Origin of the sequence: Massilia sp. DJPM01 (assembly GCF_030348125.1) — a bacterium.
Classification (GTDB): domain Bacteria; phylum Pseudomonadota; class Gammaproteobacteria; order Burkholderiales; family Burkholderiaceae_D; genus Telluria_A; species Telluria_A frigida.
Window position 1 is genome coordinate 1 of record NZ_JAQOZV010000028.1, and the last position, 91,004, is coordinate 91,004.

The following is a 91,004-nucleotide window of genomic DNA, read 5'->3' on the forward strand; positions in this document are numbered from 1 at the left end:
GTTCTCGATAGGTATCGTGGCCGAGGGCACCTGCGCGGTCGGCCCTGCAGCACGAGACCGTCCTGGCTATAGTCATGTAGTCATATCGATAACGCCACTCATCGATCACGGCCACTCCATGCAAGCACCGCTACAAACACGAAATGACGCTGATGCCGTCCAAACGGAAACGGCCACAACGTCAAGGCAGGAGCGCAGGGTTGTGGACAAGCTGCCAGCGGCGGTGGCGCAACGCGAACTGACCGAGATGTTGAATCGCAGCCCGCGCGTGTTGCAGCAACGGGCGCTGAGTGACGCCATTCACAACAGTCCGCGGATGGTGGCGCAGCGCCATGAATTGAATGCGCTCTTTGGCGGTGCAGTTCGACCGCAAGGAGACGGCGCAATGCCAGCTGAGTTATCGAGCGCGCAGCGCGAAGAAAAAACCAACAATACCGGCCTGCCCAATCAATTGAAGTCAGGGATGGAGTCGCTCTCGGGCATGAGCATGGATCATATAAAGGTGCACTATAACTCGGCCAAGCCGGCGCAGTTGCAGGCGCATGCTTATGCCCAGGGCAGCGAGATTCATCTTGGGGCGGGGCAAGAAAGACATTTGCCGCATGAGGCTTGGCATGTAGTGCAGCAAGCTCAGGGTCGGGTTCGGCCAACTTTGCAGATGAAGGCGGGCGCGGTCAACGATGACCCTTCACTGGAAAAAGAGGCCGACATGATGGGCGAGAAAGCCGCGCAGTTCGAGGGCGGCCATTCTGCACGGAACCTGGTGGCGGAGGAAGGCGTAACAGGCAAAGTAAGCCAGCGTGGCGCCGGTTTCGTCGCGCAACGGCAGGTGGCGCAGCTGGCGCGGCAGACGATCGTGCAGCATGGCGAGATGTCGGGCGACCAGTTCCAGATCGCGGTGGCGCTTAAGCTGGACCCGGAGCTGCGCCTGATCCTGATCGGCGAAAACATGAAGAACGAGCAGGACAAGAGCGCCGGCATGTACGATTTCTACGTCAACCAGAGCGGCATCGATCCGGCCCGTATCCATTATTACCGGGTGGACGGCAACATGGCCACCGAGGTCAAGAACATCCTGCACCAGCAGCACGAGATGGTGTTCGACCAGGAAACCGCCAGCGTCGGACAGGCAACCAATATCGTCAAGGAAAAATTCAACGAGAAGGATCATACGCCCGAAATCCGCGACACCTGGATGGCCACGTCGGGCTACACGGAATCGGATTTCGGCAAGCTGGTACGCGATTTCAATATTCCGCTCGACTCGCCCATGCTGGTGATGTGGTCGCGCCAAAGCGGCGCGCTGGGCGGGCTGCATCCCGAGCACGACAGCAGTCACACCGCCATGGAACAGATGATGGAGCGTTTCGCCGCCGCCGGCTATGCGCTGGTGATCGCCGGCGACGACCCGAGCGACAAGATCGGCGGCATGAAAGGCGCGCTGCGCTTCTCGAAGACAGTGCGCCTCGGCCAATTGTGGGAAAAGCGCGGATTATGGAAGAAGAACCGCACCGCGCAGTTCGCGTTCTTCGAGTATCTGCGCCGGGAGGTGCCGAGCCTGACCCACGTGGGCATGCGCAGCGGGAACCTGGAAGCCTATGCCTACATGGGGCACCGCGTCATCTACCTGGAAGAGAAGGGCAGGTCGGACTCTCTGCGCATGGACAAGATTTCGACCGACCCGTCGCTCAAGCTGAACTATCGCACCGTCAAGCTCGACAGCTTGCCGACCGCCACCGGCCAGTTGATGCGAGATGCAAGCCGGCTCGCCAACAGCATCGCGGACAAGGTCATCCCCGGGCTCTCCAGGCGCTATCCGGCCATGCTGTCAGCCTTGCGCCTGGACGTACTGGACCAGGAACTGCGTAAGGTGCGGATGTCCTCGCTGCCGCTGTATCAGAAGGAAATGCACTGGTCGCGCCTGCTCAAGAATTGGGTGGCGTCCGTCGCGTCGCGCGGCTTGAGCGTGGAGAGTCTGCTTGGTGAAAACAAGGTTAATTCCAAGGACCCGATTGCCGTCAAGCTGATGGAAGTGGTCACCACCATCTCCACACTGCGCAAGGGCTTCACGCCGACCGACCTCGACAAAATTGTCGACGCCGTCATCGATTTCTCCTCGCATATTTCCGAAAAGCCCGAGGCCGATCCCGAGGAAATGGATTTCGGGGATTACGAAAGCGACGCGTTCGACCACGATCCCACGACCATGTTCTGGCGCAACCTGGACCGGAGGATCAAGCTGGCCGGTGAAGACGTCTCTGCGCTGACCGGCATTCTGCTGTCGTTGACGCCGGAGCGGCGCCAGAAGCTGCGCGACAACTACCAGCAGGATCTCGACCTGATGCTCGGTTATGGGGGACGGGTGACGCCAAAAATACAGCGACAGGTGATCCGGATGATCGACATGCTCAGGACGCATGCGCGGGAATTGTTGATGCACTATTCGGTGGACAAGGGGTTTCCGGACGGTGGATCGCCGGGGGGATCGGGCATGCCCGGGTGGGGGTTGGCGTTCTGAGGTAAGCAGGAGAGGCATCCACAGACCGGCCTCGGCCAACAACTTGCTGGTCAGATCCGTCGGCATCCGATGATTGCCTGGCTGGTCACGCCGACAGGATACGATGCCCGATGGATCTTAAGGCGGCCGAGTTCTGCTCGAGCGCTTCCAAGCCGTTGAACACCGTTCCAACCGCACGAACTTCCCAAATTATGTTGTCGCGGTACCCTGTTGCGTTTCAATACCGCTGTAGAAGCGTGGGTTTTTTGTGCATCTGCGTTGCGCTATGCAGTTAACCTATTTTGTTGCGTAATCCCGCATCCCAAACGCAACACATTTCGATGATTCTGATCTGTCAAACGCAACAGGCCCAAGCAGTGAAAGTGCCGGATGTCAGTGAGGATGGCGCCGCGCAATGGACGAGACAGTCCCAATTTTTCGGGAAACAAGTGCTACACTTACTCATGGATAGCCCACAGGGGGCAGGGCAGGAGCATCCAGTTCGTCAAGCTAGCAAGCTGCCTTCGGCGGGCGATTAACCAAGCCTTGAGCATGAATTAGCCGATCATCGCCATTCCCATGCTGCGACCTGCACAACCGTGTCGATCAAACTGAAAGGAGAAGCAATGCAGCGCCATGTCCTCACTCTGGTAGCGATGTTGTCCGCATGCCTTTGGACAGTGAACTGTCACGCTGTCGACCAGGCCGACCAGGCCGGCCAGGCCGACCAATGCAAGGTCCTGGATACGGTTGACGCGGCTATCAAGGCGCTCATGGCAAAACACCAGATTCCCGGCGTGGCGGTCGCCGTGACGGCCGATAGCCGTCGCTGTTTCTACAATTTCGGCGTGATGTCGAAAGACAGCATGCAGCCGATCACGAGCGAGACGCTGTTTGAAGCAGGCTCGATCACCAAAACCCTGACCGCCACGCTGGCCGCCTATGCCCAGGCGGACGGCAAGCTGTCCATGTCCGACAGCGTCAGCAAATACGTGCCGTCGTTGCGCGGCAGCGTGTTCGACCGCATCAGTGTATTGAACGTGGCGACCCATACGGCGGGCGGCCTGCCGCTGCAGGTGCCTGATGAGGTCGCCAAGGACGAGCAGCTGATGCCGTACTTTTTACACTGGAAGCCCCGGCAAGCGGCCGGCACGTCGCGCACCTACTCGAACCCGAGCGCCGGCCTGCTTGGCATCGTCGCGGCCAACAGCATCCAAATGACCTTTGCCGATGCGATGGAGAAGCGCCTGTTTCCGGCGCTGGGAATGAAGCATACCTTCGTCAATGTCCCTGCCGAACTGATGGCAACCTACGCACAGGGCTACAACAAGAAGGACCAGCCGGTCAGAGTGGCGCGCAACGTGCTGTGGGCCGAGACGTATGGCGTGAAGACGACCACGGGCGACCTGATCCGCTTTGTGATGCTCAATATGGAGCCAGCGCAACTAGGCCCGACATGGCAGCGCGCGATCGACGCCACCCATGTCGCTCACTTCCGGGTGGGCGACATGGTGCAGGGGTTGATGTGGGAACAGTATCCTTATCCGCTCAAGCTGGAACAGCTCTTGTCGGGCAACTCCGAACGCATGATTTTCCAGGACATGCCGGCAACCCGTGTGGCGGCGGGCGCGCCACGCACCGATGTGCTGATGAACAAGACCGGCTCGACGAGCGGTTTCGGCGGCTATGTCGCTTTCGTGCCTTCGCGCAAGATCGGGGTCGTCATCATGGCGAACAAGAATTATCCCATTCCGGACCGGGTCGGCGCTGCCTACCAGATCCTGGACCGGTTGGATAGACAGGCGAGGGCCGCCGACTGACCGTTCCGCAGCTTGTTTCCAGCCTTCTTGCGAATGCCGACTGATACATCCTGGGCGCCGATGCGCGACGCAAGGCAGCAGCCAGGATCGACCAGCGAACAGGCAACAACGCTTGCGCTTGTTCTTATTGTCCCAGTCTTGATTTCTCCAGCGCTTGAGCGCATTATCGGCTGATTCGACACCTGCCGCGCCATCAAACCCCATCTGGACCAATGCCAACGGAATGTGCCATGGACTACGACGCTCGACAAGACTTCCTGGACTTGAATGAGTTTCGCGGCGTCGGGGAAGACCCGGTATACAGGCCGCCGCGCCTGATCGATCGCCCGCGCGGATGGCCGCTCGAGCGCTGGGCCGAGGCGCCGCGCGACCTCGGCTTCGATGACTTCCCCCGCTATCACTGGAAAGGCCTGCGCCTGCTGAAGGATCCAGCCACGCAGTCGGCCTACCACGACCTGCTGTGGGAAATGCGGCCCCGCACCATCATCGAACTGGGTGTTTTCAGTGGTGGCTCGCTGGTGTGGTTGCGCGACCTCACGCGCATGATGGATATCGAATGCCAGGTCATCGGCGTGGACCGGAATTTGTCGCGCTGCCAGATACCGGCCACGCACATGGACGGCATCAGCCTGCACGAGGGCGACTCCCGCGCACTGGCCTCGCTTGCCTTCCTGCGCGAGCGGGTCCGGCATCCGCTGGTATTCATCGACGATGCGCACTGCAACACGTTCAACGTCATGCGATGGGCAGTGGACAAGCTGCTCGCGCCGGGCGATTACTTCATCATCGAAGACATGATGCCATTCTGGGAGCGCTACAGTCCCGGGCTGCTCGCCAAATACCTGGCCAGCTTTAAGGACACGCTTGAGATGGACATGGTCTACGCCAATGCTTGTCCGCAACTCGAGCGCGGTGTGTTCCGGCGTTCAGTCATAGAAGAGCAGGGCGCGCAATTCAAGGGAAGTGCGTAAGCGGCCGGTGGCTGGCCCGGCGGCATTGAAGAAGGCGGTGTGGGGGCACAGGCCCGCTACGTCCATCGCCTCGCCGCGTTCGGCGCCATCGCCCATCGCTACCGCGTGGCAGGCACTGTCGTGGCACTTGAAAACCACCACCTCCCCGGGCGTCATGCCTTCCCAGTAATACCAGCGGTGCCCCGGGTTGTATTTGAGTGAATAGTTCTCGCGGTCCTTGAGCCAGGCAGGGAAATGCAGCTGCGTGGCCACCAGGTCGGTGCCCACGTCGAGCGACCGGTAATCGCACAGGGCCAGTGGAAAGTTGCGCACTGGCGCGAGCAGCGGACGCCAGATATTGATGATCTGAAAGCGGCGGAAGCGGCGCTGCGCTCCCCCGTGGGCGGTCGCGCGCGCACGGGCACTGCGGGGGTTCTGGTCCACATGCACGCGCAAGTGGGCCGGCTGGAACGATGGGGCGCGCGGCGTGGCTGGCTCTTCGCTGCGCAAGGTGGCGTCGAAGAAGACGACCGCACTCGCATTGGTCATCGCTTGCAGCAGACTGGCCGTTTCGCGCTGATAGAAGTCGAGCGCAGCGGGCGAGCCGTCGACGAGGGCCTGCTGGTCGGCCTGGGTTGGCAGGTCCAGTTTTTCGAAGCCGGCGTCGTCAAGGTGGGGATGCATCTGGCTGCCGCGCAGCTCAGTGATGTGTGTTTCAATACTCACCTTGCGGAAGTTGAGGATCAGTGCGGGAGGATCGGACAGGGCATCGATGATCCAGTTATCCTCCCGGCCTTCGGGCGCGAGCGGCGCGGCGTAGTACAAAACAGCTGGAACGGTCGACATGGTTGACATCCGCAATCGAAATGAGACTGATTGATGTAGACACAGGCGAGCCTGCAGCCGAAGCGACGAAGTGGCGCCATGTTCGCACGATTCGCGCTCTCTTCGCCATGCTATTGTGGTCCGCGCGAGATGTCCAGAGAGGCCCGTGCCATGCAAGTCACACCAACCACAGACGTTACCGTAACACGCACCCAGATGGCGCTGGACGCGCGCGTTACTTACCTCAACGCCGGCTCCTTCGGGCCGCCTTCGCGCCGGACCGCCGACACTGTCGCGGCGCTTCGCGACCAGCTGGTCCGGGACCCGATGGACTTTCAGTTGCGGCAGGTGCCTGCGCTGTTGTGGACCGCACGTGCGCGCCTGGCGCAATTTCTCGATGCCGACCCGGCCCGGCTACTATTTACCAGCAACGTCACCGAAGCGGTCAGCGTGGTCGCCGCCTCGATGGCGTTGCAAGGACCGGCCGAGATCCTGATGAGCGACCAGGAGTATGCCCCCATGCGATGGTGCTGGGAGCGTGTGGCGGCGCGCTGCGGCATGCAGGTGCGCACCTTTGCGCTGCCCGCCCGGCCGGACGATCCCGGCGAGATCGTGCAGGCGGCCGCCAGCGCCATGAACGGACGCACACGCGTGCTGTTCGTGAGCCACGTGCTGTCAGCTACCGGCATGATCCTTCCGGTGCGCGAGCTGTGCGCAATGGCGCGCCGGCGCGCCATCGTAAGCGTCGTCGACGGCGCGCATGGTCCCGGCTTCCTGCCACTTGCCTTGCGCGATCTCGATTGCGATTACTACGCGGGAAGCGGGCACAAATGGCTGATGGCGCCGGCGGGAACGGGCTTCCTGTATGCCGGCAGCGCTGCTGTCGAATCGCTAGAACCATTGCATGTCAGCGGCGGCTTCCATCTGCCCGAGGGGCCGCAGGCGTTGCACGAGCGCGATCGCTTCGGTAGCACCCCCGCGCTGCGCCGGCTCGAATGTGCAGGCACGCGCGACATCTGTCCCTGGCTCGCGGTGCCCGCTGCGATCGATTTTTTCGAGAGCCATGGCAGCGCAGAAGTTTTCCAGCGGATGCGCGAGTCAAGCGATGCCACGCGCGCTCGCCTGCGCGGTCTGCGGGGACTGGCATGCATGACGCCCGTGCGTGCGGGCCTGTACGGCGGCATGACCAGCTTCGTGCTGCCGCCGGGGTGCGATGCCGGCGCGCTGCAGCGCCAACTGTGGGAACAGTATCGGGTGGAGGTGGGTATGGCGCAATGGGGAACCGTGCCATTGATTCGCGTGTCTACCCATTGTTTCAATACGGAAGCGGAGCTTGACCTGTTGGCTCGCGCGCTTGAAGTGCTGCTTACTTGAGCGAGCAGGTGTGGCCAGGTCGCGCGCTGTCGTTGCTGCGTGTCCGGGCATGCATTTTCGCGTTGCGCAGTCATGCGCGCGGTCTGCAAAAATCACCAATTTCCACAGCGGCGGCGTTGCCAATCCGGTTCTGTCTACATAATGTAACGCGCGCTGAAGACAGCGTATCCGACTGCTTGATTTCGGGCGGGCGTGTGCTAGGCTTGGATGGTACTCTTTCTAAAACTCGGAGGACGTTACGATGAAAACGCATACGCATATACCCATGGCAATTGAGGCCGACTTCACGAAAGCGGTCGGCATGCCAATCGAAAAGGTCATCGACCTTTATACACGCGCTGTCGAAAACGACTGGCGTACCGTGCAAAAGACCACGCAGTCGGTCATCGCCAAGTTCGCTGAAAGCCGCGCCAGCGCGTACGAGGCTGCCGAGCTTCTCAACCTCGCACGAGCCGTGCTGGGTGGGGAAAACAAGGACCACCTGCAACGCGCCGGCCTGCCCGAAGTCAACCCACCTTAACTGGCGCCGGTCAGCCACGCCCCAGACATGCCGCTGGTGGCGTTGAGAAGTCCTTGCGACCATCCGGTCGTTCATTGAAAGGATGGCCAAATGGTAGTCGATAAACCGGACGCACTCGATGATTCGCAGCTTGCCTCGATCGACGCGCTGCACGCACTGCACGATGCGCTGCTGCCCGGAACCGTCGCCAATGCGCTCCGGACCGACTTTTTCCGCGAATGCTGGGCCGGGTGCGACCTGGCCCACATTGATCGCCGCACGCTGCGTCACCTGCCCACGATCGACAAGGAGTCGATCCGCGCGGCGGGCGAAGCGGCGCAAAACCGCGAGGGTGTGGTCTGCAACGACGTGCTCACCAGCGGAACCACCGGCAATCCGCTGGTCACGATCCGCAGCGACCGCGAGCAGAAATTCATCGAGCAGTTCGTCACGCGCCAGCTTCTCAACAAGCCGGTGCGGCGCTACCTGCGCGGCCTGCACTTCACCAATCCCTATCACGGGCACCTGATCAGCGTTCCGGCGCCCATCCACAACCACCGCATCAGTGTCTACGATGCGGGCAGCTTCGAGTACGCGCGCAGGACACTGCTGCATTCGCACAAGGATGCCGACGTGGCCGAGCAATGTTCGGTGCTGTCCGGCCTCGAGCGCTGCCTGCGTGCTTTTACGCTCGATACCATGGCGCGCTATCCCGAGGGCTTTCCTCCCACGGGACTGCGGCTGGTCGTGTCGTATTCGCAGTACCTGACGCGCAAATGGCGTCAGCGCTTCCAGGACACCTGGCGCGTTCCCGTCATCGACGGCTTCAGCGTGAGCGAAGTATTCGGCAGCGCCAACCAGTGCCTGCAGTGCGGCTGGTATCACTTCGAACCTTACGTGGTGCCCGAGGTGCTCGGCGCCCATAGCGGCGAAGTGATGCATGAGGGTGCCGGCCTGCTGGCCCTGACCGCGCTGTATCCGTTCCAGCAGGCGCAGCCCCTGGTCAGGTACCTCACTGGCGACCTGGTCGAGGTCACGCATGCCGCTTCATGCCGCCCCGGCACCACCGCCATCCTGCCGCTCGGGCGGGCCCGCTACGGCGTGCCCGAACCGGGCAGCGACGCCTGGCTGCTGGCGCCGTCGGCCATTCTCGAAGCGGTCGACGACATCGCGGAGGTCAAGCGCATTGCGCGCTTTGCCGATGTCGAACAGGTCACCGATCCATACGCGATCGGCCATCCCAAGTACCGCACCAGCACCGCGCATGGAAAGGCCGATGCGCTCGAAGTGAAGGTGGAACTGGCGCTGGCCAGGGAAGTATCGGGACAGCGTCGTGCCGAGATCGCATCGGACGTCATGCAGCACCTTGCGCAGGGCAATATCCGCCTGCAGGGCGCGCTCAGGAAAGGAACCGTGTCGCTTGCCGTCGATTGCTGCGATGACGTGCGGCCCGACATGATCTCGCAGGCGCATTCTGGTGGGGTGTGGAGCCCGGCCTGAACGTGGTGCGCGTAGCGGGGCAGTCGCCTTCAAATGACCAGGCGGGGCTGCGGCAGTCGCCGCGTCCCGCCGCAACGGGTGTGAGAGTGCCATGATGACAACCGATGCTGCGGGTTCGGTCGATGAATGGTTGCGGCGGATCGAGCAAGTCTCGGCCAGCCGCTGCGACCTGGATGTCCTGTTGCGTGACCAGTGGCGGCACAAGCTGGTCCCCCGCGATGACGGGACCGAGCGCCAGAGCGCGCGGCGTACAGTGAGCATCGACGGCGCTACATATGCGGCCCTGAAGCAAGGCTCGCCGGCGGGCCAGGCCTCAACGCTGGCAGCCTGTGCCCTGGCCACCTTGCACTCGACCCTTGGTGCGTTCGGCCACGGCAGCTGCACCGTGGTCGCGATGATCGACGGACCACGACTGCTGCCCACCATCGTCGACCATCGAACGCAGGCCGGCATGCGCTGCGGCGAGGCCGTGGCGGCGTTCGCGGATGCGCTGCAGGCGCTGGCCGTTTGTCCCCATCCAGACAGGCTGCTGCGGCGCAGCCAGTTCGACACCGCCCTGATGCTGGCCGCGAGCGACCTTGCCGACGCCGCGCTGCCGCCCGCGCCGCTGGTGGCACTGGTGCACGACGACGGCCTCGGCGGCCTGGGTTGGACCATCGCGTACGCGGCCGACCTGTTCGACGAGGCGGTCATCGGTGGCCTCCTCGACGTGGTGGCGACGGTTTTCGAGCAGTACCTGCGCATGCCCGACAGCCTGGTGCGCGACCTGGCGCTGATCACCGACGAACAGCGTCGCCAGCTGGCGCATTGGAACCGCACCGACGGCCAATTCGCCCATCACAAGCGGCTCAACGAGCTGTTCGAGGAGGCGGCGCGGCGCACCCCGGAGCAGGTCGCGGTGCGCTGCCGCAGCGCGGTGATCGGCTACCGCGAGCTCGACGAACGCGCCAACCAGCTGGCCCACTGGCTGCTGGGCAGCGCGGTCGGCGCCAAGCCGGGCGAGCGCGTCGGGCTGTACATGGACAAGAGCGAGCTGGGGGTGATTGCCACCCTCGCCATCTGGAAGGCGGGGGCGGCCTACGTTCCCATCGATCCGGAATATCCGGCCGAGCGCGTGCGCCTGAGCATTGCCGACACCCGTCCCGCGGCCATCATCTGCAACCGGCGCCACCTTGCGGCCATGCGTGAGATACTGGCCGGCTGCGGCTCGCAGGCAGTCATTGTCGAGATTGAATCGGCGCTCGATGCCGACGGCACGGCCGGCGCGATGCCGTGCCACAAACCGGCGCTGCGGCTCGACAGCGGAGACCTGGCCTACATCACGTACACCTCGGGCACCACGGGCGTGCCCAAGGGCGTGCCGAAGGAACATCGCAGCGTGGTCAACAGCATCACCGACCTGTCGCAGCGCTACGACATGCGCGAGCCGGGGACGGAGCAGGTTGCCCTGTTCGCCTCCTATGTTTTCGAGCCCCACCTGCGGCAAACCCTGATTGCCCTGATCAACGGGCAGACGCTGGTGGTGGTACCCGATGACATCCGGCTTGACCCTGAGCGCTTGCCAGCATACCTGGCCGAACACCGGGTCACTTACCTGAACGTCACCGGTTCGGTGCTGCAGCATGTGGACCTGCGGCGCTGCACTGCCTTAAAAAAATTGCTGCTGGTCGGAGAAGAACTGACTGGCGCGATCTTGCGCCGCCTGCGCGAGCAATTTGACGGACGCATCGTCAACGAATACGCGTTTACCGAATCGGCCTTCGTGACCGCCATCAAGGAGTTTGCGCCAGGCTGCGTCGAGCGGCCCGACCGCAGCATCGGCAGACCGCTGCGCAATATCACCTGGTACATCCTCAGCCAGGGCCGCAAGCCATTGCCGATCGGCGCCATTGGCGAGCTCTACATCGGCGGGTGCGGCGTCGCGCCGGGCTACCTGAACCAGGCGGCGCTGACCGACAAGGCGTTTTTCGCCAACCCGTTCCAGTCGGCGTCCGACCGGGCGCGCGGCCACAACGCCCGCATCTACCGGACCGGCGACCTGGCGCGCATGCTGCCCGGCGGCGAAGTGGAATACATGGGGCGGGCCGACTTCCAGCTCAAGATCAACGGGGTCCGGGTGGAACCTGGCGAGATCGAAGTACGGGCGGGCGAATATCCCGGGGTGCACCGGTGCGTGGTGGTGGCACATGAGCTGGTTGCGGGCGAGCCTGCCAGCCGGCGCCTGGTCGGCTACTTCACGGCCGATCCCGACGTGCCGATTGCTGAAACCGACTTGCTGGACTTTCTCGGCGCGCGGCTCATCAAGGCGATGCTGCCGATGCGCATGATCCGCTTGGAGCGCATTCCGCTCAACATCAACGGCAAGGTGGACCGGCGTGCCTTGCCGGACCCCGGCGTTGCGCCCGCCGGCGCCGCCGCGGGCGAGCCGGCGCCGGCGCCCTTGCGTGCCATCTGGAGCGCGGTGCTGGGCATTCCCGCCGCCGCAGTCAACGACGGCGACGACTTTTTCCACTACGGAGGACAAAGTATTTCGTGCATCGTGCTGGCCAGCCGCATCCGGCTGCACCTGGGCGCAAACATCGACGTGGAAGCCATCTTCCGGCTGCGCACCCTGGGCGCCATCGCCGCGTACTTGCGCGCGCAAGGTCAGGCCGCACCCGAACCTGACCTTGAGCCTGAGTCTGGGTCCGGGTCTGGGTCTGAGCCAAACGATTGCGCGCTTGCTGCCGACCCCACGCCTTTGCTGGCCAACAGCCTTCAGCAGGGCTTGCTCTACCATGCCGCCCGCCGCGCGCAAGGCGACGATGCGTACGTCGTGCAATCGCTGTGCTACTACCATGTCCAGATCGACCCGGCGTACCTGCAGCAGGCCTGGCAAGGCGCGCGCAGCGCATTTCCCAGCTTGCGGCTGCGCTTTGAAAGCGGCGAATGCCCGCTGCAGGTTGCAGGTCCCGACGACGGTGGCCTGGACTGGCGCTTCAGCGATGCATCGAACGATGCCGAGCCGCAGCGCCAGGTCGCGCTGCTGCGCGAGGCCGATCGCGCCGAGCCGTATCATCCGCGCGAAGGGCACCTGTGCCGGGTGTATCTGGTCAAACTGGGCGAAGAGCGCTTCGCTGAACTGTTCAGCTGCCACCACCTCGTCATTGATGGTTGGAGCCTGCAGGTGCTGTACGAGCACGTGCATCGCAGCTACCTCGCGCTGGCCGCCGGTGGCCAGCCTGCGCCGCAAGTGGACCATGCCTACCTGGCTGCCCAGCGCTACTGGCAGGCGCACCGGCACGACCATGTCGACTACTGGACCGGTCAGCTGGCGCGCATCGAGGAGCGGGGCGACTACAGCGGCCTGCTCAGTCCGGCCAGCCGCTACCGGCTCACCCTCGCCGGTTACGACCGGGTGCGCGAGCGCAGCGCGGCCAGAATGCTGCTCGATGGGGCCGACATGGCCGCGCTGGGCCGCGCTTGCAGGGAGCACAAGCTCACCCTGCATTCGGTGCTGCAGTTCGCATGGCACAAGGCGCTGCACGCCTTTGGCGGCGGGCGTACCACGGTGGTCGGTACGATCGTATCGGGCCGCAACATGCCGATTGCCGGCATCGAGACCTCGGTCGGCCTGTATATCAATACCTTGCCGCTGATCGTGGACCATGCGCACCAAGCCACGCTCGAGGTCGCACGCGCGATCGGCGAGATCGAGCAAGACGTCCTCCGCATGAACGCGTGCAGCCTGGTTGAGCTGGGGCGTCTGCAAGGTCCCAGCATGAAGCGCAGCCTGTTTGACACCCTGCTGGTCCTTGAAAATTATCCGCGCCTGCAGGATGACGCGCACCAGCAGCAGCAGCACGCTCTGCTGCGCTACACGCGCGACGTTGACGCCGACCGGGTCGACCATCCGCTGGCGGCAGTGGCACGAGAAGAGGGCGGCGCCTTGTCGCTCACGGCCTGGTACGCCGGCGAAATCATGGACCGCGCTGCGGTCGAGACGCTGCTGGCGGTGGTGCGCACGCTGCTGGTGCAGATCTCGCACGGCATGCGCGAGCAGGTGTCGGCGCTGGCATTGCTGCCGGCCGGGATGGGCGCCACGCTCGATGCATGGAACGGCAAGCAGGTGCGCTTTCGCGACGACCAGACCCTCAGCAGCTTGTTCGAGGAAGTCGCCGCGCAGTGGCCCGAACGCATCGCGCTGGCCTGGCACGCCAGGCGCATGCGCTACCGCGAACTGAACGAGCAGGCCAACCGGATGGCGCGTCGCTTGCGGCGCCTGGCGCCCCTGCACCCCGACGCGCGCGTAGCGCTGGTCATGGACAAGGGCGAGGCCATGATCGTGGCCATCCTTGCGCTTTGGAAAGCCGGCGCGGCCTATGTGCCGATCGACCCCGGCTACCCCGACGAGCGCATCGCCTTCATGCTGCACGACAGCGATGCCTGCCTGGTCCTGTCGAGCAGTCGCCACGCCGCCCGGCTGCATGCTCTGGCCACGGGCGCGCAACGGCCCCCTGTCATCGATGCCGACACCCTGGACGTGGAAGGCGAGGCGGCCGGCAACCTGGGCCTGGCCACGGCAAGCACCGACCTGGCCTATGCCATTTACACCTCCGGCACCACGGGCAAACCCAAGGCCGTGCTGGTCGAACACCGCGGGGTGGTCAACCTGCAGCAATCGCTGGCAGCGCTGTTCAAGCTCGACCCGGAGCACGGCGACGAGGCCATGCTCACGTTTTCCAACTACGTGTTCGACCATTTTGTCGAGGTCATGACCGGCGCGCTGCTCAATGGCCAGAAACTGGTCCTGCTCGACGACGCCATCCGCGCCGACCAGCGCGCCCTGTGCCGTTGCATCAATGCAGAGCAGGTGACTTATCTGTCCGGCACGCCATCGGTGCTGTCGATGTACGATTTCTCCGAGGCCCGCACGCTCAAGCGCATCGATGCGATCGGCGAAGACCTGTCGGAAGCGGTGTTTGCTCGGATCCGCAAGTCGTTCCCGCACGGGATGATCATCAACGGCTACGGCCCCACCGAGATCTCGATCACCAGTCACAAGCGCTTGTATGGCAGCGGCGAGGCGCGCCTTGACCGCAGTATTGGCTTCCCGGTCGCCAATACACGCTGTCATGTGCTCAACGCCGACATGCAGCGCGTCCCGATCGGTGGCATCGGCGAGCTGTATATCGGCGGGGCCGGGGTCGCGCGCGGGTACCTCAACCGGCGTGAACTGACGGCGCAGCGGTTTATCGACACCCCTTTCGCGGGGCCAGGGGAGCGCCTGTACCGGACCGGCGACCTGGCGCGCTGGTTGCCCAACGGCGAACTTGAGTACCTGGGGCGTACCGACCTCCAGGTCAAGATCAACGGCCTGAGGGTCGAACTGGGGGAAGTCGAAGCGGCGCTGGCGGCATGTGGCGGCGTGCGCCGGGCGCTGGTGATCACCCGCGAGCGCAGCGCGGGCCTTGACGGGGCCAGCGCGCAGAAGTACATCATCGGCTTCTACCTGGCCGAGCGCGACCTGGACGAACGGGAACTCAAGCGCAGCATGGCGCGGGTCCTGCCGGCGGCGCTGGTGCCCGTGCACGTACTGCGGATCACCGAGATCCCCGTCACCGCCAGCGGCAAGCTCGACAGCGCAAGGCTGCCGCACCCGGTGCTGGCACCGGCCAGCCGGCACGACGCGCCGTCCGACGGGATCGAAGCGCGCCTGCGCGACGTGTGGTCGCGCGTGCTCGGGGTCGCGCCCGAGCGCATCGGGGTCCATGACGACTTCTTTTCCCTGGGTGGCGACAGCATGCGTGCCATGGCGCTGGCGCACGCCGCCACCAGTGCATTCGATTGCGATGTGAGCGTGGCGACCATTTTCCAGGCTACCACGGTGGCATCCCAGGCCCGCCACATTGCGCAGGCCGCCGGGCAGGGCGCTCAAGTCCATGGCGCCGCCCCCGAGGCATTCCCGCTGGTGTCGTTCGCCCAGGAGCGCCTGCTGTTCATCGACGCGGTGCAGGCCGGCACGAGTGCCTACAACATTGCGTTCACCCTGTGCGCCGACGCCCGCTGCGCCGACGCGCTGGCCGAGGCGGTGCGCACCGTGCTCGGCCGGCACGCCGCGCTGCGCACGCTGCTTCGCGTCGGCAGCGACGGCGCGCACCGCTTGCATACGCTGCCCCAGGCCGATGCGCTGGCACGCTTCGGGGTCGATGCGCTGACGGCGCATGGCCAAGCGCAGCTCGACGAGATCCTCGCGGCCAGGGCAGGGCATGTGTTCCGGCTCGATGAACAGGCGCCGCTGTTGGCCGCCGTGATTCGGCTGCCATCCGCGTCGCATACCGTCTACCTGAGCCTGGTGTTCCACCATACCTGCTTCGACGGCTGTTCGTGGGAGATCGTTCGGCGCGAACTGAACGCCCTGGTCTCTGGCACGCCGCCGGGCAGGCTGCCTGCGATCGCAGCGCGCTACGCCGACTATGCGGTGTGGCAACGCCGCATGCTGCATGGCGAGCGCTTGGCCCGGCTCGACGACTATTGGCGCGCCAACCTGGCCGCCTGCGAACCGCTGCGCCTGCCGTGCGATTTTGCGCGCCCGGCACGCTTCGACTACCTTGGCCGCGAGATCCCGGTCAGGCTCGCGGCAAACATGGTAGATTGCCTGAGGGAACTGTCGCGTGCAGCCAATGTCAGCCTGTACAGCACCCTGCTTGCCGCCTGGGGCCTGATGCTGCATGGCGCTTGCGCCCAGCGCGACCTGGTGATCGGCACGCCGTTCGCCAACCGGGGCAAGCCCGCATTTGCGGGCGTGGTCGGCCTGATGGCCAATCTGCTGGCGATACGGGTGCGGCCCGATCCCGCACTGACGCTGCGGGCCTATCTGCAATCGGTTGGCGCCGCTGTGCAGGGCGCCCAGGCCCATGCCGACCTGCCATTCGAACGCGTGCTCAAGCTGGCCGGCATGGCGCTCGAAGCGGGCCGCCCGCCACTGGCACAGGTCAACTTCACCCTGCTGCCATGGTCCGACATGCCAGCAAGCGACGCGGTGCTGGCGCCGTACGCGCCTGCTAACGCATCGCCCACCAGCGTCAAGTTCGAGCTCTCGGTAATGTTCCAGGAGACCGGCGATGGCTTGCACGGCAGCGTCACCTATGCCACGTCGCTGTTTGCCGCTGCCACGGTCGAGCGCCTGCTGGCCAGTTTCACCCATGTCCTGGAACAGTTTGCGCGCGGCGTCGGGTGGCTCGATTCGCCCGTGCCACCGGCGCTGCTGTTCGATGCGCAACGGACGCAACTAACCCAACAGTGGCAACAAACGCAACAAACGCAACAAACCCAGCAAGCGCTGCTGCCATTGCATGCCCTGTTCGAGAGCCAGGCCGCCAAGGTGCCTGACGCGATTGCACTGGTGTGCGGCAGCGGCCGTCTCACCTACCGTGAACTCAACGAGCAGGCCAACCGGCTGGCGCGCCAGCTGCGCCAGCGTGCTGCGCTGCGCGCGCGTGACCTGGTCGCCCTGGTGCTCGACAAGAGCGCACGCATGGTGGTGGCGATGCTTGCCGTCTGGAAGTCGGGCGCCGCCTACGTTCCCATCGATCCGGCTTGTCCCGATGCGCGCATCGCTTTCCTGCTCGAAGATACCGGCGCCCGCCTGGTGCTGGCAAATAGCGGCTACTGCGCGCGCCTGGAGCGCCTGCTCGGCGACGCCATGCTGCCCGTGCTCGACATCGATTGTCTGGCCCCCGATGTCGGTTCCGGCGCCAACCTCGCCCTTCGCCATACCGCAGCCGACCTGGCATATGCGATCTACACATCGGGCACCAGCGGCCAGCCCAAGGCAGTATTGGTCACCCACCGCAACGCCGCCAGTTTCCATCGCAGCCTGCAGGCGCGGTATGCCGATATGGCAGATGGCAGCGCGCAGACGGTGCTGTTCCTGTCAAATTACGTCTTCGACTTTTCCATCGAACAGATCGCGCTCTCCATCCTGAGTGGGCACAAGCTGCTGATCGCCCCGGCGGACGAAGCGGGCCTGTATGACTGCGCCGAACGCGAGCAGCTCACGTTCCTGAGCGGCACGCCGACCCAGGTCGGGCAGTTCAACCTGGCGCGCTTTGCGCACCTGCGGACCGTGGTGGTCGCCGGCGAGGCCTTCCTCAAGCACCATTTCGACCAGGTCCGACGCCAGTACGCCGGCCAGCTCTACAACGCGTATGGCACGACCGAGACCACCGTCTACAACACCGTGCGCTATTTCGCCCCTGGTGCGCCCTTTGCAAATGACCTTGGCGAGCCGCTCTCCAATACCAGCCTGTATGTGCTGGACGACGCCATGCAGGCAGTGCCGCCGGGTGAATGCGGCCAGTTGCATATCGCCGGCGAGTGCGTCACCGACGGCTACCTCAACCGCCTTGCGCTGAGCACCGAGCACTACGTCGCCAATCACCTGCAAACCGACGCGGAGCGCCGCACGGGCAGTTGCGCGGTGCTGTACACGACTGGCGACCTGGTCCGGGTGGAGCGCGACGGCGCCCTGCGCTTCATGGGGCGCAACGACAAGCAGCTCAAGGTGCGCGGGCTGCGCATCGAACCTGGCGAGATCGAAGCTGCCATCATCGCCTTCGGTGGCGTGAGCGCCTGCGCCGTGGTCGCGCAAGACGAGGCGCAGGGATCAGGCGGGCAGCGCCTGCTCGCCTATTACTTGCCTGCCGACGGAGCAATGGTCGACCCCACCGCGCTCATGTCGGCGCTTCGCGCAACGCTGGCACCGGGCACCGTGCCGTCGCAGCTGGTGCGGCTCACGCATCCTTTGCCTGTCACGATCAACGGCAAGCTCGATACCGGGGCGTTGCCGGTGCCGCCCGCCAAGTTCAGCCCGGCGCCGTATTGCGGGCCGCGCGACCGGCTCGAGGCGCGCCTGTGCCGGATGTGGGCAGAACAGATTCCAGCAGATGCCGTCGGGATTGACGATGACTTCTTTCGCAGCGGCGGGGACAGCATCGGCGCGCTGCGCCTGGCCAGCATGGCACAGCGCCACAGTGGTGCGGCCGTCAGCGTCAAGCAGGTGTTCGATTTCCCCACCGTTCGCGCCCTGGCTGCGCAGTTGCGTTCGCAACGGGCCTGTCCACAAGAAGCCCCAGCGCCCCAGATTCCGGCCGGTGCATGCCCGCTGCTCCCCATCCAGCGCTGGTTCTTTGCCAAGCCGATCGTTGACCAGTCATGCTGGAACCAGCATTTCGTGATCCGCACCGGCGTGCTGGATGCGGACAAGCTGCGCGCGGCCCTGGGCGAGCTGGTGGACCATCATGATGCCTTCTGGCTGCGCTTCCGCGCAAGTGGCACGGGCCACGAGCAGTTTTACAGCGCGCCTGCCCGGCCCGTATTGTCCCAGCTCGATGTGCGCGACATGCCCGAAGCGACGTTGCAGAGCCACCTGCGCGCTAGTCAGCGCAGCATCGACCTCGAGCACGGCCCCTTGTACTGCGCACTCTACCTGCATGGCAGCGAGGACGGCGGCGCGCGGGTGTGGTTTGCGATGCACCACTTGATTGCCGATGTGGTCAGCTGGCGCATCATCACCGAAGACCTGGAAATCCTCTACCATGGCGGCACCCTCGGTCCACGCCGCGCCACGCTGCGCGCTTGGGGCGAGGCCGTGCAGCGCTACCAGGCCGGCGCCGACGAGCGCAGCTGGTGGTCGCAGCTCGCGCTGGCGGTGGCGCGCGACAAGGCCGATGGCGTGCTGGCAGCGCGCCACGATGCGCCTACGCAGCGTGTGCGCTTCCAGCTCACGGCCGACCAGACGGCCCGTCTCATCAACGACAGCACCTGGGCCTACGAGACCGACGTGAACGACCTGCTGCTCACGGCGCTGGCCTATGCGCTGCAGGCCCTTACCGGACGCGCAAGCAACATCGTCACCGTGGAAGAACACGGTCGCGAACAGCTCGAACACGGCCCCGACGTGCGCGATTGCGTCGGCTGGTTCACCACCATGCATCCCTTGCCGCTCGAGGTGTGCCGCGACCTGGGCGCAAGCCTGCTGCGCACCAGGGAAAACCGGCGCCGCACACCGCTGCATGGCTTAGGCTATGGCGCCCCGCACGGCATCTACGGCAGCGACAGTACTCCCTTGCCCGGGGTTAGCTTCAACTATCTGGGCCTGTTGGATGCCGGATCGCAGGCGCATGGCGCGGCGCACGCGGCCTGGCGCCTCGACGGCGCTTGTCTGGCCGCCCCAGTAGGGGAGGCTGCCAGTGACTGCGCTGTCGATATCACCATGGTGCGCACCGGCGGACAATTGCTTGCACTGATCGAAGCGCGGCTGGACCGCGCAACAACGCAACGGTTTGCCGAGGCACTGGAAGCGGCGCTGCATTCGCTCATTGCTCATACGGCAACGGCGACCCGCGTGCCTGCCGACCGCACACCAGGCCGGTTCGAACCGGGGCAGTTCGAGCCCATGCAAACCGGACCGATGCGGTTCGATCCGTATGTCGTGATCAACGAGTGCGCGCCCGGCGGCACCTTGTTCATGCTGCCGCCGGGCGAGGGGGGCGCGGAAAGCTACCTGGGTAACATCGCCGCGCAATTGCCCGGACACCGGCTGGTCGTCTTCAATAACCTGCACCTTCACGCGCCGGGGGAGTCGTTCGAGGCGCTGGCCAGCTACTATGTCGAGCAGATTGAGCAGTTACAAGGCGCCGGTCCATACAGCTTGCTGGGCTGGAGTTTCGGGGGCGTATTGGCGGTCGAGATTGCCAACCAGCTGGCCCGCTTGGGGAAACAGCTTGCCAACCTGTTCATCATCGACGCGTATTTCGCGGTGCCCAAGGCATCGGCGGACCTGGGTCTGGCAACCGACGAGCGCCTGCTCGACCCCATCAATTACCGCTACGCGCCGGCGCAGGCCGACCTGGACCTGCTCGCCGAACGGCTTGGCACGGTGGTGCTGTTCAAGGCGGAGCAGCCCAATGAGGTGGTCAGGAGCGAAGTCCAGCGTTTGCTGTTCGCCTACTACCAGGACACGCGCTGCAACTACCTCGACAACTTGCTGCCTCAACAAAACCTCCGGGTCGAATTCTTGCGCGGTCAGACCCACCATTCGTGGGTCCGCGACAGCACCGTCGTCACGTCCATGTGCCGGCTGATCGACGAACTGATGGAGGCGTCGTGAGCGCCATGGCCCATGTCCCGGTCATCGATATCGGACCGTTGCTAGGCGGCGATGCCCAGGCCCGGCGCAGGGCAGCGGCGCAGATCGACAGCGCCAGCCGCGCCGACGGCTTCTTTTACGCATCAGGCCACGGAATCGATGTGACGCGATTGCAGCAACAAGTCAATCGCTTCCACCATGCCATGACCGAGCAGGAGAAATTGCGAATTGCCATCCATGCCTACAACCCGGCCAATCCCCATGTGCGCAACGGCTACTACATGGCGATCAAGGGCAAGAAGGCGGTCGAGTCCTTCTGCTACCTGAATCCGGCCTTCACCGACGAGCACCCGATGATACGCAAGGGCGCTCCCATGCATGAGGTGAACTGGTGGCCTGACGATGCGGCCCATCCAGGCTTTCGTGCTTATTGCGAACAGTTTTACGCCGACATGCTGGCGCTCTCGCGCGCCCTGCTGCGCGGCTACGCGCTCGCGCTCGGCAAAGAGGAGGGCTATTTCGATGTCCATGTCACGCCCGCCGATACGCTCTCGGCCGCCTCGCTGATCCGCTATCCCTACCTGGACGACTACCCGGCCACCATCATCGGTGCCGACGGGACCAGGCTGAGCTTCGAGAGCCATGTGGACGTCTCCCTCCTGACCGTGCTGTTCCAGACGCCCATTGCGAACCTGCAGGTCGAAACGGCGGACGGCTGGCTGGACGTGCCGGTCTCTGGCGAGCACTTCCTGGTCAACTGCGGCACCTTCATGGAACACCTGACGATGGGCTATTACCGCGCGCCGCTGCACAGGGTGAAATGGGTCAACGCCGAGCGCTTGTCGCTGCCATTCTTCGTCCACGCGGGCAACGATGCAACGCTTCAGCCTTTCAACCCGCACGCCAAGGCACGCGCCGGCCCCAACCCAGATGTGGCCTATGGCGCGTATTTGCAGCACGGGTTGGCGGAATTGATCCGCAGGAACGGCCAGACCTGACGGCCAACTATCACGGGAGCAAGATCATGGCAGACACAACGGTGCCAGTAATCAGCCTGGCAGAACTGCAGCAAGGCAAGCGCCAGGATGAGTTGCGCCGCTGCGCCACGCAACAGGGTGTCTTTTACCTGTCGCAGTGCGGCCTGTCGGAACAGGACCACCGCCGCGCGGCGGATGTGGCAATGGAAGTGTTCCAGCACAGCAGCGCGGAACAACGGCGCGCCCTGACACCCACGCTCAAGACAACCCGGCGCGGCTATTCGCCGCTGGAAGCGGAAAGCACGGCCACCGTGACCAATACCGGGCAATACACCGACTATTCGATGTGCTATTCCATGGGGCTATCCAACAACCTGTTTCCCTCCACCCGCTTCGAGACGATCTGGCAAGACTATTTTCGGCGACTGTACGGCGTGGCGCAGGAAACGGCGCGGGCGTTGCTGATGGCAGTCGACCCGCACAGCGGACAAGACCTGGACAAGCTGCTCGACTGCGACCCTGTCCTCCGACTGCGTTACTTCCCTGAAGTACCTGAGCACCGGGTGGCCGAATGCGAGCCGTTACGCATGGCACCCCACTATGACCTGTCGATCGTCTCGCTGATCCACCAGACCGCGTGTGCCAATGGTTTTGTCAGCCTGCGCGCGCAGATCGGCGGCGAAACGGTTGATTTGCCCGTCATGCCCGATACGATGCTGGTGCTGTGTGGCGCCATCGCCACCTTGGTCACGCAAGGCGCGGTTCCGGCGCCGCGTCATCATGTTGCGGCGCCCCCGGCACGCCTGCGTGCGGGTAGCGGGCGCAATTCGAGTGTATTTTTCCTTCGGCCCAGCCCGAGCTTTACGTTTTCGGTTCCGGAAGCTAAGAAGTACGGGCTGGATGTCTGCCTCGACACCGACACCGCGACCTTTGGCGAATGGATCGGCAGTAACTACGTCGCCATGCAGACCCCTGCCGCGGAGCTTCATTGAGGATGATCCGGCACGATTGGGCATTGTCGGAAACGAAGATCACCCAAGTGGGCTCCCTATGTCAACGTCGAGCTGCGTTCATGTCGATGACCGGTTTTCCCGAGGCGCTGCATGATGAGCGTATCTTGGCCGGTGCGGTCGGCCAGCAGTAATGTCGGCCAGCAGTAACAATCGGGTAGCGGCCTGGCTGTTGCCTTACGCGCCTAGCCCGGCGCCAAGGCATCGCGCCAGGCCGGTATCCCACGACCCTGCGCGACGCTCCTGGGTCCTCTTGGGGGCCGAACAGGAAACGATGCTCGACTATCCCGCTTAATTGTCTGAGCGCATCGCGGCGGTCATCGATGAAATGGGTGATCCGCAATTGACTGCAATGTTCCGCCTTCTGCGGCCGCTCAAGACTAAAGCGCAGGTTTTTCGGGGCAATCCCGGTGCGCTCGAAAAAGCGGTGGTGCTTGAACCAGAGCCGGCCTTTTTCCTGGACTCGGGGGCCGCATTTCAACTGTGCATAATTCGCATAATCTATATTATGTTAAATAAAGGATGATGGAAACGCTATCTTCGGCTCGACTGTCCGAATAGCTTGGCAAGGCGCGGGCATACAGCACGCCGGCACAAAACGCCAACTTTCCCGTTTTGCGAGAAATGTTGGCGTTTTGTGCCGCGCTGTATGCATGTGACGCAGTTTTGTGTCGCTACTACGTAACCCATTGCAATTTTTCCACCGCCAGGCACCCACACATGTGCCGGCGATCCGATGGTTTGCGATCCAATATATTGCGTTCCGTCGGCGCGGGTAGCTGAACCGGGCCGCAAGAAGACCGGCAACGATCAGCAGGCCACCATTTAGGGGGTCTAAGCCGGAACCCCGGATTTTTCCGGCCAAAGCGAAATCCTGCCAATTGTTGGCTTGGTGGGAGCGAAGCTACCACCAGATGACATTTGGTAGCTTGGTGGTCCACGCAACGGCTGTTGTGCCGCAGCTTGCAGCTTGCTGCGGGCTAGCAGTTGCGCCCTCATTCATTCCAGTGAAAGGCGGGCGGCTAAAAAATCCACCAAGGCGCGCACGCTCGCCGACTGCATGCGACTGACCATTACGGCGTGCACTGCCATAGGTTTGAACGCCCAATCAGGCAGCACGCGGACCAAGCGCTCGGCGTCGACGGCTTCGCGTGCCAATTTGTGTGACAGGGCTGCGATTCCCAAGCCTCGCTCCACTAGCAGCCTGATCAATCCGGGGTTATTGATGCCGAAGTGGCCGCGTACCTGAACCTCCATGGCGTGCCCATCGCGCTGCAGGAGCCAATTGCTGGCTTGCTGCGCACTGCCAGCGGTGATGCAGGCATGCTCCACCAGATCGGCGGGTTGTTGGGGACGGCCGTGCAGCGCCAAGTAGCCAGGGGCCGCGAACAGGAACTGCTCGATTGCCCCAAGGCGCCGCACCACCAGTAGATCGCCTACAACCTCTCCCAAGCGGATGGCAAGGTCCACATGCTCGGTGACCAGATCGCTGAAGCGGGGTGACAAGTCCAGATCCAGACTGATGCCGGGATACTGGCGGGCAAAGTCAGGCAGCAAGGGGCCGATATGCGTCAGACCTAGGTCCACCGGCATCGACACGCGCACATGACCAACCGGGCGATTGACTGTCTCGAACAGAGCCTCTTGCGCCAATCGTGCCTCGTCCACCAAGTGGGCGCAGCGCTCGAAGTAGCGACGCCCGGCGTCACTGAGCGCGACGTGGCGCGTGCTGCGGTCCAGCAGGCGCACACCGAAATGGCGCTCCATCGCGGCAATACGCCGCGACAGCGTTGCGCCGGGCACGCCCAGCTTGATGCTGGCGCGGCTAAAACTGCCGGTGCGCGCCACCTCAACGAACAAGGCCATATCGTGTAGAGCGGAGAGATTTTCCATGTATTCATTATTCCATATATGGATAAATATTATCCAGTAGCTTCGATTGCATCCAATTTCGAAGAAGATTAAGATTCATTTCATTCCGTCAACGGGTTCAACTGTTCAACACCCCGACAACCCATTAGAAAGAGTAGAAAATGAAAGCTATACGAATTCACGCCTACGGCGATGCCAGTCAAATGCAACTGGAAGAAGTGCCCGTCCCCTCCTGCGGCCCCAACGATGTACTGGTGCGCGTGATCGCGGCCGGCATCAATCCAATTGACTGGAAAATTCGAAGTGGGAACGTGGCACACATGATCCCAAAATTACTCCCTTTTACCTCGGGTTCGGATGCGGCCGGCGTCGTAACTGCAGTCGGTGGCGCGGTTACGGCTTTTTCTCCCGGTGACGAAGTGTTTTTCTATGCGGAATTCGCCCGTGGTGGCACCTATGCCGACTACGTGGCGGTCGATGCCGCGCAAGTTGCGCTTAAGCCTCGTACTGTGTCGTTCACTACGGCGGCGGCTCTGCCCATACCGGGCCTAGCGGCTTGGACAGCTTTGATCGAAACGGCTCAGCTGGCGCGCGGTATGCGTGTGTTGATCCACGGTGGCGCCGGTGCGCTGGGCAGCGTTGCAGTGCAACTGGCCAAAGCGCAAGGAGCGCACGTCACCTCCACGGTGGGGACCGCCGATGTGGCGTTGGTGCAGAGCCTTGGTGCGGACGAGGTGATTGACTATCGCACGCAGAAATTCGAGCAAATCGCCCGCAACATGGATGTGGTACTCGATACGCTTGGGGGCGCCACGCAAGAGGCATCCTGGGCTACGTTGCGCGCCGGCGGCTTGCTGGTAGCAACGACCCAACCGCCCTCGCAAGAACGGGCCGCTGCCGCTGATGCACGAGGCGCGTTTGTCTTTTCGTCTCCGCGTGGCGAGGTGCTGACTCAATTGGCGGCGTTGGTGGACAGCGGAAAGTTGCGGGTGCTGGTCGGTCAAGAGTTTGCGCTGGCCGATGCGGCACAAGCACATCGCCTGGGCGAAAGTGGAAAGACCCGTGGGAAGATGATTCTTCGCGTCTGCGCTTAAACCCGATCCGCCTTTGATTTGAAAAAAACTACTTGCAAGCCAGTGCGTAGCCATCCAGCAACGGCGTCACACGTTCGAAAACTTTCTACCACCACCCCGGAAAACATCATGACCGCCAAAAAATCTGTTTTATCCATCGGCCTGCAGCCACAACTTATCGACTTCGCCGATCCGGCCTACGCAGCCTTCCCCGGCATGACGGCCGAGAAGGTGCAAGGCGGACTGGACAAGGACATCGCCGCACTGAACGCCTTGGGTTACGACGCAAAATTGTGCCTCACTGACTTTGGCGAAACGGCAGAGGCAGTGATTCGCACCACGCTGGAACAAAACAGCTATGACTGCGTCGTGATCGGTGCAGGCATGCGCGCTATTGACAAAAACTTTCTTCTGTTCGAGAAGGTGCTCAACGTTGTCCATGAATATGCCCCACAGGCACGGATTTGCTTTAATACAAGTCCATTTGACACAGCCGAAGCGGTGCAACGCTGGTGCCATATTGCCTGACTGCTGTTGGCGGCTGCTGCCTGAGCAGATCGTTCATGCTGCAGTCGAAAATCACGCCTTGATCAACTTTTCACCGTCCGGGCGTAGTTCTCCCTTTGGTGACACGTGGCGGTACAAAGTCTGCCGCGTAACGCCAAGTTCTTCACAAAGCGCGCCAACACTCGTTTCCGGCTTGCCCATTGCCGCCATCGCCAGGCGCAGCTTGGCAGGTGTCATCTTGAACGGCCGCCCACCGCTACGGCCTCTCGCTCGCGCGGACGCTAGTCCGGCGACTGTGCGCTCAGAAATAAGTTCGCGCTCAAACTCGGCCAGCGCGGCAAAAATGCCAAAGACCAGTTTGCCCGCCGCACTAGTCGTATCGATCGCAGCGCCGTGCCCGGTCAGCACCTTCAGCCCCACACCGCGCGCGGTCAGATCATGCACCGTATTGATCAAATGGCGCAAATCCCGGCCCAGCCTGTCTAATTTCCATACCGCGAGCGTATCGCCTTCCCGGAGCGCCTTGAGACAAGCTGCCAAACCAGGCCGATCTTCCCGTTTGCCAGATGCCTGATCTTCATATAGATGCTTCGGATCAACACCGGCTCCCTCCAGCGCATCTCGCTGCAGGTGTGTCGTTTGCGACCCGTCGGTCTTCGATACCCGCATGTACCCAATTAGCATATCTTATTGTCACTTATACGGTCGATTGTGTGACAGTCTTTCCTGCCACTTGCCAATCATCAAAAAATGTCACTTAACCCGTTATTTAATGTAAGACACGTAAACGGCGCGCCTCGCTCATAATGTAACAGAATTCGGCTTGCTTTGCGGTGCCAACAAACCAACCTGGACTTTGACCGAAACGCTAACGCTGGTCAGCTAGCCTTGGAAAGATTATGGATGAAACAAAAAAATAAGTTGCTCAGTGTTCTGTCAGAGGCTGAGCAAGAAGCCCTGTACGGCCTGCCAGACTTCGACGATGCACAGCGGATGGAATACCTGGCATTGACGGAAACCGAATTGGCGCTCGCCAGTAGCCGGCCAGGCCTGCATGCCCAGGTCTATTGCGTCTTGCAGATCGGCTACTTCAAGGCCAAGCAGTCCTTCTTCCGCTTCGACTGGACCGATGTCGATGATGACGGCACCTTCGTACTAAACCATTATTTTCACGACGAGGCGTTTGACCGTAAGCCGATCACCAAGCATGAGCATTACGCTCAGCGCGGGCAAATCGCCGAGTTGTTCGGCTACCAGCTGTGGACGGCCGACTTCCTGCCGCAGCTTGGACAACAGGCCGCGCTGACCGCAAGGCGCGATGCGACGCCGGGGTTTGTGGCCGCCGAGTTGATTGTCTGGCTCAATGAACACAAAATCATCCGCCCCGGCTACACCACGCTGCAAGAATTGGTCAGCGAAACCCTGTCCGCCGAACGTCGGCGGGTGGGCGGCCTCCTGGCGGAAGCGCTGGACGACGCGGCCATGGACGCGCTGGCCCAGCTTCTGGTGCGTGATGACACCTTGTCCCAGCTGGCGGCGCTCAAGCAGGACGCCAAGGACTTCGGCTGGCGTCAGATGATCCGCGAACGCGAGAAGCGCGCTTTGCTGGAGCCGTTGCACAGAATTGCCAAGGACCTTCTGCCAAAGCTGGGTGTTTCGCAACAGAACTTGCTCTACTACGCGAGTCTGGCGAGCTTCTACACCGTCCATGACCTGCGCAGCCTCAAGGCGGATCAGACCCGCCTCTACTTGTTGTGCTATGCCTGGCAGCGCTACCGGCAACTCTCCGACAACCTGGTCGATGCGATGGCTTACCATATGAAGAAGTTGGAGGAAGAGAGCAGCGCCGGCGCGCAAAAACTGTATGTCGCCGAACAGGTGCGCCGTCAACCGGATACGCCGCAGGTTGGCCGCCTGTTGCTGCTCTATGTCGATGACACGGTGGCTGATACCACGCCGTTTGGCAACGTGCGGCAGCGCGCGTACAAGATCATGCCGAAAGACACACTCCAGATCACCGGACAGCGCATGAGTGTGAAGCCGGTGAGCAAGCTGGCTCTGCACTGGCAGGCGGTGGACGGCCTGGCTGAACGCATCCGCCGTCATCTACGACCTCTATATGTCGCGCTCGACTTCGCCGGCACCGAACCGGACAGTCCATGGCTCGCGGCGCTGTTCTGGGCCAAGAGCGTGTTCACTAAGCAGCAACGTCTGTCGCAACGGCCGCTGGCAGAGTGCCCGCCAGCAACGCTGCCAAAACGGTTGCGTTCGTATCTGTTGGTCTTCGATGCCGATGGCAAGCCAACGGGCCTGCATGCTGACCGCTATGAGTTCTGGCTGTACCGGCAAATCCGGAAACGTTTCAAGTCGGGCGAACTCTATCTCGATGATAGCCTGCAACACCGCCATTTCTCCGACGAACTGGTCTCGATGGACGAAAAGGCCGACATGCTGGCCGAGATGGACATTCCGTTCCTGCGCCAGCCGATTGAAGCGCAACTCGACGCCCTGACCGCCGAACTGCATGTGCAATGGTTGACGTTCAATCGTGAACTGAAACAGGGCAAGCTCACGCACATGGAGTACAACAAAGATACCAAGGCGCTAACCTGGCGCAGACCCAAGGCCGAGAACCATAAGGCACATGAGCAAGGGCTCTACGAGCAGCTGCCGTTCTGCGACGTGGCCGACGTGTTTCGCTTCGTCAACGGACAGTGCCAGTTCTTGTCGGCGCTGACGCCGTTGCAACCGCGCTATGCGAAAAAAGTGGCCGATTCCGATAGCCTGATGGCGGTCATCATCGCGCAGGCGATGAACCACGGCAACCAGGTCATGGCGCGCACCAGCGACATCCCCTACCATGTGCTGGAATCAACTTACCAGCAGTACCTACGACAAGCGTCGCTGCACGCGGCCAACGACTGCATCAGCAACGCCATTGCTGCGCTGCCGATCTTCCCTCACTACTCTTTCGACCTGAATACGCTGTACGGTGCCGTCGACGGTCAGAAGTTCGGCGTCGAACGGCCAACCGTGAAGGCACGCTACTCGCGCAAATATTTCGGACGTGGAAAGGGCGTGGTCGCCTATACGCTGCTATGCAACCACATTCCGCTCAACGGCTACCTGATCGGTGCGCATGACTACGAAGGCCACCACGTGTTCGATATCTGGTATCGCAATACGTCGAATATCGTGCCGACCGCGATCACCGGCGATATGCACAGCGTCAACAAGGCCAACTTCGCTATCCTGCACTGGTACGGACTGCGTTTCGAGCCGCGCTTCACCGACCTCGAAGACCAACTCCAGGAATTGTATTGCGCCGACGATCCGGCGCTGTATGAGAAGTGCCTGATTCGTCCAGTCGCTCAGATCGACCGGGAGCTCATCGTTAACGAGAAGGCGAATATCGATCAGATCGTAGCCACGCTGGCCCTCAAGGAAATGACCCAGGGCACGCTGATCCGCAAGCTATGCACCTACACAGCGCCGAATCCGACACGGCGTGCCATTTTTGAGTTCGACAAGCTGGTGCGCAGCATCTACACGCTGCGCTACCTGCGCAATCCGCAACTGGAACGAAACGTGCATCGTTCGCAGAACCGCATCGAGTCTTACCACCAGTTACGCTCGACCATCGCGCAGGTCGGGGGAAAGAAGGAATTGACCGGTCGTACCGACATCGAAATTGAGATTAGCAACCAGTGCGCCAGACTGATCGGTAATGCGATCATCTATTACAACTCGGCCATCCTGTCGAGATTGCTGACGAAGTACGAAGCGGACGGCAACACCAAGGCCGTGGCGCTGATCACCCAGATATCGCCGGCAGCTTGGCGGCACATCCTGCTCAACGGGCACTACACCTTCCAGAACGGAGGCGAGATGATCGACCTTGACACGCTCCTCGCCGGGTTGAAGTTGGGCTGACGGAATTTTCTGGGGTTCCGGCTTAGACCCCCATTTATGCAAAGGACGGTGCGCGCGTCGGCTATATCACGTACGCGGTCTAGCCACTGTTCGACATGGTCTATATCTTTGACACCAGGATTGACGAAGCATTGCGGCGCCAGGGATACGGACTTGCCGTCATTGGCCATCTCGTTTTGACCTATCGGCTGCCGCTCACCACCATTAAGGAAGTGTGCGCGGCGCATGTGTTCTGGGCTGCGGCAAGAGAGCTGGCCATGCTGAATGGAAGTTCCATATCGACGATATCGCTCAGTGAAATGCATCAGGAGCAAGCGGATGGGAGCATCTTCGACCGGAGATGATTCGGCTCGAAGATGTGATCTCCCAGCGGTACATCCAGGGCGAGTCGTTCGAAAACGCGCTTGGCCGGGGTCTCGACTAGCCGGTATCGTCAACAGGGAGCCCGCGAACGGCCCGCCCACCCGGCAATCACACTCGACAATATTCATGGTAATGTCGATTTAAGCATATCTTCCATGCTCCGCGATCTTGCTGGCCCTTGGTACGCCGCTTGGCTGCAAGCTTGCCCTTGCAGCCCACTTTCCGGTCATTATCTCTGGCGCACTTGAAACCCCGGCGAAGCGTCACCGGCCACGACTTCAGGTCGCCGGCAGTTCGCCGGCAGTTCGCCGGCAGTTCGCCGCAGCCTATCGATTCTGCCAACCCCCATGGCCAGCCGGCCCGCCACGCCCACTGTCCCGCCGCCGCGCTCACCAGTCAAGCGGCCAATGGCAGCGTCGACGCCGTCTGGCGGCCAGCACCTCGCCTTTATCTAGTAAGCAACAGAATGGCATTGTAAAATGAAGCACATTCACGCGCGGAAAAAACGACAATGCCTCAAGCCGATCAATTGCAAGCGCAGACCGAGCGCTTCGAATCCTTCCTCTCCTCCGATCCTGACAATGCCAGTCTGCTCACCCAACTGGGTGAGCTGTATCTGCAAGCCGGCAAGCTCGACCAGGCACTCGAGGCATTTCAGCGCGTTATCGCTCTCACGCCCGGCGCGGCCGTGGCCCACGGCCGCCTGGCCACGGTCTACCTGGCCTTGCACCGCTTCGGCGAGGCTGGAGCGAGCTTGCAAGGCTTGATCGACGGCGGCGAAAACGACGCCGCCCTGTTTCACAACCTCGGCCTGGCACTGTACTACCAGGAGCGCTATGCCGATGCGGCCAAGGCGTTTGCGAGCGCGCAGCAATACGGCATCGACAATGCCAACAACGCCAGATACCTGGCCCACTGCCTGCACCATGAAGGCGACCTGGACGCGGCGAACGCGGCCTGCGAACACTGGGTCAGTATTGCCGGCGACCCCGACAGCAACGCCTATCTGTCGCTGGTCAATTTCGACATGGGTGAGCGCGAGCGCGCCGGCGCCCTGGCGCAACAGGTGCTGGCCGAGCATCCCGACAGCGTCGACGCGAACGCCGTGGCCGGTGCGCTGGCCCTGGAAAAGCAGGATATCGATGCGGCCAGCGCCTCGTTCGAACGGATCTTGTCGCAACGCGCCGATAACGGCCGCGCTTGGCTGGGCCTGGGCTTGACCCTGATGCACAAACAAAACAATGTCGACGCCATCGCCGCCATGACCAGGGCCAGTGTCTGCATGCCAGGGCACGCGGGAACCCTGATCGCGCTGGGCTGGGCCAAGCTGAACGCGGGCGACGCCGTCGGCGCCGAGCAGGCTTTCCGCGACGCCGTTGACGCTGACCGCAACTTTGCCGAATCGCATGGTGGCCTGGCCGCCGCCCTCGTCACGCAAGGGCGCATCGAGGAGGCCAAGCTGGCCATGACGCTGGCCAACAAGCTCGATTCGGCCAACTTCGGCTCGGTCTATACCCAGGCGGCCCTGCTGAAACTGGACGGCCGCGCCGAGCTGGCGGACCGCCTGATCGAACGGGCGCTGCGCCAGTCGCCGCTCGAGGGCACCCCGACGCTCTTCGAACACCTCGCGACCTTTCTCTCGATGCGGCCCAAATAAAGGCGGCGCCGCCGGCATTGCACCGGCGCCGCTTCGCAGCGGGCGCTGGCTCAGCAGCTCAGATCGATCTGTTCGGCGTTATCGATGCTCTCTCGCAAGCGCCCAATGGCCGAGCGGTGCAATTGCGACACCCTCCCCTTGGACAGGTTCATGATCGCGGCCACTTCATCGAAGGGCAATTGCTGCATATAGTGGTAATTGACCACTTTTCTTTCCTTGTCCGGCAATATGTCGACCAGCGCCTTCACGCGCGAACCGAGCTGGGACATCTCAATGCGGCGGTAGGTATTGTCGGGGTAGCTCGACAAGTCTTCCGGCATCTCGTCGCTGCTGTCGAGGATGAAGCCGAGCGCCAGGTCGACCGCCAGCTCGGCCAGGAACACGAACAGGTCGTCGGCGCTGCCCGGATCGCGCTCCTTGACCGAGGCCACGCGTTCGCTGGTGACACGCTGGCGCGCCCTCACCTGCTCTTGCTTTTCGGTAAAGGTAGCGATGCCGTTGAGAATGGCGCCGTTGATGCGCGGCGTGGCGAAGGTTTCGAACTTGATGGCCCGGGCCGGATCAAAGCGGTCGACCGCTTCGATCAGGCCGATGGCCGCATATTGCAGAAAATCGACAAACTCGAGTTCGATGAAGGTGCGCCTGGCAAACGCCTTGGCCGTCAGCATGCGTGCGAACGGCAGATAGAACGCCACGATGCGCTCGCGCACGGCGTCGCCGCCGCCCTCGCCCATGCTGCGCCATAAAGCCGCAATGTCCGCACCCTGGCCCGGGCTGGCGGATCGCGGCAAGGAGATCGTCATCACGGTCGGATAAGCGCTCGTCAGGAAAACGTGCCCAGCAAGGAACGCACCACCAGGTTCCAGCCATCGATCAGCACGAACATCAGGATTTTCAGCGGCAGCGAAATCGACGCCGGCGGCACCATCATCATCCCCAGCGCCATCAGGGCGCTCGAGACAATCAGGTCGATCAGCAGGAAAGGCAAAAAGATCACAAAGCCGATCTGGAACGCCGAGCGCAATTCCGACAGCATGAACGCTGGAATCAGCTGCACCAGCTTGATGTCGTCGATGGTCGACGGCTGTTCGGCCTTCGACAGTTCGACCATCAGCGCCAAGTCTTGCTCGCGCGTCTGGCGCACCATGAATTCGCGGATCGGCTTGATGCCTTCGCGCGCCGCCTTGTCGGCCGCCATCGTGCCGGCGGCGAAGGGCTCGAACGCTTGCTTGTGGGCTTCCTGCAGCGGCGCCGACATGCTGAACATGGTCAGGAACAGGGCCAGGCTGATGATCACCGTATTGGGCGGCGTTTCCGGCATGCCCATCGCGTGGCGCAGCATCGACAGGACGATGACAATGCGAATGAAGGAGGTCATCGAGATGAGGATGGCCGGAGCCAGGCTGAGCACCGTCAGGCCGAGCAGGATCTTCAGCGCCGACGACAGTTCGCCGGCCCCGGCAGCGCCCGCGCCCGACAGGCGGAACTGGAAGCCGGGACCGGACAGGGCCGGTTCGGCGGCAAACACGCAGGCCGAGCCGAACATGGCTCCCAGCAAGAGCATGCCGCTCAGCGCATTTTTGCGGGTGAGCATGGAAAGGAAGCGGTTCACGTCGGCTCCGATGGTGTTGGGCCAGCAACAGCGGCGATACAAACGACACCCTGTTCGCTATGCGCGAGCAGGTACTGGGATCCGGCGAATTCGACCACATGGAGCGAGGCGCGCGGCGTCAGGCGGCGCGAATCGAGCACCCGCAGCAGCTTGGCCGGGGCCGGGATGCCGGACAGGCGCAGCTTGTAGCGCAAGGCATACACGCTCGCACCCAGGCCGAGCAACACGATCAGCACGGCCGCGCCCAGGCGCGAGGGATCGCTAGCGCCGCCCTGCTTGTCCTGCTTGAACGGAATGGGGGCGCCAGTGGACGCAGCTGCGGGGCCGGCGTGCGGCGCGGCCGCTGCACTTGGCGCAGCGCGCGCCGACGCCGATGCGGCATCCTGCGACCAGGCGGGCGCGGGCGCAGCGGCCAGCGCCAGGCCTGCCAGCGCCGTCAGCAGCGCATGCCTGACCAAGCTCATGCCGCCGTCGTGGTGCAGATCTCGGTGACCCGCACGCCAAAATTGTCGTCGACCGCGACCAGCTGGCCGCGCGCGACCAGGTTGCCGTTGAGCAGAACATCGACCGGCTGGTCGACCGGACGTTCGACCTTGAGCACGGAAAACTCTTTCAGCGACAAGACTTCGTCGACCGTGGTCTCGATCGCCCCAACCACCACGCTCAGGGTTACTTTGACGCCCTGCAGCAGGCGCAGGTTTTGGCTCAGCAGAGCGGGGCCGGCCGGCGTCTGCGCCGTGATGTCGGACAATTCGACCACATGGGTGGCATTCACGCGCTCTGGATTGGCGTTGATGGTGCTCATGATTTTTCTTTCAGTGACAGCAAATGAATACTGCGGGTTAATGGGAAGCGTGGCGCACGGCTTCGACGACAATGGTGCCGTCGGCGCTGCCCAGATGGGCGCCAAACAGCGCCTGGCCGTCCGGACCGGTCACCGTCACCGGCTGGTCCACATGCGAATCGAGACGGATGACGTCGCCCACGGCGAGGGTCAGCAACTGGCTGACATCGACCTCGACCTGGCCCAGCGATACCGACAGCGTCACCGGCATATAGCCTAGCACGCCACGCAAATCGGTACGCGCCGGCAGCGCCAGTTTTTGCGGCGCGGGCAAGTCCAGGCAGGCATGATTGAGCACGCACAGCATCGATTGCTCGGCGATGCGCAGCGCCACCATCACGGCACCGCTGGCGCTCCGGAACAGGCGCGCCGGGGGTGCGGCCGTGCCGCTGTCGGCAGGCGCGCGCACGCCCGGCGCGGCGGCCGCAGCCAGGGCATCGGCCAGGGCGGCGCATGCCTCGGCGGCGCTTTGCGCGGCCAGCGAGGCGCCACCCGGTGCGTCCGGCGCATGGCGCTGGTCCGGGGCGAACATCCGTGCCTGCAGGGCCCGTGCCAGCTGGTCCGGCCAGCCGATCCACACGGCTTGTTCGGCTTGGGCATAATGGCGCTGCCATTGGCCGGGACGCAAGGCAGTCGTGTCCCATGCACGCGCGCAGTCGAGCGCGCAGGCGCTGCGCTCGACGCCCCAGGCGCCGGCCCAGGCATCGAGCATGGCGTTGCAGCGCTGTTCGAGCGCGGCCAGGGTGCTGGCCCCCAGCAGAGAGTACGGGCTGACCTGCATGCTTACTTCCTCATGTCGAGCAGGGTCTGGATCATCTCGTTGCTGACGCTAACGATCTGCGATGAAGCTTGATAGCCGCGCTGCATGATGATCAGATTGCTGAACTGCTGGGACAGATCGACGTTGGCGCCTTCGACCACGCCGGCGCCGATCGTGCCGAACAGGCTGGTGCCCGCCTTGCCGATATGGGCAGTGCTTTGGGTGGTGAACTTATTGCCGCTGATTTCATCGAGCGACTCGATGCGGTCGAAATTGGCCAGGGCAATGTTCACCCCCTTGACCGCTTCGCCGTTCGAGTAGTTCAGCGTCAGGACGCCGTCGGCATCGAAGGTCTGGCTGCGCAGCGAACCGATCGCGAAGCCATCGACATTGCCCGACTTGAGCGATGACGAGCTGCCGTTGGTAACCGAGGTGACGCCGCTCGAAAAATCGAGCTTGACCGACATCGGTGCCATGCCCTTCGGCGTGAAATTGAGCTGGACGGCGTTGGCGGTGATTTGCGGGCTGCCTGTCGTGCTGAACTGCAGCGGACCGGTACCGACCACGGTGCCGGTCTCGTCCTTCGCCGTCACGGTCCAGTTGTTGCCGGTGGCGGGCGGGACGGACGCTGTCTTGCTGAACGTCAGCGCCAGGGTATGCTGGCCGCCGGCGGCATCGAAGATATTGACCGGGCCGACCGTGACATCGGCGGTCGCGTTGGCCGACAGATTGCCGTCGAACTTGATCGAGGTGGTCGCCTTGCCGGCATTGTTCTGCAAGCCAGACAGCGAGATATCCTGCAGCATGCCGCCCGGACCGAGGCCGGCCACGCGCGACTTGCCGTCCGAGCTCACCAGGATACCGTCGGCATCGAACTCGAACTGGCCTGCCCGGGTATAGGTCGTGGTATCGCCATCGCGCAGGATGAAAAAGCCGAGGCCGTTGATGGCCAGGTCGAGCGGACGGCCGGTCTGGTTGATCTGGCCCTGGCTGAAGTTGACGCGGGTGTCGAGCGTGTTCAGGCCGGAACCGGTGCCGGTACCATTTTGCGCACCTTCCTGGCTGAACAAGCTGGCGAATTGCTGGTCGACGCCCTTGTAGCCGGGCGTGTTGATATTGGTCAGGTTATTGCCGATCACCTGCAGACCCTTGGAGTAGCCGATCAGGCCCGACATCCCGGTATTGATAGTATTGATCATGAAAGCGCTCTCTTATTGTGCGGAAGTGATTTGGTCCAGGGTAACGCCGGTGAATACGGCGCCGTTGGTCTGGGTGATGGTCAGCTGCGCCTGGCCGGACACGAACTGGATGGCCGAGACCCGGCCGGTGACGCTCGGCCCGCCATTGGCACCGCCGCTGCCGACCCCGACGTTTCGGCCGAGCAGGCCCACCGACTGGGTGACGGCTTGCTGTTCGAGCATCTGGTCGATCTTGGCATTGAGCTGGGTGCTCTGCTCGAGGGTGGAAAACTGGGCCAGCTGAGCGACGAATTCCTGGTTGTCGAGCGGCTTGAGCGGGTCCTGGTTGGACAGCTGGCTGGTCAGGATTTTCAAGAACTCCTGCAAGTTCAGATTGTTGACTTGGCCCGGGCCGCTGCTGCTGGAAATCGCCATGGTGTTGCTCCTCTGGTGTACTGCTGTGTTTGATCTGGATGATCTGGACTAAGGCGCTTGCTCGCCTGGCCCGGATGGGCCGGTATTCAGGTGCGCGTATGCCGCCGCCGCGATGGCTACTTCCGGTGCACCGCCGGCGCCGGCGCCAGCGCGGTCTTCTTGCCGTTCAAGGTCAGCGCATTGAGGGTCAAGCCTTCCGCCTGCATTTCTTTTTTCAGGGCGTACGCCAGCGCGTTGGCCTGGAACTGCGACAGTGCGGCGTCGCGGATCCAGGCTTGCACGCCCTCGCCATCGTGAAACAGATGCATGCTGCGCAAGGCGTACGGCAGCTCGTCGGCCGCGCTCTCGCCGCCGCTGGCCGGCGCTGCTGCGGGCGGCGCCTCGGCCTGTTCGGCGTGCTCTTGCGTCATCGGTGAGCGCGCCCCCTGGCGCGCCGGCGGTGGCGCAGCCACGGCAGCGCTGCGCGCCGCGCCAGCCGGGCCCGCCGGCTCGGCGGCGCCGCGCATAGCGGGGTTGGCCATCAAGGCGGCGCCTGGCATGCTGCCGGCGGCGGCGGGCGCCAGCGCAGCGGCCGCCAGGGGCGGCGCGGCGTGGATGCCATGCGCCTCCGGCGCCGCCAGCCCCATCGTCAGCAGACCGACGTGGGCCAGTTCCGCAGTGGCGGGCGCGGCCTGCACCCGCCACTGGCCGCCAGCCACGGGCGCCGGCGGCGTCGTTGCCGGCACCGTGCCGCCTTGCACGGCCGGGCCGGCGTACTGCGCGGGCACTGCCGGCGCCAGCGCGTCCGCGCCAGCCGTGCCGCCCCGCTCTTCGCGCGCGTGGCTTGCGTCATTGTCGGCCTGCTTGCGCGACGGATGGGGCGGCGCCATGTCGATGCCTGCGTCGCCAGCGGCCTGCGGTGCGCCGCCCTGCGCGGGCTGCGCCTCGCTCGCGGCCGCTTGCGGGCGGTTGCCCAGCGCGGCCCGTTCCAGCTCCTGCAGCCAGGCGCCGGACTTGGCCAGGCCGCCCTTGCCCATGAAACCGGCCCCGGCAACGCTGCCGAACCGGCTTACCGCATCAAAACTGTTGCTCATGTTTTTCTACTCCGTGGTCATGACCGGTACCGTGCAAGGTGGACCAGTGATCGTCCGCAGCCTTGAACTGCGCGCAATTTTCTTCTTTGCGAAACTCGGCGAACATCTTGTCGCGATGCTCCTCGACCGCCTCCACCCCGCGCTGTTCGGCCACGATGCGCTCGATTAGCTGGTCGCGTTCGCTGGCCGCCAGCGCGATTTCCTCGCCCTTGCGTTGGGCCTGTCCGCCCAGTTGGCCCAGGTAGGCAATGACGGTGGCAAAACCATCGACGTTAAAGTTCCCCGCCACCTTTGACTGCTGGTGCCAGGCCTGGTTGACCGCCGCGCTTTCGTGCTCGATGGCGCGGCGTTGCTGCTCCAGCTCGGCCAGGCTGGCATTGCGTTCGCCCAGCTCCAGCTTGAGGGCGTCGAGTGCCCAGGTACGCGCGAGCAGCACCGGTTGCAGCGCATACCGAAAACGCTTGCTCATGCCGCCCCCCCCGCCATGATGGTACGCAGCAGTGTCAAGGCTTCACGGCGCGTGCTCGATTCGTGCACCGACTGGCGCAGCACGTCGCGCACGGCGGGGAACAAGTCCATGGCCCGGTCCAGCGCCGGATTGCTGCCGGCCCGGTAGGCACCCATCTCGACCATCTGGCGGTTGCGTTCGTACACGGCCAGCAGTTCGACCACGGCCGACATCAACTTCTGGTCGTCGCGCGTGGTCAGGTCGCCGGCCAGGCGGCTGATGCTCTGCAGCACGTCGATCGCCGGAAAGTGGCCTTCGTGGGCCAGCTGGCGCGAGAGCATGATGTGGCCATCCAGGGTGGCGCGCAAGATATCGGACACCGGTTCGTTAAAATCGTCGCCTTCCACCAGCACGGTGTACAGCGCGCTGATCGAGCCGCCCGAGTCGCTCGTGCCGCAGCGCTCGCACAGGGCGGGAATGTCGGAAAACACCGAGGGCGTGTAGCCGCGCGCGGTGGGCGGCTCGCCCGCGGACAGGCCGATTTCACGGCGCGCCATGGCAAAGCGGGTTACCGAATCCATCATCAGCAGTACCTGCCGGCCCTGGTCGCGGAAATACTCGGCGATCGAGGTGGCCGCATAGGCGGCGCGCGTGCGCACCAGCGCCGGCTGGTCGGACGTGGCCACCACCACTACGCTGCGCTTGATGCCTTCCGGGCCGAGGTGCTTTTCGATGAACTCGCGCACTTCGCGGCCGCGCTCGCCGATCAGGGCGATGACATTGACATCGACCTTGACGTCGCGCGCCAGCATGCCCAGCAAGGTACTCTTGCCGACTCCGCTGCCGGCGAAAATACCCATGCGCTGCCCGCGCCCGAGCGGCAGCAGACCGTCGATGGCGCGGATGCCGGTTTCGATCAGGGTGTCGATGCGCGGACGGGTCAGCGGATTCATCGGCACACCGTACAGTTCGCGGTGATACGCCGCCTTGGGCGGCGCGCCGCCGTCGAGCGGCAGGCCGAAGGCATCCACGGTGCGTCCCAGCAGCGCGTCGCCAACCGGGGTGCGCGCCACTCTGCCCGTGGCCAGTACTTCATTGCCGGCGCCGATGCCGCGCGGCTCGCCGTACGGCATCAGGATCACGCGGCCCGATCTCAATCCGACCACCTCGGCCAGCAGCGGTTCCTGGTCCATGCCCTGGCTGATCTCGCAGATTTCGCCGATCGTCGCGCCCGGACCGGCCGACTCGATGCTCTGGCCTGAAATGCCGACCACGCGGCCGGTACGGCGCGCGAGCGGCACATTGCTCACGGCATCGAGGTAGGCGCGCATCATGATGCTTCCTGCTTGTGGGCGTGCGCGCGGCGCACTTTCAGCAAGGCGTCGCGCACGCTGCCGAGCTGGGTGTCGAGGCGCGCATCGAGGGTGCCGCCGTTGCCGTCAACCAGGCAGCCGCCGATCCGTACCGAGGCATCGGCGCGCAGGTCGAGCCCAGCATCCAGGCTGGCGACCTCGAGCGCGGCGGCGGCTTGCGTCAGCAGCGCATGATCCTGCGGGTGCAGGCGCACCACCAGATGCTCGGTCTTGTGCTTGAAACTGGCCAGGGTCTGCGCCACCATGCCGGCGACCGCGTCGCGCCCGGTGGCAACCATGCCGATCATGCGGCACAGGGCGGTGTACACGATCTCGACGCTGTCGTCCTGGGCTTGTTCGAGCACCTTGGCGCGATTCTGGCTGAGCGCCAGGCCGAGTGCGCCGATGCGTTCGAGCTGGTCATGGATCGCCTTGCGCGCTTGCGCTTCGCCACGCTCCAGGCCGGCGGCATAGCCGCGCTGCTCGGCCACGGCCAGGGCGTCTTGAAGTTCCTTGTCCATGCGCAGGCGGTGGGCTTGCTCGCGCTGCGCCACCAGGGCCAGCGCCTCGTCGGTGGCCTTGGCCACGGCGGCGCGCACGGCTTCCTGGTCAAGCGCGAGGCTGGCCGCCGCCACCGGGGCGAGCGCGGCGACCGGCGCCGCCGGCTGCACCGGCAGCACGGCCGCCCTGGGCACTACGGCCGCCTGCCCTGCCGGCACTGGCGCCGCCTCGGCCTTGACTGCCTTGACGCGGCGCAACTGGCGCGTGCCCGAGGAAATCGTGGGGGTGCGAATGATCGGCATTAGTTGCTCCTCATGGTCGGAGGAGTGCTGAAGCGCGCCAGCAGCGCGCGCAGGCCGCCGCCGCGCGGATTTCTGGCGGACGAGGCCGGCGTGGGCGCTGCCTGTTCCAGGCGGGCGGCCACGGCCCCGAGCAGGAATGCGGCGCGCGCCGGCGCGGCCACGGGCGCGGCCAGCGCGGCGCGGATCTTGTCTTGCCTGGCCGGCGCGAACAGCGCCAGGCAAGGCTCGCCCCAAACCCAGCGCTGCATCCCCAGCACCTGGGCAATCAAGGCGTTCGGCTCGTCTTCAAGCAGGGCGAACATCTGGGCCGAGGTGGCGCGCGCCATCCGTTCGGACGGGTTCAGGCCGGCGCCGCCCGGAGCCGGCGGCGCGCTGCCGAGCGCATCTTCCAGGCTCGATGGATCGCTGGAAAATCCCAGTTCGTCCAGCTCGGCCAGGCAGGCAAGCAGCTCGGTCCGGTCGGATCCGGGCAGCGCATCGAGAATATAGCCGCGGTCCTGCGCGCCCAGGCCATGCAGGGCGACGGCGGCGCGCCGGTAACCGCTCATGGCCGCTCCCACAGGCCGCCATTGACAGCCGGCTCATGCTTGGTGTCGATCCACTGGCGGACCTGAAGCAGCAGGCGCTCGCGTTCCTCGACCGTCAGCGTGGCGGTGGCGGGCGGCTGGGCGCGGCGCAGGATTGCCCATACCAGCAGGGCCAGCATGATCAGTGCGGCAGCGGCCCAGACCAGCTCGGGCGGCACGGCCGGGCGTGCGCGCGCGAGGGCTGGCGTCAAGGCTTGCTGGTCCGCTGCGGCGGCCGCGGCCGCGGCGCGGTCGATGGCATGCTTGTCGCCGGCCGCGCTGCCCAGGGTCGTCATCGAATGAATGATGATCGCGTCGCCGCGCTCGCTGTTCAGGCCCACCGTCAGGGCGACCACTTCCTTCAGTTTTTCCATCTGGTAGTCGCTCAGCGGATTCCTGACCACCACCGCCACCGTCAGGCGGCGCGTGGCGCCCGGCGTCGTCACCGACTGGGCGACCCGGCGTCCGACCTGGTAGTCCGCTTCGGTCGAGCCGCTCGAGAGGCTCTCGCCGCTGCGCGCGCCTGTGGCGCTGGCGCCGCCGCTGGCGGCCGCGTTGTCGCGCACGCTCTGGCGCGAGCGCACTACCACCCCGGTCGGGCTGCCTTCCTGGGTGCCGGAACGGGCCGGCAACACTTCTTCGGTCGTCACCCGGCTCTGGTCGAGATTGAGCAGGACATCGACGGTGGCGATGGTTTCGCCGGCGCCGAAGGTGGCGTCGAGGACTTTGGCCAGTTTGCGCGTCAGGTAGTCGTCGGCGCCGCGTTTGGCGTCGAGCATGGCCGATGCGCTTTCGGTGGCCGCTTCGCCACCGCCGTTGCGCGTGAGCGCCACCCCGTGCTGGTCGAGCACGGTGACATCGGCCGCCTGGATATCCGGCACCGATGCCGCCACCAGGCGCTGGATGCCGCTGACCTGCTCGGCCGCCAGCACATGGTTGGGCTTGGTGACGACGGTGATCGATGCCTTCGGCTTGGTAGTGGTCTTCTTGAACAGGCCCTGCTCCGGCATGGCCAGGTGCACGCGCGCCGAGGCGATGCCGTCGATCGACAGGATGGTACGCGTCAGTTCGCCCTGGATCGCGCGCTGGTAATTCACCTTCTGGACGAATTCGGTCATGCCGAAATCGGCATTGTTGAACACTTCGAAGCCGACCGCGCCATGCAGCGGCAAGTCCTTGCCCATCACCTTCAGGCGCGTCTTGTAGACCAGGTCGCGCGGGACCAGGATAGTGTTGCCGCCGTCGGCCAGCTGGTATGGCACTTTCAGCCGGTCCAGCTCGGCCGTCATGGCCGCCGCGTCGGGTGCGGCGACGTCGGAGAACAAGACCTGGTAGTCGGGCCGGTAGGCCCAGACGGCGATCCCCACGGCCAGGCCGGCGATCAGGGTCACGCCCACCACCAGGCCGGTTTTTGCCCGCGTGCTCAAGGCTTGCAAATTTTCAGTCACAGATGCCACTTTTCACTCTCTCCCTAAACTTGCATGCGCATGACGTCCTGGTACGCTTCGAGCAAACGGTTGCGTACCTGGGCCAGCAGCTGGAATGACAGACGCGCTTCTTCCAGATGGATCATCACGTCATGCAGACTTTGTTCCCCGCCCAGCGCGACTTGTTTGACCTCGTTTTCGGCGCCGATCATCATCGTGTTGACGGCCCCCACTTCCCTGGCGAACCAGGTCTGGAACGGTGCTGCCGCCGTCTCGGGTCCGCTGGGGCCGCTGGCGCCGGTGCTGCCGAACAGGGCGTCGGCCGCGGCCGGCCCGGCGGTGTCCACGCCCGGGAGCGCCGTCAGTGCCGTGATGGCCTCAAGCGTCATGACTGGCCTCCGATTTCCAGTGCGCGCGACGCCATCGTCTTGGCCGCCTTCAGGGCCACCACGTTCGCTTCATAGGCGCGCAAGGCGCTCAGCATCGTCATCATTTCGGACGTCTGGTTCACGCCCGGATAGGCCACGAAGCCCTTGGCGTCGGCGTCCGGGTGGGCCGGCTCGAACACCATGCGCGGCGCCACCTCTTGCGGCGCGATGCTGGCCACTTCGGCGCCGCCGGCGGCGATGTGCCCCATCTGCTCCGAAAACGTCAGCGGCACGGCGCGCGAAATGACTTGCAGCGGCCGGTACAAGGCCTTGCCGGCGCCGGCCGTGCTGTGCATATTGGCCAGGTTGGCGGTGCTGACGTCGAGGCGCAGTTTCTCGACCGCCATGCCGCTGGCGCTGATCTGAAACAGGCTGTGTTGATCCATTATGATTTCCCGTCGGTAATGGCGGTCCGCAGGTTCGCGTAGTGCCGGCTCAGCATCTTGAGCAAGGTCTGATGCTGCAAAGTGTTTTCGGATAAATGCGCAATCTCCATTTCGAGCGAGACGGCGCCGCTGTCGGCCGCTGCCATGCGCGGCTGCAGGTCGGCCAGCATGGACGGGGTGAGCGGGCGCCCGGCCTGGACTTCGGCGCGCGCCTGTGCCAGGCTGCCCTCGAAGCTCACGCCGAGCGCCTGGTAGCCGGGCGTGTTGACGTTGGCGATATTGTGCGCGATGGCCTGGTGGCGCATGCTTGTCGCGTCGAGCGCGACGCCGATGATGGCGCTGATGTTCTGGTCGAATTGGATAGGCATCCTGGGCGGCTTTCTGGGGTCGGTTCGGGGTTGGGCAAGCGTTATTGGACGATCAGCTCGGCATGCAGCGCGCCGGCGGCCTTGACCGCGCGCAGGATCGAGATGATGTCGCGCGTATTGGTCTTGATGCGGGTCAGCGCCTGCACCAGGTCGGCCACGGTGGCATTATTGGGCGCCACGTAACCGGTCTCGCGCCGCTCTTCCACGCTGACCCGGCTGTTAGAGAAGCTGGCGGTACGGATCGCTTCGCCCGGACGCACCAGCATGTCCGGCTGCGAAACGGCGTTGTCGGTGACGATCGACACCTTCAGGTCGCCCTGAGAGATGGCCACGCGCGAAATGCGCACGTCGCCGCCCGAGACCACGGTGCCGGTACGTTCGTTGATGACGACCTTGGCGCGCCGGTCCGGCTCGACCCGCACGTTTTCGACCATGGTCAGGAAGTCGGTCAGGCGCTTGCGGCGCGCTTCCGGCACGTGGATCTCGACCCCGGCCGGGTCGCTGGCATCGGCCACCTCGCTGCCCATCTGGGCATTGATGGCCGCGGCGATGCGGCTGGCGGTGGTGAAGTCCGGCTCGGCCAGCACGAAGGTGATGGTATTTTGCGCGCTGAGCAGTTTACTCGTCACGCCCAGCTCGATCGTGGCGCCGTTCGGCACCGCGCCGACGGTCGGGTGGTTCATCTGTACCACGTTGCCGTTCATGTCGTAGCGGTAGCCGCCGACCGTCACGGCACCCTGCCCGAGCGCGTACACGCGCCCGTCCGGCCCCTTGAGCGGGGCCGCCATCAGGGTGCCGCCGACCAGGCTGCGGGCGTCGCCGACCGAGCTGACGCTGATGTCGAGCTGGTCGCCCTCGCGCGCGAACGGCGGCAGGCTGGCCGTGATCATCACGGTGGCCACGTTGCGGCTCTGGATATCCTCGGCGGAAACGGCGATGTCGAAGCGCGAGAGCATATTCGCCAGCGACTGGCGCGCGCTCTTGCTGCGCCCCGAGTCGCCGGTGCCGGCCAGGCCGGTCACCAGGCCGTAGCCGGTCAGCGCGTTGTCGCGCCAGCCGGCGATCTTGCCCATATCCTTGATGCGGATCGCCTGCGCATGGCAGCTCGCGCTGAACACGCAGGTGAGCGACAGCAGGGCCAGAAACATCGTGTTCTTCATTTTCATCACAGTCCAAACCACGTCAATACCTGCTGCCACCAGCCCGGTCTTTGTTTATCCGACAAGTCGCCGGCGCCCACGTAACTGATCTTGGCATCCGCGATGCGGGTCGAAAATACGACGTTGGTGTCGCTCAGGTCCTGGGTGCGGATGCGTCCCTCGACCCGGATCTGCTGGCGTTCGTTATTCACTTCCAGCAGTTGCTCGCCGGCCACCAGCAAGTCGCCGTTGTCGGTGATGTCCTTGACGATCACGGTGATTTGCGCCAGTACCTTGCCCTCGCGCACGGTCTGGCCGCGGCCATCCATATTGTTGTTGGTCTGGATGCCGACCCCGCGCGATTTGTGCGGCAGGTCGACTTCGGCATTGATGTTGGCGTTGCGCCGCGCCGTCGTGTTGGCGGTGCTGGTCGCACTGGCATTTTCGACGACCATGATGGTCACCAGGTCGCCGCGGCGCCGCGCCTTCTGGTCCGAGGCGAGCGCCTTGTAGCTACCCTCCTTGTACAGGCTGGTCGCCTGGACGGTGGCGCTCAACATGGCACTTGCGCACAGCAATCCCAGGGCCTGGCCGAGCCGCCACATGAGATATTTGCTCGTTATACACTTGCTCATTAAATACTTATTCATAAGATACTTATCCATCATTTTCCTTCCGCCTGTACCAGGCCGGCACCAAGCACGCGCGCGCTGATCGCTTCCATGCCCGCCTCGGGCTTGACCCGGACCAGCTGTCCCATTCCGCCATCCTGTTGCGCCACGGCGCGCGTCTCGATCGACACGGCGCCCTCGGCCAGGACCAGCCGGACCGTGTCGCCGCGGTACACCAGGCCTTGCTGCGCCACATGAGCGAGCAGCACTACCTGGCCGCGCGCCACCGCCTTCACCGTGCGCGCCGACGGCGCCAGCTGGGCTACCGGCAGCATGCTGTCGGCCACTTGCACCACGTCTTCGGGCCGCTGTTCCACATCGTTCGGACCGAGCACCGTGCCGGGCGCCAGATCGCGCCGCGCCACGTAGGCCATGCGGGTCAGCTTGACCGTGAACGGCACCAGCACCGAACGCACCGGCTTGCCGCCCACCGCGACGTCCACATACACCGCCTGGCGCGCGCGCAGCTGCGTGGGGTCGACGATGCGGGTCGACAGCACCGGCTCGCCCAGCGGCAGGGCCAGGTCGGGCACATTGCCGGCCACGCGCAGTTCGGCGTCCGCATACCTGCCGCCCAGATGCTGGCGCAGGGCTTCGCTGGCGGCGCGCTGCAGCGCGTCGGCGCCGAGCTGGCGTTCGGCCGCGCGCACCTTGACCGCGCGCGCGCCGCTCCAGGCCAGCGTGGCGCCGGCCGGCAGCGCGCGCGCATGCATCAGGCGTTCGAGTTCCGCACGCGCATACTGTTCAACGGCGCCGACCCGCGGCGCCGGGCCGACCCGCAGGGCTTCGAGGGCGTTCTGGAGGGCGGCGTCGGCGGCGGCCACCGTCAGCAGGTCGGCCAGTACGATCTCGGCCCCCCTGACGGTGGCGTCGGCGCGCAAGACCAGCTGTACCGGCGCCGCGGCCCGGGACAGCAGCGGCAGCGCGCAGGCCGCCAGCAGGGTCAAGGCGCGCAGGCGCGGCCGCAGGGAAAGAATCGACATGGCTGGGCGCTCGCTTATTTGCGCAGGTTGTTGCTCATGGCGAGCATTTCATCGGACGCCTGGATCACCTTGACGCTCATTTCGTAGGCGCGCTGGGCCGTCATGAGGTTGACCATCTCGTTGATCATGTTCACGTTCGACATTTCGGTGAAGCCTTGCGCCAGGGTGCCGACCCCATTTTCGCCCGGACGCGCGAAAATCGCTTCGCCCGACTTGGCCGACGGCTTGTACAGGTTCTGGCCGAGCGGCGTCAGGCCGGTCGGATCGGCGAAGGTGGACATGTCGATGCTGCCGACCTCGGAAACGCCGTTTTGGCCATTGGCCCGGACCATGACCTTGCCGTCGGCCATGATGGATACCGACTTGACGTCGCTGCCGATATGGATGCCCGGTTTAAGCATATTGCCTTCCGGGGAACTGAGAAAACCGTCGGCATTGACCTGCAGCGCGCCGCCGCGCGAATACGCGCGGGTACCGTCGGGCAGGCTTACTTCAAAGAAGCCGGCGCCGCTGATGGCCACGTCGAGCATGCCGTCGGTCTTTTTCATTTCGCCCATGCTGAACTGCTGCGACATCGACAGCACGCTCACGCCGGTGCCGTGGGCAGCGTTGGACGGCGCCAGGCTGAGCGCTTCAGCGCCCGCCGGCTGGCCCATGCGGTAGACCATGTCCTGGAAATTGACGCGGCCGGTCTTGAAGCCGGGCGTGGTCAGATTGGCCAGGTTGTTGGCGATGGTATCCAGATTTTTTTGCTGGGCCTGCATGCCTGTGGCAGCGATATACAGTGAATCATTCATGATGCTCCTTAGAACTCCCCGAGTTTGCTGACTGTTTTTTGGAATACATCTTCATAGCCTTGCGCGACCTTGATCATGGTCTCGAAATGGCGCAGGGTTTCGGTCAGGCGGATCATTTCCTGCGGCGAGCTGACATTCGAATTTTCAAGAAAGCCGCTGCGCACCCGCGCCACGCCGGTCTGGTCGGCCACGCTGGCGTCGCCCTGGGCCAGCAATCCATTACCCATCGGCAAGAGTGCCTGCGCATTATTGAATTGGACCAATTTAAGCTGTCCGACGGTCTGGCCGCCCTGCCTGATCTTGCCGTCGGCCTCGACCGAAAACGGTCCGGGCGCCAGCACGATCTCGCCGCCCAGCCCGACCAGGGCGCGGCCGTCGCCATTGCACAGGCGTCCGCGCGGGTCGACCTGCAAGGTGCCCTGGCGCGAATAGGCGGTGCCATGCTCGGTGGCGACCTCGAAATAGCCATTGCCCTCGATCGCGATATCCATCGGATTGGCGGTGGCGCGCAAGGTGCCGGCGCTGGTGTCGAGCACGCTTGCACTGCTGGCGTAGGCCGGCGCCGCGGCCCCGCCCATCAGGTCGGCGAACGCACGGCTCACCGGGATGGCCCGCTTGTAGCCGGGCGTCATCACGTTGGCCAGATTCTGGCTGATGCTATCCATCCGCTGCAGATCGTTCTGCATGGCGATACCGGCAATTGTTAGCGCATCCATGTCAAGCTCCCTCCCGGTTAATATTATCTCGTGCAATCTGGTTCATCGCGCCACGGCCTCGGCCAGGTTGATCGACCCGAAGGACTTGAGGTTGACGCTGTTCGGAATTTCCGCCAGCGACAGAATGCGCATGTGCGGAATGACGCGCTCGGACAGCGCGCGCACATGGCGCCGCAGGTCAGGCGAGCACAGCAGCACAGGCATCATATTGTTCTTCATCATCCGTTCCGACTGCGCCATCAGGCGCGCCAGCAGTTGCTCGGCAAATTTGGGTTCGACCACCAGGCGGCTGTTGGCGTCGGCCGCGCGCACGCTTTGCATCAGGCTGTGCTCGATGGTGGGATCGAGGGTCAACACGTTGAGCGCACTGCCCTCGCCCATCAGCGACTGGCAGATGGCGGGCCCCAGCTTTTGGCGCACGATTTCGGTCAGCAACACCAAATCCTTGGTATTGCGTCCATTGTCGGCCAGGGTTTCGGTGATCGCTTCCAGATTGCGGATCGAGACCTTCTCGCGCAACAAGTTTTGCAAGACTTTCTGGACATCGCCCAGGGACATGACCGTTGGAATCAAGTCCTCCACCAGGCCAGGCTGGACGGTGCGGACCCGCTGCAGCAGGCGCTCGGTCTCGGTGCGGGTCAGCAGCATGGCCGATTGCTGCTTGAGCACTTCGCTCAAATGGGTGATGAAGACGGTGGCCGGATCGACCAGGGTGTAGCGCGCCTTGCGTGCCGCCTCTTTTTCGCCATCTTCAATCCACACGGCCGGCAGGCCATACGTCGGTTCACGCGTTTCGATGCCCTGCACGCCCTTGGAATCGGCCCCGCCCTGGATCGCCAGGGTGCGCTCCATCATGATTTCGCCCTTGCCGGACTGCACACCGAACACATTGAGCTCGTAGGAATTCGGCCCCAGCTGGGACGAGTCGCGGAAACGCACGCGCGGCAACACCATGCCCGACTCGAGCGCGTACTGCTTGCGGATGGCGCTGATGCGGTCGGTGAAGATGGTCTGTTCCTTGAACAGGTGCGCCAGGCTGGTGCCGACCATCACTTCGATCGGGTCGACCTGCAGCATGTCGTAGGCGCTTTCCTCTTCCTCATCCTTTTTCTCGTCAGCCTCGGCCTCGGCGCCGGCGCCGTTGCGGGCGGCGCGGCGGATCAGCAGCAGCACGCCGATCAGCATGGCCATGATGACCAGCACCGGCAGCATGGGGATGCCGGGCATCAACAAGATGCCACCCAACACCACGACCACCATCAGGATCGTCTTCGGGAAGGAGGTCAGCTGGCGCAGCACTTCATTGCTGAGGTTACCGTCGGAAGCCGAGCGGGTGACGATCAGGCCGGTACTGACGGCGATCACCAGCGCCGGGACCTGGGTCACGATGCCGTCACCCACGGTCAGCAGGGAAAACGTTTGCAGAGCCTGGCCCCACGGCATGCCTTGCTGCATCACGCCAATAATCAAACCGCCGACCAGGTTGATCAGCATGATGATGATGCCGGCGATGGCATCGCCCTTGACGAATTTGCTGGCGCCATCCATCGCGCCGTAAAAGCCCGATTCCTTTTCCAGGGCCTTGCGGCGGCGCTTGGCTTCTTCCTGGTCGATGAAACCCATGTTCAGGTCGGCATCGATACTCATCTGTTGACCGGGCATGCTGTCCAGCGTAAAGCGGGCGGCCACTTCCGACACGCGCTGGGCGCCGTTGGTGACGACCACGTACTGCACCACGACCAGGATCAGGAATACCACCAGGCCGATGACGTAATTGCCGCCGACGACAAAGGCGCCGATGGCGCCGATGACGTGGCCGGCGTCGGCGTCGGTCAGGATCAGGCGGGTGGCGGCCACGTTCAGCGAGAGGCGGAACAGGGTGGCGATCAGCAGCAGCGAGGGAAAGGTGGAAAACTCGGCCGGCTTGGCGATATAAAAGGTCAACAGCAGGATCAGCAGGGCGAAGCTGAAATTGGTGATGATCAAAAAGTCCAGCAGGCCAGCGGGGATAGGCGCGAACAGGACCGCCAGCACGCCGACCACCAGTGCGACCATGATCAGGTCGGTGTTATTGCCGAAAAACTTGCTTAAGCCCTTCATGTGCGCACTCCCGCGGTGCGCAGGCGCGCCGCGCGCATGGCCTGGACCCAGACCATGATCTTGGCCAGCTGCGGATACAGCTTTTCCGGAACGTATTTATCGAACCCGACTTCACGGTACAGGGTTCTTGCCAACAATTTGTTCTCGACAATCGGAATATGGTGGCGACGCGCAACTTGGCGCATCTTCAGTGCAACTTCGCCGGCGCCCTTGGCGATCACATGGGGAGCGCTATTGGCACCGTGCTTGTAGCTCAAGGCCACGGCCAGGTGGGTTGGATTGGTGATCAGCACATCGGCTTCGGCGACACTGCCCAGGGCCTTGCTGCGTTTGAGCATTTCCTGGCGCAGTTCGCGGATCCGGCTACGGATGCGCGGGTCGCCTTCGCGGTTCTTGTGTTCGTCGGTGACATCACGCTTGCTCATGCGCATGCGCTTGGCGAATTCCCACCGGGAAAATACCAGGTCGATCAGGGCGATCGCGAGCAAGGCCAGCAACAGCTTGACCATCAGCCCGGCCGCCAGGTCGAGCATGATGCGCGCGTAAGCCTTCGGGTTCAGGCCCGTCAAGCCCACCAGGCCGGGAATCAGGTCGACGATGACGAGCCAGGTGATCAAGCCAAGCACGATCAGCTTGATGATGCTTTTGACCGACTCGTACACCGTCCGCATCGAAAAAATCCGCTTGATACCGGTCACCGGGCTGATCCGGTTAAGGTCGGGTACCAGTGGATGCATTGTAAAGATGGGACCGGTCTGTGCCACGTTGGCGGCCACGGCGGCGATCGCAAGTGCCAGGAACAGGGGCGCCAGCACATACAGCATGCCCATGGCCAGGTTCGCCAGCAGCACCGACACCGCGTCGAGCTGCCAATTCATGCGCCCTACCTGGGCCAGCATGTCGAGCTGAAGGCGCATGGTCTGCTTGAAACCATCCCAGGCGACCGCGTACACGCAGGCCGTCATTGCGGCGAGCACGGCCATGGCGGTGAAATCGGGACTCTTGGCCACCGATCCTTTTTTGCGCGCTTCCTCCAGCTTATGCGGGGTTGCGTCTTCGCTCCGATTCGAATCCTGCTCAGACATGTAACAACACCTGCTCCCAATAACTGAAAATAGCGGAATAAATCCGTCCCATCGATGCACCAACGGTGCTGATCGTCATCGCCAGCAATGCCAGCGCGGCCACGATTTTCACCGGAATACTGACCACAAAGACATTCATCTGGGGCAGTACCCGCGAGGTCATCGCAAATCCCACTTCGACCAGCACCAGACAAAACATGACGGGCGCAATCAGCGCCACGCCCAGCGAAAACATCAGGCCGAACTGGCGGATCACGGTCTCGACCGGCCAATTCGCCAAACCCGCGCCGGGCGCCACCTGCTGCACCGAAAACGCAATTCCGCGCATTAAGGCGTGGTGACCTTCCATGCTGAAAAATACGGTCACGCCCAGCATGTTCAGCATCATCGAAAACAGCGGCGACCCGGTCCTGGTGACCGGATCGAATACACTGCCGATTCCAAATCCGCTTTGAATATCGAGTATTTTCCCGGCCACGGAAAACGCACCAAAGGCGGCCAGCGCGCCAAAACCCAGGGTCGCCCCGACGACCACTTCGGCCAGGGCCGCGCCGACCAGCGCCGCCATGTTCACGGGCGCCGCCAGGGTGCCCGCGCCCAACTGCGGGGCCATGACCACGCTCAACGCCAGAGTGAACAGGACGCGCAGCACGACAAATTTATCCAGTCCGGTAAACATCGGCATCATGATAAACAGGGTCCCGATGCGCAGCCATAGCAAAAACACTGTCGCTACCCATGCCGGGTCGATATCCAGCGTCATCACTTGCGCCGGTTCTTAAAGATAATTGGGAATATTACGGATCAGGCTAGCCGAAAAACCCAGCAGCCGGTTCAGCATCCACGGGCCGAATGCCACCAGCACCAGTACCGCCGCAATAATCTTCGGTATATAGGTGAGCGACATCTCCTGGACCTGGGTTACCACCTGCAGCACACTGACCGCCAGGCCCACCACCAGCGTAATGCCCAGCAGCGGGGCGGAAATCAACAGGGCGTTCCACAGCAAATCGGCGAGCAGTTGTACAGCAACGTCAGACTTCACACCAGACTCCCCCGAAACGCGATTAGGATCAATGCACCGACACCACAGCGAGCATGTTGACGCGTTTAAACATGGGGGAGTTTATAGACCTATTTTTTGACTGTCAAAGCAATAAGTATAAAACGTTGGAAACTAAGACACATAAGTCCACGGGTTCAGGTTGTTTTTTTGCAATTATTCGCAAGCGCCGTAAATTGGGTGAGAAACGTGCTAGAGTTGCAGCACTAAAGCCTCATCATGGGCGTTGCACGAATGTTATCTTTTTTTTCATCATCGCCCGTACCCGCCCTGCAACCTACCATTCCCGCCACAACATGACAGCAGCATCCTTCGCCACGCTTGACCAGTCGGAACTGATCCACCTTGCCCTTGAAGCCGACCGGCTCGGCAATTCCGGTGCTTCCCTCACCTATCTGAAGGAAGCGGTCACGCGTCCCGACGCCACGGCGCCCGCCCACCTGCTGCTTGGCGCCGGCTATGCCCAGCTGCAGATGTACGACCGCGCCGCCGCCGAGATGGAATCGGCACTGGCGGTCGATCCGAGCTTCGCCATCGCGCGCTTCCAGCTGGGGCTGCTGCAACTGACCAGTGGCGATGCCGAGCGCGCCATGAGCACCTTGCTGCCTTTGCAAGAGCTTGGCGAACAGCACGCCCTGGGCCAGTTCGGCAGGGGCTTGATCCACCTGATGCGCAACGAATTCGGTCCGACCCTGGAGTGCATGGCCCAGGGCATGCTGCTCAATACCGACAATCCTGCGCTCAATACCGATATGCAGCAGATCGTCGACAAGGTCAACGCCCTGCCGCCCGACGCCCTGGCCGCAGCGCAGCCGGCTCCGACCGGCGAAGCCGAGGGGGCGGCCGCAGCGGCACCGGCCGAAGAAACGGCGCTGGCCGCCGACGACCAGGTCGCCAATCCGATCTTCCTGTCCGCCTATACCAGCGGCGGCAAGCCCTAAGCCGGCAGCGCGTTTTTAAGCGGCTTCGTCGGTCAGGCGCGTCATGCCCTCTTCCATCGGCTCGGTCAGCCAGCTCGTTGCGGTCATCCGCGCGCAGCTGGCGCCGCGCGTGGAGCTGAGCGGACCAGGCCCGGCCCGCGCCAGCGTGCGCGCGGTCCCGCGCCGCGCTGTTGCATCCGCGCGCGGCCAGCTCGAAGCGGCGATCGGCACGCGCATCAACAGCATCGGGCGCGACGATCCCCAGCGCGGGCGCAAAGCCTTCCGCATTTTTCTCGAATCGATTTTATTGTCCCATCTGGGCGAACACCTGATGAACGATCCGCGCTTTTACCAGCTGGTCGACGATGTCCAGGGTGCGATGGAGTCGGACGCCGAGCTGGGCGTGATGATCGACAAGGCGATTGCCCATCTGACCACGGCGCCGCGCTAGGCGCCGCGCTAGGCGCGGCGCCCCCGGTTCAGGCGCTGCGTGCCTTGCGCAGACGGCCGACGGCCAGCAGCGAGAGGGCGCCGCCGAGCAGCATCCAGACCGTTGCCGGTTCCGGCACGGGAGAGATTTCGCTGACGGCGATGTTGTCGAGCACCAGGTGCGCGCTCTCCCCCCCGTTGGCGCTGCCGATCGGTACGCCGCCCGCACCGTTGATGCTGATGCTGTCGATGTTGGTGAAATTGAAAGCAAACCGGCCTGACGTGGTCGATGCGAGCAATGTCGACGAATGCGTCAGCACGCCATTGCGCCAGCCTTCGACCGTGACGCTTGCGCCATCGTACCAGGCCGACGCGATGTGGGCGCCAGTAAAATTGAATGCCGTGGCGCGCGAAAACGATACGCTGCCATCGTAGGCAACCAGGCTGACGTGATCGACCGTGCCGTTGTGGAAGCCGCCGCTGGTCGCAATCAGGCTCGTGACGAAACCAGGGCTGCCGCCCCAGCTGAAGCCGGCATAGTCGGGCTCGAGATCGCCAGCGGTTTCATAGCCGGTGAACTGATCCTCGAAAGTGAGGATCGTGCTCTGGGCCTGGGCATTGCCGGCGGCGAGCGCCGCGAACATCAGGGCGCATGCGCCATGCATAAGGGAGAGCTTGCGATTTGCCATACGATAGGACCTCGACAGAAATACAACGGTAAGAAACGTGTAGCGCTATTGCTGCCTGCCGCTACGGCATTTGAAATGAAAACCGGGCAGTGACATCGGCCACCGCTGCCGGGCCTGAAATCCCTGGACATTCACAGCCAAGTTGCTCAGAATATCATATAATCAACGTCCATTGCAAGTTAGACATTTATCCGCCTTGCAGCGCTGGCGCTGTTGTTGCCACTGCACCACAACCCAAGGTCTCCGTCAGGCCACATTTAAGGGAACTCATGACTGTCTCACGAAACATTTCCGACATCTTCGGCGCCGATGAATTACTCGCCCTGGCCCGCCTCGACGTCGAAAAAAACCAGCTCGATAGTGCACTGGAAAAACTCAAAAGCATCCTGGGCGCGCCAGATCCCGATCCGGAAGCGATATCGATGGCTGCCCGCGTGTATGCCCAGCTCGGCTTGTTTACACGTGCGCAAGACCTGTTCCGCCGCTACCTGGTGCTGCATCCCGGTTCGCTCAACGAGCAGTTCCAGCTGGCCATGACGCATATGAACAATAGCGAGCCGGCCGATGCGGAAGGCTTTTTCAATGCCATCCTCGCCAGCACCCCGACCCACCCCCCTGCCCTGTTCTACAGCGCCCTGCTGCTTTCGCAGCAGGGCAAGACCATGGATGCCAAGCGCAGCCTCGATATCCTGCTGCAGTCGGCGCCCGCAGATAACCTGTACGCGGGCCGCGGCAAGGAATTGCTCGAGTCGATCGATGCGGGCTTGCAGGCCAGTTTCCAGGATCAGCGCGATCAGGAAGCGGCCACCGGCAAGCCTTTATCTGGCGACACATACCAATAAACGCAGAGGCGGCCGCGTCTGGAATGAGGGCCGCGCCGGTGTTGCTCACGCGCCCGGCTGTATGCCGGCCGCGTGAGCAACGCGTTGTTGCTTCTCGTCAGCCGTCAGGCCATTCCAGGCGGCGTGACTGACCGGGCGAACGTCGATATCGATGAACCGCGCCGGCTCGGTAAATTCCCAATACGTGACGGTTCCGGTGCGGCAGCTGGGGCATCGCGGTTTCAATCCGATATGAAACGCCTGTCCCTGGCTGTCCGGGTCGCAGGCAAGCGGGCCGTAGACTGCCCATAGCAAGGCGGTGCGCTTGCGCGCAGGCAGCGCGGCGACAGCGGGCTCTTCCTGCAGCAAGTGGTCGACCTCGTCAAACGTAGGGTCGGCGATGCCGTCGACGTAACGCAACTCGTCATTGGCTTCGGTCCGAAGCAGAAATGTTCCATAATCGCTTCCCGGTATTTCAGGCGCATCGAACTGGTGCTGACATGCACCACATGTATAGTTTACTAACTGAAGCTTCATCTGTATCCAATCAACTTTCCGCATTGCTCAGGTACGCCGGATGACCGTCATCGTTCCGGGACAATCTGCGTGACTATCCCGGCACCATCCTCCTGTCTCAGGCTGGTACCTCGTGTCCGTAAAAGTACTTTTTTCCTTGGACCCAATCCATCGTGGACAGCAGGCTCACATAAGCCATCGTCGCCTCAAAATCGCTATCCTTGACCGGCCCCCCAAAGAACACGGGGCATTTCTCGCCGCTCCAGATCGATAGCAAGATTGGCGGGTCAACCAGCGGAAAGTCGGTGCCATCATGCCTCGCATGGGCTGCGGCCTGAAGCAAGTCCTTGGTCAGGTTGCCGGCAAACGCGGGAACACCGTTGAAATAATAGGCGCCGGGGTGAAGAGAGCGTGCAAAGCCGGAAAAATGGCCCCTGAGTTCGCTCATGTCGACGCCCCCCCCTTCGTACCCGAAAGGAAACAGGCTGTCGATGGAGGTCAGGATCGGTTCGTCGACCACAGTTTCCTCGTACTCTTCATGCAGTGCAAATAAATACGGCACCGCTTCCGGCGATAAGGTGTGCGGCATGTAGGTGACGATCGAGAGCACCTCATCGTGCTCGCAATGCTCCAGTTGCTGGCCCAGGAACGCCAGGTCCTGATGCCGCGCAACGTAGGAATAAAGTCTGAGGGCCTGGCGCTTCACTATGCCCGGCTCGCAGTGAGCGATAAACTCTTCCAGCGCCGAACGCGCGCTGAAATCACCCGACTTTAAGCGCGTGCAAAGTTCGACAAGCGCCGCCTCTCCAGCATTGTCGGAAGCCGGTAACGGCGTGGTGTCAAGGTCGGACTTCTCCCCGAACCATGTTCCTTGCTGAAAAATATTGAAACTGCTCATAGATTCTTTCTCCACTTAATATAGCTCGATTTCAACGAAGCCCCTGTTCGCGCTGCCATTTCATCACCGCATTCTGAAACACTGTGACTTCCGTGTGACGCGGATTCAGACCGAACTTGATAATACCACCAGGGGTTTCTTGATAAATCTTAAGGACCTTTGCATTTGCTTTTCCGAATCCTGCTGCTTTGTAAAACGACAAATCCAGACCGGCAAGCGCAGTGGCACGGATGGTAGATTCACCTGTGAAAACAATGTTCGCTGCTGTGTTGTCACCACCAAACGCCAAACCGAGGCGATGATGTCCCGCCGGCAGAAGCCCCTTTGGAACCGCTGATGTGTATTCTTTTCGAGCAATGACCAGTTTTCCTCCGACAACAATTGACGTGCCGGGTTGGTCCGGATGAGGGAAGAAATCCGGCTTCGCCGCAGCGTGTTGCTTTGCTTGTTCATAAAACGGTCCGTAAATCCGTCGGCCATCCGCTGGATCGGCTGGACCAGATTTACCCGTGGCGTTAGCTGGCCCGCCAGCAGCGGCACCTTCAACCTTCTTGTTGCAGTCGATATTATGGACCCATACCCCTGCAGCGCCCACATAGTAGGTGTGGAAGCCATCGACCTCGATATTAAACACCTGCGCCGTCGTGCCTGTGTCCTCGACCGCCGTGATGGTCGCGGAGCTACCGTCATGCAATTCGAGCACCTTGCCGGCCTTCAGGAATTCCGCACCGGTCCAGCCAAAGTCGCGCACGAAGAATGGGTGGTTCGGCGTCGCCAGGATGGTCGAGGCAATGCCTGCTTCCGTCACCAACTGCACACTATATATAGTCTTGTCTTCATAGACAAAAATATTATTCACGCGGCGATAGGTGCGGGCGCCCGTGTCCTCGGGTTGCGATAGCACCAGCTGGCCAACCCGGATGGCATCGATCGCCACCAGGCCGTCCCTGGACCATACCTGGGTTCCGGCGACAAAACATCCATCCGGATCTTTCGGAAGATTCGGCTTGCCGGTCTTGTTGATATCGTCCAGCGGAGCCACGCCTGGCTTGGGGCCGACGCCGTCGGGCGCGCCCGGGCGCGGACCATTGCCGCCCTCGGGCACGCGGCCGCTCGGGTTGACCGGACCGTCGAGCGGCTTCGGACCAGGCGCCGTCAGCGCCTTGGCGGCAGTCGGACCCGGCACCGCCGGGGCAGCCGCGCTCGGCTTGGCCGGCGCCGCCGGCGCATTCGCGCTCGGCTTGCCCGGCGCCGGTGGCGTCGTCGGCGTAGGTGGTTTCGGCGGTCCGGCAAGGCGATCGGCAGCTTTCGCCGCACCCGATTCAATCGGCGACACCCCGACCGGTTTCAGGATCTTGTTGTAGTTGTCCATCACCGCGTGATTGACCCCGCCGGCGGCACGCTCGGACGGGAAACGAATCACGTTGTAGCCATCCGCCACCGCCTTCTCGCCGATGGCCTGGGTGGTCGAGGTGATCGGACCACGTACATATCCCGCCTCCGCCGCGATGGCCGGATTGGTCAGGTCGAGGACTTTCATCTCCTTGGCAACAATTTCGAAGCGGATGCCCGTGGTCGGGTTGATGTTATGGTGCGCCAGTTCACGCAGTGCCGTGCCAGGCTGCTCCGCGACATAGAATGCGCCCGCGCCGAAACGTCCGTTCGGGTTGATGTACTTCGGATCGATGCCGTTCATGACGCTCTGCGCCTTGCCCGGTGTGTCGGTTGCGTGGTAGACGTTCTTCACGCCTCCCGGCGCGGCGCCGCCAGCGGCCACGCGGTTCGCTTCTGCCGTGCGAGACGCCGCTAAGGCGCGGTCGGTCGCGGCCCGCAGATTGGTTTCCGGCAGGGCTGCCGAGAGCGGCGTGCCACGTGCATCAGCATATGCCGCTTGGGCGTAACCACTACCCTTGCCACCTGTCTGCGCATACGATCCCTGGGCCGCTGCGCTGCCGCCCTGCTGGGCAAACTGGCCCTGCGCGCCGGCCCTGGTATTGGCAGCCAATTCCAGTTCGGTGCCGGCACCGATCGCCAGTTCGCTTGCAGTTACCGCCTCGGCGGCCGCGCCGCCGCCGCGCAGGCCGCGGTACGCCTTGCCGGCCAGCGACACGGCGCCCTTGGCCAAGCCGACCCCACCGAATGCCAGCGACGCGGCGGTCGTGGTCTTGTCTCCCGCCGCCACGCCCGCCAGCAGCGAGTCCGTTCCACTGTCGGACGTATACGCAACCTTGAAGTCATTGGCGACGCCACTCAGCCATCCTGCGGCTGCCGCATACGCCTTTCCGGAATTGTTGCTGATCGAATCGCTGGTGAGCGTGTTGAACGCCGTTTTGATGCCGGACGCAATACTGTCCTGCATTTTCACGGCGTCGTTATGCGCATCCTTAAGGAAGCCTACCTGATCGCCCAGGCCACCGCTGCCGCCCAGTCTCATGTAGATGTCGTCCAGGGCGACAGTCTTGGCGATCGAGCCCAGGCCGATCACCATGTCGCCCGCATTCTTCAGCACGCCAAGGCTGACGCCCGCAGTGCCGGTGATGCCGCGCTTGATGACCGACTTGCCTTCGGATTCGAGCTTTTCGGTCGCGTAGGCGTGCATCGCATCCTGTACCGCGTTTGAATCGACGTTGGTCAGGCCGGTGAAATTGACCGCGTCGACGGCGCCCTTCACTAGCGGCGCGGTCATGATCGCGCCCGCGCCAATGGCAACATCGCGCATGTCGGTCAGGGCGGCATTGGCATTGCGTACCGCGTCGAGCGGACGCGAGACGATCTGCAACGATACGCCCGTATAGGTCAGCACGCTGTCGACCTCGGCGCCGAGTACGCGATAGGCTGCGGCCGCGATGCCGTTCGAGGCCTTGGCCTCGCTGTCGGCAAAAAACGCTTTGGCTTTGCCCTGCAGGCGGATATTCGCGTCGACGCCCGTGCCGACGACGTCGGAAATGACTTCCTGCGCGCTTTCGGCCGCGCGGATCGGATCCGACGCCACCGTCAGGGCGGTGCCGCTGGCCGTCAAGGCAGCATCGATGCCCTTGCCCGCATAGGTATACAGCGCAGCGCCGAGCTTGCTGTCGGCATGGGCAGCACTGTCGGCGACGCGGCGTTTGAATTCCGCCTGGACGGAAATATTGGCGTCCAATGCCCTGTCGGCCAGCCTGCCGGCCGACTTGACAACCACGCCGGCGGTGTGACTGATGTCGTCGGCAAGCGCACTGGCCGTGCTGCTGACGTAGTTTCCTGCTTTGGATACATACTCCCCAGCACTGCTGACCAGCGAATTCCACTGGCCGCTCACCGAGTTATCTTGCACTTGCACGGTGCGCACCGGCACGGGCGCGGTGGCGGCGGAAGGCGCTGCAGCGGTCTTGGCACTGACTTCCACCGCTGCCGCCCTTTCCTCTGCAGCCTGGCGCGCGGCCGCATAAGCCTTGGCCTCGGCGGCAGCCTGCGCTTTGACTTCGCGCTGGTGTACATCGACTTTGTTACCGCGCTTCCATACCTGCTCGGCGACCGTGCTGCCCGTGCCGCCAGCAATGTAATCCGGAATGGTCAGCATCGTATTCGCCTTGACCTTGTGGGTGTCGACGATCTGGTTGGCGTTCAGGATCTGCAGGCTGTACTCGTGCACCTGCTCTTCGGTGGCGCCTTTCGGCAGGTTAGCGCGCGCGATGCGGTCGGTGGAACCACCGAAGTCGCTGGCCTTGACTTTTTTCGGCGCCGCCGGCGCCTGCTCTACGCTACCGTCGCCACCGAGCGCGAGCGGCTGTCCCTTGAAGCTGATGCCGCCGAGCATGTCGTAGCTGAAGTCGCTGCCCAAGGCCGCGTCGAGCAGATTGCGTGGCCGCGTGCCTGCCTGGGCACTGTTCGGATTCGGCTTGGCCGCTGCTGCGGCCAAGCTGGCTTCGGCTTCGGCCTTGGCATCGGCTTTGGCCTTGGCCTGCTGCAGATCGCTTTCGGCTTTCGCCTTGGCGGCATTGTCCGCCATCGTACGTTGCACAGCCGACACGCTGGCGTTGTACGAGGACGACGCGGCGCCATGGGCGGCCTGAGCGGCGACACCCTGATCACGGCCGGCCCACTGGGCGAAGGCCTTGCCAACGCTCGATCCCAGAATGCCGACCTGGGCACTGAGGACATCGGCGGTAAACAAGGTCTTGTCGCCACCGCGCTGGCCGTAGGGATCGTCACCCATCGCCACGAATGCCTTCGGCATCAACTGGCCCACGACGCTGCCAGCCACGCCCCCGATCGCGCCTGCCCACGCATCTTGCTTGTTCAGTTTTGCGGTCGCGGCGCCGACAACCCCTTGCGCCAGCGCGTCAGCCACGCCGGTGTATCCCTGCTTGGCCACCATATCGTTCACCGGCATCATCAAGGCGTTCACGCCCACCGAACGCCAATCGATCCTGCCGGTCGAGACCAGCTGGCTGGCGATGCTGGTACTGGCACTGGTCAACTGGCGATACGCCATCTCGCCCGGCTTGGCCAGGCCGCTGTCGTTGAGCAGGCCGCCGACCGCGTCGCCCGCTGCCGCGCCGAGGCCGGCCGCGGCGACCGAGCGCCAGTTGAACGACTTTTGCTCGCCCATCATCATGCTCACGCCCTGCTGCGCCACGTTCGACAAGGCACCCTTGATGCCGGCGTTGACGATCGAGGAGCCGGTATTGATGCCGCCGCTCAGGTTGCCGACGCCGGCGGTCAGGGCCCCGCCCAGCGCCCCCATCGCCACCGCTTTCCAGCTGAAACTGTCCTGCAGGCCGACCGCCATGCTGGTCACCTGGGTGACCACGCTGACGGCGGCGCCGGTCAGAGCGCCCGCCACCACGGTGGCGGCCAGGCCGCCGGCGGCGAAGCCCATGCCCTGCGCCAGCAACATCATCTGCGGGCCCAGGAAGCACGAGGCGACCACCGCCACGATGATGACCAGCACCTGCAGGAAACCGCCGCAACCGCCCTTGCCTTTCGGCGGCGGCGATTTCAGGTTCGGCAGCTTGCTGCCGACAATATCGTTCTCGTTGTAGACCTTGTGCGCGCCCGCATCGATATTGCCCGGACCGTTGGCCGACGGCACGCGCAGCACCTGGCCGGCTTTCAGGGTGTCGTTGCCGGACAAACCGTTGGCGTCGGCAATCAGGTACCACAGGCTGGCATTGCCATACATCGCATCGGCAACGCTCTTCAACGATTCGCCCCCCTTGACGGTGTACGACTGCATGCCGCCGCCCGGGAAGTCCTTGCCGTAATTCTCGAACAGCGCATAGTTCTTGCTGTCGAGCACAGTGTAGGCGCCATTCTTGATGCTGGTGCCCGTTTCCGCCACCGGGTTGCCGGCCGCGTACAGGTAGTCGACCCGGTCGCGCGTGGCCGCCTTGCCGTCGTCATGCACCTTGCCGATGATATGGTCGGCATTATCGTAGACATAGGTCGAGATTTCGGCCCGGTCCTGGCCGTCGCCGCGGCCCTGGTTCATCATCACCAGCTTGTTGTTGCTGTTGTAGGCGAAGGTGGCGTTGCCGCTGGCGTCGCCGTAGGCGCGAATGCCCTTCTCGCGGCCATCGTTGTAGTAATCGTAAATGTAGTTATAGGTCTTGGTCGACTTGCCGAAGGTGCGCATGGTCGACTTGCTGATCTTGCCCGAACCATTGAACTGCTGGGTGATCTCCTGCCCTTCATTCTCGTGCTTGACGTACGGCGCCGTGTTGCCGCCCTTGCTGATGACCTCGACCAGCGTCATGGCACGCAGGCCATCGTTGAAAGTCAGCGGGGCGTAACTGCTGTCGAAGCTCATCTTCACGCGCGTATCGGTGCGGCTGGTGAGCATGTTCGAGGCATTGTCGTAGGTCTTCGCCACCTTGCTCCACTCGACCCCGTCCTTGACCTCGCGGTACACGGTGTTGTTGCCGACGATATCGTACTGCCACTCGATTTCCTCTTCGTGGGTCAGCACCAGGGTGCGGCCCAGCAAGGTGGCGTGGGCATCGGCGCTGAAGTTGCTCAGGCCATTGTCGGCGGCAATCTTGGTCCAGCGGTTCATGTCGGCGTACTTGCGCAGCGCGATCGCCTTGAGCGCGTCCTGCACCGTCGCGCTGGCATACGTCGGGCTGCCGTTGTTGTTGCCGCTGACGTAGCGCGTATCGCTGTCGGCGACGCCGTAGTTTTCGGACGGATTCTGGGTAAACGCCTTGACCGGGCGGTTGCGGGCGTCGTACAGATAGACCGTGGTGGCGCCGTTGGCGCTGCGGTAGCTGCTGCGGTTGCCCGCCGCGTCATAGGTGTATGTGCCCACGATGGCGCCGGCCGGGCCGCCCTCACGCAGGTTGAGCACCCGTCCGGCGCCGTCGAAGTTGGTGCCATGGTCGACCGAGGTTCCGCCGCCACTGCCCTGTACCCGCACCTGGTTGCCCACCGCGTCGTACGTGACGGTTTCTTCCAGGCCGGTGACCGCGTCTTTCCAGTGCGTCATGCGGCCCAGCGCATCGAAGGCGTAGTCGATCATGCGGTTGTGGCTGCGCCCTTCCGTGTCCACCGCGCCGCTGGTGGTTTCGCCCACGCGACGGCCCAGCAGGTCGTAGGAATAGCGGGTCGATACGCCGGTGCCGAGGTCGTTGATCTCGACCAGGCGGCCGGCGTCGTCGTAGCTGCGGCGGATATTGCGCGCGCCGGCGAGCAGTTCGCTGGCCGTGGCGCCGGCCAGGCCGCCCTGCTGCTGGTTGCCGCCGCCACCGAACTGGGGCCAGGTATTGCGCGGCGCCGCGTTCAGGCTTGTTTCGCCGGTCTGGCGGCCGAATTCATCGTAGCTGAAGACGACCGCGTTGCCGTCGGCGTCGACCGAACGCAGCAGGCGCGCAAAGCCGCCGTACACGCTTTGCGTGGTTTTCCCGCCACCATCGGTGGTGGCGATCAGGTTGCCGAACACATCATAGCGGCGGTAGCTGGTCGACGTGCTCGAGCTGCCGTTGACGGTCGGGTTGGTGGTCACGCTGACCACCCTGCCCAGGCTGTCGTAGCTCATGCTGCGCCGGTGACCCCAGTAATTGCCGGTATCGTGTTCGGCGGTGCGGTTGCCGCGCGTGTCGTATTCGAATTCGACATCGCCCTGCTGCAGCACATGCCCCTGGACATCGTAGCGCAGGACGGTCACACCGCCATTGCCGTCGATGACCGCCGTGATGCGGCCGAAGCCGTCGCGGGTATAGGAGGTGCTGCGGCCGGTGGCGTCGATCTCCTGGATCATATTGCCGGCCTGGTCGAAGCGCGTGTACCTGGTATAGCCAGCCTCATCGGTAACCTGCACCGTATGGCCGAGCGCATCGTAGCCGAATGTCTTGACCTGGCTGAGGGCGTCGGTCTGGCTGATCTTCTGGCCCGCCGCGTTGTAGCTGTAGTAGGTCGTATTGCCCGCCGCATCGGTCTGGGCCAGCATATGACCCAGGTAATCGTAGGCGTAGCGCGTCACGGGACGGCGCAGTTCGGTGCCGCCGGCCGCGACGAAGGCCGTGTCGTACTGGGCCAGCTTGTTGCCGTTCAAATCGTACTGGGCGAACGTGCTGGTGCGGTTGGCCCCGCCCTTCACGCCCAGGGTCACCGTCTCGAGTGCGCGGCCGTTGGCGTCGACCCGGTATTCGCGCCAGACGCCGTCGGTCTCGGTGCTGCCGATCTTGGCGTTGAGCGCGTTGTAGGTCGACTCGATCGAGTAGCCGGCGCCGCTCGCGCTGGCGTTGAGGACGTTGCCGGCCAGGCCGGTATCGAGCGACTGCAGCAGCATGCCGTTCATGAAATCGGCGGCCGTCATGCGACCCAGGTAGGTGCCGGCGCTGACCGACGGCCCGCTCATGCGCGCACCCTGCTCGCGCGCCTGGACGACGTCGGAATAGCCGCCGCGGTTGCTGTTGACGTCGCTGCGCGCCTGGCTCCACTGGACGATCACTTCACGGCCCTGCGCATCCGTGTACCACATCTTGTAATCGAAGCTGGACGCCGGCAGCGGCACGTGGTCCATATTGTAGCGGTAGTTGCCGCCGCCCAGACTGCTCATCAGCACATCGTTGCCGAAGGTGGTGCCGTCGCCGCTGCCCGTGGCGCGCCACGAGAAATGCAGGCCGGAGGCGGCGCGCGCCGCTTCGGCCGCCGACAAGCTGGCGTTGAAGGCGACATCGTGGCCCTTCTGCACCCACTTGCCTTCGTCGACATAGTGGCCGTTGCTGCCGAACAGGCCGCTGTGCCAGACCAGCTTGGGTTCCCATTCCTGCCACACGCTCGCGGTGCTCGAGACGCTATGCGGCTCGGCCACCTTGTCGGTGTAGTACAGGCCCAGCGCGCTCGAAGCGTAATAGCCGGTGCGTACCAGCAGGCGACCGTCGTAGCGCTCGGTCTGGGCCAGCTGGCCGCCGACGATCACGGCCTGGGTGCTGCCGCTCGCTGGCGGCGTCCAGCTCAGGGCGCCGAACGACGCCGCCTTGCCATCGGTACCGGTGGGGGCGAACATCACGTGATCGATCAGGGTTTCCACGCCGTCGGCGGTGACGCCGCTGATGACGATCTCGTAGGTGGTGCCGGCCCTCAACGGCTGCTCGGCGCCCAGGGTCAGCTGGCCGTTGGGCGAACCGGTGGCCGCGAACGGCAGGCCGCTGCCGGCCACGCGCCACTGCGCGGTGATCAGCGAGAACGCGGTGCCCGGATTCGATACCGAGACGTTGTAGGCCAGCTCGATGCCGCCCGCAACCACCTTCTCGGTGGTACTGGTGGCCGAACCGACCCGGTCGGTCGGCGCCTGGAACGATTTCTCGCCGGTGGCAAACGCCACCCCGTCGGTGCCCTGCCACTGCAGCTTGAAGCCGAAGCTGTTCGGGTCGCCGTTGATCGGCAAGATCGCTTCATAGTAGCCATCCTGCGCCAGGGTCATGTGCATGACGCCGTTGGCGTAGCCGCGCGGACCGTACAGCAGGTCGGGCGCTACCACGTTGCTGCCGAACTTGACGCGCACCGACATCGTCGCCGCGTCCGGACGATTGACCTGCACGTCCTCGACTTGCTGCGGCATCACTACTTTCTGCTCGCTCGAGTAGACGCGGTTACCGGCATTGTCCTGGGTGATGACGCGGTAGTAGAGCGTGCTGCCGTAGGCCGGGCGCGGCAAGGTCGTCGTCGCCGCGCTCGAGGCCAGGTTGGCGCTCGACTCGGACTGGTTGGCGTAGCTGGCCAGGTCGGCGTGCGAGGAGGTGTCCCACAAAATGTAGGACGACATCCCGGCCGTGCCGACGTTGTAGTTCAGGGTCAGCACATCGGTGACGGTCGCCTTCATGCCGGTGGCGGCAACGGCCTGGTTGCTCATTTCACCGGTATAGGTCGACACCGTGTTGCCGGCCGCATCGAAGAACTGGCGTGTGCCGCTGTTGTCGGGCTGGATTACCTGGACCGTGCGGCCCATGCCGTCGTAAGCGCTGCGAATGGTCGCGCCGGACTCGTCCTGGGTCCAGCTGCGGTTGCCCACGGCGTCGTAGGCATAGCTCTTCGAGCTCACCCCGGCGCTGATGTTGAAGTCGAGCGCCGTGCTGCCGCTGGTGCTGAAGGCCGAGGTGCCGGTCGATTCGGTGACCAGCTGGCCACGCGCGTTGTAGGCATAGGTCTTCGACTCGTCGCCCGCGCTCGGGGTGGCCAGTGCGCGCAAGGAGGCGTAGTCGCTGGCCACCGTGGCCAGGTCGACCGCGGCGCCGAGCGGCGTGAGGAAGTGGCCGACCCGGGTCAGGCGTGCCTGGTCATCGTACTGGTACAGGGTCAGGGTGCGGCTGGCGTCAACCGAGCCGATGCGGCGGTTGCGGCTGTCGTAATAGGAATACTCGGTCTGCTGCGCGCCGCTGCCGGCGCCGACGATCTGTTCAATGAGATTGCCGGCCTTGTCGTAGACGCGGCGCGTGACGAGCACCTGTTCGGTCTGGACGTGGGTGTTCTGGTCGGTCACCATGACCGCCGGCGCGCGCTGTTCGATCATGCGGTTGGCGCGATCGTAGACGAAGGTGGTGGTGGCCACGCTGCCACCCGGCGCGGCCGGAATGGTGGCGCGGTTCAGGGTGGCGGTATCGAGTGCGGTGGCATACGCGCGTTTCTTGACGACGTTGCCGCTGTTATCGAAGTCGTAGCGGGTCAGGTAACCCATGGCGTCGACCTGGGCCACCAGGCGGTTCAGGCTATCGTAGTAACCGAGGCTGCGGCCACCGTCAAGCGCGACCGATTCGACGATATTGCCGAAGGCATCGTACACGGAACGCTCTTCGGGTGTGCTCAGCGCCAGCGACGTCGCCGGGCTGGCGCCGCTGGTGGCCAGGCTGGCCAGTTGCACCTGGGGATAGACCTTGCGCGTCAGCCGTCCCATCACATCGTATTCGAAGCGGTAGGCGCGCAGCTCGCCCACGGGCGCGCCCGGACGCACGCCCGGATCGCGTGCGCCACTGAGGCGCGTCATGTACAGGCGCTCGGCGCTGCGTTCGCCGAAGGCGTTGAAATCGTACTCGTGCAGCACATTGTCGGCATCGAGCTGGGCCACCATGCGCTGGCCGGCATCGTAATAATTGGTGGTCAGGAAGCCGCTGGCGTCGGCCGTCTGCACCACGTTGCCGAGCCCGTCGTAGCGGTAGGTCACCGTGCTGGTCCGGTACTCGCTGGCGTTGGCGCCGACCGTGTACACATAGGTAGCGGCGAACGACATGCTGATCTTGCGGTTGTTGGCGTCGTAGATGTACTGCTTGCTGCCATCCTTGCCGTATTCGGTGACCACGTTGCCGTGGTTGTCGTAGGTGAACGACTGCACCGTCTGGCCGACGCCATTCTGTACCAGCGCCAGGCGACCGGCCGCGTTATAGGTGTTGCGCATGATCCGGCCTTCGCCATCCATGCTGACGATAACGTTGCCGTGGTCGTCGTACTGGACGCTCTGGGTGATGTTCAGGCCGCCCGGGTCCTGGGTCGAGGCCAGGCGCCGGTTGTCCAGGTCGACCGTGTACGTGGTCAGGCGCGCCGGTTCTCCGGCCGCGCTGACCAGGCTCGAGACCAGGTTGCCGGCGCGGTCGTATTGCGAGGTGGTGACGGCGCCGTCGGCCGCCGTCTGGCGGGTGGCGCGGTTGGCCGCGTCGTACTCGGTCTTGACCGTGCGCGCAATGCCCAGGCCCGCGGCCTGGGTCACGCCGACCCGGTTGCCGGCCGCGTCCAAGGTGTAGACGGTGCGGTAGCCATCGGCGCCGATGGCGGCGCTGTGGCGCCCGCCCTTGTCGAATTCGGCGCGCACGATGCGGTCGTTCGGACCGGCGGCGAGCACCGGCACGCTGGCCAGGTCCACGCTGCCACCATACAGCGCCGCGTACTGGTGCGCTTCGATCTGCTTGCCCGCCACGTCGTAGCGGTAGCTGGTCAGGTAGCCGAGCGGATCGAGGGTGGCGCTGATGCGGTTGGCGCTATCGTACCAATGGGTCGTCAGGTTGCCGTTGGCATCCTTGACGGTGCGCCGGTTGCCTACTTTGTCATAGGTGTACTCGGTGCGCGCGCCCAGGGCGTCGATCTCGGCCGTCTGGCGGCCGTTGCCGTCGAATTCGCGCAGCACGCCGCGCGGCGCGTTCGACGCGCCGGTGAAGGTCGCGCTGGCGTTGCCGTCGACGTCATAGACATGGCTGACGGTCTCGCCGCCGGTGGTGGCGCTGAGCACGCGGCCGTTGCGGTCGTAGGTGTAGGTAGTCACCAGCGCCAGGCCGAAGCGGTTGTGATGGGTTTCGGCGGTCGGCTTGGTCAGGTGCGCCGAGGCGTACTGGTAGGTCACCACCGCGCCGGCCGGCGTGGTTTGGGTGACCAGGCGGTCGGCCAGGTCGTAGGCGTAGGTGGTGGCGCGCGCGTCGGGGCTGTTGGCCGCCACCGTCAGGCTGGTACGGTTGCCGCGCGCGTCGTAGGTCGAGGTGCTCAGCATGCCCAGGCCATCGGTGGTGCTGGCGACATGGTTCAGTTTATCGTAGCTGGCCGAGCTCGTGACCGGCTTGGCCAGCGCGGCCGCGGCGGCGCTGTAGCGCGCATCGCCCGGAGCGATCAGGTAGGCACCGTTGACAGTGCGGATGCGGTTGCCGAACTGGTCGTAGGTGACGCTGCTGGTGTAGCCGAGCGCATCGGTGGTGCTGGTCAGGCGGTCCAGCAGATCGTAGGTATTGCTGGTCGTGCGCGCATCGCTGCCATCGGCCTTGGACAAGGTGCTCGACACCAGCGTGCCGGCCAGGCTGTAGACGCTGGTATTGAGGGCGCCGTCCGCGCCCAGGCTGGTCAGCAGGCGGCCGGACGCGTCGAAGCTTTGCTGCGTCACCCGTCCTTCGGCGTCGCTGACCTTGATCCGGTTGCCCTGGTAGTCGAGTTCGAAGGTGGTGCTACCGTTCATGGGATCGGTGACACCGACCAGGCGATTGTCCAGGTCGAAGCGGTAGCGGGTATGGTTGCCGGCGCGCGGCGTGCCGTTGACGCTCTCGCCCGCGATGGTGGCGGTCAGGTTGCCCGCGCCATCGTAGAGATTGCGCGTGGTGACGCCCTTGGCGTCCGTGATCAGGTCGACGTTGCCGTTCGCATCGAAATGGAATTTTTGCTCGGTCTGGTCGGCATTCGAGCTCAGGACGCTGGTGCGGTTGCCCCTGGCGTCGTATGCGAAGGTGGTGTACTGGCTTGGGAAAGCGGCGTTCACCAGGCGGGTGAGCTGGTTGGCGCTGTCGTAGGTGTACTGCATGGTGCGCTCTTGCGCGGCCAGGCCGGCGCCCGTCGTTTCGCTCGTCAGGTTGCCGTTGGCGTCGTAGGTGCGCGCGCTTACATAGCCGAGCGCGTCGGTCATTTGGATGACGCGGCGGTTGGCATCGTAGACGTAGGCGGTGATGCGCGCCTCCGCAGTGCCGGCGCCATCGGTCGTGCTCAGCAGATTGCCGACTGCATCGTAGTGATGACTGGTGACCTTGCCCAGGGCATCGGTTTCCGACGTCTTGCGCCCCAGCAAATCATAGCTGGCCACACTGGTGCGCTCCAGGGCCGTGCCCTGGTACAGCGTGGTGGCGCTGCGGTTGCCCAGCACATCGTAGGTATAGGCACTGACGGCGCCGTTGCTGTCCGTCATGGCGGTCTGGCGATGCATGCTATCGTAGGCGAATTGCTTGACCGACTTCAGGTCGCCCGGCAGCGCCTGCGGCTGGCCGCCGGCCGGCAGCGCCACCCGTGTGGCGTAGGCGGTCGTGGTCTTGACGTTGCCGGCGGCATCGTAGTCCACCGTGCTCAGGTAACCTTCGGCGCTGCGCTGCGCCACGTTGCGGTTGAGCGCGTCGTAGTACAGGCGGGTGACTTGTTCGCTGGTGTTTTGCAGGTCCAGCTGGCGCCGCTTCTCGATGAGATTGCCGGCCGCATCGTAGGCATAGTCGGTGCGGAAACCATTCCCGTCGATCACCGCCACGGCCTGGTTGGCCGCGTCGTAGATGGTGGTCGTGGTGAAACCGCCGCGCAATTCGGACTGGCGGTTGCCCACGGCATCGTAAGTGTAGGTGGTGGTCACGCCGAGCCGGTCGGTGTGGGTCAGCAGGCGGTTGTCGGCATCGTAGCTGAAGCGTTCCTGCTTGATGCGCGCATCGGTCTTGGTCAGCAGATTGCCCACATTGTCGTAACCATACTTGGTGACATTGCCCAGCGGATCGGTTTGTTCGGTCAGGCGGTTGTTGGCGTCATAGCCGAAGCGCGTCTCGAAGCCGAGCGCATCGGCGCTGCTGGCAATATTATGGTTGGCGTCGTATTGATAGCTCGAAACGCCGCCCAGCGCATCCGTTTCTGTCAGGACATAGTTGCTGGCGTCATAGGTCCAGCGCGTGGTGGCCGCGCGGGCCGTTCCGGCGCCCGCCGTGCGGCTCATCAGATTGCCGACCTTGTCGTAGGCCGAGACCGTGACAGCGCCATCCGGGTCGACCCGGGAAACCAGGCGCCGCATGCCATCGTAGCCGTAGGTGGTGACGGCGCCGCCGGTGTCGCTGCTGCGCACCATGCTGCCGACCTTGTCGTATGCGTAAGACGTGACTTGGCCCAGGGCGTCGGTCTGGCTCAGCAGATGACCGGCGCCGTCATAGGCGAAGCGGGTCACGTTGCCGTTGCCGTCGGTGCTGGCGATGCGCTGCCCGAGCGCATCGTAGGCGTGGCGCGTGGTGCGGCCGAGCGCGTCGGTGGCGGCAAGCAGCCGGTTCAGCGCATCGAACTGATAGCTGCTGGCATTGCCGTTGGCGTCAGTGAACAAGGTGCGGTTGCCCACGGCATCGTAGGCGAACTGCGTTTCATTGCCGAGCGGATCTTTTTGCGTCACTACCCGGTTCAGCGCGTCGTAGGTGTAGGCGGTGGTGTGGCCGTTGCCATCGGTCGACGCGACCAGGTTGCCGACCGCGTCGTACCGGCGCGTGAAGTTGACCGGCCCGCCGCGCTCGGTGACCAGGCGGTTCATCGCATCGTAGCCGTAGCTCACGACGTGCGCGCGCGGATCAGTCGTGCTCACCCGGTTACCCAGCTTGTCGTAGGTGTAGCTGGTGGTATTGCCGACGGCGTCGGTCTGGCTGACCAGCCGCTTCAGGCTATCGTAGACAAAAGCGGTGCTATGCCCGTTGGCGTCGGTGCTGGCGATGACGTTGCCGACCAGGTCGTAGGCGTAGGTGGTGGTATTGCCCAGCGCATCGGTCTGGCTGACCATCTGGTTGGCGGCGTCGAAAGCGTAGCGCGTGACGAAGCCGGCCGCGTCGGTGCTGGAAACGCGGTTGCCGACCTTGTCGTAGCTGGCGCTGTCGACATGGCCCAGGGCATCGGTCTGGCTGAGCTGGCGGTTGTTGGCGTCGAAGCTGAAGCTGCTGGCGTTGCCATTGGCGTCGACCAGGCCGCTGCGGTTGCCCACCGCATCGTAGCTGTAGCGTGTCATGCCGCCGAGCGCATCGTCGGTGCGCACCAGGCGGTCGTCGGCATCGTAGACATACGCCGTCTTGCGGCCGAGCGCGTCGGTCTTGCCGATCAGGTTGCCGGCGCCATCGTAAGCGAACTCGGTGACGTTGCCGGCGGCATCCTTTTGGGTCACCAGGCGATTCAAGGCGTCGTAGCCATTGGTGGTGACGTTGCCGCGCGCATCGGTGGCCGTGACCCGGTTGCCATTCTTGTCATAGGTATAGCTCGTGACGCTGCCGCTGCGGTCTCTCTGCTGGACCAGGTTGCCGCCCGCATCGTAGGTCTTGCCCTCGCTGCGGCCATCAACATCGGTGCGATTGATGAGCACACCCAAGTGGTCGTAGACGAACCCGGTGGCGACACCCTGGGCATCGATCTGCTTGACCATCTGGTGCGCCAGATTGTATTCATAGCTGGTGATATTGCCCAGCGCATCGGTCAGGCTGGTGCGGTTGCCGACACTGTCGTAGCCGTAGGCGGTGACGCGGCCGAGCGGATCGGTTTGCGCCACCAGCTGGTTCACGACGTCGTAGGCGAAGCTGGTCGTATGCCCGTTGGCGTCGGTCACGCCGGAGCGGTTATCGACCGCATCGTAAGTGAAGGTGCTCGCATTTCCCAAAGCATCGATCTGCTTGACCAGGCGGCGGTCGGCATCGTACTCCATGCGCGTCACGCCGCCGTTGGCATCGGTGCGGGTGATCACATTGCCGACGCTGTCGTACACAGTCGAGGTGGTGTGGCCGAGGGCGGTGCTGTGGCTGAGCGCGCGCCCATTGGCGTCGTAAGTATAGCTCGTCAGGTGGCCGTTGGCGTCGGTGCTGCCGAGACGGTTACCGACGGCATCGTAGGTATTGAGCAAGATATTGCCCAGCGCGTCAGTGGTCTTGACCAGGCGGTTGAGCTTATCGTAGGCGTAGCGGCTGACGTTGCCGTTGGGGTCGGTCATCGTGGTACGGTTGCCGGCGGCATCGTAGGCATACGCGGTCACATTGCCCAGCGCATCGGTCGAGCTGATCAGGCGGTTAGCCTGATCGTAGGCATTCGTCACCAGCGGCGTGGAGTGATAGTTCACCACGGTCGTGAGGTTGCCGGCAGCATCGTAATTATGCTGGCTGCGCACGCCATTCGCCGCTTCCGTGAGGCGCAGGCGGTTCAGCACATCGTAGCTGTAGCTGGTGCGCGCGCCGTTCGCTTCGGTACGCAATACCAGATTGCCCGCGCCATCGTAAGCGAAGCGCGTGGTGTGGCCCAGCGCATCGGTTTCGGCAATGCGGCGGTTGCCCTTGTCGTAGACGTAGGTCGTGGTATGCGCATTGGCGTCGGTCACGCTGGTCTGGTTGCCCACGGCATCGTAGCCGTAGCCGGTAACGTGGCCGAGCGCATCCTTGCTGCTGACTAAACGGTTGAGCGCATCGTAGCTACTGCGGATGAGCGCGCCAGCGGCATCGGTTTGCGCGATCTGCAGGCCCACCGCATCGTAGGCGAAGCTGCTGACATTGCCCAGCGCATCGGTCTGGCTCAACAGGCGTCCATTGGCATCGTAGCTGAAGCTGGTCTTGTTGCCGTTCGCGTCCGTCGAGCTGAGCAGATTGCCGAGCAGGTCATAGCTGTAGGCGCTGGTGCCGCCGGCGGCGTCGACCTGCTTGACCAGCTTGTTCTCGGCATCGTAGGTGTAGGAAGTCGTGTTGCCGTTCGGATCGGTCTGGCTGATGCGGTTGCCGGCCGCATCGTAGGCGAAACTGCTCACCTGGCCCAGGGCGTCGGTCTGGCTGGTCAGGCGGTTGGCGGCATCGTAGGCGAAGGTCGTGACGTTGCCGTTGCCGTCGGTGCTGCTGATGCGATTGCCGGCCTGGTCGTATCCGAGCGTCGAGACGGTTTGATCGTTCCACGAGTTGTAATTGCGCGCTTCGGTCTTGACGAGGCGGCTGAGCACATCGAAGGTCGAATGCACCCTGCCACGGTGGTGCTGGTTGAACTTGTCCTGGTACAGCAGATTACCCTTGTTGTCATAACCGTAGGCGATGTAGTTGCCGGCCTCGTCGACCTGGCTCTGCACATCGCGCGCGCTGTCGTAGACGAACACCACCGCATTGCCGTTGGCGTCCGTGGTCTTGATGCGGTTGCCCACGACGTCGTAGGCATGGGTGGTCACGCCACCGAGCGCGTCCGTCACCGTCGCCAGCTGGTTGACCGCGTCGTAGGCGTAGGCGGTGGTGTGGCCGTTGGCGTCCCTGGTGCTGAGGAGATTGCCGACCAGGTCGTAGGTATGTGCGGTCGCATTACCAAGCGAATCGGTCTGGCTGCTCAGGCGTCCGTTGGCGTCGTACGAAGAGTGCGAGACATTCCCGGCGGCGTCGGTGACGGCGCTGACATTGCCTGCCTTGTCGTAGGCATACGCGGTCTTGCCGCCCAGGGCGCCGGTGCGGCTGAGCATCCGGTGCAGCGCATCGTAGGCGTACGTGCTGGTGTGCCCGTTCGCGTCGGTGCTGGCGATGCGGTTGCCCACCACGTCGTAGGCATAGGTGGTCGTGTTGCCGAGTGCATCGGTGACGCTGGTCTGGCGGTTCAGGCTATCGTAGCCGTAGGTGACGGCATGTCCGTTCGGATCGGTCGCCACCGTCCGCTGCCCTGCCCGGTCGTAGGCATAGTGGGTCACGTTGCCCAGCGCATCGGTATGGCTGACCACGCGGTCGCTGGCGTCGTAGGTGTAGCTGTCGAGTCCCGCTGCCGAGGCGAAGCCCGATTCACTGGTCTTGAGTATATTGCCGACCTTGTCGTAGAAATAATACAAGGTGACGCCGCGCCGCACGATACCGTTCTCTATGGTCATGAAGCGCGATTGCGACAACAGGCGGTTCAGGCTATCGTAGATGGACTCGGCGTACACGCCACGGGCATCCGTGACGCGCGAGCGATTGCCGTTCTTGTCGTAGGTGTAGCTGGTGGTGTTGCCCAGGGCATCGGTTTGGCTGCTGAGCTGGTTGGCCGCGTTATAGGCGAACTTGGTGACATGGCCATTCGCGTCGGTGCTGGCGACGCGGTTGCCGGCCGCATCGTACGTGCTGGCGGTCACGCCGCCGAGCGGATCGGTCTGGCTGATCAAACGGTTCAGCTTATCGTAGGCGAAGGTCGTGACAAAGCCGCTGACATCGGTCAGCGCGGTGCGGTTGCCGACCGCGTCGTAGCTGACATGGGCAACGTCGCCCAGGGCATTGGTCTCGCTCACGATCCGGTTGAGCGCATCGTAGGCGGTGCTGCTGACCTTGCCTGCCGCATCGGTCACGCTCAGGCGGTTGCCCACTTCATCGTAGCTGAACGCCGTCACGCCGCCCAGCGCATCGGTCTGGCTGAGGACGCGCCCATTGGCATCATAGGCGAACCGGGTCGGGTGGCCGTTGCCGTCGATGACGCCGATGCGGTTGCCGACCGCATCGTATTCGATGGCAGTGACGTTGCCCAGCGGATCAGTGGTCGCCGCCAGGCGGTTCAGTGCGTCGTAGGTATAGGTGGTGACGTGGCCATTCTTGTCGGTATGGCTGGTGCGGTTGCCGACCGCGTCGACGGTATACTTGTCGCCATTGTAGAGCGGATCGCGGTTGCCGATCAGGGCGCCGTTTTCGTCGTAATAGAACCAGCTGGCATGGCCCCGTGCGTCTTGCATATACTCCAGTTGGCCGAAGTCATCGTACTGGTAACGGGTACTGTTGCCCAAGGCATCGGTGCGGGTCTCGACCTGGTTGTCGTAGGCATAGGTGAAGGTGGTGGCATGGCCGTTGGCGTCGAGCACCTTGGTGCGGTTGCCGACCTTGTCGTAACTGAAGGTGGTCACGCCGCCGAGCGCATCGGTCACCGTGGCGAGGCGGTTGACTTTGTCGTAGGCATTGAGCGTGATGCGGCCCAGCGCATCCTGTTCGCTGATGCGGTTGCCCACGGCATCGTAAGCGAATTTGCTGACATGGCCAAGTGGATCGGTCTGGCAGACCAGGCGGTGATCGGCATCGTAGCCGTATCCGCTCAGATTGCCCTTGGCATCGGTGACCTGGATGCGGTTGCCGACGGCGTCATAGCTGGCGCTGCTGACGCCGCCGAGGGCGTCGGTCTGGCTGATCTGGCGGCCGAGCAAGTCGTAGGCGATGCTGACCGTGTTGCCGAGCGCGTCCGTACGACTGGTCTGGTTGCCGACCTCGTCGTAGGTGTAACTGGTCACGCCGCCCTTGGCGTCGGTCTGGCTGGTCAGGCGGTTGTTGGCATCGTAGGTATACCGCGTCTTGTTGCCGTTGGCGTCGACCGCCTCGATGCGGTTGCCCGCGGCATCGTGCTTGAACGTCGTGAAGTTACCCATGAAGTCGACCTGGCCGCTCAGGCGGTTGCCGGTATCGACCGTATTGCGGTGGTTGCTGTAAATTTGCTCGGTCTGGTTGCCGAACGCATCGTACAGGTATTTTCGACGCGCAACGATGCCCTCCTGGCTGACAATCCGTCCGGCGGTATCGTAGTGATAGGTATCGCGCGCGCCCTTGGCGTCGATCACTGTCATCCAGCTGCCCGTGTTGCCGCGGGGCGAGTAATCATAGGTGGTGGTGTTGCCCAGCGCATCGCTGCGGGTACTGATGCGGTTGATCTTGTCGTAGGTGAAGGTGGTCGCATGGCCGAGTGCATCGCTGCTCTCGATCTTGTTGCCCACCGCATCGTACGCATGGGTGGTGCGCGCGCCCAGCGCACTGGTTTCGCTCACGACCCGGCCATTGCCGTCATAGCCGTAGCCCCACAGCTGGCCGGCGGCGTCGGTGATGCCGACCCGGTTGCCGACCGCGTCGTAGGCGTAGGTTTGCCGCTGGCCGAGCGCATCGGTGACGCTGATCAGTTGATTGTTGGCGTCATACGCGTTGAGGGTGCGGGCGCCACGCGCGTCCACGCTCTCCGTGCGGTTGCCGCTCTGATCGTAGCTGGAGCTGGTGACATTGCCCAGCGCATCGGTTTGCGACAGCAGCAAATTGCCGGCGTCATAGCTGAAGCTGGTGACGTTGCCGTTGCCGTCGGTCTGGCTGGTCTGGTTGCCATTGGCGTCATAGGTGACGCTGGTGACATTGCCCAGGCCATCGGTGCGGCTCAGCTGGCGGTTCAGCTTATCGTAGGTGAAGGTGACGGTCTGGTCCTGGTCGGAGACGGTCACGACCGGCTTTTCCCATGTGGTCCAATTGGTCGTCGGCGGTGCGACGGCGGTGGCGTAGCGGGTCTGCGCGATCAGGTTGCCGTTCTGGTCGTACTCATTGTGCGTCACATAACCAAGACTGTCGACGCTATCGGTCAGGCGGTTATCGGCATCGTAATAGTTGTGGGTGATGGCGCCGTTCAGGCCGAGCAACTGGTACACATTGCCGTTGGCGTCGCGGTAATGGTAGACGCCCCGGTACAGCGCGTCGTATTCGTGCTGGACCTGGCCGTGCTCGTCAAGATCGGTGGTGCTGCCGTTATTGTTGGCATCGACCGCATGCTGCGCCTGACCGTGGGTAAAACTGTAGTAGCCAGTCCGGTTGCCGAGCGCATCGATGCGCGCTTTCAGCTGGTTGACGGCATTGTATTCGCTGCGCGTGACGAACCCGAGCGCATCGGTACGGCTGATGCGGTTGCCCACCGGGTCGTAGCCGAAGCCTGTGCTCTGGCCCAGCGGGTCGGTCGACTCCACCAGGCGGTCCAGCGCGTCATAGCTGAAGCTGGTGGCGTTCCCCTTCACATCCACCGATTTGACGAGGTTGCCCACGGCATCGTAGTGGCTGGTCGTGACGCCGCCGCGCGCATCGGTGCTCTTGACTAGGCGATCGTTGCCGTCATAGACGAAATGCGTGCTGGCACCGCGCGCATCGACCTTGAGCAGCACATTGCCGGCGCCATCGTAGGTGGTGCTGGTGACCCCGCCTTCGGCGTCGACCATGCGTACCTGGCGTCCCAGCAGATCGATGCTGTAGCTGGTGGTGTTTCCGCGCGCATCGATCAGTGCGGTCGTGTTGCCGCTTTCATCGTACTGGTACTGCGTCACCTGGCCGAGCGCGTCGGTGGTGCTGACGCGGCGGTTGTCGGCATCGTAGGCGTGCACGGTGACCTGGCCCAGGCTGTCGGTGACCCGGGTCAGATTGCCGGCATCGTCATAGGCATAGCGAATTTGCCTGAGGCCGTGGCGGTAGCCAGTCAATTGTCCGGCCGGATTGTATTCGTAGTCGCCGTCACGGAAATTCGGATCGAGTTCGTTAAAGCGCTGCAGCACGCCATCGATCGCATTGTAGGTATATCGTTCACTGCCGGCGGCGCTGTCGCCGTCCAGCGTGTAGCCTTCGACCAGGCGATGCAGCGCGTCGTAGCGGAAGAAGCGATCGTTCTGGTTCGCATCGCGAACCATGGTCCGGTTACCCACGGCATCGTACTCGTAGCTGGTCACATTGCCGAGCGCGTCGGTGACGCTGGTATTCCGGTTGCGCGCATCGTAGGCGTAGGTGGTCGCGTGGCCGTTGGCGTCGACCGCTGTCACGCGGTTGCCGACCGCATCGAACACGGCGTGGCTGACGCCGCCCATCGGATCGGTCGTGCTGACGCGCTGGTCGACTTCATCGTAAGCATACTTGCGGGTATGGCCGTTGGCGTCGGTGTGGGTGAGAATGTTGCCGACAGCATCGTAACTCTGGCTGCTAACGCCGCCCAGGGCGTCGGTGCTCCGGACCAGCCGGTTGAGCGCATCGAACTGCTGGATGCTGACGGCGGCGCGCGGGTCGACACTGCGCACCAGATTGCCGTTCTTGTCGTACCCGAAGCTGGTCACATGGCCGAGCGCGCTGGTCTGGCTGACTTTACGGTTGAGCGCGTCGTAGGCAAATTGCGTCGCGTTTCCATTCGGGTCGATGCGCGCGGTCAGGTTGCCAGCAGCGTCGTAGGCGAACCTGGTGGCGGTTTCCAGGCCGTCGAACTGGGCAGTCTGGCGGTTGACCGCATCGAATTCACGCCGGATCCAAAAGTGCATCGGGTCGACGCTGCCCCCCTCGCCCCAGCGCGTATCTTCGTAATAGCGGTCTTCGTACAGCACATTGCCGACCGCGTCATGGGTAAAGTCGGTAATGCGGTACAGGCCGTTGTCTACCTCTTCGCCCGGGGTGCTGGTCGCTTGGGTCTCCATCATGGCGCCGCGCGTGGCCATGAAGGTTTCGGTGCCGCCGGTGTTGCGTTCAACTTCTTCGCGGATCTTGACCAGGCGGTTGGCACCGTCGTACCGGTATTCGACGATGTTGCCGAGCGCGTCGGTGACGCGGGTGCGGTTGCCGACGCCGTCGTACGCGTAGATCGTCGAGATCACCTCGACGTAGCTTTCCTTGCTGTCCCAGTAGTGGTACTGACCGGGCTGATGGGTGACCGGATCGTAATACGAGGAGTTCGATACGTTGTACTCGACCGTGGTGCGCGAGACGATGCTCTTGACCAAGCGGTTCATTGCATCGTATTCATACGCGGTGGCGTTGCCGTTGGCATCGACCGTGCGGGTGCGGTTGCCGGCGGCGTCGTACTCGGACAGGGTGACATGGCCCAGCGCATCGGTCACCTTGGTCAAGCGGTTTACCGCATCGTAGGCATAGGTGGTGCTGTTGCCGTTCTTGTCGGTCAGGACCGTACGGTTGCCGACCTTGTCGTAGGCGTATTGCTCGACATTGCCGAGCGCATCGGTGAGCTTGGTCAGGCGGTTTTCCGCGTCGTACTGGTAAGCCGTCAGATTCCCATTGCGGTCGATCGACTGCACCCGATTGCCCAGCTTGTCGTAGGCATAGGCTTCGCTATTGCCCAGTGCATCGGTCAGCTTGACCAGGCGATTGTCGGCATCGTAGAGCGACGCGGTGACATGCCCGTTTTCATCGGTGGCCGCGATGCGATTGCCGTTATTGTCATAGGCGAAGGTTTGGCTGTGTCCCAAGGCATCGGTCGAACCGGTCATCCGGTTGGCGCCATCGAAGCTATAGCTGGTCTGGTGGCCGTTGGCGTCGATCAGTGCCGTCCGGTTCATGCCATCGTAGGTGTAGCTGGTCGTGTTGCCGGCGCCATCGGTGCTGGCGACGACGCGGTTAAGCGCATCGAATTCGTACGCGGTGGTCTTGCCGTTGCGGTCGACGGAGGCGACCAGGTTGCCCACCGCATCATAGCGCAGCGTGGCACGGTAGGTGCTTGCCGCTACCGTGGCGGCATGCTGAACATGGCGGTTGACCTGGTGGCCGTATTCGTTGCCGTCGGCATCGACTCCATCGACGATGTAGTCATACCCGTCGACCAGGCGGTCTTCGCCGCGCGCCGGGAGTACGGTGTTCTCGGTGTCCGTCAAGCGGTTGTTGGCGTCGTAGCTGTAGAGCGTCGCGTGCGCGTTGCGGTCGAGCAGCGACAGGCGGTTGCCGACGGCATCGTAGGTATAGCTCTCTTCGTTGCCGAAGGCATCCTTGACGCCGAGCAGCTTGTCTTGCGCGCTGTAGCGATAGGTCGTGGCATGGCCGTTGCGGTCGACCTGGCTGGTGCGGTTGCCGACGGCATCGTAGCCGTAGGTTTCGGTGCTGCCCAGCGCATCGGTGCTGGAAATGACGCGGTTCAGGGCGTCATAGGCGTGACTGCGGCGGTTGCCGTTCCAGTCGGTCGTGACCAGCACGTTGCCAACCGCATCATAGGCGATCTTGCTGGTCGCACCCAGCGGATCGGTGCTGTGCACCAGGCGCCCCAGGGCATCGTACTGATAGACGCTGACGTTGCCGTTCAGGTCGGTGTAAGCGGTGCGATTGCCCATCGCATCGTAGCTGCTGCTGTCGGCATGGCCGAGCGCGTCGACCGTACCGACCAGGCGACCCAGGGCATCGTAGCGATAGCCGGTGATGTTACCGTTGGCGTCGGTCAGGGTGATGCGCTGGCCGGCGGCGTCAAGCGTAAACACGCTCCGGTAGCCAAGCGCGTCGACGGTGCCGGTGTGGCGATTCGCCGCGTCATACAAATACGTGCTCTTGTTGCCGTTGGCATCGATCAGCGCCGTCCGGTTGCCGGCGGCGTCATACTCGTAAGCCCTCACGCCGCCCAGGGGATCGGTCGACTTGAGCAGGCGATCGGCGCCATCGTACTCGAAACGGGTCTTGTTGCCGTTGGCGTCGATGGTTTCGATGCGGTTGCCATTGCCGTCGTAGACATGGCGGGTCGCCACGGCCTGGTCCAGGCTGCGCGCATTGTCCTGCAAATGGCCATTGGTGCGGACAGACTCGATGTAGCCGATGCGGATGACGCCATCGACGGTCTTGACCAGGCGGTTCAGCTCATCGTAGCTGAACACGGTCGCGTGGCCATTGGCGTCGACGATGCGGGTACGGTTGCCGAGATTGTCGTAGTCGTAGTGCGTTTTGTTGCCGAGCGCATCGGTCAAGTTCACGAGGCGATTGCGCTCGTCGTAAGTGTAGACGGTCGCGTGACCGTTCTTGTCGACCAGCCTGGTGCGGTTGCCGACGCTGTCGTAAGCGTAGGTCTCGGTCTGCCCCAGGGCATCGGTCAGCGCCACCAGGCGGTTGTTGGCATCATAAGCGTAGGCCGTACGCTGGCCATTCTGGTCGATCGCTTCGGTGCGGTTGCCCACCTTGTCGTAGGCGGCCCTGCTGGTATTGCCCAGCGCATCGGTCGACTGTAGCAGACGGCCGGCGGCGTCGTACACATAGCTGCTCACCTGCCCATTCTGATCGGTGGTGGCAACGCGGTTGCCGCCAAAGTCGTAGACGTGGGTGATGCTGTGGCCGAGCGCGTCGGTCGTGCCGGTCAGGCGGTTGACGGCGTCGTAGACATAGCTCGTCTTGTTGCCATTGGCGTCGGTCGCACTGATCCGGTTCAGGCCGTCGTACTGATAGGCGAGCGTGTGGCCGAGGGCGTCGGTGCTTGCGCTCAGGCGGTTCAGGGCGTCGTACACGTACACGGTGCGGTTGCCATTGCGGTCCACCATGGCGCTGCGGTTGCCGGCGGCATCGTATTCGAAGCGGGTCAGGTAATCGTGGCGCTGGCCGGCTACCACGGTGCTGAGACTATTCCTGATCCAGTGGCCCGCTACCAGCTCGGTGCCATTGATATCGAGCACGGCGTCGACCCAGACATCGTCGCGCACCAGCGCGACATCGCTGGCCGCACCGGTGGCGGCATCCTTGACCGCGACCAGGCGGTTGGCGGCATCGTACACATACTGGGTACTGTTGCCGTTGGCATTGATGCTCTCGATCCGGTTGCCGACCGCGTCGTACACATGGCGGGTCGCCACCACCTGCTCGAAGCTGCGGTTGACGCTCCACTCGCGCCACGGCGTTGTCTGCAGCGTGGCGGCATCCCATTCGGAGCCGTACTTCTGCACGTAGTCGATGACGGTGCGGGCGTCGATGGTCTTGACCAGGCGGTTGACCTCGTCGTACTGGTACAGGGTCGCGTGGCCGCGTGCATCGATGACGCTGCTGCGGTTGCCGACCTTGTCGTACTGGTACTGGCTGGTGTTACCCAGCGCATCGGTTTGCGCGATGACGCGATGTTCGGCATCGTAAGCATACGTGGTCTTGTTGCCGTTGCGGTCGCTGACCACGGTCTGGTTGCCGACGCTGTCGTAGGTATACGCTTCGCTGTGGCCCAGCGCATCGGTGAAGCCGGCCAGGCGCCGATTGGCGTCGTAGACATAGCGCGTCACGTGACCGTTGCGGTCGGTCGATGCGATCCGGTTGCCGACCCGGTCATAGGCATACGCTTCGCTGTGGCCGAGCGCATCGCTCATCTGGACCAGCCGATTGGCGGCGTCGTAGGCGAAGGACGTGATTTGGCCGTTGCGGTCGGTCACGGCACTGCGGTTGCCGGCTGCGTCGTAGCTGAGCAATTCGGTATTGCCCAAGGCATCGGTGGTCTTGACCAGGCGGTTGCCGGCATCGTAGGCATACGCCGTCTTGTTGCCGTTGGCGTCAGTCAGGCCGATGCGGTTGAGCGCATCGTACTGATAGCTGGTACTGTGGCCGAGGGCGTCGGTGCTGGAGACCAGGCGGTCCAGCGCGTCGTAGACGAAGCGGGTCTTGTTGCCGTTCGCATCGATCAGGGCCGTGCGGTTGCCGACATCGTCATATTCGTAGGTGGTGACCAGCGCGGCCGCGAGCGGTGCCGGGGCGCCGCCCTGTATCGCCCAATCGGTCCAGTAGCCGACCTCCTTGCCATTGCTATCGCTACCCTGAGCGACCCAGAAACCGCTTTGCAATACCGCGCCCTGCTGCACGAGGGCCGGATCGGCGGCGGCGCCGGTGGCTTGCGCACGGATCGCGACCAGGCGCTTGCCGGCATCGTAGTCGTAGCGGGTCAGATGGCCATTGCGGTCGATCACGGCGGTACGGTTACCCACCAAGTCATATTCGTAATGCTCGACATTGCCCAGCGCATCGGTCGCGTTGCGCGGCCGGTTGGCCGCATCGTACACCGTGCGGCTGCTGTGGCCCTGCGCGTCGGTCTCGGTGATGCGGTTGCCGACGGCATCGTAGGCATAACTCGTCGTAAAGCCGAGCGCGTCAGTGGAGGCGACCAGGCGGTTGTTGGCGTCGAAACTGCTCAGGGTGACATTGCCGTTGGCATCGGTCAGGCTGGTCTGGTTGCCGACGGCGTCATAGCCGAACGCGCTCACCTGGCCGAGCGCATCGGTGCGGCTCAGCAGGCGCGAGGCGGCGTCGAACACCTGGCTGGTAGTATGTCCGTTGGCGTCACTTGTGCTCAGCAAGTTGCCCTTGGCATCATAGCTGAACGTGGTCACCAGGCCCAGGGCGTCGATCTGGCGCGTCAAGCGCTTGGCGGCGTCGTAGACGAAGGTCGTCACGTTGCCGTTGGCGTCAGTACGCGCGACCCGGTTGCCGGCGCCATCGTACTGCTGCACGCTTTCGCCGCCGAGCGGGTCGACCGTCTTGAGCAAGCGGTTGGCGCCGTCGTAGACGTAGCTGGTGCGGTGCTGGTTAGCGTCGATGGTGGCGATGCGGTTGCCGACGCCGTCGTACACATAGCGCGTGGCGATCTTGCGCTCGTAGCTGCGGTCGTTGGCGCTGTTGCCGTTCGGGTCGGCGATGATCTCGGTGCGCTGCGCCGTGATGGTCTTGACCAGGCGGTTGGCTTGATCGTACTCGTAGTCGGTGGCGTTGCCGTTCGCATCGGTCATCCGGGTGCGGTTGCCGACATTGTCGTAAGCAAAAGCGGTAACCGCATTGAGCGCGTCGGTCTGGCTGACCAGACGGTTGTTGCGGTCGAAAGCGAAGCGCGTCGCGTGGCCATTGCGGTCGACCAGCGCGGTACGGTTGCCGACGGCGTCGTAGGCATAGGTTTCCACCTTGCCGAGCGGATCGGTCAGCGAGACGACCCGGCCGGCGCCATCGTAGGTGTAGGTGCTGGTGTTGCCGTTCAAGTCACGCGACAGCACCAGGTTGCCGACCTGGTCGTAGGCGAACTGCTCGGTATTGCCGAGCGCATCCGTATGCAGCGCCAGGCGATTGGCGGCGTCGTACTGATAGGTGCTGATGGCGCCGCTCTGATCGCTTGAACGGGTCTTGTTGCCAACCTTGTCGTAGCCGTAGGAAACGGTATTTCCAAGCGGATCGGTGCTGCCGCTGAGGCGATTGGCGGCATCGTAGGTGAAATTGGTCGTATTGCCATTGGCGTCGGTGAGGCCGGTACGATTGACCCCATCGTACTGGTAGCGCGTGGTGTTGCCGGCGCCATCGGTACTGGCCACCAGACGGTTGGCGGCATCGTACAGCTTGCTCGTCTGCCTGCCGTTGGCGTCGATTTGCACGCGCTCATTGCCGACCGCATCGTAGACGAAATGGGTCAGCAGTTCATGCGTTTCGGCCGGGTCGACGCCGACAAAGGCGCCGTGGTCTTCATAATAGCCGCCCGCGGTGTTACTGGCATCGGCCACCCACTCGACCTTGGCGACCCATTTCTGGTCGCCGGCAGCGCTGCTGACCTGCTGGCGCACGTTAATCAGGCGGCTTGCCTTGTCGTAATCGTAGCTGGTGGCATGTCCGTTGGCGTCGATGTGCGCGATCCGGTTGCCCACGCTGTCATAGGCATAGCGGGTCTGCCCACCGAGGCTGTCGGTGATCACGGTCTGGCGGCCAGCGGCGTCGTAGGCATAGCTGCTCAGATTGCCGTTGGCGTCGAGGTAGGCGGTACGGTTGCCGATCTTGTCGTAGCTGTAGGTTTCCGTCTGTCCCATGCCATTGGTTTGCTGGACCAGACGCTTGAGCGCATCGTAGCGCAAGGTGCTGACATGGCCGTTGGCGTCGGTCGTGCTGATGCGGTTGCCGGCGGCGTCGTAGGCGTGGACCGTGGCCGCGCCAAGCGCGTCGGTCTGCGCCGTCAGGCGGTTCTGGCTATCGTAGGCGAACTGGGTCGCATTGCCGTTGGCGTCGGTCTGACTGGTCTTGTTGCCGTTGGCGTCGTAGCGGTAGCTGGTCACATTGCCCAGCGCATCGCTGCTGCTGACAACCCGGTTTTCCGCATCGTAGGCGAAGGTGCTGGCGTGGCCGTTCGGATCGATGACCGTGGTGGCATTGCCGCCAAGGTCGTACTGGTAGACGGTGCGCAGTGCCAGGCCGTTCGGGTCGACCACTTCGGCCACGCGGCGGCCGAGCTGGTCGTAGCTGTAGCTGGTCGTGCGCACGTCGCCGTTGGCGTCGCCGCGCACCACGCTCAGGGTGTGGCCCTGGGCGTCGTAGCTATACTCGGTGCGCAGGTTCAGGCCGGCCGGGTCGAGCACGACCCGGACTTGCTGGCCGTTACGGTCGTATTCGGTGGTGCTCAAGGTGCCGTTGGCATCAAGCATGGCCACCATGTCGCCCTTGGCGTCGTAGGTCCAGCTGGTGGTCAGATTCAGGCCGGCCGTGTCGACGCGCTGGCTGAGGCGGCGATTGGCCGCGTCGTAGCTGTATGCGGTCGTCATCCCGTTGCGGTCCGTGGTCGAGAACAGGCGGTCGGCCTGGTCGAACACCTGGGTGGTATCGTTGCCGACGGCATCGGTGACACGCACCAGGTTGCCGTTCAAGTCGTAGGCGAAGCTGGCCGTGTTGCCGTTGCCATCGATGATGCTGATGACCTGCCCGAATGCGTTGCGGGTCGTGCTGGTGCTGACGCCGTCGGCGGCGGTGATGGTGATGCTGCGCTGCTGGTCGTCGTAGGCGTAGCGCGTGACCTGGCCCATCGCGTCGGTCTGGGTCAGCACCCGGTCGAACGCATCGTAGCTGGTGGCGATGGCCGCGCCCATGGCGTCGCGCGTGGTGACGGTGCGCCCGTTGCGGTCGAATGTGCTGGTGCGCAGGTGGCCGTTGGCGTCCACGCTGGCCACGGCGCGCCCGAAGGCATCGTACTGGGTGCTGGTGGCGCGGTTCAAGCCGCCCAGGCCGTCGATCTGGCCGGTGCGCAGGCCGCGCTTGTCGTAGCTGAAGCTGACCAATTCGCTGACGGCGGCGCTGATCGGGCGGCGCTGGGCCAGCAAGTCGCCGTAGGCGTTGTAGCTGAAACCGGTGGTGTTGCCCAGGCCATCGATCAAGGCCTTGATCTGGCCGCGCAGATCGTAGTCGCGCTGGATCAGGGTATCGCGCAGCGGATCGCTGGCCGCCGCCAGCAGCGTCAGCAGGCTGCCATTGGCGCCGCCGGCGAGACCCGCGGTGGCAATCCGGCTGGCATAGGTGATCGTGGCGCTCGCTTCGCCAAACGCGTTGTAGCGCGTGCCCGTCACTTCGCCCAGCGCGTTGACGCTGTGCGTCTGGCGCCCGGCCGCGTCATAAAAGAACAGGGTGCTCTGGCCCAGCGCATCGGTGGCGCGGGTCAGGTGGCCATGCTTGTCGTACTGGTAGTTGGTGCCGTAATCGGCCCATACTTGGGCGTCCAGGGCGGCGTTGCCGCTCAGGTGGCTGGCGCCCTGCGCCGACAGGCTGGCGATGCGGCGGCCCTGCAGGTCGTATTGATTGAGCTCGGTGCGCTGGCCGGCGCTGGCGGCGGCGCGGATGGTCGAGACCAGATTGCCGACGCTATCGTAGTGCATGCGGCTCTGGGTGCCGTCGAAGTCAGTGAGCTGCGCCAGCTGGTTGAGCGCATTGTAGGCGTAGGAGCGGCTTTGGTCGGCCGGGCTGGCTTGCGGACGGATCGCGGCCAGGGTCGCGCCAGGGGCCGTGCTGGCGACCTTGTTGGCGAAGCGGGTGGCGCGGCTCTGGTTGCCGGCCAGATCGTAGTCCGTGGTCGTCAGATAGCCTTCGGCGTCCACGCTGCCGATCAACTGGCCGCGCGCATCGTAGTACTGCTTGACGTGGATGTCGGCATCCGAGGCGGCCGGCATCAGCTCGGCCAGGGTGGCGCTGCTGCGCAGGGCGCTGCTGGTGGCGCTGGCGTAGCGCACCATCTCGGTCAGCTGGCCGGCGCCGTCGTATTTGTTCTCGGTCAGGAAGCCCTCGGCGTCCAGCTTGCCCACCAGGCGGCCGTCGGCGTCGTAAAAATTGCGCACGTGGCGGTCGTCGGCGCTGGACGTGACGACGACGTCGGCCAGCGTGACGCTGGCCGGCAAGGCTGCCAGGTCGAGCGCGCTGTTGTAGCGCACCACATCGGTCAGGCGCGCGGCGGCATCAAAAAACTGCTGGGTCACGTACCCGGCTTCGTCGATCGTGTAGATCAGGCGGTTGTCCTTGTCGTACACCTGGCGTACCACGCGGTCAAGGCTTGCCGCTTGCGGACGGATTGCGGCCATGCTTGGCGTGACTGGCGCGCCGTTGGCGTCGGCCAGCAGCTGCACATCGACCAGGGTGGCGTAGCGGATCGACTTGACCAGGTTGCCGCTGGCGTCGAAAACGCTCTCGGTCAGGGCGCCCATGCCATCGATCATGGCGACGCGCCGGCCCATCTCGTCGTAGATGAAATGGGTGCGCACGCCGGCCGCGTCCTGGGTGCTGGTCAGGCGCCCGTTGGCATCGTATACATTGCGTGCCGCGCCCAGCACTGCGCCGCCATTGTGGCTGCTCTGGATGACGCTGGTCAGCTCGCCACTGGCGTCGTAGGTCGCCGTCGACGCCAGGCCGTTGGCCTGGATCGTGACGGTCTTGTTGTGGGCGTCGTCGTACTGGGTCAAGGTTTGCTGGCCCAGCGCGTCGGTGCTCGACAGCAGGCGGTCCAGGCCATCGTAACTGTAGCTGGTGACCATCGATGCGCCGCGCGGGTCGATCGACTTGAGCAAGCGCCCTTCCTGGTCGTAGACGTAGCGGGTGGTGGCGCCGCCCTCGGGCACGCCCTTGCCGGCCGCGTCGAGCGCCGTGTAGGTCGTCGACGAGGCCAGCTGGCCGCGAAAGTCGTAGGTATAGTCGATCCGTTCGGCCTGGGACTTGTCGTGGGCCTCGACCCATGCCGCGACCGCCGCTTCGCTGACGCTGGCGTTTTCGGCGAGCGCGGCGACGTCGAACTGGGCGCCGGCGTAGCCGATCTGGGCAGTTTTCTGGCCTTTGGCATCGTACTGGAATTCGGTGACGCGGCCGCTAGCGCTGACGGAAAAGCGCAGGTGGCCGCGGCTGTCGTAGGCGTAGCGGCTCACCAGTGGCGCGCCGGCGCCCATGCGGATCGACTCGGTCAGCTTGAGGTTGGTGCTGCCGTAGGTGCGCGCCACCGTGTTGCCCAGGGCATCTTGCTGGAGTGTCTGGTTGCCCCGTCCGTCGTACTGCATGGTAACGGCATTGCCGCTGCCGTCGGTGACCTGGGTGACGTTACCGCTGGCATCGTAGGTGTAGCTGGTGCGCACACGCACCCCGTTCACCGCGGGGCTGAGCACGTCGGTCAGCTGGTTGCTGGCGTCGTAGCCGAAGGTGGTGACGTAGCCGAGCGGATCGGTCATCTCGGTGCGGCGGTTGACGCTATCGTAGGCCAGGCGCGTGATGCGGCCCTGGGCATCGGTCATGCTGGCCACTTTATAGTCGGCGCCGACCTGCAGATAGGTGAACGCCAGTACGCTGCCGTCGGTCTGGGTGATGGTGGCGATACGGCGGCTGCTGCCGTCGTAGGTGTAGGCGGTACGGTAGACGTTGCCGTCGGCGACGCTATTGTCGTCCGGGCTCAGATCGACCGTCACGCTGGCCAGGCGGTTGCTGGCGTCGTAGGTGTAGCGGGTGCTGGTTTGGGTCACGCCCTCGCTGACGGTGCGGATCTGCGACAGGTTGTTGCCGGTATAGTCGAAGTGCAGCACGTCGCCCGAGGACGAGGTGACGCTCTTGAGCAGGCGGCCGCTATAGGTAAAGGTGCTGGCGTTGCCGTCGGTATCGCTTGCGGAAATGATCAAACCGGTGGCGTTATAGACCTCCGTCGATTGCGTGTCGCCATCGGTCCAGTTCCAGGTCTGCGGCTTGGCGCCGTTCGCGGCGCTGAAGCTGATGGTGTCGAAGGCCCCCTTGCCGCTGGTGCCCACGTACAGCCCGCGCGTTGCATCGTAGTGGTAGACGCTGGTGGTGCCGTCGCCATCGGTGCGGGTGACGGTGCCGCCCGCCGCATTCAGCTTGCCGGCTGCAGCCACCTTCTTGTAGCTGCCGAAGCGGAAGTTGTCGCCGTTGTCGGCGTCGATGTAGAAGCCGAGTTTGTCGGTAAACGCCCCCTGGCTGTTATAGGTGCGGGTCAGGGCCGTGTCGAAGCCGCGCGAGGCCAGGAACTCGTCGCGGTTCTGCACCACCAGATTGCCGTTGGCGGCGTTGACATACACTTGATTGCCATTGCGGCCGAACGTTGCGTTGCCAACCGCGCCCTGCTGCCCGCCCAACGCATACATTGAACCACCGATGAGACCCAAACCGCCGCCGCTGACAATCGCTACCATAGTGTGTTTGTCCTGTAACTAATTAATTGATTTATGTTGTATAAAAACTATGATCGACACGCAAAAATTTACCGATAACCATATATCCACGGAAATTTTTTTTAGTTTAGGTATTTAGCCTCGGAAATGAAAATATTTCCTAATTCATACTTTTTTGTTTCCGCACGGGAATTTTCACAACAAATGCCGCGCAGAATAGTAATATATGAACAAGTTTATGCGACGCGCAATATGTTGCCTGGCAGGCAAGAAGCGGCTGGCTTAGGTAGCCCTCAGGCGCAGCCTGAGCTCCTTGTAGCCCTGGAACAGGCCGCAATCGACGAGAATGTTGCTCGCGCCGGAACTCAGGAGGTATTTGGAAGCGGTGACAGTTCCAGTCGCACCGAGAAATTTGAGCTTCACGATACCTTTCTAGAGTAAAAAGTGGACTATGAATCAGCTGAGCATTCAGGCTAAATACTTGACTCACATCAAAACAGACGAGGAGCAGCCGGGAGAAGGCCAGAAATGACGCATAAGCCAAAAAGTAATAAGGAACGGTGTTTCTTTGGCGTGCCAATGCGGCCAGCGGCGCGAAAGCCATCGAACTGCAAAAGAAGGGCATGGACTTGCTCTCGTGCAGCATCTCGAAAGCGCATGAAGTGGAACGCAAAACGCTCCATTTGATCAAGAATGTGGCTGCTTCCACCGACAAACTGGTACAGGCCAATCCATGGCGCTCGGCGGCAGGGTCGGGTTTGCTGGGCGCAGGCATCGGACTGGTGCTGGGCATTGCCCGCGCGCGCGACTGGCGACTAGTGTCGTGCTATGGGGCTGCCGCGACCCGATTGCGCCCCGTGTTCTTGGCGCGATACATGGCGCCATCGGCGTCATTCAACAATGCGCTCCAATGTGCATGCTGCTCCGTCAGCATTGCAACGCCGAAGCTGGCCGTGAAGCGCAGTGTGCCTTGCGGCGTGGCGACGGCGAGCTGCTCAATGTCTCCGCGCATGCGCTCGGCACAGCGAATGGCATCGGCCATACGCGTCTCGGGCATGATGGCGACGAACTCTTCGCCCCCGATGCGGCCGAAATGGTCGATCGAGCGCAAGGTGCCGACGCAGGTACTGGCCAGCTGGCGGATCACTTCGTCACCGACCGCGTGCCCAAACTCATCGTTGATACGCTTGAAGTGATCGATGTCGAGCATGGCCACCGCGAGCGGGCGCCCGTGCCGGCGGGCCAGCACGATGTCGCGCTCGGCCAGTTCGGTCAGGAAGGCCTTGTTGCAGGCACCAGTCATGCTATCGTGACGCGAACTGTACAGCAGCGCTTTCTCTGATAAGAATGCACGCTGGCGAAACACGCGGATCGCGAGCATGAGGGTGGCCGCCATGATCAGCGAAAAGATATACAAGATCACGTTGTTGATGAAACCGAACGCAGTCAGCGTCGCGGCGCTCATCACGAAGAACATCAACGAGGGCAGGGCCACGATGGCTGCAAAGGTGGACAGCCGGATCGCGATCAGGGACACGGTGAACAAGCAGCCGGTGACGCCGGCCAGACCGTACAGCAAGCCGTTTGGCAGCATCGATGCGGCGAGGATGATGGCGCCGGCATGGGTGGTATAGATAAAACCGCAACGTTGCAACGGCGTCCAGCGCAAGGGCGTGGTCACATAGGCA

General features: G+C 63.7%; 51 protein-coding genes and 1 pseudogene. 18 read left to right on the forward strand and 34 right to left on the reverse strand.

Annotation, left to right across the window (positions count from 1 at the left end; translation table 11 throughout):
• The first annotated feature begins 118 nt into the window (after positions 1-118).
• The 3 genes from PO883_RS18360 (at position 119) to PO883_RS18370 (ending at position 5,288) form a co-directional block, all read left to right on the forward strand.
• Complete coding sequence (locus tag PO883_RS18360) at positions 119-2,518, forward strand: DUF4157 domain-containing protein (protein ID WP_289311055.1); 2,400 nt, start codon at positions 119-121, stop codon at positions 2,516-2,518.
• A gap of 635 nt (positions 2,519-3,153) precedes the next feature.
• Positions 3,154-4,317 carry a class C beta-lactamase gene (ampC, locus tag PO883_RS18365; protein ID WP_308605943.1) on the forward strand — a complete coding sequence of 388 codons (1,164 nt, stop codon included), beginning with the start codon at positions 3,154-3,156 and terminating at the stop codon, positions 4,315-4,317.
• Between the two features lie 230 nt (positions 4,318-4,547).
• Positions 4,548-5,288 carry a CmcI family methyltransferase gene (locus PO883_RS18370; protein ID WP_289311057.1) on the forward strand — a complete coding sequence of 247 codons (741 nt, stop codon included), beginning with the start codon at positions 4,548-4,550 and terminating at the stop codon, positions 5,286-5,288.
• Here PO883_RS18370 and PO883_RS18375 read toward each other — a convergent pair.
• Complete coding sequence (locus tag PO883_RS18375; RefSeq protein ID WP_289311058.1) at positions 5,244-6,113, reverse strand: CmcJ/NvfI family oxidoreductase; 870 nt, start codon at positions 6,111-6,113, stop codon at positions 5,244-5,246. The two genes, PO883_RS18370 and PO883_RS18375, sit on opposite strands and share 45 nt — an antisense overlap.
• A gap of 150 nt (positions 6,114-6,263) precedes the next feature.
• Here PO883_RS18375 and PO883_RS18380 point away from each other — a divergent pair, with 150 nt between their 5' ends.
• The 7 genes from PO883_RS18380 to PO883_RS18410 all read left to right on the forward strand — a co-directional run bounded on the left by PO883_RS18380 (position 6,264) and on the right by PO883_RS18410 (position 23,109).
• Positions 6,264-7,466, forward strand: coding sequence for an aminotransferase class V-fold PLP-dependent enzyme (locus PO883_RS18380; protein WP_289311059.1), 1,203 nt, complete (start codon positions 6,264-6,266; stop codon positions 7,464-7,466).
• A gap of 241 nt (positions 7,467-7,707) precedes the next feature.
• The gene (locus PO883_RS18385; RefSeq protein WP_289311060.1) at positions 7,708-7,986 is read left to right on the forward strand and encodes a hypothetical protein; all 279 of its coding nucleotides are present in this window, start codon (positions 7,708-7,710) and stop codon (positions 7,984-7,986) included.
• Between the two features lie 90 nt (positions 7,987-8,076).
• Positions 8,077-9,465, forward strand: a complete 1,389-nt coding sequence (locus PO883_RS18390) for a hypothetical protein (RefSeq protein ID WP_289311061.1) — start codon at positions 8,077-8,079, stop codon at positions 9,463-9,465.
• Positions 9,466-9,556: 91 nt separating this feature from the next.
• A complete protein-coding gene (locus PO883_RS18395; RefSeq protein WP_289311062.1) occupies positions 9,557-20,617 on the forward strand; it encodes a non-ribosomal peptide synthetase in 11,061 nt (3,686 codons plus the stop codon).
• A 5-nt stretch (positions 20,618-20,622) separates the two neighbouring features.
• Positions 20,623-21,594 carry a 2OG-Fe(II) oxygenase family protein gene (locus tag PO883_RS18400; RefSeq protein WP_289311084.1) on the forward strand — a complete coding sequence of 324 codons (972 nt, stop codon included), beginning with the start codon at positions 20,623-20,625 and terminating at the stop codon, positions 21,592-21,594.
• A gap of 26 nt (positions 21,595-21,620) precedes the next feature.
• Positions 21,621-22,565 (forward strand): 2OG-Fe(II) oxygenase family protein, encoded by a 945-nt coding sequence (locus PO883_RS18405; protein ID WP_289311063.1) that lies wholly within the window; start codon positions 21,621-21,623, stop codon positions 22,563-22,565.
• A 313-nt stretch (positions 22,566-22,878) separates the two neighbouring features.
• Entirely contained in the window at positions 22,879-23,109 is a 231-nt protein-coding gene (locus tag PO883_RS18410) for a hypothetical protein (protein ID WP_289311064.1), read from the forward strand.
• 473 nt (positions 23,110-23,582) lie between these two features.
• Here the strand turns inward: PO883_RS18410 and PO883_RS18415 are convergent, their stop codons facing one another.
• Positions 23,583-24,476 carry a LysR family transcriptional regulator gene (locus tag PO883_RS18415; protein WP_289311065.1) on the reverse strand — a complete coding sequence of 298 codons (894 nt, stop codon included), beginning with the start codon at positions 24,474-24,476 and terminating at the stop codon, positions 23,583-23,585.
• A 140-nt stretch (positions 24,477-24,616) separates the two neighbouring features.
• On the opposite strand from PO883_RS18415, the gene PO883_RS18420 reads away from it, so the two are divergent.
• Positions 24,617-25,549 (forward strand): NADP-dependent oxidoreductase, encoded by a 933-nt coding sequence (locus PO883_RS18420; protein WP_167241026.1) that lies wholly within the window; start codon positions 24,617-24,619, stop codon positions 25,547-25,549.
• 108 nt (positions 25,550-25,657) lie between these two features.
• Positions 25,658-26,056, forward strand: coding sequence for a hypothetical protein (locus PO883_RS18425; protein WP_054264748.1), 399 nt, complete (start codon positions 25,658-25,660; stop codon positions 26,054-26,056).
• Between the two features lie 51 nt (positions 26,057-26,107).
• Here PO883_RS18425 and PO883_RS18430 read toward each other — a convergent pair whose 3' ends face one another.
• Positions 26,108-26,719 (reverse strand): recombinase family protein, encoded by a 612-nt coding sequence (locus PO883_RS18430; RefSeq protein ID WP_167241030.1) that lies wholly within the window; start codon positions 26,717-26,719, stop codon positions 26,108-26,110.
• A gap of 219 nt (positions 26,720-26,938) precedes the next feature.
• Between PO883_RS18430 and PO883_RS18435 the strand changes: the two genes are divergently transcribed.
• From PO883_RS18435 to PO883_RS18445, 3 genes are all read left to right on the forward strand, one after another.
• Positions 26,939-29,968 (forward strand): Tn3 family transposase, encoded by a 3,030-nt coding sequence (locus PO883_RS18435; RefSeq protein ID WP_289311066.1) that lies wholly within the window; start codon positions 26,939-26,941, stop codon positions 29,966-29,968.
• A gap of 95 nt (positions 29,969-30,063) precedes the next feature.
• A complete protein-coding gene (locus tag PO883_RS18440; RefSeq protein ID WP_289311067.1) occupies positions 30,064-30,312 on the forward strand; it encodes a hypothetical protein in 249 nt (82 codons plus the stop codon).
• Positions 30,313-30,842: 530 nt separating this feature from the next.
• Positions 30,843-31,988, forward strand: a complete 1,146-nt coding sequence (locus PO883_RS18445; protein ID WP_167088110.1) for a tetratricopeptide repeat protein — start codon at positions 30,843-30,845, stop codon at positions 31,986-31,988.
• A gap of 50 nt (positions 31,989-32,038) precedes the next feature.
• Here PO883_RS18445 and PO883_RS18450 read toward each other — a convergent pair whose 3' ends face one another.
• The 25 genes and pseudogenes from PO883_RS18450 to fliQ all read right to left on the reverse strand — a co-directional run bounded on the left by PO883_RS18450 (position 32,039) and on the right by fliQ (position 52,204).
• Entirely contained in the window at positions 32,039-32,791 is a 753-nt protein-coding gene (locus PO883_RS18450; protein WP_289311068.1) for a sigma-70 family RNA polymerase sigma factor, read from the reverse strand.
• Between the two features lie 20 nt (positions 32,792-32,811).
• On the reverse strand, positions 32,812-33,600 hold the full coding sequence (gene fliP, locus PO883_RS18455; protein WP_289311069.1) for a flagellar type III secretion system pore protein FliP: 789 nt from the start codon (positions 33,598-33,600) through the stop codon (positions 32,812-32,814).
• Positions 33,597-34,064 (reverse strand): flagellar biosynthetic protein FliO, encoded by a 468-nt coding sequence (locus PO883_RS18460; RefSeq protein ID WP_167088108.1) that lies wholly within the window; start codon positions 34,062-34,064, stop codon positions 33,597-33,599. Before PO883_RS18460 ends, fliP begins: the two co-directional genes overlap by 4 nt.
• Positions 34,061-34,405 carry a FliM/FliN family flagellar motor switch protein gene (locus PO883_RS18465; protein ID WP_167088107.1) on the reverse strand — a complete coding sequence of 115 codons (345 nt, stop codon included), beginning with the start codon at positions 34,403-34,405 and terminating at the stop codon, positions 34,061-34,063. Before PO883_RS18465 ends, PO883_RS18460 begins: the two co-directional genes overlap by 4 nt.
• Before the next feature lie 37 nt (positions 34,406-34,442).
• A complete protein-coding gene (locus PO883_RS18470) occupies positions 34,443-35,225 on the reverse strand; it encodes a FliM/FliN family flagellar motor C-terminal domain-containing protein (RefSeq protein WP_289311070.1) in 783 nt (260 codons plus the stop codon).
• Between the two features lie 2 nt (positions 35,226-35,227).
• On the reverse strand, positions 35,228-36,403 hold the full coding sequence (locus PO883_RS18475) for a flagellar hook protein FlgE (protein WP_167088105.1): 1,176 nt from the start codon (positions 36,401-36,403) through the stop codon (positions 35,228-35,230).
• 12 nt (positions 36,404-36,415) lie between these two features.
• A pseudogene (locus PO883_RS18480) lies at positions 36,416-36,820 on the reverse strand (flagellar hook assembly protein FlgD); the annotation flags it as partial.
• Positions 36,821-36,933: 113 nt separating this feature from the next.
• On the reverse strand, positions 36,934-37,890 hold the full coding sequence (locus tag PO883_RS18485; protein WP_289311071.1) for a hypothetical protein: 957 nt from the start codon (positions 37,888-37,890) through the stop codon (positions 36,934-36,936).
• The gene (locus tag PO883_RS18490) at positions 37,874-38,359 is read right to left on the reverse strand and encodes a hypothetical protein (RefSeq protein ID WP_289311072.1); all 486 of its coding nucleotides are present in this window, start codon (positions 38,357-38,359) and stop codon (positions 37,874-37,876) included. The genes PO883_RS18485 and PO883_RS18490 overlap by 17 nt, the downstream gene beginning before the upstream one ends.
• On the reverse strand, positions 38,356-39,672 hold the full coding sequence (locus PO883_RS18495) for a FliI/YscN family ATPase (RefSeq protein WP_223165047.1): 1,317 nt from the start codon (positions 39,670-39,672) through the stop codon (positions 38,356-38,358). Before PO883_RS18495 ends, PO883_RS18490 begins: the two co-directional genes overlap by 4 nt.
• The gene (locus tag PO883_RS18500) at positions 39,669-40,493 is read right to left on the reverse strand and encodes a FliH/SctL family protein (RefSeq protein WP_167088101.1); all 825 of its coding nucleotides are present in this window, start codon (positions 40,491-40,493) and stop codon (positions 39,669-39,671) included. The genes PO883_RS18495 and PO883_RS18500 overlap by 4 nt, the downstream gene beginning before the upstream one ends.
• On the reverse strand, positions 40,493-41,041 hold the full coding sequence (locus PO883_RS18505) for a hypothetical protein (protein ID WP_167088100.1): 549 nt from the start codon (positions 41,039-41,041) through the stop codon (positions 40,493-40,495). Before PO883_RS18505 ends, PO883_RS18500 begins: the two co-directional genes overlap by 1 nt.
• Complete coding sequence (fliF, locus tag PO883_RS18510; RefSeq protein ID WP_289311073.1) at positions 41,038-42,507, reverse strand: flagellar basal-body MS-ring/collar protein FliF; 1,470 nt, start codon at positions 42,505-42,507, stop codon at positions 41,038-41,040. Before fliF ends, PO883_RS18505 begins: the two co-directional genes overlap by 4 nt.
• A 23-nt stretch (positions 42,508-42,530) precedes the next feature.
• A complete protein-coding gene (fliE, locus tag PO883_RS18515) occupies positions 42,531-42,875 on the reverse strand; it encodes a flagellar hook-basal body complex protein FliE (protein ID WP_167088098.1) in 345 nt (114 codons plus the stop codon).
• Entirely contained in the window at positions 42,872-43,300 is a 429-nt protein-coding gene (gene flgC / locus PO883_RS18520) for a flagellar basal body rod protein FlgC (RefSeq protein WP_167088097.1), read from the reverse strand. The genes fliE and flgC overlap by 4 nt, the downstream gene beginning before the upstream one ends.
• On the reverse strand, positions 43,300-43,668 hold the full coding sequence (locus PO883_RS18525; RefSeq protein WP_167088096.1) for a flagellar basal body protein: 369 nt from the start codon (positions 43,666-43,668) through the stop codon (positions 43,300-43,302). The genes flgC and PO883_RS18525 overlap by 1 nt, the downstream gene beginning before the upstream one ends.
• A gap of 41 nt (positions 43,669-43,709) precedes the next feature.
• Positions 43,710-44,834 carry a flagellar basal body P-ring protein FlgI gene (locus tag PO883_RS18530; protein ID WP_167088095.1) on the reverse strand — a complete coding sequence of 375 codons (1,125 nt, stop codon included), beginning with the start codon at positions 44,832-44,834 and terminating at the stop codon, positions 43,710-43,712.
• Positions 44,834-45,457 carry a flagellar basal body L-ring protein FlgH gene (locus PO883_RS18535; protein ID WP_289311074.1) on the reverse strand — a complete coding sequence of 208 codons (624 nt, stop codon included), beginning with the start codon at positions 45,455-45,457 and terminating at the stop codon, positions 44,834-44,836. Before PO883_RS18535 ends, PO883_RS18530 begins: the two co-directional genes overlap by 1 nt.
• A gap of 14 nt (positions 45,458-45,471) precedes the next feature.
• Entirely contained in the window at positions 45,472-46,461 is a 990-nt protein-coding gene (flgA, locus tag PO883_RS18540; RefSeq protein ID WP_167088094.1) for a flagellar basal body P-ring formation chaperone FlgA, read from the reverse strand.
• Between the two features lie 14 nt (positions 46,462-46,475).
• A complete protein-coding gene (flgG, locus tag PO883_RS18545; protein WP_289311075.1) occupies positions 46,476-47,258 on the reverse strand; it encodes a flagellar basal-body rod protein FlgG in 783 nt (260 codons plus the stop codon).
• An 8-nt stretch (positions 47,259-47,266) separates the two neighbouring features.
• On the reverse strand, positions 47,267-47,974 hold the full coding sequence (locus tag PO883_RS18550; RefSeq protein WP_167088092.1) for a flagellar hook-basal body protein: 708 nt from the start codon (positions 47,972-47,974) through the stop codon (positions 47,267-47,269).
• A gap of 42 nt (positions 47,975-48,016) precedes the next feature.
• A complete protein-coding gene (flhA, locus tag PO883_RS18555; protein WP_167088091.1) occupies positions 48,017-50,074 on the reverse strand; it encodes a flagellar biosynthesis protein FlhA in 2,058 nt (685 codons plus the stop codon).
• Positions 50,071-51,159, reverse strand: coding sequence for a flagellar biosynthesis protein FlhB (locus PO883_RS18560; RefSeq protein ID WP_167088090.1), 1,089 nt, complete (start codon positions 51,157-51,159; stop codon positions 50,071-50,073). The genes flhA and PO883_RS18560 overlap by 4 nt, the downstream gene beginning before the upstream one ends.
• Complete coding sequence (locus PO883_RS18565; protein WP_289311076.1) at positions 51,152-51,922, reverse strand: flagellar biosynthetic protein FliR; 771 nt, start codon at positions 51,920-51,922, stop codon at positions 51,152-51,154. The genes PO883_RS18560 and PO883_RS18565 overlap by 8 nt, the downstream gene beginning before the upstream one ends.
• 15 nt (positions 51,923-51,937) lie before the next feature.
• Positions 51,938-52,204 (reverse strand): flagellar biosynthesis protein FliQ, encoded by a 267-nt coding sequence (gene fliQ, locus PO883_RS18570; protein WP_167088088.1) that lies wholly within the window; start codon positions 52,202-52,204, stop codon positions 51,938-51,940.
• Positions 52,205-52,518: 314 nt separating this feature from the next.
• Between fliQ and PO883_RS18575 the strand changes: the two genes are divergently transcribed.
• A complete protein-coding gene (locus PO883_RS18575) occupies positions 52,519-53,163 on the forward strand; it encodes a M48 family metallopeptidase (protein ID WP_289311077.1) in 645 nt (214 codons plus the stop codon).
• A gap of 43 nt (positions 53,164-53,206) precedes the next feature.
• Positions 53,207-53,593 carry a hypothetical protein gene (locus PO883_RS18580; protein WP_289311078.1) on the forward strand — a complete coding sequence of 129 codons (387 nt, stop codon included), beginning with the start codon at positions 53,207-53,209 and terminating at the stop codon, positions 53,591-53,593.
• Positions 53,594-53,621: 28 nt separating this feature from the next.
• Here the strand turns inward: PO883_RS18580 and PO883_RS18585 are convergent, their stop codons facing one another.
• Positions 53,622-54,236, reverse strand: coding sequence for a PEP-CTERM sorting domain-containing protein (locus PO883_RS18585; RefSeq protein WP_289311079.1), 615 nt, complete (start codon positions 54,234-54,236; stop codon positions 53,622-53,624).
• 293 nt (positions 54,237-54,529) lie between these two features.
• Between PO883_RS18585 and PO883_RS18590 the strand changes: the two genes are divergently transcribed.
• Positions 54,530-55,102 carry a tetratricopeptide repeat protein gene (locus PO883_RS18590; RefSeq protein ID WP_289311080.1) on the forward strand — a complete coding sequence of 191 codons (573 nt, stop codon included), beginning with the start codon at positions 54,530-54,532 and terminating at the stop codon, positions 55,100-55,102.
• 45 nt (positions 55,103-55,147) lie between these two features.
• Here PO883_RS18590 and PO883_RS18595 read toward each other — a convergent pair whose 3' ends face one another.
• The 5 genes from PO883_RS18595 to PO883_RS18615 all read right to left on the reverse strand — a co-directional run.
• Positions 55,148-55,618, reverse strand: coding sequence for a hypothetical protein (locus PO883_RS18595; RefSeq protein WP_167088083.1), 471 nt, complete (start codon positions 55,616-55,618; stop codon positions 55,148-55,150).
• Between the two features lie 97 nt (positions 55,619-55,715).
• The gene (gene imm47 / locus PO883_RS18600) at positions 55,716-56,495 is read right to left on the reverse strand and encodes an Imm47 family immunity protein (RefSeq protein WP_289311081.1); all 780 of its coding nucleotides are present in this window, start codon (positions 56,493-56,495) and stop codon (positions 55,716-55,718) included.
• Positions 56,496-56,526: 31 nt separating this feature from the next.
• The gene (locus PO883_RS18605) at positions 56,527-89,289 is read right to left on the reverse strand and encodes a polymorphic toxin-type HINT domain-containing protein (RefSeq protein ID WP_289311082.1); all 32,763 of its coding nucleotides are present in this window, start codon (positions 89,287-89,289) and stop codon (positions 56,527-56,529) included.
• Between the two features lie 187 nt (positions 89,290-89,476).
• The gene (locus PO883_RS18610) at positions 89,477-90,091 is read right to left on the reverse strand and encodes a hypothetical protein (RefSeq protein WP_289311085.1); all 615 of its coding nucleotides are present in this window, start codon (positions 90,089-90,091) and stop codon (positions 89,477-89,479) included.
• A 51-nt stretch (positions 90,092-90,142) separates the two neighbouring features.
• The coding region (locus PO883_RS18615; RefSeq protein ID WP_289311083.1) for a GGDEF domain-containing protein at positions 90,143-91,004 on the reverse strand (862 nt) is incomplete at its 5' end.

Excerpts from the sequence above, each read along its gene's own strand:
- PO883_RS18360 (WP_289311055.1), top strand. The coding sequence starts at position 119 with ATGCAAGCACCGCTACAAACACGAAATGACGCTGATGCCGTCCAAACG.
- ampC (WP_308605943.1), top strand. The coding sequence starts at position 3,154 with ATGTTGTCCGCATGCCTTTGGACAGTGAACTGTCACGCTGTCGACCAG.
- PO883_RS18370 (WP_289311057.1), top strand. The coding sequence starts at position 4,548 with ATGGACTACGACGCTCGACAAGACTTCCTGGACTTGAATGAGTTTCGC.
- PO883_RS18375 (WP_289311058.1), bottom strand. The coding sequence starts at position 6,113 with ATGTCGACCGTTCCAGCTGTTTTGTACTACGCCGCGCCGCTCGCGCCC.
- PO883_RS18380 (WP_289311059.1), top strand. The coding sequence starts at position 6,264 with ATGCAAGTCACACCAACCACAGACGTTACCGTAACACGCACCCAGATG.
- PO883_RS18385 (WP_289311060.1), top strand. The coding sequence starts at position 7,708 with ATGAAAACGCATACGCATATACCCATGGCAATTGAGGCCGACTTCACG.
- PO883_RS18390 (WP_289311061.1), top strand. The coding sequence starts at position 8,077 with ATGGTAGTCGATAAACCGGACGCACTCGATGATTCGCAGCTTGCCTCG.
- PO883_RS18395 (WP_289311062.1), top strand. The coding sequence starts at position 9,557 with ATGATGACAACCGATGCTGCGGGTTCGGTCGATGAATGGTTGCGGCGG.
- PO883_RS18400 (WP_289311084.1), top strand. The coding sequence starts at position 20,623 with ATGGCCCATGTCCCGGTCATCGATATCGGACCGTTGCTAGGCGGCGAT.
- PO883_RS18405 (WP_289311063.1), top strand. The coding sequence starts at position 21,621 with ATGGCAGACACAACGGTGCCAGTAATCAGCCTGGCAGAACTGCAGCAA.
- PO883_RS18415 (WP_289311065.1), bottom strand. The coding sequence starts at position 24,476 with ATGGAAAATCTCTCCGCTCTACACGATATGGCCTTGTTCGTTGAGGTG.
- PO883_RS18420 (WP_167241026.1), top strand. The coding sequence starts at position 24,617 with ATGAAAGCTATACGAATTCACGCCTACGGCGATGCCAGTCAAATGCAA.
- PO883_RS18425 (WP_054264748.1), top strand. The coding sequence starts at position 25,658 with ATGACCGCCAAAAAATCTGTTTTATCCATCGGCCTGCAGCCACAACTT.
- PO883_RS18430 (WP_167241030.1), bottom strand. The coding sequence starts at position 26,719 with ATGCTAATTGGGTACATGCGGGTATCGAAGACCGACGGGTCGCAAACG.
- PO883_RS18435 (WP_289311066.1), top strand. The coding sequence starts at position 26,939 with ATGAAACAAAAAAATAAGTTGCTCAGTGTTCTGTCAGAGGCTGAGCAA.
- PO883_RS18440 (WP_289311067.1), top strand. The coding sequence starts at position 30,064 with ATGGTCTATATCTTTGACACCAGGATTGACGAAGCATTGCGGCGCCAG.
- PO883_RS18445 (WP_167088110.1), top strand. The coding sequence starts at position 30,843 with ATGCCTCAAGCCGATCAATTGCAAGCGCAGACCGAGCGCTTCGAATCC.
- PO883_RS18450 (WP_289311068.1), bottom strand. The coding sequence starts at position 32,791 with ATGACGATCTCCTTGCCGCGATCCGCCAGCCCGGGCCAGGGTGCGGAC.
- PO883_RS18460 (WP_167088108.1), bottom strand. The coding sequence starts at position 34,064 with ATGAGCTTGGTCAGGCATGCGCTGCTGACGGCGCTGGCAGGCCTGGCG.
- PO883_RS18465 (WP_167088107.1), bottom strand. The coding sequence starts at position 34,405 with ATGAGCACCATCAACGCCAATCCAGAGCGCGTGAATGCCACCCATGTG.
- PO883_RS18470 (WP_289311070.1), bottom strand. The coding sequence starts at position 35,225 with ATGCAGGTCAGCCCGTACTCTCTGCTGGGGGCCAGCACCCTGGCCGCG.
- PO883_RS18475 (WP_167088105.1), bottom strand. The coding sequence starts at position 36,403 with ATGATCAATACTATCAATACCGGGATGTCGGGCCTGATCGGCTACTCC.
- PO883_RS18485 (WP_289311071.1), bottom strand. The coding sequence starts at position 37,890 with ATGAGCAACAGTTTTGATGCGGTAAGCCGGTTCGGCAGCGTTGCCGGG.
- PO883_RS18490 (WP_289311072.1), bottom strand. The coding sequence starts at position 38,359 with ATGAGCAAGCGTTTTCGGTATGCGCTGCAACCGGTGCTGCTCGCGCGT.
- PO883_RS18495 (WP_223165047.1), bottom strand. The coding sequence starts at position 39,672 with ATGATGCGCGCCTACCTCGATGCCGTGAGCAATGTGCCGCTCGCGCGC.
- PO883_RS18500 (WP_167088101.1), bottom strand. The coding sequence starts at position 40,493 with ATGCCGATCATTCGCACCCCCACGATTTCCTCGGGCACGCGCCAGTTG.
- PO883_RS18505 (WP_167088100.1), bottom strand. The coding sequence starts at position 41,041 with ATGAGCGGTTACCGGCGCGCCGCCGTCGCCCTGCATGGCCTGGGCGCG.
- fliE (WP_167088098.1), bottom strand. The coding sequence starts at position 42,875 with ATGACGCTTGAGGCCATCACGGCACTGACGGCGCTCCCGGGCGTGGAC.
- flgC (WP_167088097.1), bottom strand. The coding sequence starts at position 43,300 with ATGGATCAACACAGCCTGTTTCAGATCAGCGCCAGCGGCATGGCGGTC.
- PO883_RS18525 (WP_167088096.1), bottom strand. The coding sequence starts at position 43,668 with ATGCCTATCCAATTCGACCAGAACATCAGCGCCATCATCGGCGTCGCG.
- PO883_RS18530 (WP_167088095.1), bottom strand. The coding sequence starts at position 44,834 with ATGAAAATGAAGAACACGATGTTTCTGGCCCTGCTGTCGCTCACCTGC.
- PO883_RS18535 (WP_289311074.1), bottom strand. The coding sequence starts at position 45,457 with ATGAATAAGTATTTAATGAGCAAGTGTATAACGAGCAAATATCTCATG.
- flgA (WP_167088094.1), bottom strand. The coding sequence starts at position 46,461 with ATGTCGATTCTTTCCCTGCGGCCGCGCCTGCGCGCCTTGACCCTGCTG.
- flgG (WP_289311075.1), bottom strand. The coding sequence starts at position 47,258 with ATGAATGATTCACTGTATATCGCTGCCACAGGCATGCAGGCCCAGCAA.
- PO883_RS18550 (WP_167088092.1), bottom strand. The coding sequence starts at position 47,974 with ATGGATGCGCTAACAATTGCCGGTATCGCCATGCAGAACGATCTGCAG.
- flhA (WP_167088091.1), bottom strand. The coding sequence starts at position 50,074 with ATGAAGGGCTTAAGCAAGTTTTTCGGCAATAACACCGACCTGATCATG.
- PO883_RS18560 (WP_167088090.1), bottom strand. The coding sequence starts at position 51,159 with ATGTCTGAGCAGGATTCGAATCGGAGCGAAGACGCAACCCCGCATAAG.
- PO883_RS18565 (WP_289311076.1), bottom strand. The coding sequence starts at position 51,922 with ATGACGCTGGATATCGACCCGGCATGGGTAGCGACAGTGTTTTTGCTA.
- PO883_RS18575 (WP_289311077.1), top strand. The coding sequence starts at position 52,519 with ATGACAGCAGCATCCTTCGCCACGCTTGACCAGTCGGAACTGATCCAC.
- PO883_RS18580 (WP_289311078.1), top strand. The coding sequence starts at position 53,207 with ATGCCCTCTTCCATCGGCTCGGTCAGCCAGCTCGTTGCGGTCATCCGC.
- PO883_RS18585 (WP_289311079.1), bottom strand. The coding sequence starts at position 54,236 with ATGCATGGCGCATGCGCCCTGATGTTCGCGGCGCTCGCCGCCGGCAAT.
- PO883_RS18590 (WP_289311080.1), top strand. The coding sequence starts at position 54,530 with ATGACTGTCTCACGAAACATTTCCGACATCTTCGGCGCCGATGAATTA.
- PO883_RS18595 (WP_167088083.1), bottom strand. The coding sequence starts at position 55,618 with ATGAAGCTTCAGTTAGTAAACTATACATGTGGTGCATGTCAGCACCAG.
- imm47 (WP_289311081.1), bottom strand. The coding sequence starts at position 56,495 with ATGAGCAGTTTCAATATTTTTCAGCAAGGAACATGGTTCGGGGAGAAG.
- PO883_RS18605 (WP_289311082.1), bottom strand. The coding sequence starts at position 89,289 with ATGTATGCGTTGGGCGGGCAGCAGGGCGCGGTTGGCAACGCAACGTTC.
- PO883_RS18610 (WP_289311085.1), bottom strand. The coding sequence starts at position 90,091 with ATGCCTGCGCCCAGCAAACCCGACCCTGCCGCCGAGCGCCATGGATTG.